Consider the following 88,804-nt stretch of genomic DNA (forward strand, 5'->3'; position numbering starts at 1 on the left):
AATCTAAAATCTAAAATCTAAAATCTAAAATCTAAAATCTAAAATCTAAAATCTAAAATCTAAAATCTTACTCCTGTCCCCAAGTTGAAGGGCTTTCGCTCCATTCCAACAAAGTCGATTGCTGATCTTCTGTGATATATTGTTTTTGAACTGCTAAACTAAGAAGGTTTTCGTAGTTGCTTAAGGTAAATAAATCAACATTAGCTTCTTTAAAATTTTCTTCGGCAACACCAAAACCGTATGTGAAGATAGCTGCCATACCTTTTATATTAGCACCTTCACTTCTTAAAGCTTCAACAGCCATTAAACTGCTTTTTCCAGTACTAATTAAGTCTTCGACAACCACAACATTTTGTCCTTTTTGTAAAAAACCTTCAACTTGATTTTGTCTACCGTGTTTTTTAGGCTCTGGACGTACGTATACGAACGGAAGACCTAAACTTTCAGCAACCAAAATTCCAACTCCAATGGCTCCAGTAGCAACACCAGCAATCACATCAGGTTTTCCAAATTGTTTTTCGATGTTCTTAGCAAACTCATCACGAACATAGTTTCTGATGCTCGGAAATGAAAGAATTAACCTATTATCGCAATAAATAGGAGATTTCCAACCAGAAGCCCATGTAAAAGGATTTTCGGGATTCAATTTAATTGCATTTATTTGCAAAAGCAATTCGGCTGTTTTTTCGGCAGTATCTTTATTAAAAATCATAGTACAAATGTATAAAGTTTTTGTAAACGACAAACCACTTTTTTTGACAAATGAAATCTCGCGTGAAACAGATTTCCAATTGTTCTTGTTGGAGAGTATTGATATCGAACAGCTTATTATAAAAATTTTTCAAAATAAAATTCAAAAAGCTATTCTATATCATCCCGACGAAAGTGAAATAATGAAAACCCTTAAAGCCAAAATTCCGGTTAATAAAGCGGGCGGAGGCTTTGTCTACAATAAGAAAGGCGAAGTCTTGTTTATCTTTAGAAACGGAAAATGGGATTTGCCAAAAGGCGGAATCGAGAAAGGGGAAGACATTGAAGCGACGGCTATGCGTGAAGTAGAGGAGGAGACAGGGGTAAACCAGCTTCGTATTACGAATAAACTTCAAAAAACCTATCACATCTTTAAACGCAACGGAAAATACAAACTCAAAATCACGCATTGGTTCGAAATGTTTTCCGATTTTGAAGGAACACCACACGGGCAAATCGAAGAAGGAATCGAAAAAGTTGCCTGGTTAAACCCAGAACAAATCAAAGAAGCACTTAAAAATTCTTACGAAAATATTAAATTATTGTTTGAAGAAGACAAAAAAGTTTCAGCAGATTTAAAGACAAAGAAAGAAAACTTAGAATCTTAAAAACTTAGAACCTCAGCATCTCAGAATCTTAGCATCTCAGATTAGGACGTGCCACCAATAAAAGAAAAGACCCAATCAACTTTGCGTTCATTGGGTCTTTTTTTTATTGCTGTCGGGCTATCCGCGCTACTTTGGTAGCTTGCTTCTATCCCTCACGCGGGCACTCGGTTTCAGAAGAATTTTTAGATTATTTAGTATTCTAAGTTTAAGAATTACCATTTAAGCTTGTCAAAAGATTATTGCCATTAAAAACAGCATTAATAACATTTCCATTCTTTTCCGCTTTAATTTCATTTCCGTTTGGACTCAATTCAAAACCTTTTTGAGAAAGATAATTCGTAAAAGCATTTTTATGATTTTGAATTTCAAAAGTCGAAATCAATTCTGGAAAAACGGTCAAAATTCTTGAGAATTCCTCACTTTCAGTATTGTCAATCGAATCATCTTTAAGGGTAACAACCATTGTTCCCTGGCCGTAATTTCCAAGATAATAACCGCTCAAATTAAACATTGTAGTAGCAATCATTCCAATAAGATGTAAATCATTTGGAACAGCGTCAAATTTTCCAACGCTTAATAAATCAATATTATTTTCTTCTCCGTATTTCTTTAATGAAAGCGCTTGTTGCATAACAGATTCTGCGTAACCGCCCGCTTTATTGTCCCAAAGCCAAAGCCAAGTTTCTGACGAATGCGAAAATGAACCCAAAACCTGCATTGGAAAAGTAAGATCATCACCAAAAGTAATTTCTTCTGCGTCCATATTGACATTCCAAGAAAGTCCGCCTGTTACATTGTATAGATTTCTTTGTTTTTCTAAGGCAAGAGCTCCAAATTTCTCTAAAAAATCATTTTCAGAAGTAAAACTGATAGTCTGACTGTTTTGAGTATTTGCTGAAGCTGTTTTTTCTTCTTTCTTTTTGAAGAGATTATCGAATATTCCCATTTCTTGAGGCTTTTAGTGATGTAAAAATTATTGATTTCAAATATATAATTTTAAAAATAAGTAGGAAAATGATTAATTAGAATAATTCATCAATATTTATTGTATTTTTGTTCGAGACGCAATAGCAAAATACATTGCTTGTTATTACCCTAATATTATTTTGAATTATGAGCACACTATCAAAACCAAGCCATATAGGAAGAAAAATAAGCCGAATTCGCGAACTTCGTGACATGAAGCAAGAAGCTTTGGCTCAGGCTTTAGGAACAAACCAACAAGCGATTTCTGCTTTAGAAAACAGCGAAACGATTGATGAAGAAAAGCTGAAAGCTATTGCAAAAGCTTTGGGAGTAAGTGTTGAAGCTCTTAAAAATTTTTCAGAAGAAGCTGCTATTAATTATTTCAATACTTTTAATGACACAAATAATACAGGTGCGTTTAATTTTGGAACAAATAATTGCACTTTTAATCCTTTAGATAAATTGATTGAAGCTTACGAAGAGAATAAAAAACTTTACGAACGTTTGGTTCAAGCTGAAAAAGATAAAGTGGAGTTTTTAGAAAAAATATTGAAGGATAAATAGTTATTCTTTTCACAATATAAAAAGCCTAATAAATTTATGTTTATTAGGCTTTTTTGTTGTTTTTATGTTTATCTTTTTTCTAACGCGAGTGTCTTGCTCGTGCCATTTTTTGAATTTTCTCAGTTTTGTTATCTATCACTTATCGGAACATCAATCCTATCTCGTGCAACGCAATAGCCATCTTTAATTATATAGCATTCAGCATAATGTGCTCCTTCAAAATCCGAGCTTTCTTTTCTTTGATTTTTGCCAAAATTACCATTTATAATTTGCCCTCGTAGACAATTTTTTCTATAGGCAATTTCTCCCTCATTTTTTATTTTCCACAAGACATCGTAAGGTTCAGGCACATCTGTAGTATCAATGAAGAAAAGTAACTTTTTATTTCTAGATAAATACCTCATCATTCTTAATAAGCCTGTTCTGTGACCATTTTGAGTTACTTCACAGTCAATTTTTAATTTATACTTTATGTTGATAGGAAACTTGTCTTCAATATATTCTTCTTGGGGATTATAATTGTAGCTTGATTCCTTAATAGTTTTCGGATATGGGAATGATTTTCCAAAAACCTTTCGCCAAATTTCATAAACGGTATTGTTTTCTCTTTTTTCTATAGCTTCTTCAATAATTGAAAACGCTTTTTTAGCTTTAGATTTAAAATTTGATTTTTTCTTGTATACATGTTGATTGCTTCCTGGTGAATACCAGTAAACTCTATCATCATTTAATTCTTTTAAATACTCAAAAAAATCTCTTACTAATAGATCATAACTTTCATACGTATAATTTTGATAATCGGGATTTTCTTTAAAAAAATTATAGACAAAAGTATCAATTAATAATCCTCCAATTTTTACACCGCTTTTGTTTTTCCATGCTCTTATTATTTTGCATAAAATTATTAAGTTTCCATTGCAGTCAATATCAAAATTTTGCATTTCATCAGATTCTGGAATAGGATTTGTTTTTTTCCAACTTCCTCCATTGTTTGAGTCGGGATAGGTAAAACTTCCATCTTTTTCTTTAAAAGCAGGACAAACTTCAATAAAATCATTTCCAAATTCAATAACAACAACTTGACCATCGCCTCTAACTTCTGATTGTGAATAAGTTTTTAAGATTGAATTTTTCACATCTTGTAATAATTGGCTTTGTTTATTACCTTCTCTATTATTATATTTTGTGTAGGCAGAATCAGGAAGCGTAAATAACAAATCTAGATCACTAACCCCATTTATTGCGGTTCCTCTACCGTAACTACCAACATATGTACCGTTCTCTGAATTTGAATCTATATTATGAAAGTCTAAATTTAATCTTTTTGTAATGGTTGAAAATCTACTTTCAATATTTTCTTCATTAGAAACTGTTAAATTATTTACAAAATCTTGAAACACTTGGGATACATTCATAAAATAAACATGATAAAATTAAAATTAAAGCAACAAGCAGTATAATTTTTAATGAATTAGGTATTTTGTCCTTAAAAAAAGTTAGTTTTAATTCGTTTACAATCCAATCTGTTTGCATTTCATAAAAGAACTTAAAGTGTGCATACCAACTAGACATAAAAACTTGTTTACTAACATTATTACTGTAAAAATCATTTAGAATATTATTGTAAAGAGTTTCATAATTCGAGTACAAAAAATTTGTGTCTGATTTTGCACAGTAATATAAATCTCTTATTGAATTAAATAATTGTGTGAGTCTAATTCCTTCATTTTCAAATTCGCTTGTCTTACTTTTGAATACTTCTAAATACATTATAGCAATACCCACAAAAATTAGTAAGATTGAAAGCTCTTTATTCAAAGGAATATTTTCATATGCAATTTGGATTATACCAACTGCTAATGATATAAATCCTACCCAGCTAGGAAGTTTATTAATTATATCATAAGATGAAAAGTTTTTTTTAGCACCAAATCCTATATCGTAACCTTTTTGAGCTAATGTGTTTAAAAATTCTTCTTGTCTCATTAAATTAAAATGTTAATTTTTGTTGATGGATGATTTTCAAATTTATAAGATTATTAGTGCGCTTTTTTACGGAAAACCGTAAAACTTCAAAATGTTTACAAAACTCGATAAACAGGATACTGCATATTTGCCTTTTCATAATAAACGGAATGCTTATAAATCCAATCCAATTGCGCCTCAGGATTTTTAGCGAAAGCAGTGTCAGATTGTTTTTTAGTTTCTAATTCTGCTTTTAGAGCAGGGTTTTCTTTTAAAAGTTGTGCTGCAGTATCTTCAAAAATATATTCTGAGTAATGTTCTTTTTGCTGTAAAATTGGGTCTAAGAAATTCCAATTAAAGAACGAATCAACGCCTTCTGGTTCAAAAGCTTCTAGAAGATATTTTACACCTTTTTGGTTTGTTGGAACTAGGTAATCTCCTTTGGCGAAAGCCATTTTAATGATTTTAGAAGTTACCGTTGTATTTCGGTGTAAATAATGCCCTTCGTAAGCAGACGGAACGGTTTTAAAGTCGGCAATTCTGTAGCTTTCGACTTCTATAATTGTGTCGTTTTTAATTTGTTTAAACGAAATGTTATTGTTTTTCAAAAGGTCAATAATATTCCAATAACCACGCGGAATGATATAAGCAGACGGAATAACAACTTCTTTTTGCGATTTGAATTCTTTTATATACGGAACATCTTTTTTATACGGTTTGCTTCGGTCGTAATACAAACGATTTCCAGTTGTAGCCTCACTTTTTTTGTAACCTGCTTCATAACCTAAAAACGAAAAAGTTGTCGCTTTTGTGCTGTCCAATTCCCATTTTAAAGTGTATGATTTCTTTGGCAGATATTGTTCTAAATTTTTTACTCGTAAATCTTTTATTTTTTGATAATTCGCATCGGTAAAATCCATAGTCGATTTCATGTATTCGTACGTCATTTTTACGCGTTCTGCATATTTTTTCAGCATGTGCGTTTCCACCACAAAACCAATCGTATTAAATAGGGAAGTATAACCCGTTGTATATCGCGGACTATCAACAAATTGTCCAAAACCTTTGTCTGGCGTATCTTTAAATGAATCGACATAAGGCGTAGTTTCGATTTTCTTTTTCTGAAGATCTCTTACCAAAGCCGGCATCATTTCGTCATTCATAAAATCGCCCAAAACTGTTCCCAATTTGTTGTGCTGCGTCATGATGTACGTCAGTTTATATTGATAATCAGAACCATTACTTACGTGATTGTCGATAAAAACATCGGCATTTATTTTTTGGAAAATCTCCACAAAACTCTTCGTATTTCGAGTATCCGATTTCATTAAATCACGATTCAAATCATAATTTCTGGCATTTCCTCTAAAACCATAAATCTCAGGCCCATCTTGATTCGCACGAGTTGTCGAATTTCTATTTAAAGCACCTCCAATATTATAAACAGGAATGGTAACCAAAACGGTGTTTTTTGGCGCTTTCATTTTTCCTGTTGCCAAATCTCTGTAGAATTGCATTGTGGCATCGATTCCGTCTGGTTCTCCAGCATGGATTCCGTTATTGACAAACAAAACGGCTTTAGTTTTCTGGATTTTGTCAAAATCAAATTCCTTGTCAGGATTAAAAGTTATCATGTGCAAAGGTTCGCCAGAATCGGTCAGTCCCATTTCTTTCATTTGAATCGTTGGGAAATCAGCGGCAAGCATTTTAAAATAAGCAATAGTTTCCTGATAAGAAGCCGATTGATTTCCGTTTCCTTTCTCAAAAAACGTATCGTATTTTTTGTTGTTTTGAGCAGTAATGGTTATAGTGAGAAGTGAAAAGAGAAATGTAAAAAGTTTCATGGTTTTGGTTTTTTGATGATCAAATATAATAGTTTTATTTGTTTCAAGTTTCAGGTTTCAGGTTGATATGCTTGTGGTTAATGGTTTCACGCTGATTTTACAGATTTAAGCTGATTTTATTTTTAATTAAAAAATCTTTTTTGATCTGCCCGAATCTGCAAAATCTGCGTGAAACAGAATCTTTACACACTTTGCAGCTAAATAAACTTGAAACATGAAACAAGAAAAACTTGAAACAACTTTTTTACCTACTTTTGCAAAATGAATAAAAAACACCATTCCAACGATATACTTTCGAATTTAGGGATTCAAAGTCTGAACGAAATGCAAGAAATGGCACACGATGCTATTTTAAACGAAAACAATACTTTATTACTTTCTCCAACAGGATCTGGAAAAACATTGGCTTTCCTGCTTCCTATTTTAGAATTGTTACAGCCAGAAGTATTGTCTGTTCAGTGTTTGATTTTGGTTCCGTCACGCGAACTTGGGCTTCAAATCGAACAGGTTTGGAAAAAAATGGGAACGCAATACAAAGTCAATATTTGTTATGGCGGACATTCAATAGAAACTGAAATTAAAAACTTAAGCAATCCGCCGGCGGTTTTAATAGGAACGCCTGGAAGAATTGCTGATCATATAGAAAGAGAAACTTTTAGAACAGATAAAATTCAGACTTTAATTTTAGACGAGTTTGATAAATCGCTGCAATTAGGTTTTCACGAACAAATGTCGTTTATAATTGGAAGATTATCTAGAGTAAACAAACGCGTTTTGGTTTCGGCAACTTCAGATATCGAAATTCCGAAATACACACGAGTTGTCAATCCGGTTGTTTTGGATTTTATTCCAGAGGAAGAAGAAAAAGCAAATCTTTCGATGAAAATGGTGATTTCGCCAGCAAAAGATAAATTGCAAAGCTTATTCAATTTGATTTGTTCTTTAAAGTCTGAATCGGCAATTATTTTCTGTAATCATCGTGATGCTGCAGAACGTATTAGCGATACTTTAAACGAAAAAGGAATTTATTCGGTGTATTATCATGGCGGAATGGATCAGGAAGAGCGTGAGCGTGCTTTAATTCAGTTTAGAAATGGAAGTGTAACTTATCTTGTAACAACAGATTTGGCTGCAAGAGGTTTGGATATTCCAGAAATGAAACACGTTATTCATTATCATCTCCCATTAAAAGAAGACGAATTTACGCATAGAAATGGACGTACAGCACGTATGCAAGCAACGGGAACGGCGTATGTTATTATTCACGAAAGTGAAAAACAATTAGACTACATTAATTATGAAATGAAGGTTTTGGATGTTGAAGGAAAAGTTTCGCTTCCAAATACGCCTCAATTTCAAACTATTTATATTAGTGGCGGAAAGAAGACTAAACTGAACAAATTTGACATTGTTGGGTTCTTTTCTCAAAAAGGAAAATTAGAGAAAGAAGATTTAGGATTAATTGAAGTTAAAGATTTTGTTTCGTTTGCAGCAGTAAAGTACAATAAAGTAAAAGATCTGCTAAAAAACATTAAAGATGAAAAAATGAAAGGGAAGAAGTTTAAAATCGAAGTTGCCCGTAATGTGATCAAGAAAGTAGAAGAGGAGAAAAGAGGAAAATATTAGTTCAAATTAAATGATTTTTAGTACAAAAATGGATTTTGTATCATGAAATTTTAGTTTTTATCTTATTGTTTTTCAGTGTTTTATTTTTGTGTAACTAACTTTTACAATTTTATGTTAAAAAAATAATGAATTGATAGGGGTTTTTTCAATATTTCTATGTTTTTTTGTGTTCGTAAAATTGTAAACCCCAAATACTATATGAAAAAGATTATTACTCTTGCCGCATTGTTTTTTAGTTTTGTTTCGTTTGCACAGGTTAAGGTTCTAGAAACAGTTCCTGTAGAAAAATTAGGAAAAGTAAACAACAACTACATTCAGAAAATTGGTGACGAATACACTGTGTATTACACTATCGTTCAAAGTGATGATGATTCGACTTTGAGAAAATTTTCATTCAAGAACATAGATAATGCTTATAACTCTTTATACAACATTATCATGGGCGGATTTACAGCTTCTCCGTTGTATGATATCAAATTAGAGTTACCTAACAACTACATTTGGTTACATTACACAGGTAATGTGGTTCCAGACAAAGCTACAGTTCAGTTTATGGTTTCTGGTAAAGAAAGAGACGCAGCAACAAACAACGTTTCTGAGCCATTCGTAAAAGATCAAATCAGTAAATTATTTCAAAAATAATTTTCGATATATGTATAAAAAGCCGTTCTATTTGAACGGCTTTTTTTTAGTTTCAAGTTTCAGTTTGATAAACTTTGTCTTTAATTTTAACGCAAAGCACGCTAAGTTTTTTTACTTAAAGGCTTTTAAAAGCGCAAAGTTCGCAAAGCTTTGTGAATAAAACTTTGCGTAAATGTTTCAAGTTTCAAGTTGATAAGCTTTGCCTTTAATTTTAACGCAAAGCACGCTAAGTTTCTTTACTTAAAGGCTTTTAAAAGCGCAAAGTTCGCAAAGCTTTGAGAATAAAACTTTGCGAACTTTGCGTATACTTTGTGTGCTTTGCGGTTAAATTATGCAGTATTCTAAAACTTAGAATCTTAGAATCTCAGAACCTTAGCAACTTTTTTAAATCTTTTTAACGTACTGCGTAATAATCACAATCTGCTGGCCATCGACTTTTCCTTCAATGTATTCAGCGTTTTCGTGGTCTAAACGGATGTTTCTAACAGCAGTTCCTTGTTTAGCAACCATGCTAGAACCTTTTACTTTAAGATCTTTGATTAAAACTACAGAATCTCCGTGTTGTAGCACTACGCCGTTACTATCGCGGTGAACTAATTTATTTTCGTCATCTTCACCTTCTCCTGTTGCTTTTGCCCATTCTAGCGTATCTTCATCAAGATACATCATATCTAGTAATTCTTGTGGCCATCCTGCAGCGCGCAAACGGCTTAACATTCTCCAAGCAACAACTTGTACTGGAATATTTTCGTTCCACATACTGTCGTTCAGGCATCTCCAGTGATTTAAATCTACGTTGTCTGGATTTTCAATTTGGTCAATACAAGTGTTACAGGCTAATATAGCTTCGTCAATTCCGCCTTTTTTAGTTGGCAGGACTTGATAAACTTTTAAATTTTCTTCGGCGCCACAAAGTTCACATTTAGATCCGCTTCGTTTGCTTAATTCTCTTTCGATGCTCATTATTTATTGTTTGTTTTAAAAATGCGAAATTACTTATAATTTGTTTCGCTGGCAAATATTATTACTTGATGTTGACGGATTAAAATCCGTTTTTGAAATCTGTTTCAAGTCTATGGCTTTTAAGGAGTTTTTATTTTGTAACCCTAACAGCTTCTGGAACCAACATTTCATATTCGCCGCCATGACGCAATACATCACGTACAATGCTCGAACTGATGAATGAAGTACTTGCAGCTGTCAGCAAGAAAACGGTTTCTATTTTTGATAATTTTCTATTGGTATGCGCAATAGCTTTTTCAAATTCGAAGTCGGCTGGGTTACGCAAACCTCTTAGAATGAAATTGGCTTTTAGTTTTTTTGCCAGATCGATTGTTAGACCTTCATAGGTAATAACAGAAATTTTTGGCTCGTCTTTGAAGGTTTCTTCAATAAAGCGTTTTCTTTCTTCTAATGAAAACATGTACTTTTTTTCGGCATTAACCCCAATTGCAATTACAATTTCATCAAATAAAGGAAGTCCTCTTTTGATAATATCTTCATGTCCGAGTGTAATAGGGTCAAACGATCCTGGGAATATGGCTTTTCGCATTTCTTTAAGTTTCTAAGGTTCTGAGATGCTAAGATTCTAAGTTTTATTTGGATGGTGCTGAATCTTAGTTTTTCTTTGTTTTGGAATTTGGAATTTTTTTTTTTTGGAATTTATTTTAAGTTATTCTAAGAGTTTTTATCGCTTCGACCCATTCTTCTCTTTTGCAGATATCACATTTTGCAGTTCCTTTTTTAACTTCTTGTGTGTGTCCGCAGAACGAACAAGCATAGATTCCGTCGGTTGGAATGAATTTGCTCTTAGCATTAAACAAAGAAGGCAAAATAGGCAATCCGTATTTTACTTTTTCATCTGGATAAAAGAACACACTTATTTCGCCACTTGGTTCTATAAAAGCATGTTTTACCTGTCCTAAATGTTCTATTGATTTTACACGAAGTTCTGAGAAAAATTCGTCTTGTGCCAAAGTTTCTTTTTTAAAACTCGATACAGAAAATTTCCCATCATTGATTAAACACTCGGTTTTCCCTTCTATAAATTCTTCGAATTTTTTGCTTTTTCCAGTAAGCCATGTCACAGAACGATACAAAACAATAATTACCAAAAATACAATTGCCGCAGGAACGATGCCAACATCTTCATAAAACATTGGGTCGCCAGCAGCAGAGCCTAATGCAATAATAATTACGGTTTCGAAAATTGATAATTGTTTTACACCTCGTTTACCAGCCAATTTTAACGTTAGCAGCAAAATAGTAAACATTACTGTCGAACGAAATATTACTTCCAAAAGAAAGACTTCTGGCAATTCATTAAAAAATAGTCTATTCCATTCGAAGATTTCTTTCATTTTTTTAAGGTGCTAAAGTTCTGAGATTCTAAGGGACTAATTTTCTTAGGTTTAAAGGTACAAAGTGACAAAGGTTTAAAGTTAAATGGCTTCGACTTCGCTCAGCTTGACAATCGAAAAATTAAGGCACTAAAATCTTAGAATCTTAGCGCCTTAGTATCTTAGCATCTATTTTAAAGCTAACTCAATTGCATTTGTAAACAGATCTTCTAGAGAAATTCCTGCTGCTTTTGCTTGTTGCGGAATCAAGCTTTCTGTTGTTAAACCTGGAATTGTGTTCATTTCCAGCATATGTGGCTCGTCGTTTACGATGATGAATTCGCTTCTTGAGAAACCTTTCATTTTTAAAACTTCGTAAGCACGTTTTGCTGTTTCTCCAACTTTTCTAGTCATTTCGTCAGAGATTCTCGCTGGTGTTATTTCTTGTGATTTTCCTTCGTATTTTGCTTCATAATCGAAGAAATCATTTTCTGATACGATTTCTGTGATTGGAAGAACTTTAATTTCGCCTTTGTAATTGATTACTCCAACCGAAACTTCTGTTCCGTCAAGGAAACTTTCAATAATTATTTCGTTGTCTTCTTTATATGCTACTTCAATTGCGATTGGAAGTTCAGCTTCAGTTTTTACTTTTGAGATTCCGAAACTTGAACCTGCTTTGTTTGGTTTTACGAAACATGGCAAGCCTACTTTTTTAACGATTTCTGCTGTATTAATTTCGTCTCCTTTGTTCAAGTAATAAGAAACCGCTGTTTTGATTCCGTATGGTTTTAAAACAGATAATAAATCTCTTTTGTTGAATGTTAATGCCGATTGGTAATAATCGCAAGAAGATTGTGGCAGACCAATTAATTCGAAATAAGCTTGCATTAATCCGTCCTCGCCTGGAGTTCCGTGAATGGCGTTGAAAACACAGTCAAATGTGATTTTCTCACCTTTTACTGTAACTGAAAAATCATTTCTATCAATTGGAAATTCGGCATCGTTTTGGTCAACGTACACCCATTTTTCTTTGAAAATGTGAATACGGAATCCGTTGTATTTTGTTTTGTCAAGATATTGATACACGACATTCCCGCTGATTAAAGATATTTTGTATTCGCTGGAATAGCCGCCCATGATGATGGCAATGTTTTTCATGTTTTTGTTTCAGGTTTTAATTTGTTTCAAGTTTCAGGTTTTGCCGTAAATCGTTTAAATCTGTTTTGAAACTTTAATTTGATATATGATTTTTTAATAAATAACGTTCTTATGTAACCAAGTGCCCTAGCCCTGATAGAAGCGGCATCTCCCGATTTAGAAAAACAAGGCTTTTTAGCCGTAGTTTTTGTTTATCGGGAATACAGCGGATAGCAGGAAACAGCTCCTGAAAATTATCCTTCGACTTTGCTCAGGATGACAATCATGGCACTTTCTTGTTTTAAACAAAATTATCATTTTTTTTGAAACGAAATACTTTATCTTTGTCGCTATTAAAAATAAATTTATGAGTTTACGTCAGTATTTAACAAGCCGAGTTTTTTTCTTGCAATTGCTTGCTTCGGCAGCAATTATTGCGCTTATTGGTTATTTATTTATGCATTGGTTGACTTTTACAACTGATCACGGACACGAAATTGCTGTTCCGAATTTGTCTAAATTGACTGAAGAACAAGTTGAAGAAAAATTGGATGAACTAGATTTAGATTATGTTCTATTGGATAGTGTTGATTACAGAAGTGAATTCCCAAAATATAGTGTTGTTGAACAAGATCCATTGCCTGGAACAAAGGTAAAAGTGGGTAGAAAAATTTATATTAAGATTAATGCTTCTGGTTTTTCTTCTGTGAAAATTCCAGATTTGATCGAAAAAACATATCGTGAAGCTGTACCAACGTTAAAAGCGTTAGGTTTGGAGCCAGGAACGATTACGTATATTCCGAATCTTGGAAAAGATATGGTTTTGGAAATGCGTTTGAAAGGAAGAAACTTAAAAGTAGGAGATCGCGTGCTTAAAGCTTCTAAAATTGATTTGGTTTTAGGAGACGGAAAAGCAAGTTATGTAGATGATAGTCAGGCAGACAGTACTGCGGTGCCTGTAGAAACCCCAGCTGATGAACAATAATATTGAAGAAAATTTAGATCTAGAAGACGAATTATTCGAACATTATAGATTTGAAGTCCCAAAAGGTCAAGCGTTTTTGCGTATTGACAAATATTTAATGTATTTGATTCCGAATGCCACGCGAAATAAAATTCAGAATGCGGCAACTAATGGAAACATTTTTGTGAATGAAATTCCAGTAAAATCAAATTACAAAGTAAAACCTTTTGATGTGATAACGGTAATGTTGTCGCATCCTCCGTTTGAAAATCATATTCTTCCTGAAGATATTCCGTTGAATATTGTTTATGAAGACGATGCTCTTTTATTGATTAATAAAGAGCCTGGAATGGTTGTGCATCCTGGTCACGGAAATTATACTGGAACTTTGGTAAATGCTTTGGCGCATCATTTTGATAATTTGCCAATGAATAGCAGCGAACGCCCAGGTTTGGTTCATAGAATTGATAAAGATACTTCTGGTCTTTTGGTTGTGGCTAAAACAGAAGCTGCAATGACGCATTTAGCAAAGCAATTTGAAGCTAAAACTACCGAGCGCGAGTATATTGCTCTGGTTTGGGGAAATGTTGTGGCAGATAGCGGTACAATTGAAGGAAACTTAGCGAGACATTTGAAAGATCGTATGCAAATGGCAGTTTTTGATGATCCAGAAATTGGTAAACCTGCTATTACGCATTATAAAGTTTTGGAGCGTTTTGGTTATGTAACTTTGATTTCTTGTAAATTAGAAACGGGTAGAACGCACCAGATTCGTGCGCACATGAAACATATCGGTCATCCGTTATTTAATGATGAGCGTTACGGAGGGCATTTGATTTTGAAAGGAACTACTTTTACAAAATATAAGCAATTTATAGAGAACTGTTTTAAAGCTTTGCCACGTCAAGCGCTGCACGCTAAGACGCTTGGATTTGTTCATCCGAATACGGGAGAATTAATGCGTTTTGATACAGAACTGCCTCAAGATTTTAAGGATTGTATCGAGAAATGGCAAAATTATGTGAAGTCGCATAATGTTGAGGATGAATCGTAATTAGAGAATTAGAGAATTTGTCAATTAGATAATTTCTTTCATTACTTGAATAAAATTGAAAAAGCTCCATTTTTGGAGCTTTTTTTTTATGATTCTATTTTGACATTTCGATCAAGAAATATTGAGATTTTTTCGGCTATTTCATGCGCATCTTTTTCTTTTAATTGTTTTTTTATAATGTAGTCATTAGAAGAAATGGGAAAGACATCCAAATATACCATCCAACCTAAGCTATATTTCCCATTTAGATAAATAACATTTACAGATTGTAATTTAAATAATTTGCAATGAAATTTATTATTAATGTACAAATCTTCATTTCTAATACTAAGCACATGAAATTTGTTTCTGTACCATTCAAAGTAATCATTAAATAGTACATATGCGAGTGCTGACATTGCAATAATTATTGAGATAAATGTTTCAGCTAATAGTTCAGGCTTTAACTTGCAGATGATTAATAGTAATATTGAAAAGAAAATTATCCAAGGAATAATTAATGATTTTTTATTGAAATAAAATGAAATAGTCATTTCGTTATCACCATTTTGCATTATCTCGTATTTTTCCATTCGCAGCGAATCTTTTAGAAAGTTTTAATTGTTAAACCAGTTATTTTGACTTCTCCGTTGGTTATGAAACCAAGTTTTCCTTTTTGGTTTAGATTGCTTTTTTCTAGAGAACATTCTAAAGAAGTTTTGTTGTCTACAGAAAAGAATAGTTGGTTATTTAAAACTTTAATATTTACAGTATACCATTTATTGTTTTCTAATTCCATTGGTTTTCTAAACAATGTTTTTCCGCCTCTTTTTCCATACGAATCGTCTTTTTTATTATACATTCCGTCGCCAATTACAATGTTTTGATCAATTTGATACAAGTAGGTTCGAATGTATTTTCCTTTGTCTAAATTGAGCATAATTTCGAATAAAGATGCATTTGTCATGTTGACTTTAAAATCAATTTCATAATTTTTTGGAAGCTCTTTTTTTGAAACCAAAACTCCCCAAGGTGAAAGGGAACCGTTTCCTGTGAGGGTATCATTTTTTAAAACCCATTCTTTAGAATTGATTGTCCAATCTGATTTTAGTTCTTTTGAATGCTGTAAAATGTATTCTTTTTTAGAAGTCGATATCGTGCTTGAACACGAACTTAAAATCAGTAAAAAAATAAATGTAATGCTTATTGGCTTTATCATAATTTGGTGTCGTTCCGGTATTGCGTAGGGGTGCATTGCTGTACGTCTAACGTATTGTGGATATTCGTTGCGGAGACGCACTGCAGTGCGTCTCTACAGATATGCTTTGCGTTTTGTCGATAAATTATCTAATTGACCTATTATCTAATTAACTCATTTTAATTCAATTCTGAGTGATATTTTATTTTTCCGATTGATCCCGTTTCTGAAGGCAAAAGTTCGAAAACAGAAGTAGGAGCAAGGCCTTGTTCAATTCGATGCGAAACATAAATAATACTCACATTTGTTTCTTGTTTGATAGTGTTAATTAATTGAATAACTAAATCTACATTTTCGTCGTCTAAACCTTCAACTGGTTCGTCTAAAATTAATAATGGCGGATGTTTTAAAACGGCACGAACAATTAATGCAACACGTTGCTGTCCGATAGAAAGATCTATAAAGCGCTTTTTTCTTAAATGCGTCATTTCGATCACTTCAAGCCATTGATTTACAATTTGTTTTTGATGTGTTGTCGGTTCTGTATAAAGTCCGATAGAATCAAAGAAACCTGATAGAATCATTTGTTCCAACGTATGGCCCTTTTGGAATAAATCGGTCATAGAAGTTGTGAAGATTCCAATTTGTTTCTTGATTTCCCAAACACTTTCTCCAGTTCCTTTTTTTCTTCCAAACAAAAATAAATTCTGTCCAAAACCTTTCGGATTATCTCCTGTAATTAAGGATAAAATAGTACTTTTTCCAGAACCATTCGGGCCAATTAATTGCCAGAATTCGCCTTGTTTTACTGTCCAAGAAATATTGTTTATGATTTTTCTTTCTTCGTAGCTTACCGAAACATCTTCCAGTTTTATTAATACATTATCTTGAAAAGAATGTGTTTCTGTCGCTTTCGGAATTGAAGCTGTATTTAGCGTTTTAAAATGATTTTCGTTTTTTACAAAAGGATGTAATTCGAATGAATTGTCTTTAATTAAAGCTTTATTCGGAACAAAATCTAATACATCGACATTACGGTTCAATAATTGAATAATCGCGATAGAATCGGTTAATTTTTCAAGAGAGTTGGCCAAAACAACTCTAGAAGCCTGATCTAAATGATCAAACGGATTGTCGAAAATGATAAAATCTGGTTTTTGGTCAATGCAATAACGTAAAAATTCTTTTTTGCGTTCTCCAGAAGAAAAAGTTCGCAATTGTCTATTTGAAGTTGTTGAAGCTTCAACGCTGTCGTATTGAAACTCTTTTTCAATAAATTTTTCAATTGAAATATCAGAGAAAAGAATTCCTTTTTGATTATTAAAAACGGCTAATTCTCCTTTGGCTTCTCCGTTTAATATATTGTCTATAAAAGCTTTTTTATTTACCTGATTCGATAAAAGTATATCCCAATGTTGCATTGTAATTTTTTAATATTATTTATTCTCTTTTAACGCCATTTCGCGATCGTTTCTTGACCATTCGCTCCACGAACCCACATATAATTTAGGAATTGGAAGTCCGGCGTAATCCATCGCCAATAAGGTGTGACAAGCTGTAACGCCAGAACCGCAATGAACAATTGTATTTTCTGTTTTTTTATTTTCAAGAATTGCTTTGTATTTTTCGGCCAATTCATCGGTAGATTTAAACAATCCGTTTTCGTCTAAATTTTCAGTTAATGGAACGTTGATAGCTCCAGGAATATGTCCTGCAACTAAATCCAAAGGTTCTGTTAAGCCATTATAGCGGTTTTCATCACGAACATCGATTACGATATTTTGATCGTTTTTACGAGCTTTTTCGACTTCTTCTATATCTGCTAAAGCTAATTTCCATTCTTGCGAAGGATATAATGTTTTTTCAAAAGTCTCATTTTTAGAATTTGTCTGAAAACCAGCTTGAATCGCAGTTTGATAACCACCATTTAAAACCTGAATTTTTTCATGTCCAATTGCACGCATCATCCACCAGAATCGTGCGGCAAAATTAGAACCGTTTTTATCATCGTAAACCACAACATGATCTGAAGGCGAAATTCCTAATGAAGAAAGTGTTTCTGAAAATTCTTCATGAGAAGGCAAAGGATGTCTTCCTCCATTTGCTGGATTTTCTGGAATATTGGCCAAATCACGATTTAAATCGACAAAACGTGCGCCATTTAAATGTTCGTTTTGATAAGATTCAAAAGTATTTGCACCAGCTCGAGCATCAATTAAAATGATTTTTGAAGTGGCATTTAATTCGATTAATTCTTGAGCCGTAATTAATGGAGAAATAGTAGACATTTTTTATTTTTTCTTCGAATTTCCAAGCCAAAGCAAGGCATTCAAAATTAACTGACTTTGTGTTTTATTTTCAAAAGTGTACGATAAAGTTTTGTTTGTTCCGCCTTCATAATCAATATCATTGTGTCCCATATTTACGTACAGCATTTTATATTTTTTGTTTGTCCAAACAACTGGATAATAACCGCTATGCCAGATTTCATGGGCTTTTGGACCAGTTCCTAATGGAAAACTAGATTCATCAATAGCCAATAAAATTTCAATGTCTGGATTTTTGGTTAAATCATTCGACCATCTGTACCATTCATTTGGAGCAGAAGTAAATTTTGCAGGCAGATTTTTGGTTACAGAATGCTGATTTTCTACTCTCAAAACTGCCGAAGTTGGTTTCCAAGTATTACTTCCATATTCGCCAGAACCCAAGAAAGTGTTATGATACCAATTCCAATCTTGCGGATAACTCGAATCATTTAAAGCAAATGCCGAAAAATGAAATCCAATGAAACCGCCACCGTTTTCCATATATTTTTGAAAAGCTTCTCGCTGTTCTTTTTTCTCAGGTCTTGTGTCTAAAAACAAAACAACTTGATATTTCGCCAAAAACTTTGCATTTAAATTATCCCAATTGCTGGTCGAATCGTACTGAAAATGATTTTCTGCCGCTAATTTCGGGAAGTATTTATTGGCTTCATGCACAAAACTAATATGCGCCTGATCGTTTTTTGCGGTATAAAAAGCAATGACTTTAAATTTTGAATGTTCTTTTTTGTTTTGGGAAAAGCCAAAGAAAGAAACAATTAAAGCTAAAAGTAAAATGCTTTTCTTGAAGATGGTTTGGTGGTTTTGGTTGAAAATAGTCATGAATAGTGAAGTAATTAAACAGGAATTTTTTCGATTAAAATTTCATGTTCCGATTTGTCAAAATAAGTACAAGTCATTTCAACAATATCAACGCGCCATTTTGCAATTCCAGCTTGCGCACAATGATTGCAAAAAGTCATATAATCGGTTTCTCCGTGCTGATGTTTTACCAAATTTTCGATAAAAAGTTCTTTGTTGGCAAAATCAGCTACTTTAATTTCTGGATATTTTTCTTCAGCGGCAGCGGTATAATTGTTTAATCCGAAGTAAACAGTGCTTCCGTCGTGCACATAAGTATCATATCCTTTTACACCTAAAATGATTAAATCCTGAATGTAATTTGGAAAATCTGCACCTGATTTTACTTTCGAATGCGCTTCTTTTATCTGTTCTATTGTAAACATATTTTTAATTTTAGATTGTTGATTTTAGATTTTAGATTTTGCCATGAATTAGTATAATTCGTGGCAAACAAAAAAAGTTTTTATTTCAAAAATACAATTAATGATTTTATAAACGCATCAAAAGATTCAATATGTGGCAAATGTCCTGTGTTTGGAATTTCTGCCAATTTTGAGTTCGGAATTGCCTTTTGTGTCTTTTTGCCCAATTCAGCATAATTACCCATTGTTTTTTGAATTTCAGCTGAAACTAAAGGTTTTCCTAAAGCCGTTTTATCTCTCGTTCCGATAATTAATAGTGTCGGACTTTTGATATTTTTGAATTCATACAAAACAGGTTGCGTAAAAATCATATCGTACAAAAGAGCAGAGTTCCAAGCTACACGATTGTAATCTGGTGCAGTTGTCCATCCAGCGCCAAGTTCAGCCCATTTTTGATAATCGGAATTCCATTTTCCGTCATAATAATTCGCCATTTGGTATTTTTTGATGCCTTCGTAATTCTGTTTCAATTCCGATTCGTACCACCAATCAACAGGTTTGTAAGGAACAATCAATTTCCAGTCTTCTAAGCCAATTGGGTTTTCTAAAACTAATTTTTCTGTAGTTTCAGAATACATCAAAGCAAAACGTGTCGCCAGCATTCCGCCCATAGAATGACCTAAAATTGTTGTTTTTTGAATTCCTAAATGATCTAAAAGCTTTTTGGTATTTTCTGCTAATTGCTGAAAAGTATATTGGAAATTGTCAGGTTTTGTAGATTTTCCAAAACCAATTTGATCTGGAACAATGACACGAAAACCTTCTTTCGTTAAGGCTTTAATAGTGGTTTCCCAATAAGCGCCATTGAAATTTTTTCCGTGAAGCAAAACAACATTTTTATTGTTGTAATTATCGGGTTTAATATCCATGTAAGCCATTTTTAGCGCTTGACGCTGATTGCTTAACTCTAAAAAGTGTACAGGAAATGGATATTCATAATTCGTTAAATTGATATCTAAAGACTTAATTTTTCCTTCTTGAGATAAAGCGAAAAAAGGAACGAAAAGCAGTAAAAATTTCAGGATTTTCATTTGATGGACTTTTGTTTTTTTATGATTTATAAAGTTAAACCTATCCATTTTCAAAACAAAACCTAAAATCTTAAAGTTATCCAAAAAAAAGCATTCAAAATGGTTTCATTGTTTTTGATGTCAATAATCGATGATTTATTGAGTTTTTATCGATTAAATGATATTGATTATGAAAATAATGCATTTTGACGAGTAATGTGGCACTTAAGGGAAATTCTTTCATTAACAGCGAAATAGTGCGTAATTTTAATATAAGAATGTTGTAAGCCTTAAAAATAGTATTATGAAAAAAACGATACTTTTACTCCTGCTCACAGTCCCCACATTTGCCCAAGAACTCAATACTTTTGATTTCGCCGTTATAAACTCAACCTTAATTTCACCCAATATCGATCTAGATAAAGGCCGAAGCGTTGTCGCGGCAAATGAAGATCAATATTCGGCTTATTTTCAATATGCTTTTAATATGTGTGACGATGATATTATTGTAGGTGCTGGAATTGACAAGTCGGAAATTGATCGAACTTATGTTGGTTATATCGGAAAAATTTGCGAAAAATTCAGAGCCACAATTGGTATTGGTTATCTCGAATCGAGGAGTGGTTACGACGGAACTTTTACGGGTTTTAGTATTTCGTGGCATTTTTCTGAGAACACTTATATTGGTGGAAATCTCGAAAATCTGCATTCGACAAGTATTGATTATGAAACTGATGAAAGTTTCAATTATTATCAGAAGCTGGTTCCAAAAGTCTTTGGAAGCTATGAAATTATTCCGCATGTAATTGCTTTTGGACAGCTGAGTTCAAGAGTAAATGACATTGCTTTAAAATATCAGATTAACCGATTTTCGGCTGGAGGATTTTATTCTGGACATTCAGTAGGAGGGATCTTTGGCACTCTGAATATTGGGCGATTTGCAATTTCCTGCAGTACAACTTTCGAAAAAGTAAATTTTGGATTAAAGTTTGAATAATATGCCTAGATAATTTTTGATTTGAAAGAAGAAATCCCAAAAACAATATTTAAAATTGCTTTTGGGATTTTCTGATTTAAGATCGTTATTCGTTTTTACAAACCAACAAAATCATCGCTTTTTGGGAAAATACTCAAGGCTTGAATCGCAATTTCTGGCGTTGGCGAAGCTAATTTTCGCAACTTTGTATCCATCCATGCGCCGTCAACAGTAATTGTCGCACAAAGCGTGTCGTCTTCTCTCCTAAATTCATGAATGATTGACCAGCGAGAAGCATCGGCTTTCATTTTTGAAGTTTTAGTGTGAATGAATATTTTGTCTGAAAGTTTTAATTCTTTTCTAAAAACGCATTCTTCTCTGAACAAAACAGGACCAAAACCTTGCGTTTGCATTACTTTTAATGTTAAACCCAATTCTTCTAAAATTTCGATACGATGCTGTGCACCAAAATCATAATAAGCGCTGTGACGAACGTGAAAATTTGGATCAAGATCTGACCAGCGAAAAGATATTTCTTTTGTAAATGAAGCCATTTTTAATATTGTATTTTATTGAAAAACCGAAATTACGAATAAAAAATAAACGAATAGCATAAAATTGCTATGCATGCATATATTTTTTTTATCAGATTGTAAATGGGTTATCGTATAATCTATTTTGAAAGCAGTTTTTTGATTTCGCTTGCGATGTTATCTAAGTTTCCTTCAGCATTTCCAACTGCTACATATTGTATAATTCCGTTTTGATCAATTACAAAGTTTTTAGGAATTGAATTCGTTGCATATTGATTCCATATTATTTCCTTTGGATCAATACCGAAATTAAAATCTAGACCATCTTTTTTTAATTTCACTACTTTTTTAGCCACTGCAGTTTCAGTTTCCCCGCTTGAAATGGCTAAAAAGACAAAATTATCATTTTTGAAAGGTTCTAGAATTTTTGACGGAATATCGTAAAACTCTTGTAAGCAAGGTGCGCACCAGGTTGCCCAAAAATTAACCAATACCACTTTTCCTTTTAAATCAGAAAGTTTTACATCTTTTCCGTCTACAAGCTTTAAAGTGAAGTCTTTGGCTTTATCGTTTATATTTAAGAGAAATTCCTCTTGTTTTGCTGGAGTTTGTTGTTCTGCGACATCGGTTTTAAGCTTTTTATCGTTTTCGATTTTTTCTTGCTCAGTAAAAACCTCTACGACCACTATAAACTCTCTATCGCCAATTTTATCGCCAAATTTTTTTGCTAGTTCATTTCGCTTTTCTTCACTAACGCCTTTATTCATTGATTTGACATAACCCTCATTGCCATATTTCATAACTTGATCCATTGTGGCAATTTCGTTGTTAATAATAATAACGGTTTCAGGTTTTTTTGCGACTTGGTTTTGCGCATAAAATGATTGAGCAATTAGAAAAATTGCTAGTAAAATGATTTTTTTCATGTGATTGATTTTTGATTGTTTAATGATTGATGATTATTTGTAAAAATATGTAATTAAGTTTTCATGATTTCATTTTAGAAAGTTCAACTTCCAGTTTATCAAAGTTCTCCTCATTTTTATCGATAACATAAGGCTTTAATTTCTGGCATTCTTCTTCAGTTTCAAAAAGCATTTTAAAAACTACTTTCGTTTGATTTTCGGCAACAGTTTCAAATGTTGTCAAGATTTGAAAAAGCGGTTTAGAATGGCGTTTCCATGCAATAAGATTAGGTTTGTCAATTTTGATGAATTCACATTCGTTTGCATAATTTCCCACTTCTGGACCATGCATTATAAAACTCCATTTACCGCCTTCGCAAAAATTAAACTCATGAAAAGTATTTGTAAAACCTTTTGGTCCCCACCAATTTTTCAAATGTTCAGGCGTGCTCCATGCTTTGAAAACAAGTTCTTGCGGGAAATTCAAAATTCGCGTGGTCACGATTTCTGAATCTGGTGTTGTGGAAAGAATCTCTGAAGTCATTTCTGAAAAGTTTTAAATTAAACGAAAACGCGGTATGATAAAGTTACGTTTATTTTTGTAAATCAATTATTCAGCTGTTTTTTCAAAATTATCGTAGTAAGTAAAATCTTGAGTGATTTTTCCATTTTCGATAGTGAAAATTGTACAGATTTGTAAAGTGAATTTTGATTTGTCAATTCCAGTTCCAGTTGAAATAAATTCGACAATAACGTTCTTTTCGCCTGAAGGATAAATTTGCAATATTTTATCTTCAATATTAGGGAAATAAGCTCCAAGTCCAGCGTATTTTTCTATAATTTCCTGCTTAGATTGTCTTCTAACGCCAATTCCAAAAGTAGGATCTTTAAATTCAGCATTTTCAATATACATATCGGACATTTCCTTCCATTGATGTTTGTTGAAAAGATCAAAATACTGTCTTACAAGTTTTTCATTTTCTGATGCTGCATTTGCTGTTTTATTGCAGGAAATCAAGATAATTGAGAGCGCGAGAATTATTAAAATGTTTTTCATGTGTTTTGGGGTTAAATAGTTTCAAGATTATCCCATTCGTATTCTATTTTATTTACTTTCATGTAATATGGAATTAGAAGTAAAATTTCTAAACGCAAAGAAAAATGTCCATTAGCGGTACTGAAAGGAAGTATAAATAAGGAAGCGATACATATTGCAATACCGACGACAGCATCTATTTTAGCAATCATAATTGCATTTGGTTTCTCGAACCAAAGTGAAAATGCAGCAAAAGCTTTTAGAAGCATGACAGCGATAATAAAAAGTCCTGTTCCTGAATAAGCGGTATCGCTAGAGAAACCGTAAAGAGATAAGTTTACATTTGGAACAAAAAGATTTGTAATTAGCGAACCAATGGCACCTATGCCCATTAGCATAAAAATCCAGCAGAAAACTTTTATCCACCACGGAAGTAATTTGCGTCTTATTACGTCTGGTTTTTCAAATTCATCAAATTGGCCTTTTAATTCTTGTTCCATGTTTTTTTTGGTTTTAATTAGTTATTATGTGTTTTGGGAATTTGTTGGTTTAGCTGTTTTTTTTCTTCTATTTCTTTTATTTTTTTGACAATCCACGGCAGTGTTAGCCCTTGTCCAATTAAAGTCAATAATACAACTGCGACCGAAATAAAAATAATAGCATTTCGATGAGGAAAAGGAGTTCCGTCTTCTAGGAATTTAGGAAGTCCGATTGCGATTGCCAGTGATACAATGCCACGCATACCAGACCAGCTTATAATTAAGCTATTGCCAAAATCGAGTAGCGCATGCTCACTGACTTTTCGTTTTCCTTTTTTATTTTTTAAAAAGGCCTTTTGCAGGTTTTTCTTTTGAAAAAACACTCTTGTCATTCTAGTTAATAATGCAACAATTGTAATGATTACGGCATAACCAATATAGGGTAAAATCATACCATCGTCGATGTCTTTTAAAATATATCGAAAATTGAGTCCGATTAAAATGAAAATCAATCCGTTGAGTAAAAAAATAATAACATCCCAAAGACTTTTCGAATTGTTTTTTAAATTTTCGGGAAAGATTTTATTGCTTAAACGCGCCATTGCTAAACCTAGAATAACAACTGCAATTACTCCAGAAACATGTAAGTGCTCTGCAACTAAATAGGTTACAAATGGCATTAAAAGCATAAAGCTAACCGTTACATTTATGTTTTTGCGAACTTTTCCAAGAATAAAAGCAAGGATTTTACTCATTACAAAACCAACCAAAAAACCTCCTCCAAGCAATAAAGCAAAGTTTAGGGCTGCTTTCCAAATAATAAAGGCAGAACCCATTGCGGTCGCAACGGCAAAGCGATAAGCAACAAGAGCAGAAGCATCATTTATAAGACTTTCGCCTTCTAATATTGTAAGTGTTTTTTCGGGTAAACCAAGACCTTTTGTAATGTTTACTGCTGCAACAGCGTCTGTAGCTGAGAGAATAGCGCCTAGAACAAAAGCCAAAGGCCATGTCATGCCTGGAATCATGTAGTGAGAAACAACTGCAATCCAAAATGTAGTAAGAAATACAAGCGGAATTGCCAATGTACTAATAGTGCTAAGATTCGTTTTAAAATGTTTGGGTGAAATATTGAAAGAAGCATCATATAACAATGGCGGAAGAAATATCAAGAAAATAATTTCCGGATTGATTTCGATTTCCTGCATTGTTGGAACAAAACCAATCAGGATTCCCACAATAACTAAAAGAATAGGATAAGGTAGTTTTGACTTTTCTGCAAATGCTGATAAACCAATAACGATGGCTAATATGAAAATGATGATGGTGTAATTCTCCATTCGGGCATTAATTATTACTTAATTGTTTTTCTAAATTTTCAATTTCAGAAGGTCCGCTAACATTTTTCTTTACAATATTTCCGTTTTCATCAGTCAAAAAATGCCACGGAATTCCCATAGACTGATTGCCGTATAAGCTTCTTAAATTGGCATCTAATTTTTCGTTTACCCTGATATGATATCCTTCTAAATTATAAAAATGAATCATTTCTTTCCATTGCTTTTCTCTGCTTTCTTTGTCAATAGAAATATAAACCATTGTAATGTTTTTTGATTTTAATAATTCATAAAGTTTAGCATTGTCTTTAAATTCAGCTTTACACGGACTGCACCATGTTGCCCAAATGTCAACATAATATTGTTTTCCATTCAAACTTTTTAAAACATCATTTACAGAATTAAGACTGGAAGAATTAGCTATAAAATTAATTTTTTCATTTAATGGCTCTGCTTGTTTTTTATGAAAGGCAATAATTGGCATAATTACAGGCTCCAAAAAGTGTGTATATGGACTTGAAGGATATTCTTTTTTAAATTGCTCAAAAAGCGTAATCAGTTCTTTTTCGTAATTATTATTTATCGCTTCATAATAAACATAAGCAGCAAAATAATATTCTAGCTGAAGTCCAGATAGATGTTTTTTTGCATTGTTTATGTTATGAGTATGAATCTGACCTTTTTTCTGAAATTCAGCTATTATTTTGGTGTCTACTTTTTCAAGAATTAATTCGTTGTAACGCAGATAATTTTCGATATAAAAATAAAACCACGGCGAACTTAAAAGCTTTGGATTTGTAACAGGATTTGATTGAAAAATCTCTTTCCACATTTCACTAAATTGTTCCTTGGAAAGTTTATTTTTATTTTGTGCCACAAGCAAATAATTTATAAAAGCGAGACCTCCTTGTATTCCTTTATGAAAATAATCTCGGTCTGTTTCTACGAGATTGTAAAAATCTTTTGAGATTACTTTTTCTTTAAGAAGCTTTTTAAATTCTGCCATTTCAACTTCTTTACTTTGTTCTATTTTTTGTTTTATTTCTGAAGGAACACTGTCTTGCGTATATTTTTTTGTTTCCAATTCAAAATGACCACCTACAATCATGCTTCGATTTGGAATCTGGTTGTAAAGTATTTGGCCTTTTTGGTTCGGAGATTCCACTACAAATTTGTTTTCAGAAGCTTCGGTGTTGATGCTGACTTTATAAGTCATTCCAGGCTCTACAATTAAAGTTCCGTAAGATTTGTAACTGTTCGATAAATCAATAAAAGAAGTTTTTTCTAAAGAAATAGTGATTTGAAAATTTCCAGACGAATCGATTTGAGCAGAATCTGTAAATCCAAAATAATCGATTCCGTGAATTGGTAAAGTATATTCAATGATATCCGGAATTTTTCCTGTGATTTTTCCTGTGATTTTTATTTCGTTCTTTTTTCCCTGACCAATAGCGAAGGAGGAGAACAGTAGTATTAAAATAAACTGAGTTAACTTCATTTTTTTACGTTTTAATCAGGTTTTGCTTATTTCAAATATAAATTATTTATATGATAAAAGAACGTTTTTGAAATATTGTGTTTTTTTGATTTATATAAAATTTTGTTTTTGAAGAGTCATTATTGAAAAAATATTATGAGACACTTTCTCTAATAATGACATGAAAAATAGTGGTTTGCCACATCTGTCAGTCTTGAAAAATGTCATGTTGTCAGATGATTTTTCCTCTGCCAATATGAAAACTGACAATTTTATTTGGTTTTTTATATTGGCACAAAGATTGACTTATGCCACCTGAGTTAATAAAATTAAATCAAAAATTAAATATATAAAAAATGGGTAAAATAATCGGAATTGACTTAGGTACGACGAACTCTTGTGTTTCTGTAATGGAAGGTAACGAAGCAGTTGTTATCCCTAACGCAGAAGGAAAAAGAACTACACCATCTATCATCGCTTTTGTTGAAGGTGGAGAAATTAAAGTAGGTGATCCTGCAAAAAGACAAGCAGTAACGAATCCTACAAAAACGATTGCTTCTATTAAACGTTTTATGGGACACACTTTTGCTGAAACTCAAGAAGAGGCAAAAAGAGTTCCTTACAGTGTTGTAAAAGGTGATAACAATACTCCACGTGTGGATATTGACGGTCGTTTATACACTGCTCAAGAATTGTCTGCTATGACACTTCAAAAAATGAAAAAAACTGCTGAAGACTATTTAGGTCAAACAGTAACTGAGGCAGTTATTACAGTTCCTGCTTACTTTAACGATGCGCAACGTCAAGCTACTAAAGAAGCTGGTGAAATCGCTGGTCTTAAAGTTATGCGTATCATCAACGAGCCAACTGCTGCTGCACTTGCTTACGGATTAGATAAAAAAGGAAATGATCAAAAAATCGCTGTTTACGATTTAGGTGGAGGTACTTTTGATATCTCTGTTCTTGAATTAGGAGACGGTGTATTTGAAGTATTATCTACAAATGGTGATACTCACTTAGGTGGTGATGATTTTGACCAAGTTATTATTGACTGGTTAGCTGACGAATTCAAATCTGAAGAAGGTATTGATTTACGTTTAGATCCAATGTCATTACAGCGTTTGAAAGAAGCTGCTGAGAAAGCTAAGATTGAATTATCATCTTCTGCTGAAACAGAAATCAACTTACCATACGTAACTGCTACTGCTTCTGGACCAAAACACTTAGTGAAAAAATTATCTAGAGCTAAATTTGAGCAATTATCTGATTCTTTAGTAAAACGTTCTATGGAGCCAGTTGCTAAAGCATTAAAAGATGCAGGTTTATCTACATCTGATATCGACGAAGTTATCCTTGTAGGAGGTTCTACTCGTATGCCAAGAATCGCTGACGAAGTTGAAAAATTCTTCGGTAAAAAAGCATCTAAAGGTGTTAACCCTGATGAGGTTGTTGCTATTGGAGCTGCTATTCAAGGTGGAGTTTTATCTGGAGATGTAAAAGATGTATTGTTACTTGACGTAACTCCTCTTTCTTTAGGTATCGAAACTATGGGTGGTGTATTGACTAAATTAATCGAGTCTAACACAACTATCCCAACTAAAAAATCTCAAGTATTCTCTACTGCTGCTGATTCTCAACCATCTGTTGAAATCCACGTATTACAAGGAGAAAGAGCTATGGCTGCTGATAACAAAACTATCGGTCGTTTCCACTTAGATGGTATTCCACCAGCACCAAGAGGAGTTCCTCAAATCGAAGTAACTTTCGATATCGATGCTAATGGTATCATCAAAGTTTCTGCAACTGATAAAGGAACAGGAAAATCTCATGATATCCGTATCGAAGCTTCTTCTGGTTTAACAGCTGAAGAAATCGAAAAAATGAAAAAAGATGCTGAAGCTAACGCTGATGCTGACAGAATTGCAAAAGAAAGAGCTGAGAAATTGAACGAAGCTGACAGTACTATCTTCCAAACTGAATCTCAATTGAAAGAATTAGGAGATAAATTGACAGACGATCAAAAAACAGCTATCGAATTTGCTTTAACTGAATTAAGATTCGCTCACCAATCTCAAGATCTTGAGGCAATCCAAAAAGGATTAGACAATGTAAATGCAGCATGGAAAACAGCTACAGAAGCAATGTACGCTCAAGGTGGTGAAGGACAGCAAGCTGCTCCACAACAAGAGCAATCTGGAGACAATGTTGAAGACGTTGAATTCGAAGAGGTAAAATAATTCTTTTGTATTAAGTAATTAGTACAAAGTATTAAGATAGAAAACCGAGTCAGAAATGACTCGGTTTTTTTATGGGTATGAATTACTGTAGAGACGCACTGCAGTGCGTCTAAGTCTAGGTTTTGCACAAACTGATAATTGTCATTTCCTGTTCGAATTCTTTTTCGTAATATTACTATTGTAAAATTTCATGGATGAGAAAGATCAAATACAAGAAAGGACGTAAGCTGCAACACATTACTTTAGAGTATACTGGGACGCATAAAGAGCACGAAACAGAAATGCAGCTTTTTGTATATAATGACCAAGATGTTGTAGAATACGATAAGTTTACAGTTTTAGCTTTAAATTCTTGTTTTGATTACACCAAAAACAATTGGCTCAATATTCACGGTTTAAATGATATCAATCTTATAAAAACAATTGGTACGCATTTCAAAATTGATGATTTCCTACTTGCCGATATTTTAAATACTACTAAGAGAACAAAGCTAGAAGAGCAGCAAGATATTTTGTTCTTTAATATAAAATCGCTTCTTCCTTCTGAATATTCAGATAATATTAGTGTAGAACAGTTAAGTTTTATATTAAAAGACGGAATCTTAATTTCTTTTCAAGAAAAGCGAAGCGATTTCTTTACACACATTCGCGAGCGTTTGCGTACGCATGCAGGAATAGTTAGAACTAAAAAGGTAGATTACCTCTTGTATTTACTTTTAGACGCTGTAATGGAGAATTTCTACATCACATTGGAAGACGAAGAAGATAAGATTGAAGAATTAATCAATTTGACAAAAAAAGAAGCGAAACCTGTTATTTTAGAAAAAATTGAAAATCACAGAGATAACTTGAATTTTCTAAAGCGTTCTATAGTACCGCTTCGAGATTCGCTTTATTATTTGAAAACGAAAAAAGACGACGATGAAGATAATGGGTTAATTCAGAAAGACACTTTCAATTTCTTTATTAGACTGCATCAAAAAAGTTTGGAGCTTTTGGATCAAATAGAATCAGATATGAGTTCTTTAGAAAGTGCCTCGAACTTTTATTTTTCGGAACAAAGCCGAAAAATGAACGAAATCATGAAAACGCTGACCATCATTTCAGCTATATTTATTCCGCTTACTTTTATTGTAGGAGTGTACGGAATGAACTTTGAAAATATGCCAGAACTCAAAATGCAAAATGGCTATTTTGTAGTAATGGGCGTAATGTTTTTGCTGGTAATAGCCCTAATCATTTATTTTAAGAAACGACGCTGGTTTTAACGTTTGTTTTGTTTTAGAAGAATGTGATTTTATATAAATTTGTTATTTAGAATAAATATAAATAATTATGAGTAAAGCAATATATATAGCCACTAGCGATCATAATAGTGGTAAATCAATTATCACGCTCGGTTTGATGAGTATCTTAATTGGTAAAACAGCCAAAGTAGGGTATTTTAGACCTATAATCGAAGATTTTGTTGATGGTGAGGTAGATAATCATATCGAAACCGTTTTATCGTATTTTAATCTTGATATTGCGTTTGAAGATGCGTACGCTATTACTAAAAGCAGATTAATTAAGAAAAAGAATAAAGGTAAAATAGGAGAGGTTCTTGATTTAATTATTGAAAAGTATAAAAAACTAGAAGAACGTTTCGATTTTGTTTTGGTTGAAGGAACAAGCTTTACCGGAGAAGGAACTTCTATCGAATTAGATTTGAACGTTTTAATCGCTAAAAACCTTGGAATTCCAACCATAATTGTCGGTTCAGGAGTTGGTAAAACTTTAGAAGAACTTTTAGATAGCTTGTATTTAGTTTACGATTCTTTTAAAGTAAAAGAGGTTGAGGTTTTATCTGTTTTTGCTAATAAAGTCCAGCCAGAAAATATCGAATTGGTTACGAATAGCTTGCAAAAAAGTTTGCCATCAAACGTATTAATCAATACAATTCCGCTTGTCTCTAGTTTGAATAATCCAACTATGCAGGAAATTGTAAACGAATTGAATGCTAAGGTATTATTTGGAGAAAACTATTTAAACAACGAAATTGGTCATTATAGTGTTGGAGCGATGCAATTGCATAATTATTTAGTGCATTTGCATAACAACGCCTTAGTAATTACTCCTGGAGATCGTTCGGATATTATTTTAGGGGCTTTGCAAGCAAATGAATCGGCTAATTACCCAACTATTTCAGGAATTATCCTGACTGGAAATATTGTTCCAGAAGAGAGTATTTTAAAACTTATTGAAGGACTTTCTGCTATTGTCCCGATTATCGCTGTGGATGGCGGAACTTATCATATTACCAATAAAATAGGTTCTATAAAATCAGAGATTTACGCTAATAATACACACAAAATTGAAACATCAATTAACACTTTTGAAAAATACGTCGAAATTGAAGCTTTATCACAAAGAGTAATTACTTTCCAACCTGAAGGCATGACGCCAAAAATGTTTCAATACAATATGGTTAAAAGAGCTAAACAGCACAGAAAACATATTGTTTTGCCAGAAGGAAATGATGACCGAATTATTGCTGCAGCTTCAAGATTATTAGATATGGATGTGGTAGATATTTCTATTATTGGAGACAAAAAGCAAATTGAAAGCAAAGTTGCAGAACTTGGACTTACATTTGATTTTTCTAAAGTAAACATAATCAATCCAATCGAATCTGAAATGTATGAGGATTATGCTAATACGTACTATGAGCTAAGAAAGGCGAAAAACGTAAGCATTACAATGGCAAGAGATTTAATGGAAGATGTTTCGTATTTTGGAACTATGATGGTGTACAAAGGCCACGCAGACGGAATGGTTTCTGGTGCGGCACACACAACACAGCATACCATTTTGCCAGCACTGCAATTCATTAAAACAAAACCTAATTCATCTGTAGTTTCTTCTGTATTTTTCATGTGTTTAGAAGACCGAGTTTCAGTTTTTGGAGATTGTGCTATCAATCCAAACCCAACTGCTGAGCAATTGGCAGAAATTGCAATTTCTTCTGCAGAATCTAGTTTAGCATTCGGAATTGAACCAAAAATAGCTATGCTTTCTTATTCTTCTGGATCATCAGGAAAAGGAGACGAAGTTGATAAAGTAAGAGCAGCTACGGCAATTGTAAAAGAAAAAAGACCTGATTTAAAAATTGAAGGACCAATTCAGTATGATGCAGCGGTTGATTTGAGTGTTGGAAAAAGCAAAATGCCAGATTCAGAAGTGGCAGGACAGGCAAGTGTGCTTATTTTCCCTGATTTAAATACCGGAAATAATACTTATAAAGCTGTTCAAAGAGAGACTGGAGCTTTGGCAATTGGGCCAATGTTACAAGGTTTAAACAAGCCAGTAAACGATTTGAGCCGTGGTTGTACTGTAGACGATATTATTAATACAGTTGTGATTACAGCGATTCAAGCGCAGGGAATGTAAATAATTGTGAATTGTTAATGGTAAATTATGAATTATGAATTATGAATTATACTTACCTTAAAAATCACCTTTATTTTAATGTGAATTCGTGATATTAAAAATATAAAATAAAAAGTTTTGAGTCTTTAAAAAAACTCAGCACCTTAGAAACTTAGCATCTTAGAATCTTTAAAAAAATGAAAATACTTATAATAAACTCAGGAAGTTCTTCAATTAAATACCAATTAATGGTAATGCCAGAAAATGAAGTAATTTGTTCTGGAATGATTGATAGAATTGGCTTAGAAACTTCAAATGTTACTTTTAAAACTGCGACAGCTTCACGTGAAGAAACGCTACCAATCCCGAACCACAAAGTAGGTTTACAAAAAGTAGCTAATATGCTTTTAGATCCTGAAAAAGGCGTTATTAAATCAACTTCAGAGATTGCTGCTGTTGGACATCGCGTTGTGCATGGCGGAAGCGATTTTAGTGCTACAGTAAAAATTGATGAAAAAGTAAAAGCAAAAATTAAACAGCTTTTTGAATTGGCTCCATTACACAATCCTGCTAATTTAGAAGGAATTAATGTGGCAGAAGAAATTTTTAGTTCGGCTGAGCAAATTGCGGTTTTTGATACGGCTTTTCATCAAACAATGCCAGAAGTAGCTTATAAATATGCTATTCCGAATTATTTGTTAACGGAAAACAAAGTGCGAGTTTACGGTTTTCATGGAACAAGTCATAAATATGTTTCTGAAAAAGCGATTAATTATTTACAGAACAATTCGAAAATAATTACAATTCATTTAGGAAACGGCTGTAGTATGGCAGCTATTAAAAACGGAAAATGTATTGACACTTCAATGGGATTTTCTCCTTCAAATGGTTTAATAATGGGAACGCGTGCGGGAGATATTGACCAGTCGGTTGTATTTTATATGATTAAAAATTTAGGATACACTCCAGACGAAGTGAATGCAGTTTTATTGAAGCAAAGTGGTATGCTTGGGCTTACAGGTTACAGTGATTTGCGTGATATTGAAGCAGAAGCAGAGAAAGGAAATAAAGATTGTCAGTTAGCGTTACAAATGAATGCGTACAGAATTAGAAAAACAATCGGAGCTTACACTGCGGCCTTAAACGGACTAGATGCAATTGTTTTTACGGCTGGAATTGGCGAGAATTCTTCATTTATGCGTAATTTAATTTGTACTGATATGGATTATTTTGGAATTGAAATTGAGAAAGAAAAGAATCAAATTCGTTCTAAAGAATTACGTGAAATAAATTCTGAAAAATCTATTGTAAAGGTTTTAGTTGTTCCAACAGATGAAGAATATGAAATTGCAAATCAGGTTTTTAACTTACTAGAGAATTAGATTTGAAAGAATATTAGAAAGAACTCCTCAATTCGAGGAGTTTTTTTTAGCTCTAAAAATTAAATATTTGTGAGTATCTTTGAATTTAAAAACGAATATCTTGAAATCGATACTTTTTAAATCAGTTTTCTTCTTTTTCATCGCTTTACAACTTCAAGCACAAGAATTACTTCCATTTGTCGAAAATTACAGTAAATCAGATTATCAGGGTGATAATCAAATCTGGAATGTAGCACAAGGAAATGATGATGCCATGTATTTTGCCAATAATCATTACTTATTGCGTTACGATGGCGTAAAATGGGAAAAATATACACTTCCAAATAAAACTATTATCCGATCAATTTTGATTGAAGGCGATAAAATTTATTCTGGCTCTTATAAAGAATTTGGTTATTGGTATAGAAAAGATGGAACAATGCATTATGTTTCAATTACCAAAAATCTTAGATTATTTGACGAAAGAGATAACGAAGAAATCTGGAAGATTTTTAGATTCAATGGATCACTTTATTTTCAATCCTTCAACGATGTTTTCATTTACAACGGAAAAACAATTAAGAAAATTAAGTTTCCGTTTCTGATTTCGTATTGTTTTGGTGTAGATCAAAATTTATACGTAGCTTCTGTACAGGACGGGATTTTTAAAATGAATGGTAACCATATTGCCAACCCTAAAGGATGGAATGTTTTAAAAAACACTGTTGTCCATGCCATAGAAAAATATCAAAACAAGACTTACATATTTACACAGAAAAAAGGAGTTTTTATTGTAGAGAAAAATGGTTTAAAAAGTTGGGATAATCCGATAAATGAAACTTTAAAATCGGCTACAATAAATGTGGCAAAATTTATCAAAGACGAAAAGCTAATTATTGGGACTGGAAACAGGGGGATTTACCTATTGGATTTAAAGAACAATTCCTATAAAAATATTGAACGTGACAATGTTTTGATGAATAATTCGGTTTTAAGTTTAGGATTTGACAAAGAAAACGACTTATGGGTAGGTTTGGATAATGGTATTGCGCATGTTGAGGTTAATTCGCCTATTTCTTTCTTTTATGATAATTCTGGTCTTTTAGGGTCGGTTTATGCTGTGGCTGCAATTAATAAAGGATATTTGATTGCTTCAAATCATGGAATTTTTGAGTATAGTTCAGGGAAATTCAACATGATGCCAAATACACAAGGGCAGGGTTGGAATATTTCTTTTATAGACGGAAAATATATTATAGGACATAATGACGGAACTTTTTCATATGAAAATAATGCTTTGACAAAAATAAACGGGATAAGCGGTGGTTGGAATATGTCTAAAAGCAGTATCAATAATACTTATTTCCAATCGACATATAGTGGTATTCTGGTTTATGATGATCCTACTAATTTATCTCATTATAAAATCATAAAAGATCTTGCTAAACCAATAAAATATGTTGCTCAAAATAAGAAAAACGAAATTTGGGCTGCTGATAATTATCGAGGTTTATATCGTGTTTTGTTAGATGATAATTACAATACTTTAAAAGTAGAAAATGTCACTCAGCAAAGTAAAATAAAGAATGATTTCGGAATTAAGATTTTTGAGTTTAGAAAAGAAATACTTTTCCTTATTAATAATTCTTGGTATACCTATAATTCAATTGCTAATAAACTGGAGCAAAATGACTTGTTTAATGCAAGTTTCAAGAATGTAACAGATGTTGTGTCTATTGATGAAGACCATTTTATGGTTTTGCAAAACGGAATCTTATATCACATTTATGCTCAAGGAAATAAATTTATCTGGAATATAATTCAGGAGAAATATTATAAAGGAAAGCTGATAAACGAAAATTTAAGAATCTTCAAAAAAGACAATTATTATTTGTTTAATCTGGATGACGGATTTATTTCGCTTAAGCTTGAATATGAAAACAAACAAAATTCAAAAGTTGAAATCGAAGCGTTTAGTAATGATGTTTTAATTCCAAACGATGAGAAAATAAAGTTCAATACAGAATTAAAGATAAATGTCATTTCTGGAATTTACGGAGCAAGTAAACCAAATCTATTTTATAAACTAGACAAGGAAAAAGATTTTGTCCCAATTTCTGACGGATTAATTGTTTTGAATAATTTAATAAGCGGTTATCATTCTGTTGAAATATTTAAACACGATGGTGCAACTTATGACAAAGTTTCTTCCTATAAATTTAAAGTAGCAGAACCTTGGTATTTTTCTTTCTGGATGATTCTGCTTTATTTACTTGTTGTTGGTGTAGTTCTATTTTTCTATTATAAATGGAATAAACTTCGCTATATGCAAAAATTAAAATTGCAGGCTGAAGAATTAAAACATCAGAGAGAAATTCTTGAGATGGAGTTGAAGAAAGAAAACGAACTTAATATTCAAGAATACGAAAAACATATCTTGGAATTAGAATTGCAGGCAAAATCTTCAGAAGTAGCGGGTAAATCTTTATCAATTGCCAAACAAACAGAAATGATTGACAAAATTCAAGGTATTTTGGAAACCGAAAAAGATTTTGGCAAACTTAAAAATGAAATTAGAAAAGCAATTAAGATCAATGAAGTGAATAAGCACGAATGGGAAACTTTTGAAACCAATCTGAATCAAATTCACAATGAGTTTATTATTAACCTTTCTAAAAAATATCCACAACTAACTCCAAAGGATATAAAACTGTGTGTTTATCTAAAAATGAACCTTTCTTCTAAAGAAATTGCTCCTATGATGAATATCTCTTTTAGAGGTGTAGAATTGCATAGATATCGTCTTAGAAAGAAGCTAAACCTTACTCAGGACGAAAACCTGTCAAAGTTTTTATTAACTCTGTAAGATTTGGTTTTGTTTTTTACAGAATTTATATTTTTCCATATCATTTTTTATATAATTGTGATACATCATTACTACATCATAATGTTATGTTAAACGAATTTCTTTAACATTTATAGTGTTGATAATCATTGTTGTAAGGTAAAATTTTAACATAATGATGTAGCTATGTTGTAGTGGTGTTTGATGTACTACAACGTTGTAATTGCTTAATTTGGCTCTACTAACTTAAACGATTACGTACTGTATGAAAAATTTTATTTTTAGCTTTTTAGCTCTCTTGTTGCTGCCTACATATATGATGGGGCAAGCACAAGCAATTAAAGGAAAAGTAGTAGACAGTAGCGGAATGGGAGTTCCAGGAGCAATTATTAGTGCTTCAGAATCCAGAACTTCTGCTGATGCTGACTTCGATGGTAATTTCACCATTAATGCAAAACCAGGAGAAATTTTAAAAGTTTCTATGCTTGGTTTCGATGCAGTTTCTGTTCCGGCAGCTGCAGGTATGTCAATCACTTTAAAAGAAGCTGGTGATACAGCCTTAAAAGAGGTGGTTGTAATTGGTTACGGTACCAGAAAGAAAATTGATAATACTACTGCCGTGGCTTCATTAAAAGCAGAAGATGTTACTAAAACAAAAGTTTTAAATGCATCACAAGCTATTCAAGGTAAAGCTGCGGGTGTTCAAGTAACTTCTTCAGACGTTCCTGGAAGCACACCTTCTGTAGTTATTAGAGGTTTAGGTACAGCATTAGGAGGTAGAAGTCCTTTATATATTGTTGATGGTATGCCAACGGAAAATATCAATAACATTAATACAAACGATATTACTTCTTATGAAATCTTAAAAGATGCTTCTGCGTTAGCTATTTATGGAACAAGAGCTGCAAACGGGGTTATCATTATTACAACTAAAAAAGGTAAAGGTGATAAAGTATCTGTAGAGATTGAAAGTTTTGGTGGTGTTAGATCTCCATTGAAAAAAGTGAAAATGGCAAACGGAAACCAATATGCAGCTTACTCAAACGCGGCATTAGGAACAAACACATTTGCTGCTAATCAGCCAGTTAATACAGATTGGTTAGATGAAATTACAAGAACAGGATCTTATACCCAAAATAACGTTTCGGTTTCTGGAGCTTCTGAAAATATTAAATATTTCTTTAGTTTAGGAAACTATGAAGAGAAAGGTATTTTAAATGGTCTTGATTACGGGCGTACTACATTCAGAAACAACAATGAATTTAAACTGTCTAAGAAAGTAACGTTAAATCAAAATTTCAGTTTTACATCAGCTAAATCTTCACCAAAACCATTAGGAGCTTTTACAAATGCTTATAAACAATCTCCTATAGTACCAGTACGTTTTGCTGACGGTCAATATGGTGTTTCTCGTGTAGATGCTAATGGTGTAGCTGCTCCAATTGGTTCATCATTTAATAATGTTGGAAATCCAGTTGCTCAGTTAGATTTCTATAATGAACAACAAAAAAGCATTACGCTTCAAGGAGGTTTAAAATTAGATTGGGAAATTTTAAAAGAATTAAAATTTACTTCTCAGTTTAATGGTGAGTACTATAATTGGAACCAATACAATTTTGAAGATAAGCAAGGTATCTGGATGGCTGCAAACCCTAACACAACAGAAGCAGACTACGTAGCTACTCACGCATCAGATCCAGTAAATTTATTGACAAGAGGTAGAGAAGAATACTTTAACTGGAATTTATCTAACTACTTAACTTACAACAAAGTTTTTGCAAATATTCACGACGTTGAACTTACTGCAGGTATCGAGGCTTCTGTAAAAGGGCCAAGAGAAACTTTGACTATTGCAAGAAAAAATGTAAGTGAAAATTCAGACTATTGGTCTTTGTATAATGCAAAAGACGCAACAGGTGTTCAATATGTTGGTGATGTTACTAGTTTATATGATATTAAATATAATGAAAGCAGATTAGCTTCATACTTTGGAAGATTCCAATATAAATTAATGGACAGATATTTATTTACTGGAACTATTAGACGTGATGGATCTTCAAACTTTGGTAAAGATTACCGTTGGGGAACTTTCCCATCTTTCGGTCTTGGTTGGGTTATGACAAAAGAAAGTTTCTTAGCTGGTGTTAAAGGTGTTGATTTAATTAAATTAAGAGGAGGTTGGGGTAAATTAGGAAATCAAAATGTTCCTTTAAATACTCAAGCATATGCTTCTGGACTTAATGCTTATTTAGGAGGTTCACTTTTATATCAAGGAACAACAATTAACTCTCAAATTGATCCGAGTTTATCTTGGGAGGTTACAGAGGAAACTTCTGTGGGTGTTGATTTTGAATTCTTAGACAGCAGATTAAAAGGATCTTTTGATTGGTATGATAAAAATACAAACAATGTTATTTTAAATACAATTCCATACATGCCATCAGGTTTGACAATCGCAACTCCTGCACACGTTGGTGAGATTTCTAACAAAGGTTATGAGGTTTCTTTACGTTGGGATGATAAGATTAACGATAACTTAAGCTATTGGGTTGGAGGAAACTTCTCTCACAATCAAAACGAACTTGCTTCTATAAAAGATTTTGATATTTCGCCAGTAATTGGAGGTAATTTAGGTAATGGTCAAAATACTAAAATGTTGAACAAAACTTCAATTGGCCAACCATTGGGAAGCTTCTACTTATATGAGTATGCAGGTATTGACCCAGCTAATGGTAAAATGTTATACTATAATGCAGCTGGTGATAAAGTAACTCAAAACTTACTTGACGCTACAAAAGACAAAAAATATGTTGGTTCTATTTTACCTAAAAACAACTACGGTGTTACTTTAGGATTAAACTACAAAAACATTGATTTCTCTGTTGACGGTTATGGTACTGGTGGTGCTAAAGTTTACAATGGTAAAAAAGCACAACGTTTTACAGGTGAAAATGTTGAAGCTTCTTTAACAAGCGATTTCTGGACAGCATCAAATACAACAGCATCAAATCCTGCACCGTTTAATGAAGTGCCAGTTGCTTCAACATACTATATGGAATCAGGAGATTTCTTTAGAATTAACAACATCACTTTAGGATACAAACTTCCTTTAAATGAGACAAGTTTTATCAACTATTGCAGACTTTATGTAAATGCTATTAACCCATTTATTACTCAAAAATTCTCAGGTTTTTCTCCTGAATTAAATGGAGACGGTAATCCTTACGGAACTCAAGGGATTGAGCTAGATGCTTATCCAACATTAAGATCTTTCGTTATAGGTGCTAATTTAAAATTTTAATATTATGAAAAAGATATATATATCAATGTTAGCTCTATCAGCATTATTCTTTACAGGGTGTGCAGATGACTTTTTAGATGTTGATTCAACACAAGCTGTACCAACGACAGATGTTGATCAATACAATAGCGATAGTGGTGCAAAAACATTTGTAACTTCAATTTACAGTAAATTCCTTGATTGGGATATGAGTTCATTTGGATGGATTGGTTTAGCAAGTATCACTTCTGATGATGCTGATAAAGGATCTTCTCCTGGTGATACAGGAACAGATAAAGACGTTTTGGATGCCTTAACATATAATGCTTCAAACCCATCTGCAGAAAGTACTTTTATTGCTCAATACGATGGAATTAACAGATGTAACCAAGCTTTAGATATGATCCCAAAATTGGATAAAGCTGATGCTACATTAAGACAAAGATTAATGGGTGAAGCAAAATTTTTAAGAGCTTTCATGTATTTTACATTAGTAAAATGCTACGGAGGTGTTCCAATTGTTGATCGTTTACAAAGCCCAACTTCTGAGGAAGATAAAAAAATGTTGCTGACTCGTAAATCTGTAGAAGAAGTATATGCTTTTATTGAAAAAGATCTAGCAGAAGCAATTGCAGTTTTACCAAACAGAAGTGCTTATGCTGCAGATGAAAAAGCGAGAGCTTCAAAAGGAGCAGCTTATGCTTTATTAGCAAAAGTAAGTTTGTATCAAAAGAAATGGCAGCAAGTTGTAGATAACTGTGACCTAATTACAGGTTACAGTCTTAATCCAAGCTATGCTAAAATGTTTAGATTAGAAGGTGAAAATGATGTTGAATCAATTTTCGAAATAAACGGAAACGGTGCAGTACCAACTAAAGGTATCTCAGGTTACTCAAACACACAAGGTGCTCGTGGTGCCGGTGGATGGGGATGGGGATTCAATGTTCCATCACAAAGTTTGTTAAATGCATACGAGGCAGGAGACGTTAGAAAAGATGCTACAATTATCTTTAGAAACTCTACATTATATGATGGAAGAGTTGTGCCAGAAACGGTAGAAAATCCAATGTATAATTTTAAAGCATATTCTTCTTCATATACTGATGCATGGGAAACGGATGCAAATATTAAATATTTAAGATATGGTGAAGTGCTTTTAATGAAAGCTGAAGCATTAAACGAATTAGGTCAAACTTCTGAAGCTATTGGGTTATTGAACCAAATTAGACACAGAGCTCAACTAGGAGATACTCCAGCAACTACTCAAGCAGCAGTTAGAACTGCAATCTGGAAAGAAAGAAGAGTTGAGTTAGCTTTTGAGTTTGATAGATTCTTTGATTTAGTTAGAACTGGTCAAGCTGAAAGTGCTTTTGCTGCAGACGGAAAAGTATTTACTGTAGGTAAAAATGAATTATTCCCAATTCCTGCTAACTTCATTTTGCAGGCAGACGGAATGTCTCAACAAAATCCAGGTTACAATTAATACCACTATATATCACTTCCTTCACTTTGCTGAAGGAAGTGATTATTTTATTAAAATCTTAAATTTTTATAATGATTAGAATTTCAGTTTTATTTTTAGCTTTTACTTTTTTTAGCTGTGGATCAAATGCCGATAAGTCGAAAGAAAATGCGGAAGAAAATACTTCTGGCGTTGCTGCATTAACAGACGAGCAGCTTTTAGATACTGTTCAAAAACAAACTTTTAAATATTTCTGGGATTACGCAGAACCAAATTCTGGGTTGGCTAGAGAACGTTATCATCCTGACGGAGTTTATCCTGAAAATGATTCGAATATCGTTACAACAGGTGGTTCAGGTTTTGGATTAATGGCGATTGTTTCAGGAATGTCTCAAGGTTATATTACTAAAGAGCAAGGTGTAGAGAGACTTAACAAAATTGCAGATTTTTTAGGCAAAGCAGATCGTTTTCATGGAGCATGGTCTCATTGGATTGACGGAAATACAGGAAAAGTAAAACCTTTTGGAACCAAGGATAATGGTGGTGATTTAGTCGAAACTTCATTTTTGGTTGCAGGAATGATTACAGTTCGTGAATATCTTAAAGATGGTTCTGAAAAAGAAAAAGCAGTTGCTCAAAAATACGATGCACTTTGGAAAGGTGTTGACTGGCAATGGTATACAAACAATAAAAATGTTCTGTACTGGCACTGGTCTCCTTCTTATGCGTGGGAAATGAATTTTCCATTACAAGGCTATAACGAATGTTTGATTACTTACGTAATGGCAGCGTCTTCGCCAACACATACAATCGATGCAAAAGCATATCACGAAGGTTGGGCGAGAAGCGGTGGCATAGTTTCTTCAAAAACAAAATATAATATCCCACTTATTTTAAAGCACAATGGTGCAGAAGAATTTGGCGGTCCATTATTCTGGGCTCATTATTCTTATGTAGGTTTAGATCCAAATCAATTAAGCGATAAATACGCTAATTATTGGGATTTAAATGTAAATCAGACCAAAATCAATTATCAATACTGTGTAGAAAATCCAAAGAAAATTGCTGGATATGGTCCAGAATATTGGGGATTAACAGCATCATATTCAAGAAATCCTGACGGTTCTATTGGATATAATGCACACATGCCAAGTAATGACCAAGGTGTGATTTCGCCTACTGCAGCAATCAGTTCAATTGTTTATACACCAAAGGAATCAATGACATTTATTCGCAATTTGTATGAAAACCATAAAGACGAAACTTGGGGAGATGCAGGTTTTTATGATGCCCTTAGCCTAGGTAATAAATGGGTTGCAAAACGTTATTTAGCAATTGATCAAGGTCCTGAAGTAGTAATGATAGAAAATTACCGTACAGGTTTATTGTGGAAACTATTTATGAACGCACCAGAAGTAAAACAAGGTTTAACAAAACTTGGATTTAAATCTGGGAAATACGGAATTTAAAATTCTATGAAGAATACATTAGCATTTATATCACTGTTATTTTCTATAGTTGTTTTTGGGCAGAGTGAAACAACAGGAAAAATTAATACAGTTATAATGTCTAAATATGAGCTGGGATATGTTTTGCATCGTCCGGCAAATGTTAAGGAGAAAAAGCCATTAATTGTTTTTATTTCAGGAGATGGAGAAAAAGGAACTGATCTAGAAAAAGTAAAAATTAATGGTCCTTTAAAATATTTAAAAACTCACCAATTAGACGCTTATATATTGGCTCCACAATGTAAAGAAGATGAAAATTGGGATATAGAATCAATTTATCAGCTGATCTTAAAAATCCAGAAAGAGAATAAAATCGATTCAGAAAGAATATATGTTACTGGTTTGAGCTCAGGAGGCTGGGCTTCATGGAATTTGGCTTTTGCACATCCAGATCTATTTGCCGCAAATGTACCTGTCGCTGGTTTTGTAGATTTAATTCAGTTAGAACATGCTTGTGAAATAGCCAATATTCCAACCAGAATTTTTCACGGATTACAGGATAATGTGGTAAATGTGAATTATGCAATTACAATTTATAATGAATTGAAAAAATGCAACGCAAAAGATGTTAAGCTGACCATTTTTGATGATGCAAATCATGACAGCTGGACAAGAGTTTATGATAACAAAGATATCTACGACTGGATGTTTCAGCAAAGAAAAACGAATACAAACAAATAAATAGAATAGAATGAAAAACAAATTAGTCTTACTTTTTTTAGGATGCGCTGTTTTGGGTTATGCTCAAAAAAAGCCAGCTAAAAATACAGTGAAAATTAAACCAAAGTCTGAATTTGTGGCGGAATTAATGTCAAAAATGACTTTAGACGAGAAATTGGGTCAGTTAAACTTGCCAACATCTGGTGATATTACCACAGGGCAGGCAAACAGCTCAAATGTGGCAAAAAATATTGCTGAAGGCAAAGTAGGAGGTTTGTTCAACATTAAATCAGTACAAAAAATTAAAGAAGTACAGAAAATTGCTGTTGAGAAAAGCCGTTTAAAAATTCCATTGCTTTTTGGTATGGACGTTATTCACGGTTACGAAACAACATTCCCAATTCCGTTAGGATTGTCTTGTACTTGGGATATGAATCTTATCGAAAGAAGTGCGCAAATTGCTGCTAAAGAAGCAAGTGCAGATGGAATTAACTGGACGTTTTCTCCAATGGTTGATATTTCTCGTGATCCAAGATGGGGTAGAGTTTCTGAAGGTTCAGGAGAAGATCCATACTTGGGTGGCCAAATTGCAAAAGCGATGGTAAACGGTTACCAACAACATGATCTTTCTAAGAATAACTCAATTTTAGCTTGCGTTAAACACTTCGCATTATATGGAGCTCCAGAAGCTGGTCGTGATTATAACACGGTAGATATGAGCCATATCAGAATGTTTAACGATTATTTCCCTCCTTACAAAGCAGCAGTTGATGCAGGTGTAGGTTCTGTAATGGCTTCTTTCAACGAAGTTGACGGAATTCCAGCAACTGGAAACAAATGGTTAATGACAGATGTTTTGAGAAAACAATGGGGTTTCAAAGGATTTGTAGTAACAGATTTTACAGGAATTCCTGAAATGATCGAACACGGAATGGGAAATCTTCAAGATGTGTCTGCATTAGCTATGAATGCTGGTGTTGAAATGGATATGGTTGGAGAAGGTTTCTTAGGAACTTTGAAAAAATCTTTAGACGAAGGAAAAGTAAAAATCGAAACTATCGATAATGCTGTAAAACTTATTTTAGAGGCAAAATATGATTTAGGTTTATTCCAAGATCCATACAAATACTGTGATGAAAAAAGAGCTAAAACTGAAATCTTTACAACAGATAGCAGAAAAGAAGCACGAGATATTGCAGCTCAATCTTTAGTATTATTAAAAAACCAAAACCAGCTTTTACCACTTAAAAAATCAGGTACAATTGGTTTAATCGGACCATTAGCTGACGCTAAAGAAAATATGCCAGGAACTTGGAGTGTGGCTACAAAAATGGAAAATGCTGTTTCATTATTGAGAGGTATTCAAGAAGTTGCTGGAGCTGGAACTAAAGTTTTATATGCAAAAGGAAGCAATTTAGATTACGATGAAACTTTTGAAACTAATGCAACAATGTTTGGAAAAACATTACACCGTGATTCACGTTCAAAAGAAGATTTATTAGCTGAAGCTTTAAAAGTTGCTGAACAATCTGATGTTATCGTTGCTGCTTTGGGAGAGTCTGCTGAAATGAGCGGTGAATCTAGCAGCCGTACGAATTTAGAAATTCCACAAGCGCAAAAAGATTTATTAAACGCTTTATTGAAAACAGGAAAGCCAGTTGTTTTAGTTTTATTTGATGGACGTCCGTTAGTAATTACTGACGAAGAAAAAACAGTTCCTGCTATCTTAAACGTTTGGTTTGCTGGTACAGAAGCTGGTTATGCTATTGCTGATGTGTTATTTGGAGATGTAAATCCTTCAGGAAAATTAACTTCAACTTTCCCAAGAAGCGTTGGACAATTGCCAATTTACTACGCACACAAAAATACAGGAAGACCACTTTCTAACACAGAAGGCAAATTCGAGAAATTCAGATCAAATTATATTGACGAAAGAAACGAGCCTTTATTCCCATTCGGATTTGGTTTAAGCTACACCACTTTTGATTATTCAAACTTGAAAATTTCTTCTGATAAAATGAACGCAACTGGAAAATTGAAAGTAACTGTTGATGTAACAAATACTGGAAATTTTGACGGAAAAGAAACAGTTCAATTATACATTAGAGATTTAGTTGGTTCAGTAACAAGACCAGTTAGAGAGCTAAAAGGTTTCCAAAAAATAGCACTTAAAAAAGGTGAAAAACAAACAGTAAGTTTTGATATCACTGCAGAAGATTTAAAATTCTATAACTCTGATTTACAATTTGTAGCAGAGCCTGGTCAGTTTGATATTTTCGTTGGAGGAAATTCAAACGCCGATAAGAAAGTTAGTTTTGAGTTAACTAAATAGTTGGTTTATTTGATTAGTGAAAAGCCCTTCGTTTGGAGGGCTTTTTTTCTAAGCTGAAGAACCTTTTTTGTAATTTTTTAACTACGTAATTATGAATACTTTTAAAATATTTAGTGCAGTATGTCTAATTGCTTTTTCATATTGTAATGCACAAAAGAATGCAATTGTAGCGCACCGTGGTGCATGGAAAAAGAATAATCTGCCTGAAAATTCTATTGCATCATTAAGACATGCAATAGATTTAAAATTGCCAGGATCAGAGTTTGATGTTTGGAGAACAGCAGATGATTCACTTGTAATCAATCATGATGCCCATTACAACAAACTGCTTATTGAAGAAACGAATTATGCAGATTTGATAAAGTTTAAACTTTCTAACGGAGAAAAGCTTCCAACCTTATATGAATACATTTCAGAAGGAATGCGGAATAATAAACATACACTTTTGGTTTGCGAAATCAAACCTTCAGAAATCAGTAAAGAAAGAGGACAAAAAACGGGTGTAGCAGCAATCGAAACCATTAAAAAATTAAAAGCCAATAAAAACACCTGCTACATCAGTTTTGATTATGATATTCTAAAAAAAATCAGAGCAATAGATTCTAAAACTTCTTTGCAATATTTAGAAGGGAATAAATCTCCAAAAGAAGTAAAAGCTGATAAAATTAACGGTGTTGATTATCATTATTCTGTTTTTCAAAAACATCCTGAATGGATTCAAGAGGCAAAAGACAATAAAATTCTTCTGAATGCTTGGACTGTAAATGACGCAAAAGATATGGATTGGATTATCGATCATAAATTCAATTACATTACGACAAACGAACCCGAACTTCTAACTGAAAGATTACAGGCAAAAAAATAATCTTTTAGGCTTATAAACTTAAAATCTAACCATGAAAAAAATATATAAACAACTTACGATGCCAATTCTATTGTTTGCGATGCTTTTCGTAAATAATCTTTCGGCACAAAAATTAGGTAAAACAGAATGGTTTGACCCTAATAAACCAGCGACCACTTATTGTAATCCGATTAATATTGGCTACAATTATACAACTCACAATCATAACGGAATTCCAGAATCTCGCCGCTCAAGTGCTGATCCAGTAATTATTACTTATAAAGGCGAATATTATTTGTTTGCAACGAATCAGGCAGGTTTCTTTTGGAGTAAAGATATGTCAGATTGGAATTTTGTTTATGGAAGTTTCCAAAGACAACCGGGCGATGATGATCAATGTGCTCCTGCGGCTTGGGTTGTCAATGATACATTGTTTTACGTTGGTTCAACTTGGAAAAGAGATCATCCAATCTGGAAAACAGCAGATCCAAAATCTGGAAGATGGACACGTCACGTAGACAAAGCTATGTTGCCAACTTGGGATCCAGCTATTTTTCAAGATGACGATAAAAAAGTATATATGTACTACGGTTCAAGTGGAAAATTACCGCTTGTAGGCGTTGAGGTTGATTATAAAACTTGGCTTCCAAAAGGAAATCAAGCAGATTACGCAACATTATACAAAGCTACTGAAGTTGAAGATATTCAAAAGCCTTACGGACAAATAAAAGAAGTTGCAATTCTTGATCCTTCAGCTCACGGATGGGAACGTTTTGGACCAAACAATGATATGGAGCCTGCACCTTGGGGAAATTTTATTGAAGGAGCTTGGATGACGAAACACAACGGAAAATATTATATGCAATACGGAGCGCCAGCAACTGAATTTAAAGGTTATGCAAATGGTGTTCACGTTGGAGATAATCCGTTAGGGCCTTTTACGTATCAAAAACACAATCCGATGTCTTATAAGCCGGGCGGATTTGTAATTGGTGCTGGACACGGAAATACTTTCGCAGATAATTATGGAAATTACTGGAATACAGGAACGTGTAAAATTTCTATAAAAGACCGTTTCGAGCGTCGTATCGATATGTTTCCTGCCGGATTTGATAAAGATGATGTAATGTATTCTATTACAGCTTATGGAGATTTCCCGATTGTGTTGCCAACGAGCGAGCGCGATCAGACAAAAGGAACTTCTTCTGGCTGGATGTTGCTTTCATATAAAAAGCCAGTTATCGTTTCTTCTTCTGAAGAATGTATGGAAGTTGAGACGCACAGAATGGATAATGGCGGAAAAAAAGTGTATGAAAAATTCTGTTACGGACCAGAAAATCTTACGGATGAAAACATTCAAACGTATTGGTCTGCAAAAACTAGCAATCCAGGAGAATGGCTTCAAATGGATTTAGGAAGACCAATGGAAATTAATGCTCTTCAAATCAACTATGCAGATCATAAAGCAACGCAGTTTAATAAAGCAATGGATATCTATTATCAGTACAAAATCTATATGTCTGATGATGCTCAAAACTGGACTTTAGTTGTAGATAAATCTAAAAACGATAAAGATGCGCCTCATGATTATGTAGAACTTACAAAATCAATTAAAGCGCGTTACATCAAAATGGAAAACATTCATAATGCATCTGGTTTATTTGCAGTTTCAGATTTCAGAGTTTTTGGAAATGGATTGGCAGCAAAACCAAAAGCTGTCGCTTCTTTCAAAGTAGATAGAAACAAAACAGATTCTAGAAATGCTATGATTTCTTGGAAAAAACAAGAGGATGCTGTTGGATATAACATTTATTACGGAATTACTCCAGATAAGCTATATAACAGCATTATGGTTTATGGCGAGAATACGTATGATTTTAGAGGTTTGGATAAAGGAACAAAATATTATTTCACTATTGAACCTTTTAATGAAAACGGAATTGGAACAAAAAATAAGATTATTGAAGTAAAATAATTTTTATTTATTGAATCTGTAAAAGCTCCGATTGCAAATTGAAGAATTTGTAATTGGAGTTTTTTTTTGAGAAAAGGTTGAAGAAAAAGCATTCTAACTGTCAGGAATTTTGTTCCTTTGTGAACGTGTCAAAAGCACTATAAACTCCAAATTACTATAAAAACTATGAAAAAAACGATTCTTTTAACTGCTTTAGTTTTAAACGGATTGCTATCATTTGGTCAGTCAAATGACGAAAAAAACATCAAATTATTTTATAAAAAAGCCTTGACAGAAGCAAAATGCTACACTTGGCTAGAATATTTGTCTAACGATATCGGAGCTCGTTTATCTGGTTCTAAAGGAGCAGAACAAGCTGTTGATTATACAAAAAGACAATTAGAAGCTTTAGGTCTTGATAAAGTTTATTTGCAGGAAGTTATGGTTCCGCATTGGGTTAGAGGAGAAAAGGAAACTGCTTATATCTTAGACGGAAAAGTAAAAACGGTTGTGCCAATTTGTGCTTTAGGAGGCTCTGTTGCGACTCCAAAAACTGGAATTACAGCAGAAATTATTGAAGTGCAAGGAATTAAAGAATTAGCTGAATTAGGAGCTGATAAAGTAAAAGGAAAAATTGTATTTTATAATAGACCAATGAATCCTGAAAACATTGAAACTTTTACTTCTTACGGAGCTTGTGTTGACCAAAGATATGCAGGAGCAAAAGAAGCAGCAAAATTAGGGGCAGTTGGAACAATTGTTCGTTCTATGAATTTACGTTTAGACGATTTTCCTCATACAGGAGCTCAAAGTTATGGTGATTTGCCAAAAGAACAATACATTCCAACAGCTGCAATCAGTACAAATGGAGCAGAATTGTTGAGTAAATCTTTAAAAGTAAATCCAGCTTTGAAGTTTTATTTTAAACAATCTTGCGAAACTTTACCAGACGTATTGTCTTATAATGTAATTGGAGAATTGACAGGAACTGTTAGTCCAGAAAATATTATGGTAGTTGGAGGACACTTAGATTCTTGGGATTTAGCAGATGGTTCTCATGATGATGGAGCAGGAGTAGTACAAAGTATGGAAGTTATTCGTATTTTGAAAAATCTAAACTACAAACCTAAAAATACTATTCGTGTAGTATTGTTTATGAATGAAGAGAATGGCGGAAAAGGCGGTGCTAAATATGAAGAAGTTTCAAAAGAAAAGAAAGAAAACCATATTTTTGCTTTAGAAAGTGATTCAGGCGGATTCTCGCCAAGAGGTTTCTCAATCGAAGCTGACGATGCTAATTTGAAAAAAATTCAAGGATACAAAGATCTTTTTGAACCTTATTTAGTACATAGTTTTACAATTGGACACGCAGGTTCAGATATTAGCCATTTAACTTCTCAAGCGATTGTGAAAGCAGGATTGAAACCAGATTCACAACGTTATTTCGATTACCACCACGCAGCAAACGATACTTTTGATGCAATCAATAAAAGGGAATTAGAGCTTGGTGCAGCAACAATGACTACATTAATGTATTTATTAGATCAAAACGGAATCGAAACGAAAAAAGCAAATTAAGATTCAATAATAAAAAATGAAAAGCCATAAGTTTTACTTGTGGCTTTTTTTGTTTGAATTCCGTAAAAATTTTTGAAATCAAGATTTCATCACAATCAAATAATAAAAAAAGATAATAGGAATGTTAGAAAGCAAGATTAAAATCTTCATACCAATATCTTTTCGCTGTTGCGGTAAATGAATAAACTTTTCCATTAAATGGAAAAACATGATGGTATTGACAATAATGCCAGCCAAAGCAAAAGGCCACGCAATAACCAAAATAATTGCATTTCCATTTGAAAGAATGTAAGGTATAAATAAAAGCGTACTGATTATAAATGTGCCAATCGCTAATTCTATAGATTGTTTTTCCTCAAAAGGTTTATGAATTGTTTTCATGATTTTTTAAATTTTAAATGATTGCTGAATAGTTTGAACAGGCATAAAAAGCATTTTTGAAAAATCGAGATAATAAAATGCATGTGCTTTTTTTCCTCTTTGGTATTGTTGAATAAAATATTTGATTCTCTTTGGATAAAAAATAGTTCCACTTAAAATAACCATATACAGATACAAGCTTTTCTTTCCATTTCCAAGCAAATAATACTGCATTCCGATTTCTTCGTAAACTGAAACCCCAGTATTTGTCAAAACATGAATAACGTCATGATCCTCTAGTTTTTCCTGAATATCAAAATGATTTTGATACAGAAAACTTCCTAAACCAAATCCAAGACTTTCCTCAGGATAATCCATTAATTTAGTTTTATCAATATTCCAAGGCTCATTCTTTTTGAAATATTTTTGATACGGTTTTTTAGAACATTCATACAGTTTTTCAATCCAATAATCTCTCATAAAAGCGGTTTTTAAAAAGTTCTTTGAAATTCAAAGTAAATAGCTAAATAAAAAAGCTAGAAATAATAAGTCAGCTAGCTTTTTAGAATAATATTAATAAGTGTCTATAACAGTTTTCAATAAATTAGAATCAGAAAGGTCAGAAGGAGCAACCACTTTTTCTTCTAATGGAATATCATTTCCGTAGCGTTCTTTCAAAATTGTCTGAACTCTTGGATCAGATAAATTAAAATCTTTCAATTCTCGAAGTTTCGACAATTCAATTCCTGCAGCATTTTTATAAATTTTCCAAATCAACTCAGAACAATAAATTCTGTTGTCAGTCCATTCAAAATAAGCATCATATTCTTTTCCATCAAACTGCTGACTGTAATCTTTCATTTTTTGAAGAACTTCGGGTTTTAAAACGCTGTCATTTTTCAATCGTTTAACCACATATTTACTGCCTTTTCCATGTTTTATCCAATCTTCGAGCGGCGTAAGTTTTACAGGCTGTACAGCTTCAAAAACAAACCAATTTCCGTTAATATCGTAAATAATGCCACAATGTGAGAATTTAGAATTGGTTGCAATTCTAACGGCCTCGCATTGCTTAGATTCTGAAGTTTGGAAAATAAGATCGCCATCTTTGAATTTGCTCACAATGGCTTTTTCTGCCTTAGGTCCAGTAAAAGGATTATTAGGAAAAACTTTTATGGCAACAAATAAAGCGCATCCAAAACTAAGGATGAAAGTGATTATCGGAAACAGATATTTTTTGATTTTCATAAAGTATAATTTAAAGTACTTTGAGTTACAAAGTAAATAATAAAAAAAATAGCTGCCAAATAAAATGACAGCTATTTTTCTAAATATATTTTATAAAAGATTAGATTCTAAAAATACCTCCTACAGCAATAATACGCTGGAAGAAGAAGAAATCTTGAGAAGCTTTATCTTCGTTGCTAACAGTAGTTCTAATATCCTGCATATTGATGTAACCACCTTTTAATTCTCCCTGAACATAGAAATGTTTGAAAAAAGTAACGTTGATACCTGCTTTTGCAGAAACACCATAACCAGAAACGTGAAAATCATCATGACGTTCTTTACCTAAAACTGTTGCATTTGTTTTTGGATACAAAAGACCAGCTCCTAATCCTTCAGTTAAGTTAATCTGAACTTTATCAATGTTTGGAAGTCTGAACAATTTCGAAATATCATCAAATCTAGAAACCTCAGTATTAATGTAGTTTAAACCATCTGTATGTTCGTACATTAAAAAAGCAGGACCGCCTACCTGAGTTTCACCTTTATCAAAACCACCTTCTTGAGCACCACCTTGAGACATATCTACTGGTCTGTTATTGTACTCACCATTGTAAATTGAACCTGGATCATTTTCAGGTAAATTGATGTATCCGTTTACGTTTGCAATTTGATTTTGTGTCATTACATATTTCATGTGGTCAACACCAAGTGTAACGCTATAATGGTCACTAAAAAAATAACCTAATCTCAAATTGGTTTGCGGAATAGTCATATTCACTGGATTAACGTAGTCTACATGCCATCCTTTTGGTTTGTCATGAGCCGCCATATTCTCAACAGTAAAGTTGTAATCCTTACCTCTAAAGTTTACATCAGATTTTGAGTAACTTTCTCTGTTACCACCCCACATAACAAAGAATTTTCCTTTGTTGTGAGCGGCATATTTTTGTACAGGTATTTCTTCCTGAGCAAATGTGTTTAATGAAACACAAGCCAGTAAGAAAAATAAAATTTTTGTTTTCAAAGAACTTAAGTGTTATAAATTATTAAAAGGCATTTACAGTTTTTCTAATAGCTACCAACTTGTTCATTAAACCTTCAAAATAGTCTAAATGAAGCATATTAGCACCATCACTTTTTGCATTTGCAGGGTCAAAATGGGTTTCGATAAAAATACCGTCAACACCAACAGCGATACCCGCTTTTGCTACTGTTTCAATCATGTCAGGTCTTCCGCCAGTAACACCAGCAGTTTGATTTGGCTGTTGTAAAGAGTGAGTAACGTCTAGAACCGTAGAAGCATATTGCTGCATAGTAGGAATTCCTCTAAAATCAACAATCATGTCTTGATAACCAAACATAGTACCACGATCTGTAACCATAACATTTTCATTATTACAGTCTAATACTTTTTGAACAGCATGTTTCATGCTTTCTGGACTCATAAATTGTCCTTTTTTCAAGTTTACTGTTTTTCCTGTATTAGCCGCAGCTACAACAAGATCAGTCTGACGAACTAAGAAAGCTGGAATCTGCAATACATCAACGTATTGAGCAGCCATATCTGCATCTTCGTTAGTATGGATATCAGTTACAGTTGGAACATGAAAAGTTTCCGAAACTTTTCTTAAGATTTTTAATGCTTTTTCGTCACCAATTCCAGAAAAACTGTCAATTCTAGAACGGTTTGCTTTTTTGAAAGATCCTTTAAATACGTAAGGAATCTGAAGTTTGTCGGTAATGCCAACTAATTTTTCAGCAATTCTCAACGCCATTTCTTCTCCTTCGATAGCGCAAGGCCCAGATAATAAAAAGAAATTCCCGCTGTCAGTATGCTTAATTTGTGGAATATGTTGTATGTTCATAAAATTATTTTTTTGCACTGCAAAGGTAGTCATGATTTATGAATAGCAGATGAAGATTTAAGATTATTTTAAGAAGTCGAATAATTGACTAGGAGCTTAGTAGAATTAACGAATTTCTAAAATTTCTCTAGAATGATTAAATCCTTTTTCCGAGGCAATATTAAAGCATGAAAAGAAACTAATGCATGATATTTATCATGTTCTAAAGTTTGGCAATCATAAAAGATAAAACTAGTTCAAGATACCAAACTAAATTTAACTGAAGCAGGCTTATAGATTGTTTTAGTGCCTATCATTAATTGAAACAAGATAGGAAGAAAGAATAATATTAAAGGAAGCAATTCAAGCATATCTCAAGAATTGATTATGTTTATTTCAACCTCAATCCCACAGGAACCATTAAAATTCCTTTTTCATAAATATTCAAATACAGTTTAACTGGTTTCTTTTGGCCTTCCCATTTTAGTTCATAAACATTCAGGAATCCAGCTCCCATATTGCTTCTTTTAGTTGGAAACGGGCAGCAGGTTTCTAATCTTGTGTAAGTAATGACTTCACCATTTGGTCCAGCCAAAGCATTTAAAAAACGAGATTCGTTTAAAGTTTCGTTATTGGTATTTTGAAAAAAGATATTAACTGGATAATCTGGATCGTAACCGTATTTTTTGTCTTTTGCAAACTGTGTAATGGAAAAAGTATTGTCTTTCTTTAAAATCAAATCTGGTGCATTATTGTCGACATTTTTCAAAGTTGACTTTGTACTTATGCACGAAGAAGCAGTGATTAATAAGACAATAAAAAGAGCTATTTTTTTCATGAGTTGAGGTTGTTGCGAAAGTTAAACTGGTTGCTGTATTTTTTTTGGATTTAATTTTAGAATACCAACTACAATCAGATATTGTGCCAGAAGATAAGTCAGCATGATAAAAAATGAGCTTTTCGGAATTGGAGCATAAAATTTGTTTACAGCCAAAATACTATCGGAAATAACAAATAAAAGAGCGCCTAAAAAAACAAGCGCATTACCTGGTTTTTCCCATACTAAAAATCCGTTAAAAGCAAAAAGAAGCATTATCGAAATAACAGATGCATAAACCGAAACAGGAATTTGCAGTTCTCCTAAATATGGCATTAAAAAAGAAACCATCCCGATTAAATAAATGGCGATTAAAACACTTCCAAATATGAAAAACGGTTTATTCTGTTTTTTTCTAATTCTGTTTTGTTTGTTAAAGAGAACGCAATAAAGAATATGTGCTGTTAAGAAACTGACAAGTCCTAAGATAAAGTAAATTTCGCCAAGCTCAGTAAAAAGCAGAATAACATCTCCGATCCAAGAAAATACTAAAGCGATCAATAAAGTATTCTGAGTTGGAAATTTTCTGTAGAAATAAGCTCCGAACCCAATAATTGGAATTAAAATGGGTTTGAGAAAAAGATCAAAACGCTCGTAGCCCGAGACCAGAATAGCCAAATAGACTATGCTGAACGCAACGTAAAGTTTAAAAAAAGAAGAATTTCTCATAATAGGGGGGTATGAATTTATATATTGGTTTTGGTTGGTTTTAAATTCAAAATTAACAAAATAAAGTGTTGTTAAAAAGGATAAGATCAGGTACGTAAAAATAATATAATTACTAATTGGAATAACACGATTTAAGCCAAACCAATCGCCGTAATAAGCTATAATACAAATTACAAGTCCCAATCTAAGACCTTCCCATAAAAGAGCAAATCGATTTTTGTCCATTAACTCCGTATAACTATAGATGGTAACAAAAATAAAAAATCCATAGATAAAGATATTTGGAAGACCGATTTTAGCAATATTATCAAATAAATAACTCACAAACAATAACGTAATTAGCATTTGTGAGACAGACCAGTATATTAGATTTTGAGAATTTTGTGTGCCGTATTTTTCAAAATCAAAAACATTTTCAATTTTGTTTACAGGATATTTCTCTTCAAAGTTTTCTGGACGCCAGCCTGTTGGTTTGAACCAAATGGTCAATTTGTCTTTCCATTTAGGAGCGCGCCAGGCATCTTTAATCAATAAACTCAAATGCTGAAAATTTATTTTAACTGGATTCCAAGTATTTGCAGGTCTAGTGATTCCGAAAACAGGAGGTACATCGTCTAATTCCTCTTGAAAAGTTCCAAAAAGCTTATCCCAAAAAATAAAAATCTGCGAATGGTTTTTGTCTAAATATTCTGGATTAATGGCATGGTGCACTCGATGATGTGAAGGAGTTACTAAAATATGCTCCAAAAAGCCCATTTTTTTAATGTGTTTGGTATGATACCAAAATTGCAAAAACAAATGTATTGGAAGGGTTATCGCAATTACAGAAGCAGGAACGCCCAGTAATGCAGCAGGAATCAATAAAAAGGTAAATAAATTAACCAAACTAGCAATGGGCTGACGAAGTGCACAGGCAAGATTAAATTCTTCGCTACTATGATGAATAGCATGTTTGTTCCAAAGAAAATTAATTTGATGCGCTAGCCGATGACTCCAATATCCGTAGAAATCAATAACAAAAAAGGCGATGAAGTAGGATAGAACGTTGGCTTCTAAATGCTGAAATGCGATCTTAGAAACAAGCCATTCGTAGGAAAGAAAAGTGATACTGAGTCCTAAAACATCTTTTACAGAATTGGTTATTCCAGAACTAATACTCGATACGCTGTCTATTAGTGGCGCTGTATCGTTTTTCACATAAATGCCGTATATTTTTTCAATGATAATTAAAGTCAAAAAAATGGGCATTGCAATAATCAATATCTTTCCATATTCCTCCATAAAAAAAGCATTCTATTTCAGTCAAATATATAATAAAATAGAATGCATTTTATATTATCGTTAAATTAAACGATTTTTAATGTGATATTTTGAATTAAAATAAATAAAACAGGAAAGGTTCTTTAATGTTTTAACTAACTTTTTGATGCGAGAAATAAAGGAAGTAATTTCAAAAAAAATGCATTCTATTCAATTCTAGTATAGAATAAAATAGAATGCATTTTTAAATTATTTTCAACTAAACAATTTCGGCGCTTAGTCCAGCTTCCAAAAGTTGTGTGCATTGAGGTTTAAGCTTTTCAATCGGACCTGTTTTTACAGTGCATTTTCCATTGTAATGAACAATCAAAGAGCATTGTTCAGCTTGTTCAGCTGTGTGGTCACAAACACGCATAAGAGTATCGATTACGTGATCAAAAGTGTTTACATCATCATTATACACAATGATCTCGTTATTAAAAGCAATAGCTTCTTTTTCGCGAACTCTTTCTCTTACTTTTTCTTTAGTACTCATGTCTTATAGGTTTTGTACTGAATTGAATATCAGTAACTAATTTACATATTTTAAAGATACCCAGTTGTTTCTCTGAAGCTTTTTAACATAAATTAAACCCTTTTCAACGCAAGAAGCATCAATAAATGGAATATCTTCTTCATAAAAACCGCTAAAAAGAATAATTCCTTTTGGGTTTAAAGCATCAACATAAGACTGCATATCGTTCAACAAAATATTTCTGTTGATATTGGCAATGATTAAATCGTATTTTTTACCTGCTAATAAAGCAGCATCGCCCTCATAAACGCTGATATGTTTACAATTATTGCGTTCGGCATTTTCGATAGAATTTAAATAACACCAATTATCAATATCAATGGCATCAATAGGTTCTGCACCTTTCATTTCAGCTAAAATGGCCAAAATGGCAGTTCCGCACCCCATATCAAGCGTTTTTAAACCTTTTACATCCATTTCCAATAAATGCTGAATCATCATGTGAGTGGTCTCATGATGTCCTGTTCCAAAACTCATTTTTGGTTCAATTACAATATCAAATTCAGCATCTGTTTTTTCATGAAAAGGAGCACGAACATGGCATTTTCCGTCAACATCAATTGGCTCGAAGTTTTTTTCCCATTCTTCGTTCCAGTTTACCTGATCGATTTCTTCAATCGTATATTCAATTTTAAACTCTTCAGATTGTAAAATATAAATATCATCTAGGATATTTTCGTCCCATAAATCTTTCTTCACAAAAGCCGAAATACCGTTCTCAGTTTCTGTAAAACTTTCAAACGCTTTTTCGCCCAATTCAGCCACTAAAATTTCAGAACCCAATTCTTTCGGCTCAATCGTAAAATGATATCCTAAATAGATGTTTGACATAAATAAAAATTTTTGCAAAGGTAAGAATACAAAGTAGAAGTTGTCTAAAAATGTAAAAGAACATTTTTAATTTAAGAATAATTTAAAAACAAAAAGTGTTTGCATCAGCAAACACTTTTTTATAATGTGAGATTTCAAAATCTAAAATCTAAAATCTAAAATCTAAAATCTAAAATCTAAAATCTAAAATCTAAAATTAGATAGCAGTAACAATAGCTAAGAAATCGTCAGCTTTTAAAGCTGCACCTCCAATTAAACCACCATCTACGTCTGGTTTAGAGAAGATTTCTTTAGCGTTTTCTGGTTTTACAGAACCACCGTATAAAATAGAAACTTCATCAGCGATTTCAGCTCCAAAAGCCTTACGGATAGTTTCTCTGATGAATTCGTGCATTTCTTGTGCTTGTTCTGGCGAAGCAGTTTCTCCAGTTCCAATAGCCCAAACTGGCTCGTAAGCTAAAACAATTTTAGACCAAGATTCTTTAGCAATATGGAAAACACCATCACGTAATTGATTTTCAACAATATTAAAGTGATTTCCAGATTGACGATCTTTTAATTCTTCACCAAAACAGAAAATAACTGTCATGCCGTGTTTTAAAGCTGTGTCAACTTTGTTAGCAATTAAAGCATCAGTTTCGTGGAAAATAGCTCTGCGCTCAGAGTGACCTAAGATTACAGTATTAACTCCAATGCTTGTTAACATATCTGCAGAAATTTCTCCTGTAAAAGCACCGCCTTCAGCTTGGTGAACATTTTGAGCAGAAACTCCAATAGTTGTGTTTTTTAATTTTGCAGCCGCTGCTTGTAAGTTTACAAAAGTTGGCGCTACAATTACTTGTGCATTTGTTTTTGCTGGAATTTTAGCAATTAACTCGTTTAATAATTCTTCAGTTTGTGCAGCATTTTTATGCATTTTCCAGTTTCCTGCAACAATCGATTTTCTCATTTTGGTAGTTTTATATTATTTTTTTGTTTTTTGTTTGAATTTTGTCTTGAAAAATTATTTCAATGATTGTAAAGTAGAATTGATTTTTTCGAAATCAGTTTCAATAGCGCGGTATAAAGCGATTTTCCCAGTTTTATCCACGATAATGTAACGCGGAATCCAATCTAAATCGATAGCTTTTCCAAAAAGACCTTTCATTCCGTCATTCATCATGTAATGATCTCCTTTATTTAATTCGTGTTTTTCAATTCCTGCTTTCCATTTTTCAGCAGTTTTATCAGCCGAAATGAATAAGTAAGAAACCTCAGGATTATTAGCTTGTAATTCTTTTAATTTTGGCATTGCTTTTACGCAGTCACCACACCAAGAAGCCCAAACTTCGATTACCAAAGTTTTTCCTTTGTATTTTTTTAAGATGTTTTTGAAAGTAACTTGACTTCCGTCAGTGGCTAGTAATTTCTCAGATAAAGCTTCTTTAGAAAAAGCTGTTTTCTGAGCTTGTGTGCAAGAAAAAGAAATAAATGCAATTACGGCTAGGACTAATTGTTTCATATTTTACTAAAATTATTTTTTATTAGGGGTACTGAATTCACAAAGTTAAACAAACAAATGGAATGCCAATTGTACATTAACAAAATTTGAAGAGTCGTTTATTCTGTAACAAAACTGCGGTTTTGGGTTAGAAAAAGTGGAATGAAATCGTAATAGTAGAGGTCAAAAATCAGATATTTTTTACGCTGAGGTTTTTTAGAATTAAAAATGAGATTGAAATTTTATTTTTTGAAGAAGATTTTAATCCAAAAAAACGTCAGATTTCAATAAAAAAGCCTTCAATAATTTTAATTTTATTGAAGGCTTTTTATATTTTTTTGAATCTTAATTCAGTTCATAATTTCCATTTGCCCATTTTTTGCTTGGAGCAATCCATTCATCTAATGCTTTATATAAAAAGCCGTGTTTCAAATTTGTATTTAATTCAATTTCTTTAAAATGCTCTATTTTGCATTTAGAAGTTTCTTTTCGCTTTATCGCAGAAACTCCATAAATATCTGATTTTTCATAAATGGTTAAAATATTACCGCAGAAATTAATATCTGGAATTTCCTGAATATCAACATCTCTAAAACACCCAATGAAAACAAAATTCACATCTGGATTGGAGAGATAAGTTGAAACAAATTGGGCAATGTAACCGCCTTTTGAAGTTCCAATTACCGTAATATGATTTGGCGGAACACCTTTTTTAATTAATGCTTTTACCTGTTTAGTAATCTTTTGGGCATAATCAGCGGCGTTTGTGTTTTTCTTTCTTTTTTCACTAAAAACAATAAAGTTGTCTTTTCTAAAAGATTTTAAAATTTCGTTGTATTCTGCTTTTCCATATTCGGGATGAGGTACATTTAACGGACTGTCTTCAACAAATTTATTATGAAAAAAGAAAATGTAACGTTGATTTTCATTTTTTGTCTGGCTAAAACTTACAATGCTAAATAAGATGGAGAATGAGTAAATAAGGGTTTTAAAGATTTTTTTCATGGATTAATTGATAGAAAAAGGATGAAATTAATTTAGTTTTTTGTGTCAAGTAAAATTTTACTTATCCCAGTTGTGTTATCTTGTTCTAAAACTGCATTTTTAACTTCAACAGATTTTATTACTATCGAGGTGCATTCACTTTTTCGCTTTTGCGTTACAACATATATTTCGCAAACATTTTTTCCTTCAATATTGATTGCGTACTTAAGTGAATTAGATTCCCAACCAAAGCTTAAAGACAAACGGTTTAAGCTATCCACAAAATCAGATTGAATTGTTTTGTTTTGATTTAAATCGATTATAGTTACTTCTTTTTTTGGATCAAAAGTGCCATTTTCGAATAAGTTTTCTCTCGAATCTTTATCAATTAATTCAAAAGTAAGAACTGCTGGTCCTGTAGAACAAAGTTGATCAGATCCACATCCTGCTGTAAAAATTAAAACAAGAAGAAGTGAAATTATTGGTAGTTTTTTCATTGATTACTATAAGTTTTTGGTTTAACCAAATGTAGGATTTTTATATGTAATCTAAACGTTAACTTTAATAGAAAATAATATTTTAAATGCAATATTATATTTAAAATCATTAGTATCATTGTAATGAACTTTCTGGAGAATAGTTCCATTTTGCAAAATCACAATGCTTGGATCTGCTTTTTCAACTGTTTTTAAAGCTGTCGCAAAAACAAGAAATGAGTTTATTTTTTCTTATTTAGAAAATGATTATACGTCATTAAAAGGAATGGGAATGTTACAAAAGTTAGCCAGATTATAAATTGTCTGGAAACGATGTCAAAACAATAATTTAAAAAGAAAATAGTACTAACAAAAAGAATACAGAACTTAGAGTCTGATTTGCTTACCTGTGTATCTGAATATCTATCGATGTGTTGATTTTTGAGTTCGCTTATGGTGTCAGAATACTCTATAAAGAAGAATATTTTCCAACTAGGCAGAAAACCAATAAGCATCATAAAATTCTGAATCATGTAAATACTTGAAATACCTAAAAGAAAATATTGAATTGCAATATAAGTTCCTTGTATTAATTCATTAGTGCTTACAATGTTTCCACTATGAAAAAAACCAGATAAATTATCGATAGCAAAAAACATCATAATTATCGAACTCCAGATGCTTAGGATTAGTTTTTTAGTATCAGATAAATAAACTTTACTAAAAGCATTATAAAAAGAAAATAAGGAAAGAGAAATTACAATAATAATAAATGTTCGTAAGATGATATTATCAAATCTTACCAAACCAGTATCTACAACCCAATAAATCATGGATATCGAAAGCATTAAGGTTATACCTTCTGTCAATTGAGGAGCAATTCTTCTCCGATTAAATATTAGTGAAAAAGTAACATATAAAATAAAGAAAACAATAGGCCAAGCTAAAATACTTAGATTTAAAATTTGGGTCAAATCAAATTTTGTATTAGGCGAGATGTGATATAAATAAAGGCCTAAAGAAAAAGTAGCAATAAAAGAAATAATTGATATTAAAACAGCTGTTTTCCAGGTTTTTGTAATTCTTTTGCTTTCAAAAATAATACCTGCTATTAATGCTAGAATATGAAGAGGAAGCAAATGTATACCATCAGTTTCGTAAAAATTAAAATCACAGATGGCATAAAGAATTAAAAAGAATAGAAATGAAAAAAGGTAAAGATATTTAGAAAACGTGCTAGTTAATTCATTTTTTAGTTTTGAACTCATATTTCTTACTGGTAAATTGTTTATTCAAAAAAACGCCAATAAATCTAAAAAAGAAATATTGGCGTCTTTAAAATTTATATTTTTTTGAAATATTATAATTTCAAATCATCAGTATCATTGTAGTGTACTTTTTGAGCGATAGTTCCGTCATGTACAACCACAATACTTGGATTTGCTCTTTCAACTGTTTTTAAAGCAGTTCCATCGCAAAAATAGAAATCAATATCTAAAGCGTAGTTTTTCTTCGCTTTAGCAATTTCGTCAGCTCCAGAAGCAGTCATTCCAATTACTTTGTAACCTTTTGCTTTTGCATCAGCAGTAACTTTTGCTAATTTTTTCATTCCTTCAGGATTTGATAAATTCAAATCGTAAGTTACGAAGATTAGTAATTTTGGCTCTTTTAATAATTCTTCTTTATAGTCAGAATCATCTTTTGTCATAGAAAAATCGTGAATAGGAGGAATGTAGCCTTCAGTAATTACTTTGTCTTTACGATCCACAAAAACAGCACCTTCTGGAATATTCATTAAATCTTTCTCTGTAAATTCTTTTTCAACGCCATTTACTTTGTAGATAAAAATCATTTCTACAACAGATTTTGGAGCGCCTTCTGGAATTTCCATTCCTTTTTCGATGTTTGTTCCTACTTTATACGGACGGAAATCTTTAATTGGATTATGATTGATAACCCAAACCGCCATAAAAACGCATAAAACAATGCTGATTAAAGTGATAATGTTAGTTACCAATTTAGAAAATAAAGGTTTTACTAATTTTTTGTTGATAAATAAAATCAGGATAAAGAATAGTAAAACAACATCTTTTGTGAATGATTGCCAAGGCGTTAAGTGTAAAGCGTCTCCGAAACATCCGCAATCTTTTACTACATCAAAATATGCTGAATAGAAAGTAAGGAATGTAAAGAAAACAATCAATAAGAGTAAAGCCCAAATCGTTAGTTTTGATTTATAGCCAACCAACAGCATTACACCTAAAACTACTTCTAAAATCACTAAAAAGATCGCTAATCCTAAAGCTAATGGCTCTAAAAATGGCATATTGAAAACAGGTTCACTGAAATATTCAGCCAGTTTATAAGAGAATCCAACAGGATCGTTTAGTTTGATTAATCCGGAAATAATAAATAGGACACCGACAAATAATCGGGAGAATTGGGTAATGATGTTTTTCATAATGAATATTTAAAAATTCAAATTCCAAGTTTAGCATTGGAATTTGGGATTTAAAATTTGAAATTTTATTTAGTAATAGGATTTAGGATTAAAGCAAAAACAGAATAATTAATCATATCCTGATAATTAGCATCGATTCCTTCAGACACTATTGTTTTTCCTTTATTATCTTCAATTTGCTTAACGCGAAGGAGTTTCTGCAAAATCAAATCGGTTAATGAACTTACACGCATATCGCGCCAAGCTTCGCCGTAATCGTGATTTTTGGCTTCCATTAAATCTTTGGTTAATTTTACTTTAGCATCGTATAATTCAGTTGCTTTTTCTACGTCAAGATCTGGCTGATCTACAACGCCCAATTCTAACTGAATCAAAGCCATGATAGAATAATTGATGATTCCGATAAATTCTCCTTTTTCGTCTTCATCTACTTTACGAACCTCGTTTTCCTGTAAACTTCTAATTCGTTGCGCTTTTATAAAAATTTGATCTGTCAGCGATGGCAGTCTTAAAATTCTCCACGCACTGCCGTAATCTTTCATTTTATTGATAAACAATGTTCGGCAAACCGCGATAACATTATCAAACTCTTGGGAAGTATTCTTCATTTATATGCTGTATATTTGCTAAAATTTCTTCAAAAATAAGGATAATTTTTTAAGAGTTTCAAGTTTAAGGTTCGCTTTGTTTCAAGTTTTTTCTAAACAAAGTGTTAATGGCGATAACTTGAAACTAAAATATGTTTCAAGTTTAAAGTTCTCGAACTTACGCAATCTGTATCAACTTGAAACGTTAAACAAATAAAAACGTGAAACAAAATGTTTATTAACTGCAAAGGAGAACTTATCGATTTGTCAATTCCGAGAGTAATGGGAATTCTTAATGTTACTCCAAATTCTTTCTTTGACGGAGGAAAATATAAAAACGAAGACGAAATTATTTCGCAAGTAGATAAAATGCTTTCTGAAGGCGCAACATTCATCGATATTGGAGCGTATTCTAGTAAACCAAGCGCTGAATTTGTAACAGAACAAGAAGAAATCGACAGAATTGTTCCAGCAATCGAATTGATTTTAAAACACTTTCCAAAGACTTTATTATCTATTGATACTTTTAGAGCCGAAGTTGCAAAAGCAAGTATAGAAAGTGGCGCGGCAATTATAAACGATATTGCTGCTGGCGAATTAGACGATAAAATGTTTGATGTAATTGCGCATTATAACGTTCCGTATATCATGATGCACATGCGAGGCAATCCGCAGACTATGCAGAGTTTGACGCAATACGATGATATTATAAAAGAAATGCTTTTCTATTTTTCAGAAAAAGTAAAAAAAGCACGTAGTCTAGGAATCAACGATTTGATTTTAGATCCTGGTTTCGGTTTTGCTAAAACAACCGATCAGAATTATGAAGTAATGCAGAAAATGGAACTTTTTAATATTTTAGAATTACCAGTTTTAGCAGGAATTTCTAGAAAATCGATGATTTATAAAACACTTGATATCACTCCACAAGAAGCCTTAAACGGAACTACTTTCTTGAATACAATAGCTTTGACAAAAGGCGCTAAAATTCTTCGTGTTCATGATGTGAAAGAAGCGGTGGAATGTGTTACTTTGTTTGGTAAAATGAGTTTGAATACTATTTAAACGATAGATTTGTCATTCCGAGGAACGAGGAATCACACTAGTATTTCCTCAAAGTATGTCGCCAATCTTTGTTGAGTTTCGAGTGTGATTCCTCGTTCCTCGGAATGACAAAACGTTGTATTAATTCTTTGTGTAAAAAATAAATAAAATGAAATACTTTACCCTAATTATAGCTTTCCTACTTTTCTCCTGCGGAAAAAAAGAAGACGTTTTATTACCAAAATCAAATGTTTCAATTGTAAAAGACGTACAAGATCATTCGCCGATTTACATCTTTTTCAAAGTTGATGGAAAAGATACAATTGCCGATTTGAATAGAAAAAGTGCCATTATATCAACCAATTGGATTTTTAATATAGACAAACGCTTGCCTTTAAAATCGGTTATGCCGCAGGTAATAAAAATGCAAGAAAAAAAGCGTAACGAGAAAATGCATCAGAATGAAGAATCTGAAAACTATTATTCTTATGCAGATTCTATTGGAAAGAATTTAGCTTTTATTCCTTTTACGAAAGTGTTTTATAAAATGGAAAAACCTACCGCAGGAAGTTTTGTTGTTTATTTTAAAAAAGGAAAAAAACAGGTTTTCATGGGAAATAAGGAAATAAAAATTTCCGAAATATTAAAGTATTTTTATAGCATAAAGTTTGATAGAGTCCCAGATTTGGTGTTTTTATTCGATAAGGATATGAGTTACGGAGAGTATATTCAATATAAAATTTTACTGCAAAAAGATGTGACTTACAATCTTGATAAACTCCCAGTAGAATTTATTTTCTAAAGGAATTAAGAGCAAGAAAAACAAGAATTAAAAAGCCTTTCTAGAATCAGAAAGGCTTTTTTTAATTGTAAGGTTAATAACCGCCACCACCTCCGCCACCTCCGGAAGTGCCAGTTTTCATTAAAGTACCACTAATTTCGCCATTAGGATATGCTGTGGTATGTAAATTTACATAATAATGATTGGCCATAAGTTCTGTAATTTGTGCATCTGTCACGCTGCCAGACACAGTAAATGGAGAAGTTGCTACACTTTCATCAGAAAACGGGATAACTATTGCACCATCTGCGGCATGTATATGACCGTGTGTTGGTGTTAACCCCGAATAAGTAACTTTGATTTCGAATGTTTTTGCCGTTTTATTTAATGTGAGCGCAGCAGTGCCAGAAGCTGTAGAAGTAACACCAGTTGGAGGAGTTAAGGCAGCTGAGAAAGTTACCATAACAGGTGAATTGTTGTCATCACTATTAGAACATGAAGTTCCAATAAAGAGCAGAAATAAAAATGCTGAAAATTTAATTAGAGCTTTCATAATTATGTTTTTTTTAAATTAGAAAAAAGGTTAAAAAACTATAATTATTAAATCTTTTAAGAGATAATAAAGCACTGTAAATTTACGATTTTAATTTTGTTTTATGGTTTAAAATATTGATTATTAAATTTTTATGGTTTTTGGAGGCAATAAATTTTTAAATTAAAAATTTGAAATCTAAAACTTAAAATAAACTTATTGATGATGATAAGGTTCATTTCGTAAAATGGTAAATCCGCGGTACAGTTGTTCGATAAAAAATAAACGAACCATTTGATGTGAAAATGTCATTAGCGAAAGCGAAACTTTTCCCTGCGCTTTTTTATAAACGGTTTCAGAAAATCCGTAAGGTCCACCAATAACAAAAACCAGTGTTTTTACACCAGAATTCATTTTCTTTTGCAATTCTTCAGAAAAACCAACGCTTGAGAAAGTTTTTCCGTTTTCGTCCAATAAAATTAATTGATCGGTGGCAGAAAGTTTTGAAAGAATCAATTCGCCTTCTTTTTCTTTTTGCTGGCTTTCAGATAAGTTTTTTACGTTTTTGATGTCTGGAATAATCTCCAATTCAAATTTGATATAAAAAGACAAACGTTTGGTGTAATCGTCAATCAACGTTTGAAGCGATTTGTTATCTGTTTTACCTATTGCGATAAGTTTGATGTTCATTTGCTAAGTTTTTGCCACGAATTGCGGTAATTTAAACACATAGAGACATAGTTTTTCTTTGTCTGTAAAAGGCGTTTCACTAACCGCAATACACATAGCTATGTGTTAAAGCTTGCTTTTTCTGTAATCTTAAACGGAAACAATTATGCCTATGTTTCTATGTGTTTAATTGTTTACGCAAAGCAATTTATTGTTTTTTATTCTCAAAAACCGTTTCAAAATGTTCTACAATCGGAAATGGTTCGTAATAGTGATGCAAGATCTTTTTCCATTCTAAATACGCTTCAGAAGTTCTAAAACCTACTGTATGATCTTCAAGCGTATTCCAATCGACCAGTAAAAGGTATTTGTTTTCTACTTCTAGACATTTTTCCAAACGATGTCCTAAATAACCATCTATTGATGAAATATATTGACTTGCTTTCGAAAAATCAGCTTCAAATTGATTGGCTAATTCTAGTTTTACATAAAGAAATGCTGCTTCTAGGATCATAATTTTATTTTTTTGCACGCAGATTTTACAGATTTGAGCAGATTTAATTTTTTAGATAAAAATCTGGACAAATCAGCTTAAATCTGTAAAATCTGCGTGAAATTAAATATTAGTTTTTAGAAAATTTCGATTCAAAAGTTTTAAAACGATTATCTAAATCCTTAATCAATTGTTTTTTTACCGATGTATCTTGAATAAAACTGTAATTGATGCTGTTGTAAACGTATTTTTTGATCGTTTCATAATTTACATCAGGATATCTTTTCGCTAATAAAACATATTGTTCTGTCATATTGCTTCTTAAAATTCCTGCGTCATCAGTACTAATTACAATTGGCACATTAAATTCTTTGTAAAGCGTAAACGGATGTCTGTTTTCTTTTACTTTCAAAATGAATTCGTTACTCACTAAATTAATCTCGATTGGAATATTTTTTTGAGCCATATATTTCAATAAATCATACGAATTTGCTTCGTAAGCAATATCTACTCCGTGACCAATTCTGTTTGCTCCTGCAACGTAAATTGCATCATTAATATGCCAAGTCAATTCTTCTGGCTGAACCAAACCTAAAGCCAATTCGCCCGCATGAAGCGTATATTTTACATCTGGAAATTTCGAATGGCAATATTTAAACATTACCATGTGTAGCCAGTAATCTTTCATCGAAGTTTTTCCGTGTTCTGGAGAAACTATATTTACACCCGCAGTCAGTTTACTTTCGCTTGACGAAATAAAAGCAATAATCAGATTTTTAAACAAATCTACAGGTTCCATAAAACGAAGCACAAAGTTCTGATAACGCATAGTGAATTTTTCGTCATCTATTTTTAAATCTTTATGCAGTTTTGCTATGAAATTATTGTTGAAATCCTCAGCATATTTTTTAGCTTCTTTTTTCTGAAGTGATTTGTATAATTCGTCCAAAAGTTTCAGAACTGCTTTTTCGTCTTTTTGATCTGCGGCCTGACGTAATTTTGTATTAAAATCAGCTAAATCAGAAACATTCATATCACACGGAATTGTTGATAATTGAGTTTCGATATAAGAAACATTTTCGGCAATGGCGCGCTTTTTTAATTCAAGTATTCCTTCTGCAAAATGACCTTGAATAGTAGGTTCAAATTTCATGAAAGAATCAAAAAACTGATCATCAGAAGGCACAGAACCATTATAATCTTTTACAGACCAAGTCTGCATGATTTGCTGTTCGTAATAATCTAATTTTCCTTTATTTGCAAGAGATGAAAAGTTTTCCCAGTTTCCGTTTGAAGGTTTTGTTTTTGAAACCGCCATAGTTTCTAGATTCAGATAAAAATCTTCGGCAATAGCTCTTTCTAAAAGCGGTTCTGCATAAACTGATCCTGAAAAATGGTGGTGTAAATCGCCTCCTTTAGGCATTTGTTGAAAAAAAGCTGTTAAGAGAGCTTCGTTATTTCTGATTTTTTCTAAATAACTCTCAGCTGATTGAGAAAAGCCGATTTGTGTTATAAAAATACAGAAAAGCGTAATTATCCTTGTCATACTCTAAGTTTAAATTACATGCAAATATACGAGTTTCCAAGGAGATTTGAAAATTTTGTTTTTGGAGGGACGAAGGAGCAGAGGTTCAAAGGGGCAAAGTTTTTTTTAAGTAGATTGTGGTCTTTCGCAATTTTTGTCATTTCGACGAAGGAGAAATTTTGGCAAGAAGCTCGATAAAGATTGGATTTTCGTTGCGGAGTTACTCGTGGAGATTTCTCCTTCGTCGAAATGACAAACAGGACGTTTATAAAATGCGAAAGACGCACAACAGTGCGTCTCTACAATAAAACTTTAGACAAAGATAGAAAACCTCTGTGCCTTTATCCCTTTGCAACTTTGAACCTCAAGAAAAAAGTACATCACGAATTTCTTCAACCTTATCAAAAACGCTTTTCGCGAAAGGACAAAGCGGAATAATTTTTAAGTTGTTTGCTCTTGCATAATCTACCGCAGCCATAACTAGTTTTTTGCCGACACCTTTTCCGTTAAAATCGGGGCTTACTTCAGTGTGATCAATGATGAATTTAGAATCTCCTGCCCAAGTATAAGTCATTTTTCCAGCTTCTTTTCCGTCTTCAATTGCTTCAAAATAGCCTTTTCTTGTATCGTTTATTTGTTGAATTTCCATTGTAATTATATTAATGTCGTTTTAATTTCGATTGAATGTGTCAGTGTTTTATGAATTGGACAGCTGTTTGCAATCGTTTCTAATCTTTGTCTTTGCTCTTCGTTAACTTCACCGATTACTTCGATTCTTCGGGTGAATGAGGTACAATTTCTCTCTGAATCTCTTTCAAAATCAATTTTGATATTGATTTCTTCGACGTTCCATTGTTTACGATTAATGTACATTCGTAATGTAATTAATGTGCAAGAAGCCAATGATGACGCCAAAAGCTCGGTCGGATTTAAACCTAAATTTTTTCCGCCTAATTGCTGAGGTTCGTCTGAAATTAAAACATTTCCGCTTGCAGAAGTGATTTCCGTGCGATACAAACGCGTATCTATTTTTGCTGATACTGTATCCATAATTATTTGATTCTTGGTTCAGGTAATGGCACAAATTCGGTTTCGCCTGGAACTTTTGGGAAAGTTTGGTTTGTCCAGTCAGTTTTAGCTTTTTCGATTAATTCTTTATCAGATGAAACGAAATTCCAAAAGATAAAATGTTCTTCAGGAAATGGTTGTCCGCCAAAGATATAAACCGTTGAATTTTCGGAAATTTCAAATTCACAAAGAGAAGCTTCAGTTGTAATTAAAATTTGTCTCGGATCATAAACATGTTCGCCATTTTTAATACTTCCTTCTAAAATATACAAACCGCTTTCGCCGAATAAATGCTTACCAATATTGATTTTCTTCGCTTCTTTGCTTTTTATTTCAATAAAATAAAGCGGACTATAAACAGGAACTGGCGATTTTTTGCCAAAAGCTTCACCTGCAATTAATTTATATGAAACACCGTCTTCTTCCCAAGCTGGAATATCGTCTGCTTCAACGTGCGTGAAATTTGGATCCATTTGCTCTAATTCTTTCGGAAGCGCAACCCAAATCTGTAATCCGTGAAGCATTTTATCAGAATGTCTTAAATATTCTGGAGTTCTTTCAGAATGAACTATTCCTTTTCCTGCTGTCATCCAGTTTACAGCGCCGGGTTTTATTTCTAATTCTGTTCCTAAACTGTCGCGGTGCATAATGCTTCCTTCAAACAAAAAAGTTAGCGTAGAAAGTCCGATATGCGGGTGCGGAGGAACATCCATATTTTCATGATCACTTAAATGCGCAGGTCCCATATGATCGATAAATACAAATGGTCCGACAGCTCTTTTTTCGCGGAAAGGCAATAATCTGCCAACCATAAAATTGCCAATGTTGGCAGCACGTTCTTCGATAATTAAACTGATATTTGACATGTGGTATTATTTGATTTGAAAACAAAATTACAGTTGTGATGCTAGTCTGTAACTTAATTTAGATTAAGAAAACTTGTTTTTGTTTTTTTTTGAATTATAAAAATAAGGAAAAACGTTGGTTAAGTTTTTAGTTGATGATTAAATTTAGTTTCAAAAAGTCCCAGAGGAACGAAATATTTGTAGAATAATAAGGTTGCCACAACGACTAAGCCCCAGCGGGGCGAAATAAATATGTCGCTCCGCTGGAGCTTTTTTTGTGGAATACGATAATATTAGCTATAAATATTCTGCTCCGCTGGAGCATTAAAATAGGACATTATTCAATTAGGTCGAAACTTAGGGAGTCACTCTCCGTTCCATTAATTATAATGGACAATTGATGAGTTCCCGCATGAAAAACACGTGTCGTAATCAATTTAAAAGACTGATTTCTTTCAATTTTTGTTAATTGATTCGGATGATAGATTTTTTCACTGATTTTGAAAACTTTTTTCGCCAAATGTCCTTTTGCTTTTTTATAATGAACAGCATATTCTAAACGAACTGTTTTTGGCTTTTCGTTTTTATTATTCAAGTGAAAATGAAACTGAAGATAATCTCCAATTTTCACAGTTGGCGTTTTGATTTCGAAAGACGAAAGTTCAATATCTGTACTTTCTAAACCATAATGGCTTAAAATGTCCGGATGTCCTTGTTTTAGTAAAGTTCTACATCCATGTTTAATAATTCCGTCCGTTTCTTTGCTGTGACCTTTCCATCTTGAAGCGATTTCAAGAACAATTTCAGGATTATCTTTTACAATATCATTCAAATTGTTGGCAACACTTCTGCGAACATATTCTGAAGGATCATTTTTTAGATTTTCTAAAATAGGAAGAATAGAAGAGGGATCTTTTTTCAGAAACGGAATTGCCATTGCCCAAGGCAATCTTGGCCTTGATCCTTCACTTGCCAATCTGCGAACATGATGATTTTCGTGTAAAGACCATTTGATCATTTCGTCAATCATTCTTTCTTTATATTTTAAAATGAAAGGACGAACAGCAAATTCGCAGCTTATAAATTGTGTGATCGAAACAAAGGCTTTTACAGATGTTTCAAAATCGTCTAAGCCGTAATTTTCAATATAATCGGCAAAGAAAATGAAAGCCAAATTGCCATCAGTAAAACTATTTTTCTTTAAGTTTTCGATGATTTTATCAATTAGAGAAACGGCTTCGGGAAAATTTTGAGGCATAAACTGATGTAAAACCACCGTTGTGTGCTTCATTCTTTCTTTCCATTCTTTTTGAGCAAAATCACCTTCGTAAATAGCTTCAATGAATTTCTTTTTGTTGAATGAAGGATTCACTTCGGCGACAGCCTGACCAAATTTTTCGTAAAAAGAAACCGAGTAAATATCTTTAATTAATCCCATAATTTTTGCTTGATTGAACCTCAAAGATATTTAATTGAACGCTTATTGAAAGATTAAGTTTTGTTAAGAATTGTAACTTTATTTTTCTGAGTGTCTTAATGGTTAAAAAAGAGATATTTAATGTTTTGTGTAATTTTTCATGTTGTCGGAACTTTCAAATCCATAAAATATATTCTAATTTAGCATTATTATTAAAAATAGAAAAATGATAAGCGAAGCTCAATTTCAAGCAGAATTACAACTTTTAATTACTAATGCTATTAGAGAAGATGTTGGACCAGGCGATTACAGTTCATTGGCTTGTATTCCAGATTCAGCTCACGGTCAGGCGAAATTATTGGTAAAAGATCAGGGAATAATTGCTGGTGTTGAACTTGCTAAATTGATATTTGAACACGTGGATCCAAAACTGAAAGTGAAAACTTTTATTGAAGACGGAACTCATGTAGAATATGGAGAAGTTGTTTTTGAAGTTTCAGGAAGTTCACAATCTATTTTAAAGGCCGAAAGAGTTGTTTTGAACACTATGCAGCGTATGTCTGCAATTGCAACAAAAACAAGCTTTTTAATGAAGCTTATGGAAGGAACAAATGCAAAAATTTTAGACACACGTAAAACAACGCCAAATTTTAGAGTTGCAGAAAAATGGGCTGTAAAAATTGGAGGAGGCGAGAACCATCGTTATGCTTTGTATGATATGATTATGTTAAAAGACAATCATATTGATTTTGCAGGAGGAATTACGCGCGCTATTGCAAAAACAAAAGAATATTTAATAGAAAATAATCTTGATTTGAAGATTATTGTTGAAGCTCGTAACTTAGACGAAATCAGGGAGATTTTGTTAAGCGATGGTGTTCATAGAATCTTGATAGACAATTTTAATTATGAAGACACTAAAACGGCTGTTGAATTAATTGGAACAAAATGCCAGACGGAATCTTCAGGTAATATTAGCGAAAAAACCATCCGCGAATATGCTTTATGCGGTGTAAATTATATTTCGTCAGGAGCTTTAACGCATTCGGTTCATAACATGGATTTGAGTTTGAAAGCCTTTTAAGGAAGTTATTAGTTTTGAGTTATAAGTATGAGTTTGATTTTAAAAGCTATTTGTTTTTATCTAAAAAATCATAACTCTAAAATCTAAAATCAAAAAATATGTCCCAAGAGATAGAAGCAAGGATTGAGAAAATACCTGTGGTGCGTTCTTTAGCCCGGCTTTTTAAAAGAATAAAATTGCCTTGGTTAGAGGGGTTTTCAATGTATGATTTGCTGGAAATGTACACTTTAGGAATTCTTGAAGGTGCTTTTTCATATCATGCCAGTGCGGTCTCTTTTAGCTTTTTTATGGCACTTTTTCCTTTTGCGCTATTTATCTTAAACTTAATCCCGTTTATTCCGATAGATAATTTTCAGGAAGATTTTCTGCAGTTTGTTCAGCAGAGTGTACCTCCAAATACTTTTGATGCTATTAGTAAAATTATCAGCGATATTTTAAATAATAGTCACTCTGGTTTATTATCATCAGGATTTTTGCTTTCTATTTTTTTAATGGCGAACGGAATTAATGGGATCTTGAGTGGTTTTGAATCTTCTAAACATGTTTTTGATAAACGTGGTTTTTTCAGGCAATATCTAGTTGCATTGGCAATTTCTATGGTAATGACAGTTATTCTGTTTGTGACAGTAGCGACAATTGTCGTTTTTGAGGTCTTTATTCAAAAAACAATCATTCAAGATGTGTTAAGCGATCGAATTCCATTGATCATTTTGGGTCGATATTTGTTTGTTGTTTTAATGATTTTGATAACATCTTCAATATTATTGCGTTATGGTACAAAACAGTACAATAAAGTACCTTTTATAAGTATTGGTTCTGTTTTTACAACGATCTTAATTGTTATATCTTCGTTCTTTTTTGGGATTTGGGTTATAAAATTTTCAAAATATAATGAACTTTATGGCTCAATTGGGACATTATTAATTCTAATGTTTTACATTTGGATAAACTGTATGATTCTGCTTTTAGGGTTCGAATTGAACGCTTCAATCAGAAAATTAAAACAAAAAAAAAATAAATAGTATGAAAAATTGGATGCTAACTATCGGAGTTTTTTTCTTTGCGCTGACCATGCAAAGCCAAAGTGTAATTGGAAAATGGAAAACAATTGATGATGAAACAGGAGAAGCTAAATCTATCGTAGAGATTTACGAGAAATCAGGAAAAATTTATGGTAAAGTAATAGACATTCTTCGTGATAGTCACAAAAAAGATCTTTGCGCAAAATGTGACGGAGCCGAAAAAAACAAACCAATTTTAGGAATGGTAATTATGAATGGTCTTAAAAAAGATGGTTCAGAATATAATGGAGGAACGATTTTAGATCCAGGAAGCGGTAAAAAGTATAAATGCTATATTACTTTAGAATCTGCTGATAAATTAAAACTTCGTGGATATGTGGGAGTTTCTATAATGGGAAGAACGCAATATTGGACGAGAGTAAAAAACTAATTAAAATCTAATGCGAAAATTAGCTTCGATAATTTTATTCTTAGTTATAGTTTCAAACACCTTTGGACAATCTAAGAATTCGCCATTACAAATAAGTCATCTTACGGGTGACTTTTATGTTTATAGAACTTTTAACGATTATAAAGGAGTAAAGATTTCTGCCAATGCCATGTATCTGGTTACAGATAAAGGTGTTGTTCTTTTTGATGCGCCTTGGGATAAAACACAGTTTCAACCTTTATTAGATAGCATAAAAGCGAAACATAATAAAGATGTAATAATGGTTTTTGCAACGCATTCGCATGACGATCGTGCTGGCGGATTAGGTTTTTACAGAGATAAAGGAATTAAAACGTATTCGGGTAAATTAACAGATGAAATTCTTAAAAAGAAAAACGAAAAAAGAGCCGAATTTTTAATTTCGAATGATACTGTATTTACTGTTGGAAAATATAAATTTGAAGTCTTTTATCCAGGAAAAGGGCACGCGCCAGATAATATCGTTACGTGGTTCGGAAAAGAGAAAATTCTTTACGGAGGCTGTTTTGTGAAAAGTGCCGAAGCGAATGATCTTGGTTATTTAGGAGATGCTGATGTTAGCGAATGGAAAAAATCAATTGCAAAGGTTCAATTGAAATGTAAAAATCCAAAATATATTATTCCCGGACATGACGACTGGACTAATATTGAATCTTTAAATCATACTTTAAAATTAGTCGACGAATATTTGGCTAAATCAACTGGGAAGAAGTAATTTTTCCAAATCATATAAAGGAGTTACATGTTTTTTATCGAAGTTATTTTACCACTTTCCTTAGCAAAAACTTTTACATATAGTATTTCTGAGGCCGAATATCATTTCATTAAAAAAGGAATGCGAGTGGCGGTACCTTTTGGTAAAAGTAAAATATATACGGCGCTTGTTCTAGATGTTCATGAAAACGCTCCAACATTGTATGAAGCCAAAGAAATTCATCAGATTTTAGACGAAAAACCAATTGCAACCGAAATCCAAATTAAACATTGGCTTTGGGTTGCAAATTATTATATGTGTGGTATTGGAGATGTGTATCGTGGTGCGTTTCCAAGCGGATTATTGTTAGAAAGTGAAACTATTATTTCGCATAAACCTGATATTGTAGTAAATGACAGCGAACTTTCTGATGACGAGTTTTTGATTTACGAAGCTTTGCATCATCAGAGTTCTTTAAAAGTTCAGGAAATCTCTTCTATTTTAAATCGAAAAAACATACTTCCAATTCTTCAAAAATTAATAGCAAAAGATATTATATTTTTAGATGAAGAAATAAAAGAAAGCTACAAGCCAAAACTAGTTAGATATGTAAAATTACATTCAAAGTACGAGTCTGATAATGGTTTGCAGGAATTGCTAGAAGTATTGAAAAATGCTAATAAGCAAAAAGAAATTGTCCTGACTTATTTTCAGCTTAGTGCTTCGGAGAAAAAGCCTATTACGGTAAAAAAACTTACTGAAATTTCGAATGCGGGTTCAGCAGCGGTAAAATCATTAGTGGAGAAAGAGATTTTCGAAGAATATTATTTGCAACATGATCGTATTACATTTAATGGAGAAAAATCAGAAAAAGAACTCCAATTAAGTGAAGCGCAAGAAAATGCTTTTACAGCAATTAAAGATAGTTTTTCTGAGAAAGAAGTTTGTCTGTTACATGGCGTAACTTCCAGCGGAAAAACAGAAATATACATCAAATTAATTGAAGAATATTTGCATACAGGTAGACAAGTTTTGTATTTGCTTCCTGAAATTGCGCTTACAACTCAGTTGGTAACTCGTTTGCGTCTTCATTTTGGAGATAAAGTGGCAGTTTTTCATTCAAAATACAGTAATAATGAAAGAGTTGAGGTTTGGAGACAGACGCTTGAAAATTCGCCAAAAGCACAAATTATAATAGGAGCAAGATCGGCCTTGTTTTTACCTTTTAATGATTTAGGATTATTGATTGTTGACGAAGAGCACGAACAGACTTTTAAACAGACTGATCCAGCGCCAAGATATCATGCTCGAGACGCTGCAATTGTTTTGGCTAATTTTCATAAGGCTAAAGTATTGTTAGGTTCAGCAACACCTAGTATTGAAACTTATTTTAATACGCAGAATAATAAATATGGATTGGTAACTCTTTCTGAACGTTATAAAAATGTTCGTTTGCCAGAAGTGTTTTTGGTCGATTTGAAAGACAAGCATTTCAGGAAAAGAATGACGGGGCATTTTAGCGATCTTTTAATCGAAGAAATTGCCGAAGCTTTATCTTTAGGGAAGCAAGTAATTTTGTTTCAAAATAGAAGAGGATATTCGCCTATAATAGAATGTCTGACTTGCGGACATGTTCCGCATTGCCAGCAGTGCGATGTTAGTTTGACTTTTCATAAACATAAAAATCAGCTTCGTTGTCATTATTGTGGATATTCTATAGCAAAACCTACAAATTGTCATAGTTGTTCGAGTATAGATTTAACGACAAAAGGTTTTGGAACAGAGCAAATAGAGCAGGAGTTGGCAACACTTTTTCCTAAAGCTAAAACAGCGAGAATGGATCAAGATACGACTCGCGGTAAATTTGGTTTTGAAAAGATAATCGATAGGTTTAAAAATCGTGAAATCGACATTTTGGTTGGTACGCAAATGCTTGCCAAAGGTTTGGATTTTGATAATGTTAGTTTGGTCGGAATTATGAATGCTGATAATATGCTTCATCATCCTGATTTTAGAGCTTTTGAACGTAGTTTTCAAATGATGACACAAGTTGCGGGAAGAGCGGGAAGATCAGAAAAACAAGGGAAAGTTGTTATTCAAACTTACAATCCAAACCATAATACCATTCAGCAGGTTACAGATCATAATTATATAGGTATGTATAAGGAACAACTATATGATAGACAAATCTATAGATATCCGCCTTATTTTAGAATTATAAAACTGACCTTAAAGCATAAAGATTTTGATAAATTAAAAGAAGGATCTATGTGGTTATATCAGGTTTTAAGTCAAAATCTGGGAATGCCTGTTTTGGGGCCAGAAGAACCTGCAATAAGCAGAATACGAAATGAATACATTAGAACTATTTTAATTAAGATTCCGCAAAATTTGCATTTGGGGAATACAAAAAAAACTATTCAGAAAATGCTGAATAGTTTTGAAGCTGTTGCTCAATATAGAGCTATAAAAGTTGTGATTAATGTAGATTTTTACTAGAGCTTTAAGAAGAAGTAGAAAGTGCTTTTACAAGATCTTCTTTTTTATTACGGCTCAAAGGTATTTTAGTAATTCCTATTTCAGCAAATTTGCTGTTAAAACGCTCAACTTTATCTATATTAATAATGTATGATTTGTGAACGCGAATAAATTTGTCTTTTGATAAATCATTTTCAAAAGATTTCATAGTAGAGAGAACCAGATTACTATCGTCTTCTGTAACTACTCTTACGTAATCTCCAAAAGCTTCAATCCATTTGATTTTTGAAGTGAATATTTTAAGTTTTTTAAGATTACTTTTTATGAAAATATGTTCGCCTTCTTCTTCTTTGATATCTTTTTTAAGCAGATGCATGTCAATTGCTCTTTTTACAGAGGCATTGAAACGGTCAACCGCGATTGGTTTCTGAAGGTAATCTGTTGCATCATAATCAAACGCTTTTAAAGCATATTCAGCTTTAGAAGTGATGAAAATAATTTGCGGTTTTGATTTTAATCCGTCCAGAAAGTCAAAGCCATTTATTACTGGCATTTCAATATCAAGAAAAATTAAATCGATATTATTCAAAGAGATACAGCTTTTTGCCTCAATTGCATTCGAAAAATCTCCAATTAAATGCAAGCCTGGATGGTTATTCACCAGTTTGGCAATAATTGTCCTTTGTATAGAACTATCATCTACAACAACACAGTTTAGTTTCATAACATTCAAATTTAGAATAAATTCAGGATAGCAGTAGTAAATGTATTGCTTTTTATAGAAAAAAACTAAAGTGAACGTATATTTTTTGCATTATGACGAATAAAAGGAAAAAAATGTTGGATATTTAAATTTAATGATTACTTTTGCACCCAATTTTAACAAATAAATTTTATTATTTATGAATCATTATGAAACTGTTTTCATTTTAAATCCCGTTTTATCTGAGGTTCAGGTGAAGGAAACAGTAACGAAATTTGAAGAATTTCTTACTAGTAGAGGAGCTGAAATGGTATCGAAAGAGGATTGGGGGCTTAAAAAAATGGCTTACGAAATCCAAAACAAAAAAAGTGGTTTTTATCACTTATTCGAATTCAAAGTAGCTGGAGAAGTTCTAATTGCTTTTGAAACTGAATTCAGACGTGATGAAAGAGTTATGCGTTTCTTAACTGTAAGTTTAGATAAACATGCTATTTCATGGGCAGAAAGAAGAAGAGCAAAATTAAAATCTACTAAAGCGTAATTATTATGTCTACAATTGAGCAATCTGCAAAAGGAAAAAAAGACGGAGATATCAGATATTTAACGCCTTTAAACATTGAAACTAACAAAACTAAAAAGTATTGCCGTTTCAAAAAATCAGGAATCAAATATATCGATTATAAAGATGCTGATTTCTTATTGAAATTCGTTAACGAGCAAGGAAAAATTCTTCCACGTCGTTTAACTGGAACTTCATTAAAATACCAAAGAAAAGTTTCTGTAGCTGTAAAAAGAGCTCGTCACTTAGCTTTAATGCCATACGTGGCCGATTTATTAAAATAGTATAAAAAAAATCTAGTCGCTGGTTTCTGTTGAATCAGAACCTAACTTCTAAAATATAAGGACAACAACATGGAAATTATTTTAAAACAAGACGTACAAAACCTAGGGTTTAAAGATGATGTAGTATCTGTAAAACCTGGTTACGGTCGTAACTTTTTAATTCCTCAAGGTTTTGCTACTTTAGCAACTCCTTCTGCTAAAAAAGTTTTAGCTGAAAACCTAAAACAAAGAGCACACAAAGAAGCTAAAGTTGTTGCTGATGCTAAAGCATTAGCTGAAACTTTAAAAGCTCTTGAAATTAAACTTACTGCAAAAGCTGGTGGAGAGAAACTTTTTGGTTCTATCACTAACATCGATATCGCTGAAGCTTTAGAGAAATCTGGTAATGCTATCGATAGAAAATTCATCACTAGCGGTGTTGTAAAACGTTTAGGTAAATACAATGCTACTGTTCGTTTACACAGAGATGTAATCGTTGAATTAGCTTACGAAATTGTTGCTGAAAAGTAATAGTTTTTAAATCTATACAAAAATCCCGATGTAAATCGGGATTTTTTTGTTTAAGACAAGATGAATATTAATAATTGGACTTATGGCTGGTGGCTTAGAGCTTACAGCGTAAAGCATAAAGCCTAAAAAGAAATGAAATACGCAAGATTAACAAAAGAACAGTTTGATGAACTTCATGCTGAATTTGCAAGTTTTTTGGCAACACAAGCAATCGATAGAAAAGAGTGGGAAGAACTAAAAATTAACAAACCAGAAGTTGCAGAACAGGAACTAGATGTTTTTTCAGATTTAATTTGGGAAGGTGTACTAGGAAGAGCAGAATATTTAGAACATTTTTCTAAAAATCATATTTTCTTATTTCAGTGTTTTGATACTGATATAAAATCTATTGTTTTAAAATCGCTTTCTCCAGAAACTGATTTTTTAACCAAAGAAGGACTTCAATGGTTAAGTGATAATATGTTTACGGAAAATATCGAAATGAAAGTTGGTAAAAAAGTATTTACTGATGAAAGAAATTCTTCGATTTTTGAACTGATTAAACAAGGTGCTTTTTTAAGCGATGGACAGTTATTTAGCCAAATTAATTCAATAATCGAGTCATAATTCGATTTTCATAATTTTAAAAAGGCAAACATTTAGTTTTAAATGTTTACCTTTTTTTTTGCTTTTTAACTTTTGTTTAATTTTTTTATGCTTTTAAAGCAGGTATTTCTACGTATTTATTTTTAATTCTTCAAAGTTTTACAATACGAGAGCGACTTGTGTAGTTCGTCGATCATTATGGTATTGATTACGGATAAATTTTGGTTACAAAAAGTTACATTTGTAGGTTTTTACTTTGTTTTTTGGTTTTTAACATATTTTCGTCGATTTTTTGTTTAAGAAAAGAATAACATAACAATTCTGTTAAAGTGGTTGATTTTTCTGATGTTTTTAAACAGTTAAAATTTCCTGATTTGACATTTAAGATAAAATTATAAGAAATTTATGCTTGTTTTCTGTTTTTGTTTTTTCTAATTTTAGAATACCAAAAGTTAAACAAAGTTTCTCCACGGAAACTTTTTTCAAAACATGACCAACAGAAGAAAATTAAACTCTTAAAAAAAGAGTTTTTTTAATCTTAACATTGTTAAGATTAAAATTGAAAATTATATAATAACTTAATAAGTCTGTGTATGGAGTTGACAATTACTTTCTTTATCAAGTTTACTTTAGTTGTTCATTTTATTTTAGCTTTATTTAGCCTTGTGCTAAGCTTATTTCGTTTCAACGATGAATTTAATCGTTACGAGATATCTAAATTTAGCTCTTTACCCAAAACTTTGCATTTTAATTTGCTGTCTTTCAAATTTCCCTTTCGGAGGGTTATTTATGAGAAAGCAAATTTTCCATTGATATAACAATTCAATCTTAGCTTTTTTTGACTGAGTAATTTAAAGAATGATTAATCAGCTTTCTTTAAAATATTGAATTTCATTATATAAAGAGAATCCCAATTCTACCCTCAAACTAAAATTTTCATTTATGAAAATTAGGCCTGCAACAAATCACTCCTCGAGGAAAATTGACTACAATCATTTTTCCTTACAAAAAGCGAGACATCTTTTATCTCTTCGAGATAGATTGTGTTCTCTGGTATATTTTGATATACCGAATTCAACATAATTTTTTTATAAAACATAGTTTAAAGGCTTATCGTTAAGTTTTTAAATTTTGTTTTAACTATTTGATTTTTAATTGATTGTTTAATTGCGTAGGTGCTTGCACTTACTGCGAGAGGTGTTTTATTGTCCATTTTCTAATCTTCCAAATTATGAAAAAGAATTTTACTTTTTGTAATCTCAAACTTCAAAAGAGATTATTAGGACTTTTAACTTTATTTTTTATATGCACTAATGCATTGTCCCAAACTATTTGTAGACCCGTGTCTCAAACTAACAGTCAGGGCGGATTATTGTGTGTAGGATTAAATGTTGACAGTCCTGCCAATGCTTATGACAGCGCTGGTTTAACGACTTACGCAACTTTAACGAACGCCGTTGGAGTTGGATGTTTTGTCGAAGAGACATTAACCTTAAATCAAACGGCTCGAGCCGGTGACCAAATTGCCATTTATTTTGGCACGGGTAACGGTTTGCTAGATTTAAGTTTATTATCTAATGCTTCGCTTCAAGCTAAAAACTCTGGAGCGAATGTAGGTTCTAGTGTGAGCTTAAACAGTCCGCTTTTGAATTTAAATTTGTTAAATGGTAATACTGTTGCAGTTGCAAAATTTAACGTGACAGGTGACACTAATCAAATACAAATTCAGGTAGGAGGACTTGTAAGTCTATTAGTGAGTTTAAGAATTTATGATGTTAGACTAGAATTTGCACAGCCTACAGTAGCAGGAGGTTTAACACAAACCGTTTGTGCTGGATCTCTTACGACTCTAACTGCTACACCAGCTGCAGGGACAAGTCTTGCATGGTATAGTTCAGCTTCTTCTACAACAGCTTTAGCAGTTGGTAATACTTATACTACTCCTGCTTTAACTGCAAATACAACCTATTATATAGGAATAACTAGAGTTGCAGGTTGCGAAGGAAATGTTCGCGTACCTGTTGTTTTGAATGTTTCTAATCCAGTTGCACCAGCAATTAGTAATGTAGGAACTACAGTTTGTTCGACAGGTGCAACACAACAGACAACTTTATCGGTTGTAAATGCTGTGCCAGGAACAACTTATACTTGGTATTCTGCTGGAGGTACAGTTTTGTCAACAGGAACCAGTTATTCACCAACAGTGCCTTTGGGATCTACTCAATTTTCTGTAGAAGCTTCTATTGGAAGTTGTATTAGTCCTACTCGAACACCAGTTACAGTTGTTTCTACAGCAGTTCCTGCAACACCTACAGTTTTAACCCAGAGTGTTACTATTCAGTCAGGTCAAAATGCGACTTTGACAGCAACAACTTCAGAACCTGGAGTGCAATTAAACTGGTATGAAACTGCTACAGGCGGAACAGCGGTAGCAACAAATACTTCTTCATTTACAACACCGATTTTAACAGCTACAAAAACTTATTATGTTGAAGCACAAAGTCCGAATGGAAATTGTGTGAGTGCAGCGAGAGTGCCTGTATTGGTAACAGTTCAGCCAGCTTCTTTGGTTGGGTGTTTGGAAGCAGGAAGCCAGCAGATAGTTCAAAATGGTTTATGTTTATTGTGTAGTTCCACAAATCCGAATAATTCTGTTGATGGAAATACAGCAACAGCAACAAGACTTACTGTTCCGGTTGGTTTAATAAACGGTTATATTCAACAAACCTTACAATTCAGTAATCCAGGTAAAGCTGGTGATATCGTAGATGTCGAAATGGAATTGCCTGGCGGTTTAGCTGATGTTCAATTATTAAGTGCAGTTAGTTTAGCAACTTATAATGGAGCAACTTATAATAATGATAGAATTGCAATTAATAATCCGCTTATCACTTTACAATTATTAAGCGGGAATAGATTTAGAGCAAGTGTTACAGCTGGAGCAAATTTTGATCGTGTTGAAATTCGATTAGGAGGTTTGGCAACAGTATTAACAAGTGTAGATATTTATCAAGCAACTTATAGATATAAAGTACCAGCTATTTCTGGTAATACTACAATTTGTAGCGGACAAACAACAACTCTAACAGCAGCACTTGCAGTTGGAGAAACTGTTAATTGGTATGATGCGGTTACAGGTGGAACGTTATTATCTTCTACTGCTGCATTTACAACACCTACTTTAACAGCGCCTGCCACTTATTATATTGAAGTGACTAGAAATGGTTGTGTAAATAGTGAAAGAACTCCAGTTCAGGTATTAATCACTAATCCTGTTTTGCCTACAATTAATTCATTACCAACAACAATTTGTAGCGGACAAACTGCTACTTTAACTGTTCAGGCTCCAGTTGCAGGTACAACCTACAATTGGTATGATGCTGCGACAGGAGGTAATTTAGTATTTACAGGCACTTCATTTATAACACCTGCCTTAACAGTAAATACAGATTATTTTGTAGAAGCGGCAATTGGAGATTGTACGACACCAACTCGTACTCCAGTAAATTTAATTGTTAGTCCGATACCAGCAACGCCAACTTTTGTATCATCTAATGTAATTATTCAATCTGGTCAAAGCGCTACATTGGCAGTTGCAAACCCAGTTGCAGGAGTAAGATACAATTGGTATAATGCTGCATCAGGCGGAACACTTTTAGCAACTAACGTTTCATCATATACTACTCCTGCATTATCAGCTAATCAAACTTATTATGTAGAAGCTACAAATATTGCGACTGATTGTGCTAATTCTGCTAGAGGAGCTGTTACTGTAACTGTGATTGCTGCTGCAAGTACTTGTCTACAGGCTTCAAGTCAAATAACATCTACAGATGGAGTATTATGTGCTTTATGTACTGTGACCAATCCAAATGACTCTGTTGACGGTGATATTACTACATATGGACAATTAACGGTGCCAATTGGTGTAGGAGGATATATTCAGCAGCAATTAATTTTTGCTAATCCAGGCCAAATAGGAGATGTTATCGATGTTGATTTGGAAGTTCCAGGAGGACTTTTAGACATAAGTTTATTATCTAATATTACGCTAGCAACTTATAATGGAGCAACTTATAATAATGATAGAACTGCAATCAATAATAATTTATTGACTATTCAATTATTATCTGGAAATAAATTTAAAGCTAGTATTACTGCGACTGCACCATTTGATCGTGTTGAAGTAAGATTAGGAGGAACAGCAACTTTATTAAGCAATGTGTACATCTATCAAGCAGCGTATAGATTTCCAAATGCTACAATTACGGGGGCTGCAACACCAATTTGTGCGGGACAAACAGCTTCTTTAACAGCTTCATCAACAGGAAGCGAAACTTTTACATGGTACGATTCTCCGACAGGAGGAAATATTGTAACAGTAAACCCAACAGCATCTTTAACTGCTTCAACTACTTATTATTTACAAGGAACAAGAGTTGGTTGTGAGAACAGTTTGCGTCAAGCGGTTACGGTTACAGTTTTACCAATTCCAACAGCAGCTGATATTGTAATTACAACTCCAGTTGAAGCTACTTGTGCAGGAGAGGCAGTTTTGACGCCATCTTCTCCAATAGCAGGAGTTCAATTTAAATATTATACGGATCAAGCTAAAACTACTGAAATTGTAGATGGAAGTGTAATTGGCGGAGTAACCTTTGCAAAAGATGCAGGTACAGGTGCTCTTTCATTAACAGGATTAAGTACTGCTGGAACTCCTTACAATTATTATATTTCAGCGGTTAACGGAGGTACTTGCGAAAATGTAAACGGAACATTAAAACAAGTAACAGTTAATTTCCCTTCAACAACTGTATTGACTGTAAATTCTACATTGATAGGTTGTGGAAGTGCCAATCTAAGAAATGCAATTACTAATTTTGATTCATCAGGAAGTACTACTTATACTTTTTATGATCCTTTAAATAATGTAATAACCGCTGATGCAGCTGCTAATATTACTACAGGAGGTGTTTATTCTATAGAAGCACAAAGTAATACTGCTACTTGTCCATCTGTTAGACAATCTGTAACGGTAACAATTAACGCTTTGCCAAGTTTGGTAGTAACAAATCCTCAAGAATCTGTAAATATTGGAAGCAATGTTACATTAAGTGCGGTTTCTACAGGAACAATTACATGGTTTGGACCTCAAGGAAATCCAATTGCTGGCCCTCCTTTTACAACAGGAGTATTAAATACACCGGGAGTTTACACTTATACAGCTGTTGCTAGCGATGGAACTTGTACTACTACAGCAACAAAAGTAATTAACGTTATAGATCTTAGCAATTGTCAATCATTGGCAGAAAGAGTATATGCAACAGCTCAAACTTCTGGTTCAATAATTACCGGAACTGTTTCTGATGGTGCAAATGCTGTTGATGGAAATCCACAGACGTATTCAACTATTACTACAGGTCTAGGTCTTTTAGGAGTCGGTACAACTTGGCAAGATTTAACTTGGCCAGCACCTATAGCTAAAGGAACTCCAGTAACTGTTAAATTAGGTTCTGAATATAGTTTGCTAGCTGTAGGACAAAACCTTTCAGTGATCGGAACAATTGGTGGGGTTGATATTGGATCAATGCAGTCAGTATCTGGTTCGTTACTAAACTTAATCTCAGGGGATAATACCTATGAGTTTACTTTTGTTCCTTCAGATGCATCTGGACCACAAGATTATGATGGAATTAGAATTCAGTCTGCCTCAGTTTTAAGTCTTGCTCAAAACACAAAAGTATTTGATGCACATTATAACAGACAGGTTTCTGCTGTAACATGTACTCCAGGAGATATTCAAGATATTTTTTATGGTGCAACAGATTTAGGCCTTCCAATTGGAGCTGTAACAGCAGCAGTTGGTGTAAGCGATGCTTGGAATATTGCGGATAATGATATAACTACGTTTGCAACTATGTATAGCGGAGTAGGTGCGTTAGCAGCTGCCGATCTAACAGTACAATTTAAAACTCCTTCTGTTCTTAGTGATACTTTAAGAATTGTAGTTTCTAAACCAGGAACACTTTTAAACGTTAATCTATTAACTGGATTTACTATTCAGCGTTATTTAGGAAATGTTGCTGTGGGTGCTCCAATTCAAAACACAAGTACTTTGTTAAGTATAAAATTATTGCCAGGAAATTCTTTGGCAATGGTATTGGTATCTTCCCCAACAGAAATTTATGATAGAGTAAGAATACGTTTAGGAGGTGTTGTTGGAGTATTAGATTTTTTAAGAGTTCACACAGTAGAAAGAACTGCTAATACAACCATTATTGGAGCAGATCCTCAAAATAAAATTACGGTCTGTCCAGGATCCGATATAGCACTCCAAATTCCTGAAGAAGCTTGTTCTACTTATATTTGGTATGACGCAGAAACGGGAGGGAATGTTGTTGGTAATGGACCTACTTTTACCGTACCAGCTACTCTAGCAGCGGGAATTTATAAATATTATGTTCAGCCAGTACGATATGGCTGTGAAACTTTTGCAAGAGGAGAAGTAACTGTTGAAGTAAAAGCTTCTGCTCCAGTAAATGCTTTAACAGATATTACTTTAAATGGAGGAACAGCGACTTCAGTTTGTTCAGTTTCTGGTACAGTTACTTTACAAACTAGTTTAAGTGGAACACCTGTTTTAACAAACCCAGTTTATTCTTGGTATAGTTTTAATGGAACAACTAGCCAAATAATTCCAGGAGAGACAACTGCTCAATTAGTGGTTAATAATTTGACACCTGGAACTTATACTTATTATGTTGGAGTAACTTCAGATGAATTTTGTGAAACTGCAGCTGCAGATCGAAAACAAATTACATTTACGATTTTACCTCCTTCAACTGTAAATGATATTTTAATTGATGATATAACGGTTTGCCATAGTTTACCTGCATCATTAACACCAACTGCACCAACATTAACAAGCCCTGTATTTACGTGGTATTTAGATACTGCCAAAACACAGCCAATTACAAATGGTGCAACTATAAGCGGAATAACTTATTCAATAGATGCTGCGGGTGTATTAACAGCAGTTGGGCTGACAAAAGCAGTAAGCCCGATAACTTATTATGTTGCGGTTTCAAGTACTAATACTTGCGAAAATCTTGCAGGAACCTTACAAGATGCCGTTATTATGATTAGTGATCCAAATACACCGACAACGACAGATAATACTCAAGATTTTTGTTTATCTACTGCTTCTACTGTTGCTAATATTCAAGTGAATGAAAGCAATGTTATTTGGTATGATGCGCCAACAGGAGGAAATGTAATCGCCTCAACAACGGCTTTAGTAAGCAGAATCTATTATGGAGCTGCAACAGATGCAGTTACAGGCTGTGAAAGTTCAGTGAGACTGGCAGTTACTGTGACAGTTACAGATCCTGCAACACCAACTACTACAGACACAACACAGGATTTCTGTCTGGTAAATGCACCGACATTTGCAAGCATTCAGACAAATGAAACAAATGTTGTATGGTATAACGCTTCAACAGGCGGAATAGCAATTCCAGCAGCGACGGCTTTAACGAGTGGCACTTATTATGCAGCATTAGCTGATGCGGCTACAGGCTGTGAAAGTTCAGTGAGACTTGCAGTTACCGTTACCGTTACAGATCCTGCTACACCGACTACTACAGACACGACACAGGATTTCTGTCTGGTAAATGCACCAACTTTTGCGAGCATTCAGACAAACGAAACTAATGTTGTATGGTACAGCGCTTCAACAGGCGGAACAGCGATTCCAGCAGCAACGGCCTTAACAAGCGGCACCTATTATGCAGCATTAGCTGATGCGACTACAGGCTGTGAAAGTTCAGTTAGATTGGCTGTAACGATCAGCGTAACTGACCCAGGAACGCCTACGACTACAGATGCTACACAGGATTTCTGTCTGGTAAATGCACCGACATTTGCAAGCATTCAGACAAACGAAACCAATGTGGT

80 protein-coding genes and 1 pseudogene are annotated in these 88,804 nt (G+C 32.9%); 32 read left to right on the forward strand and 49 right to left on the reverse strand.

The genetic code is table 11. From position 1 onward, the window contains the following. Nucleotides 1–67: 67 nt before the first annotated feature. Nucleotides 68–712, reverse strand: a complete 645-nt coding sequence (pyrE, locus tag DM444_RS02340; protein WP_111283603.1) for an orotate phosphoribosyltransferase — start codon at nucleotides 710–712, stop codon at nucleotides 68–70. A 7-nt stretch (nucleotides 713–719) separates the two neighbouring features. Between pyrE and DM444_RS02345 the strand changes: the two genes are divergently transcribed. Continuing rightward, entirely contained in the window at nucleotides 720–1,358 is a 639-nt protein-coding gene (locus DM444_RS02345) for an NUDIX hydrolase (protein WP_111283605.1), read from the forward strand. Between the two features lie 205 nt (nucleotides 1,359–1,563). On the opposite strand, the gene DM444_RS02350 is transcribed toward DM444_RS02345, so the two are convergent. Further along, the gene (locus tag DM444_RS02350; protein ID WP_111283606.1) at nucleotides 1,564–2,304 is read right to left on the reverse strand and encodes a DUF6882 domain-containing protein; all 741 of its coding nucleotides are present in this window, start codon (nucleotides 2,302–2,304) and stop codon (nucleotides 1,564–1,566) included. A gap of 167 nt (nucleotides 2,305–2,471) precedes the next feature. Between DM444_RS02350 and DM444_RS02355 the strand changes: the two genes are divergently transcribed. Continuing rightward, entirely contained in the window at nucleotides 2,472–2,888 is a 417-nt protein-coding gene (locus tag DM444_RS02355; protein WP_111283608.1) for a helix-turn-helix domain-containing protein, read from the forward strand. A gap of 128 nt (nucleotides 2,889–3,016) precedes the next feature. On the opposite strand, the gene DM444_RS02360 is transcribed toward DM444_RS02355, so the two are convergent. From DM444_RS02360 to DM444_RS02370, 3 genes are all read right to left on the reverse strand, one after another. Then, nucleotides 3,017–4,303, reverse strand: a complete 1,287-nt coding sequence (locus tag DM444_RS02360) for an SMODS domain-containing nucleotidyltransferase (protein ID WP_111283610.1) — start codon at nucleotides 4,301–4,303, stop codon at nucleotides 3,017–3,019. Next, the gene (locus tag DM444_RS02365; protein ID WP_111283612.1) at nucleotides 4,266–4,874 is read right to left on the reverse strand and encodes an SLATT domain-containing protein; all 609 of its coding nucleotides are present in this window, start codon (nucleotides 4,872–4,874) and stop codon (nucleotides 4,266–4,268) included. The genes DM444_RS02360 and DM444_RS02365 overlap by 38 nt, the downstream gene beginning before the upstream one ends. A gap of 95 nt (nucleotides 4,875–4,969) precedes the next feature. Next, entirely contained in the window at nucleotides 4,970–6,697 is a 1,728-nt protein-coding gene (locus DM444_RS02370; protein ID WP_111283614.1) for a M14 family metallopeptidase, read from the reverse strand. Nucleotides 6,698–6,958: 261 nt separating this feature from the next. Here DM444_RS02370 and DM444_RS02375 point away from each other — a divergent pair, with 261 nt between their 5' ends. Both DM444_RS02375 and DM444_RS02380 read left to right on the forward strand, forming a co-directional pair. After that, complete coding sequence (locus DM444_RS02375) at nucleotides 6,959–8,323, forward strand: DEAD/DEAH box helicase (protein WP_111283616.1); 1,365 nt, start codon at nucleotides 6,959–6,961, stop codon at nucleotides 8,321–8,323. A gap of 198 nt (nucleotides 8,324–8,521) precedes the next feature. Next, on the forward strand, nucleotides 8,522–8,965 hold the full coding sequence (locus tag DM444_RS02380; protein WP_111283618.1) for a hypothetical protein: 444 nt from the start codon (nucleotides 8,522–8,524) through the stop codon (nucleotides 8,963–8,965). Nucleotides 8,966–9,349: 384 nt separating this feature from the next. Here DM444_RS02380 and DM444_RS02385 read toward each other — a convergent pair whose 3' ends face one another. The 4 genes from DM444_RS02385 to DM444_RS02400 form a co-directional block, all read right to left on the reverse strand. Further along, nucleotides 9,350–9,928 (reverse strand): PhnA domain-containing protein, encoded by a 579-nt coding sequence (locus DM444_RS02385; protein ID WP_111283621.1) that lies wholly within the window; start codon nucleotides 9,926–9,928, stop codon nucleotides 9,350–9,352. Between the two features lie 130 nt (nucleotides 9,929–10,058). Beyond that, nucleotides 10,059–10,517 (reverse strand): pantetheine-phosphate adenylyltransferase, encoded by a 459-nt coding sequence (gene coaD / locus DM444_RS02390; RefSeq protein ID WP_111283623.1) that lies wholly within the window; start codon nucleotides 10,515–10,517, stop codon nucleotides 10,059–10,061. Nucleotides 10,518–10,632: 115 nt separating this feature from the next. After that, nucleotides 10,633–11,325 (reverse strand): DUF421 domain-containing protein, encoded by a 693-nt coding sequence (locus DM444_RS02395; protein ID WP_111283625.1) that lies wholly within the window; start codon nucleotides 11,323–11,325, stop codon nucleotides 10,633–10,635. 168 nt (nucleotides 11,326–11,493) lie between these two features. Beyond that, a complete protein-coding gene (locus DM444_RS02400) occupies nucleotides 11,494–12,465 on the reverse strand; it encodes a D-alanine--D-alanine ligase (protein ID WP_111283627.1) in 972 nt (323 codons plus the stop codon). Between the two features lie 346 nt (nucleotides 12,466–12,811). Between DM444_RS02400 and DM444_RS02405 the strand changes: the two genes are divergently transcribed. Both DM444_RS02405 and DM444_RS02410 read left to right on the forward strand, forming a co-directional pair. Then, entirely contained in the window at nucleotides 12,812–13,429 is a 618-nt protein-coding gene (locus tag DM444_RS02405; protein ID WP_111283629.1) for a PASTA domain-containing protein, read from the forward strand. Further along, nucleotides 13,419–14,462, forward strand: a complete 1,044-nt coding sequence (locus tag DM444_RS02410; protein ID WP_111283631.1) for an RluA family pseudouridine synthase — start codon at nucleotides 13,419–13,421, stop codon at nucleotides 14,460–14,462. The genes DM444_RS02405 and DM444_RS02410 overlap by 11 nt, the downstream gene beginning before the upstream one ends. Nucleotides 14,463–14,548: 86 nt before the next feature. Here DM444_RS02410 and DM444_RS02415 read toward each other — a convergent pair whose 3' ends face one another. The 7 genes from DM444_RS02415 to DM444_RS02445 all read right to left on the reverse strand — a co-directional run bounded on the left by DM444_RS02415 (nucleotide 14,549) and on the right by DM444_RS02445 (nucleotide 20,262). Beyond that, nucleotides 14,549–15,034, reverse strand: a complete 486-nt coding sequence (locus tag DM444_RS02415; RefSeq protein WP_111283633.1) for a hypothetical protein — start codon at nucleotides 15,032–15,034, stop codon at nucleotides 14,549–14,551. A 14-nt stretch (nucleotides 15,035–15,048) separates the two neighbouring features. Beyond that, nucleotides 15,049–15,660, reverse strand: coding sequence for a LamG domain-containing protein (locus DM444_RS02420; RefSeq protein WP_111283635.1), 612 nt, complete (start codon nucleotides 15,658–15,660; stop codon nucleotides 15,049–15,051). A 158-nt stretch (nucleotides 15,661–15,818) separates the two neighbouring features. Further along, a complete protein-coding gene (locus tag DM444_RS02425) occupies nucleotides 15,819–17,060 on the reverse strand; it encodes an ATP-binding cassette domain-containing protein (RefSeq protein ID WP_111283637.1) in 1,242 nt (413 codons plus the stop codon). A gap of 15 nt (nucleotides 17,061–17,075) precedes the next feature. Continuing rightward, the gene (locus DM444_RS02430; RefSeq protein ID WP_111283639.1) at nucleotides 17,076–17,927 is read right to left on the reverse strand and encodes a sulfurtransferase; all 852 of its coding nucleotides are present in this window, start codon (nucleotides 17,925–17,927) and stop codon (nucleotides 17,076–17,078) included. A gap of 3 nt (nucleotides 17,928–17,930) precedes the next feature. Beyond that, nucleotides 17,931–18,788: a ThuA domain-containing protein gene (locus tag DM444_RS02435; RefSeq protein ID WP_111283641.1), complete on the reverse strand. Its 858-nt coding sequence runs from the start codon at nucleotides 18,786–18,788 to the stop codon at nucleotides 17,931–17,933. Nucleotides 18,789–18,802: 14 nt separating this feature from the next. Beyond that, nucleotides 18,803–19,192 (reverse strand): DUF1398 domain-containing protein, encoded by a 390-nt coding sequence (locus DM444_RS02440; RefSeq protein WP_111283643.1) that lies wholly within the window; start codon nucleotides 19,190–19,192, stop codon nucleotides 18,803–18,805. Nucleotides 19,193–19,272: 80 nt separating this feature from the next. Next, the gene (locus tag DM444_RS02445; RefSeq protein ID WP_111283645.1) at nucleotides 19,273–20,262 is read right to left on the reverse strand and encodes an alpha/beta fold hydrolase; all 990 of its coding nucleotides are present in this window, start codon (nucleotides 20,260–20,262) and stop codon (nucleotides 19,273–19,275) included. Between the two features lie 283 nt (nucleotides 20,263–20,545). On the opposite strand from DM444_RS02445, the gene DM444_RS02450 reads away from it, so the two are divergent. Then, the gene (locus tag DM444_RS02450) at nucleotides 20,546–21,238 is read left to right on the forward strand and encodes a hypothetical protein (protein WP_111283647.1); all 693 of its coding nucleotides are present in this window, start codon (nucleotides 20,546–20,548) and stop codon (nucleotides 21,236–21,238) included. A gap of 95 nt (nucleotides 21,239–21,333) precedes the next feature. Here DM444_RS02450 and DM444_RS02455 read toward each other — a convergent pair whose 3' ends face one another. The 7 genes from DM444_RS02455 to DM444_RS02485 all read right to left on the reverse strand — a co-directional run bounded on the left by DM444_RS02455 (nucleotide 21,334) and on the right by DM444_RS02485 (nucleotide 27,005). Next, nucleotides 21,334–21,771 carry an acyl-CoA thioesterase gene (locus DM444_RS02455; protein WP_057122622.1) on the reverse strand — a complete coding sequence of 146 codons (438 nt, stop codon included), beginning with the start codon at nucleotides 21,769–21,771 and terminating at the stop codon, nucleotides 21,334–21,336. Between the two features lie 119 nt (nucleotides 21,772–21,890). Then, nucleotides 21,891–22,676: a peroxiredoxin family protein gene (locus DM444_RS02460; RefSeq protein WP_111283649.1), complete on the reverse strand. Its 786-nt coding sequence runs from the start codon at nucleotides 22,674–22,676 to the stop codon at nucleotides 21,891–21,893. A gap of 61 nt (nucleotides 22,677–22,737) precedes the next feature. Next, nucleotides 22,738–23,199 (reverse strand): SRPBCC family protein, encoded by a 462-nt coding sequence (locus DM444_RS02465; protein ID WP_111283651.1) that lies wholly within the window; start codon nucleotides 23,197–23,199, stop codon nucleotides 22,738–22,740. A gap of 66 nt (nucleotides 23,200–23,265) precedes the next feature. Next, nucleotides 23,266–23,712 (reverse strand): nuclear transport factor 2 family protein, encoded by a 447-nt coding sequence (locus tag DM444_RS02470; RefSeq protein ID WP_111283653.1) that lies wholly within the window; start codon nucleotides 23,710–23,712, stop codon nucleotides 23,266–23,268. Between the two features lie 11 nt (nucleotides 23,713–23,723). Continuing rightward, nucleotides 23,724–24,191 (reverse strand): hypothetical protein, encoded by a 468-nt coding sequence (locus DM444_RS02475; protein WP_111283655.1) that lies wholly within the window; start codon nucleotides 24,189–24,191, stop codon nucleotides 23,724–23,726. Between the two features lie 17 nt (nucleotides 24,192–24,208). After that, nucleotides 24,209–25,510, reverse strand: a complete 1,302-nt coding sequence (locus DM444_RS02480) for a Na+/H+ antiporter (RefSeq protein ID WP_111283657.1) — start codon at nucleotides 25,508–25,510, stop codon at nucleotides 24,209–24,211. A 7-nt stretch (nucleotides 25,511–25,517) separates the two neighbouring features. Then, the gene (locus tag DM444_RS02485) at nucleotides 25,518–27,005 is read right to left on the reverse strand and encodes a TlpA family protein disulfide reductase (RefSeq protein ID WP_111283659.1); all 1,488 of its coding nucleotides are present in this window, start codon (nucleotides 27,003–27,005) and stop codon (nucleotides 25,518–25,520) included. Between the two features lie 335 nt (nucleotides 27,006–27,340). Between DM444_RS02485 and dnaK the strand changes: the two genes are divergently transcribed. From dnaK to DM444_RS02550, 13 genes are all read left to right on the forward strand, one after another. Beyond that, nucleotides 27,341–29,221 (forward strand): molecular chaperone DnaK, encoded by a 1,881-nt coding sequence (dnaK, locus tag DM444_RS02490; protein ID WP_111283661.1) that lies wholly within the window; start codon nucleotides 27,341–27,343, stop codon nucleotides 29,219–29,221. 194 nt (nucleotides 29,222–29,415) lie between these two features. After that, nucleotides 29,416–30,489 carry a magnesium/cobalt transporter CorA gene (corA, locus tag DM444_RS02495; protein ID WP_111283663.1) on the forward strand — a complete coding sequence of 358 codons (1,074 nt, stop codon included), beginning with the start codon at nucleotides 29,416–29,418 and terminating at the stop codon, nucleotides 30,487–30,489. A 67-nt stretch (nucleotides 30,490–30,556) separates the two neighbouring features. Further along, nucleotides 30,557–32,650, forward strand: coding sequence for a phosphate acetyltransferase (gene pta / locus DM444_RS02500; RefSeq protein WP_111283665.1), 2,094 nt, complete (start codon nucleotides 30,557–30,559; stop codon nucleotides 32,648–32,650). Nucleotides 32,651–32,826: 176 nt separating this feature from the next. Then, nucleotides 32,827–34,011: an acetate/propionate family kinase gene (locus DM444_RS02505; protein WP_111283667.1), complete on the forward strand. Its 1,185-nt coding sequence runs from the start codon at nucleotides 32,827–32,829 to the stop codon at nucleotides 34,009–34,011. A gap of 100 nt (nucleotides 34,012–34,111) precedes the next feature. Then, nucleotides 34,112–36,856, forward strand: coding sequence for a helix-turn-helix and ligand-binding sensor domain-containing protein (locus DM444_RS02510; protein WP_111283745.1), 2,745 nt, complete (start codon nucleotides 34,112–34,114; stop codon nucleotides 36,854–36,856). Nucleotides 36,857–37,100: 244 nt separating this feature from the next. Next, nucleotides 37,101–40,136 carry a SusC/RagA family TonB-linked outer membrane protein gene (locus tag DM444_RS02515; RefSeq protein ID WP_111283669.1) on the forward strand — a complete coding sequence of 1,012 codons (3,036 nt, stop codon included), beginning with the start codon at nucleotides 37,101–37,103 and terminating at the stop codon, nucleotides 40,134–40,136. 4 nt (nucleotides 40,137–40,140) lie between these two features. Beyond that, nucleotides 40,141–41,598 (forward strand): RagB/SusD family nutrient uptake outer membrane protein, encoded by a 1,458-nt coding sequence (locus DM444_RS02520; RefSeq protein WP_111283671.1) that lies wholly within the window; start codon nucleotides 40,141–40,143, stop codon nucleotides 41,596–41,598. 71 nt (nucleotides 41,599–41,669) lie between these two features. Continuing rightward, the gene (locus DM444_RS02525) at nucleotides 41,670–43,046 is read left to right on the forward strand and encodes a glucoamylase family protein (RefSeq protein WP_111283673.1); all 1,377 of its coding nucleotides are present in this window, start codon (nucleotides 41,670–41,672) and stop codon (nucleotides 43,044–43,046) included. Between the two features lie 6 nt (nucleotides 43,047–43,052). After that, on the forward strand, nucleotides 43,053–43,766 hold the full coding sequence (locus tag DM444_RS02530) for a carboxylesterase family protein (protein ID WP_111283675.1): 714 nt from the start codon (nucleotides 43,053–43,055) through the stop codon (nucleotides 43,764–43,766). Nucleotides 43,767–43,776: 10 nt separating this feature from the next. Beyond that, the gene (gene bglX / locus DM444_RS02535; RefSeq protein WP_111283677.1) at nucleotides 43,777–46,077 is read left to right on the forward strand and encodes a beta-glucosidase BglX; all 2,301 of its coding nucleotides are present in this window, start codon (nucleotides 43,777–43,779) and stop codon (nucleotides 46,075–46,077) included. Nucleotides 46,078–46,168: 91 nt separating this feature from the next. Beyond that, nucleotides 46,169–46,942: a glycerophosphodiester phosphodiesterase family protein gene (locus tag DM444_RS02540; RefSeq protein ID WP_111283679.1), complete on the forward strand. Its 774-nt coding sequence runs from the start codon at nucleotides 46,169–46,171 to the stop codon at nucleotides 46,940–46,942. Nucleotides 46,943–46,973: 31 nt separating this feature from the next. Further along, a complete protein-coding gene (locus DM444_RS02545; protein WP_111283681.1) occupies nucleotides 46,974–48,896 on the forward strand; it encodes a discoidin domain-containing protein in 1,923 nt (640 codons plus the stop codon). A 165-nt stretch (nucleotides 48,897–49,061) separates the two neighbouring features. After that, nucleotides 49,062–50,453 carry a M20/M25/M40 family metallo-hydrolase gene (locus tag DM444_RS02550; protein WP_111283683.1) on the forward strand — a complete coding sequence of 464 codons (1,392 nt, stop codon included), beginning with the start codon at nucleotides 49,062–49,064 and terminating at the stop codon, nucleotides 50,451–50,453. A 78-nt stretch (nucleotides 50,454–50,531) separates the two neighbouring features. Here DM444_RS02550 and DM444_RS02555 read toward each other — a convergent pair whose 3' ends face one another. The 17 genes and pseudogenes from DM444_RS02555 to DM444_RS02635 all read right to left on the reverse strand — a co-directional run bounded on the left by DM444_RS02555 (nucleotide 50,532) and on the right by DM444_RS02635 (nucleotide 64,107). Further along, entirely contained in the window at nucleotides 50,532–50,834 is a 303-nt protein-coding gene (locus DM444_RS02555; protein ID WP_111283685.1) for a hypothetical protein, read from the reverse strand. 6 nt (nucleotides 50,835–50,840) lie between these two features. Further along, nucleotides 50,841–51,293 carry a hypothetical protein gene (locus DM444_RS02560; RefSeq protein WP_111283687.1) on the reverse strand — a complete coding sequence of 151 codons (453 nt, stop codon included), beginning with the start codon at nucleotides 51,291–51,293 and terminating at the stop codon, nucleotides 50,841–50,843. A gap of 93 nt (nucleotides 51,294–51,386) precedes the next feature. Continuing rightward, nucleotides 51,387–52,061: a YiiX family permuted papain-like enzyme gene (locus DM444_RS02565; protein WP_111283689.1), complete on the reverse strand. Its 675-nt coding sequence runs from the start codon at nucleotides 52,059–52,061 to the stop codon at nucleotides 51,387–51,389. A 100-nt stretch (nucleotides 52,062–52,161) separates the two neighbouring features. Further along, a complete protein-coding gene (locus tag DM444_RS02570) occupies nucleotides 52,162–53,067 on the reverse strand; it encodes a hypothetical protein (protein WP_111283691.1) in 906 nt (301 codons plus the stop codon). 22 nt (nucleotides 53,068–53,089) lie between these two features. After that, nucleotides 53,090–53,908 (reverse strand): 3-deoxy-8-phosphooctulonate synthase, encoded by an 819-nt coding sequence (kdsA, locus tag DM444_RS02575; RefSeq protein WP_111283693.1) that lies wholly within the window; start codon nucleotides 53,906–53,908, stop codon nucleotides 53,090–53,092. A 370-nt stretch (nucleotides 53,909–54,278) separates the two neighbouring features. Then, on the reverse strand, nucleotides 54,279–54,725 hold the full coding sequence (locus tag DM444_RS02580) for a 2-dehydro-3-deoxyphosphooctonate aldolase (protein ID WP_111283695.1): 447 nt from the start codon (nucleotides 54,723–54,725) through the stop codon (nucleotides 54,279–54,281). A gap of 21 nt (nucleotides 54,726–54,746) precedes the next feature. Continuing rightward, complete coding sequence (locus DM444_RS02585) at nucleotides 54,747–55,433, reverse strand: lysoplasmalogenase (RefSeq protein ID WP_111283747.1); 687 nt, start codon at nucleotides 55,431–55,433, stop codon at nucleotides 54,747–54,749. A 12-nt stretch (nucleotides 55,434–55,445) separates the two neighbouring features. Continuing rightward, a pseudogene (locus tag DM444_RS02590) lies at nucleotides 55,446–56,714 on the reverse strand (sterol desaturase family protein); the annotation flags it as partial. Between the two features lie 238 nt (nucleotides 56,715–56,952). Next, complete coding sequence (locus DM444_RS02595) at nucleotides 56,953–57,228, reverse strand: ATP-dependent Clp protease adaptor ClpS (protein ID WP_095927736.1); 276 nt, start codon at nucleotides 57,226–57,228, stop codon at nucleotides 56,953–56,955. A 36-nt stretch (nucleotides 57,229–57,264) separates the two neighbouring features. Continuing rightward, nucleotides 57,265–58,098 (reverse strand): 50S ribosomal protein L11 methyltransferase, encoded by an 834-nt coding sequence (gene prmA, locus DM444_RS02600; protein WP_111283697.1) that lies wholly within the window; start codon nucleotides 58,096–58,098, stop codon nucleotides 57,265–57,267. Nucleotides 58,099–58,294: 196 nt separating this feature from the next. Next, nucleotides 58,295–59,047 carry a triose-phosphate isomerase gene (tpiA, locus tag DM444_RS02605; RefSeq protein WP_111283699.1) on the reverse strand — a complete coding sequence of 251 codons (753 nt, stop codon included), beginning with the start codon at nucleotides 59,045–59,047 and terminating at the stop codon, nucleotides 58,295–58,297. Between the two features lie 54 nt (nucleotides 59,048–59,101). Beyond that, a complete protein-coding gene (locus tag DM444_RS02610) occupies nucleotides 59,102–59,599 on the reverse strand; it encodes a TlpA family protein disulfide reductase (protein ID WP_111283701.1) in 498 nt (165 codons plus the stop codon). A 324-nt stretch (nucleotides 59,600–59,923) separates the two neighbouring features. Further along, nucleotides 59,924–60,583 carry an alpha/beta hydrolase gene (locus DM444_RS02615; protein WP_111283703.1) on the reverse strand — a complete coding sequence of 220 codons (660 nt, stop codon included), beginning with the start codon at nucleotides 60,581–60,583 and terminating at the stop codon, nucleotides 59,924–59,926. A gap of 32 nt (nucleotides 60,584–60,615) precedes the next feature. Further along, nucleotides 60,616–61,059 (reverse strand): hypothetical protein, encoded by a 444-nt coding sequence (locus DM444_RS02620; RefSeq protein ID WP_111283705.1) that lies wholly within the window; start codon nucleotides 61,057–61,059, stop codon nucleotides 60,616–60,618. A gap of 221 nt (nucleotides 61,060–61,280) precedes the next feature. Next, a complete protein-coding gene (locus tag DM444_RS02625; protein ID WP_111283707.1) occupies nucleotides 61,281–62,306 on the reverse strand; it encodes a hypothetical protein in 1,026 nt (341 codons plus the stop codon). A gap of 92 nt (nucleotides 62,307–62,398) precedes the next feature. Beyond that, nucleotides 62,399–63,499 carry a BT_3928 family protein gene (locus tag DM444_RS02630; protein ID WP_111283709.1) on the reverse strand — a complete coding sequence of 367 codons (1,101 nt, stop codon included), beginning with the start codon at nucleotides 63,497–63,499 and terminating at the stop codon, nucleotides 62,399–62,401. Between the two features lie 65 nt (nucleotides 63,500–63,564). Continuing rightward, entirely contained in the window at nucleotides 63,565–64,107 is a 543-nt protein-coding gene (locus DM444_RS02635; protein ID WP_111283711.1) for a DUF1599 domain-containing protein, read from the reverse strand. Nucleotides 64,108–64,317: 210 nt separating this feature from the next. Between DM444_RS02635 and folP the strand changes: the two genes are divergently transcribed. Both folP and DM444_RS02645 read left to right on the forward strand, forming a co-directional pair. Beyond that, nucleotides 64,318–65,151, forward strand: coding sequence for a dihydropteroate synthase (gene folP, locus DM444_RS02640; protein WP_111283713.1), 834 nt, complete (start codon nucleotides 64,318–64,320; stop codon nucleotides 65,149–65,151). 148 nt (nucleotides 65,152–65,299) lie between these two features. Then, nucleotides 65,300–65,932, forward strand: coding sequence for a hypothetical protein (locus DM444_RS02645; protein WP_111283715.1), 633 nt, complete (start codon nucleotides 65,300–65,302; stop codon nucleotides 65,930–65,932). Between the two features lie 73 nt (nucleotides 65,933–66,005). On the opposite strand, the gene DM444_RS02650 is transcribed toward DM444_RS02645, so the two are convergent. The 8 genes from DM444_RS02650 to DM444_RS02685 form a co-directional block, all read right to left on the reverse strand. After that, nucleotides 66,006–66,464, reverse strand: coding sequence for a CHRD domain-containing protein (locus DM444_RS02650; protein ID WP_111283717.1), 459 nt, complete (start codon nucleotides 66,462–66,464; stop codon nucleotides 66,006–66,008). A 195-nt stretch (nucleotides 66,465–66,659) separates the two neighbouring features. Beyond that, on the reverse strand, nucleotides 66,660–67,133 hold the full coding sequence (gene rlmH / locus DM444_RS02655; protein WP_111283719.1) for a 23S rRNA (pseudouridine(1915)-N(3))-methyltransferase RlmH: 474 nt from the start codon (nucleotides 67,131–67,133) through the stop codon (nucleotides 66,660–66,662). A gap of 187 nt (nucleotides 67,134–67,320) precedes the next feature. After that, nucleotides 67,321–67,626 (reverse strand): antibiotic biosynthesis monooxygenase family protein, encoded by a 306-nt coding sequence (locus DM444_RS02660; protein WP_111283721.1) that lies wholly within the window; start codon nucleotides 67,624–67,626, stop codon nucleotides 67,321–67,323. A 109-nt stretch (nucleotides 67,627–67,735) separates the two neighbouring features. Further along, nucleotides 67,736–69,151, reverse strand: coding sequence for an amidohydrolase family protein (locus DM444_RS02665; RefSeq protein ID WP_111283723.1), 1,416 nt, complete (start codon nucleotides 69,149–69,151; stop codon nucleotides 67,736–67,738). Nucleotides 69,152–69,494: 343 nt separating this feature from the next. Further along, on the reverse strand, nucleotides 69,495–69,779 hold the full coding sequence (locus DM444_RS02670; protein WP_111283725.1) for a GNAT family N-acetyltransferase: 285 nt from the start codon (nucleotides 69,777–69,779) through the stop codon (nucleotides 69,495–69,497). A gap of 5 nt (nucleotides 69,780–69,784) precedes the next feature. Next, a complete protein-coding gene (locus DM444_RS02675; protein ID WP_111283727.1) occupies nucleotides 69,785–70,180 on the reverse strand; it encodes an OsmC family protein in 396 nt (131 codons plus the stop codon). A gap of 2 nt (nucleotides 70,181–70,182) precedes the next feature. After that, on the reverse strand, nucleotides 70,183–71,064 hold the full coding sequence (locus DM444_RS02680) for a pirin family protein (protein WP_111283729.1): 882 nt from the start codon (nucleotides 71,062–71,064) through the stop codon (nucleotides 70,183–70,185). A 316-nt stretch (nucleotides 71,065–71,380) separates the two neighbouring features. Continuing rightward, nucleotides 71,381–72,481: a DNA alkylation repair protein gene (locus tag DM444_RS02685; RefSeq protein ID WP_111283731.1), complete on the reverse strand. Its 1,101-nt coding sequence runs from the start codon at nucleotides 72,479–72,481 to the stop codon at nucleotides 71,381–71,383. A 205-nt stretch (nucleotides 72,482–72,686) separates the two neighbouring features. Between DM444_RS02685 and nadC the strand changes: the two genes are divergently transcribed. The 5 genes from nadC to priA all read left to right on the forward strand — a co-directional run bounded on the left by nadC (nucleotide 72,687) and on the right by priA (nucleotide 78,228). Further along, nucleotides 72,687–73,544: a carboxylating nicotinate-nucleotide diphosphorylase gene (gene nadC / locus DM444_RS02690; protein ID WP_111283733.1), complete on the forward strand. Its 858-nt coding sequence runs from the start codon at nucleotides 72,687–72,689 to the stop codon at nucleotides 73,542–73,544. Between the two features lie 98 nt (nucleotides 73,545–73,642). Then, nucleotides 73,643–74,566, forward strand: a complete 924-nt coding sequence (locus DM444_RS02695) for a YihY/virulence factor BrkB family protein (RefSeq protein WP_111283735.1) — start codon at nucleotides 73,643–73,645, stop codon at nucleotides 74,564–74,566. A gap of 1 nt (nucleotide 74,567) precedes the next feature. Continuing rightward, complete coding sequence (locus tag DM444_RS02700; RefSeq protein ID WP_111283737.1) at nucleotides 74,568–74,996, forward strand: DUF2147 domain-containing protein; 429 nt, start codon at nucleotides 74,568–74,570, stop codon at nucleotides 74,994–74,996. 10 nt (nucleotides 74,997–75,006) lie between these two features. Then, entirely contained in the window at nucleotides 75,007–75,750 is a 744-nt protein-coding gene (gene bla-B1-FLAV, locus DM444_RS02705) for a subclass B1 metallo-beta-lactamase (RefSeq protein ID WP_111283739.1), read from the forward strand. Nucleotides 75,751–75,777: 27 nt separating this feature from the next. Then, entirely contained in the window at nucleotides 75,778–78,228 is a 2,451-nt protein-coding gene (gene priA, locus DM444_RS02710; protein WP_111283741.1) for a replication restart helicase PriA, read from the forward strand. A 4-nt stretch (nucleotides 78,229–78,232) separates the two neighbouring features. Here priA and DM444_RS02715 read toward each other — a convergent pair whose 3' ends face one another. Next, nucleotides 78,233–78,931 (reverse strand): LytR/AlgR family response regulator transcription factor, encoded by a 699-nt coding sequence (locus DM444_RS02715; RefSeq protein WP_008463025.1) that lies wholly within the window; start codon nucleotides 78,929–78,931, stop codon nucleotides 78,233–78,235. A 178-nt stretch (nucleotides 78,932–79,109) separates the two neighbouring features. On the opposite strand from DM444_RS02715, the gene rpsF reads away from it, so the two are divergent. The 5 genes from rpsF to DM444_RS02740 form a co-directional block, all read left to right on the forward strand. After that, on the forward strand, nucleotides 79,110–79,451 hold the full coding sequence (gene rpsF / locus DM444_RS02720; RefSeq protein ID WP_007810575.1) for a 30S ribosomal protein S6: 342 nt from the start codon (nucleotides 79,110–79,112) through the stop codon (nucleotides 79,449–79,451). Nucleotides 79,452–79,456: 5 nt separating this feature from the next. Further along, nucleotides 79,457–79,753: a 30S ribosomal protein S18 gene (gene rpsR, locus DM444_RS02725; RefSeq protein WP_002987043.1), complete on the forward strand. Its 297-nt coding sequence runs from the start codon at nucleotides 79,457–79,459 to the stop codon at nucleotides 79,751–79,753. A gap of 69 nt (nucleotides 79,754–79,822) precedes the next feature. Next, nucleotides 79,823–80,263 carry a 50S ribosomal protein L9 gene (gene rplI, locus DM444_RS02730; protein WP_035648232.1) on the forward strand — a complete coding sequence of 147 codons (441 nt, stop codon included), beginning with the start codon at nucleotides 79,823–79,825 and terminating at the stop codon, nucleotides 80,261–80,263. Between the two features lie 132 nt (nucleotides 80,264–80,395). Then, the gene (locus tag DM444_RS02735; protein WP_111283743.1) at nucleotides 80,396–80,869 is read left to right on the forward strand and encodes a DUF6495 family protein; all 474 of its coding nucleotides are present in this window, start codon (nucleotides 80,396–80,398) and stop codon (nucleotides 80,867–80,869) included. A gap of 1,210 nt (nucleotides 80,870–82,079) precedes the next feature. After that, nucleotides 82,080–88,804 (forward strand): immunoglobulin domain-containing protein (locus DM444_RS02740; protein ID WP_455423258.1); only part of this gene is annotated, 6,725 nt, incomplete at its 3' end.

The sequence above is a fragment of the Flavobacterium ginsenosidimutans genome (assembly GCF_003254625.1).
In the GTDB taxonomy this organism is placed as follows: Bacteria; Bacteroidota; Bacteroidia; order Flavobacteriales; family Flavobacteriaceae; genus Flavobacterium; species Flavobacterium ginsenosidimutans.

What these genes read in the sequence shown, in the direction of transcription:
- pyrE (WP_111283603.1), bottom strand. Translation starts at nt 712, where the DNA reads ATGATTTTTAATAAAGATACTGCCGAAAAAACAGCCGAATTGCTTTTG.
- DM444_RS02345 (WP_111283605.1), top strand. Translation starts at nt 720, where the DNA reads ATGTATAAAGTTTTTGTAAACGACAAACCACTTTTTTTGACAAATGAA.
- DM444_RS02350 (WP_111283606.1), bottom strand. Translation starts at nt 2,304, where the DNA reads ATGGGAATATTCGATAATCTCTTCAAAAAGAAAGAAGAAAAAACAGCT.
- DM444_RS02355 (WP_111283608.1), top strand. Translation starts at nt 2,472, where the DNA reads ATGAGCACACTATCAAAACCAAGCCATATAGGAAGAAAAATAAGCCGA.
- DM444_RS02360 (WP_111283610.1), bottom strand. Translation starts at nt 4,303, where the DNA reads ATGAATGTATCCCAAGTGTTTCAAGATTTTGTAAATAATTTAACAGTT.
- DM444_RS02365 (WP_111283612.1), bottom strand. Translation starts at nt 4,874, where the DNA reads ATGAGACAAGAAGAATTTTTAAACACATTAGCTCAAAAAGGTTACGAT.
- DM444_RS02370 (WP_111283614.1), bottom strand. Translation starts at nt 6,697, where the DNA reads ATGAAACTTTTTACATTTCTCTTTTCACTTCTCACTATAACCATTACT.
- DM444_RS02375 (WP_111283616.1), top strand. Translation starts at nt 6,959, where the DNA reads ATGAATAAAAAACACCATTCCAACGATATACTTTCGAATTTAGGGATT.
- DM444_RS02380 (WP_111283618.1), top strand. Translation starts at nt 8,522, where the DNA reads ATGAAAAAGATTATTACTCTTGCCGCATTGTTTTTTAGTTTTGTTTCG.
- DM444_RS02385 (WP_111283621.1), bottom strand. Translation starts at nt 9,928, where the DNA reads ATGAGCATCGAAAGAGAATTAAGCAAACGAAGCGGATCTAAATGTGAA.
- coaD (WP_111283623.1), bottom strand. Translation starts at nt 10,517, where the DNA reads ATGCGAAAAGCCATATTCCCAGGATCGTTTGACCCTATTACACTCGGA.
- DM444_RS02395 (WP_111283625.1), bottom strand. Translation starts at nt 11,325, where the DNA reads ATGAAAGAAATCTTCGAATGGAATAGACTATTTTTTAATGAATTGCCA.
- DM444_RS02400 (WP_111283627.1), bottom strand. Translation starts at nt 12,465, where the DNA reads ATGAAAAACATTGCCATCATCATGGGCGGCTATTCCAGCGAATACAAA.
- DM444_RS02405 (WP_111283629.1), top strand. Translation starts at nt 12,812, where the DNA reads ATGAGTTTACGTCAGTATTTAACAAGCCGAGTTTTTTTCTTGCAATTG.
- DM444_RS02410 (WP_111283631.1), top strand. Translation starts at nt 13,419, where the DNA reads ATGAACAATAATATTGAAGAAAATTTAGATCTAGAAGACGAATTATTC.
- DM444_RS02415 (WP_111283633.1), bottom strand. Translation starts at nt 15,034, where the DNA reads ATGGAAAAATACGAGATAATGCAAAATGGTGATAACGAAATGACTATT.
- DM444_RS02420 (WP_111283635.1), bottom strand. Translation starts at nt 15,660, where the DNA reads ATGATAAAGCCAATAAGCATTACATTTATTTTTTTACTGATTTTAAGT.
- DM444_RS02425 (WP_111283637.1), bottom strand. Translation starts at nt 17,060, where the DNA reads ATGCAACATTGGGATATACTTTTATCGAATCAGGTAAATAAAAAAGCT.
- DM444_RS02430 (WP_111283639.1), bottom strand. Translation starts at nt 17,927, where the DNA reads ATGTCTACTATTTCTCCATTAATTACGGCTCAAGAATTAATCGAATTA.
- DM444_RS02435 (WP_111283641.1), bottom strand. Translation starts at nt 18,788, where the DNA reads ATGACTATTTTCAACCAAAACCACCAAACCATCTTCAAGAAAAGCATT.
- DM444_RS02440 (WP_111283643.1), bottom strand. Translation starts at nt 19,192, where the DNA reads ATGTTTACAATAGAACAGATAAAAGAAGCGCATTCGAAAGTAAAATCA.
- DM444_RS02445 (WP_111283645.1), bottom strand. Translation starts at nt 20,262, where the DNA reads ATGAAAATCCTGAAATTTTTACTGCTTTTCGTTCCTTTTTTCGCTTTA.
- DM444_RS02450 (WP_111283647.1), top strand. Translation starts at nt 20,546, where the DNA reads ATGAAAAAAACGATACTTTTACTCCTGCTCACAGTCCCCACATTTGCC.
- DM444_RS02455 (WP_057122622.1), bottom strand. Translation starts at nt 21,771, where the DNA reads ATGGCTTCATTTACAAAAGAAATATCTTTTCGCTGGTCAGATCTTGAT.
- DM444_RS02460 (WP_111283649.1), bottom strand. Translation starts at nt 22,676, where the DNA reads ATGAAAAAAATCATTTTACTAGCAATTTTTCTAATTGCTCAATCATTT.
- DM444_RS02465 (WP_111283651.1), bottom strand. Translation starts at nt 23,199, where the DNA reads ATGACTTCAGAGATTCTTTCCACAACACCAGATTCAGAAATCGTGACC.
- DM444_RS02470 (WP_111283653.1), bottom strand. Translation starts at nt 23,712, where the DNA reads ATGAAAAACATTTTAATAATTCTCGCGCTCTCAATTATCTTGATTTCC.
- DM444_RS02475 (WP_111283655.1), bottom strand. Translation starts at nt 24,191, where the DNA reads ATGGAACAAGAATTAAAAGGCCAATTTGATGAATTTGAAAAACCAGAC.
- DM444_RS02480 (WP_111283657.1), bottom strand. Translation starts at nt 25,510, where the DNA reads ATGGAGAATTACACCATCATCATTTTCATATTAGCCATCGTTATTGGT.
- DM444_RS02485 (WP_111283659.1), bottom strand. Translation starts at nt 27,005, where the DNA reads ATGAAGTTAACTCAGTTTATTTTAATACTACTGTTCTCCTCCTTCGCT.
- dnaK (WP_111283661.1), top strand. Translation starts at nt 27,341, where the DNA reads ATGGGTAAAATAATCGGAATTGACTTAGGTACGACGAACTCTTGTGTT.
- corA (WP_111283663.1), top strand. Translation starts at nt 29,416, where the DNA reads ATGAGAAAGATCAAATACAAGAAAGGACGTAAGCTGCAACACATTACT.
- pta (WP_111283665.1), top strand. Translation starts at nt 30,557, where the DNA reads ATGAGTAAAGCAATATATATAGCCACTAGCGATCATAATAGTGGTAAA.
- DM444_RS02505 (WP_111283667.1), top strand. Translation starts at nt 32,827, where the DNA reads ATGAAAATACTTATAATAAACTCAGGAAGTTCTTCAATTAAATACCAA.
- DM444_RS02515 (WP_111283669.1), top strand. Translation starts at nt 37,101, where the DNA reads ATGAAAAATTTTATTTTTAGCTTTTTAGCTCTCTTGTTGCTGCCTACA.
- DM444_RS02520 (WP_111283671.1), top strand. Translation starts at nt 40,141, where the DNA reads ATGAAAAAGATATATATATCAATGTTAGCTCTATCAGCATTATTCTTT.
- DM444_RS02525 (WP_111283673.1), top strand. Translation starts at nt 41,670, where the DNA reads ATGATTAGAATTTCAGTTTTATTTTTAGCTTTTACTTTTTTTAGCTGT.
- DM444_RS02530 (WP_111283675.1), top strand. Translation starts at nt 43,053, where the DNA reads ATGAAGAATACATTAGCATTTATATCACTGTTATTTTCTATAGTTGTT.
- bglX (WP_111283677.1), top strand. Translation starts at nt 43,777, where the DNA reads ATGAAAAACAAATTAGTCTTACTTTTTTTAGGATGCGCTGTTTTGGGT.
- DM444_RS02540 (WP_111283679.1), top strand. Translation starts at nt 46,169, where the DNA reads ATGAATACTTTTAAAATATTTAGTGCAGTATGTCTAATTGCTTTTTCA.
- DM444_RS02545 (WP_111283681.1), top strand. Translation starts at nt 46,974, where the DNA reads ATGAAAAAAATATATAAACAACTTACGATGCCAATTCTATTGTTTGCG.
- DM444_RS02550 (WP_111283683.1), top strand. Translation starts at nt 49,062, where the DNA reads ATGAAAAAAACGATTCTTTTAACTGCTTTAGTTTTAAACGGATTGCTA.
- DM444_RS02555 (WP_111283685.1), bottom strand. Translation starts at nt 50,834, where the DNA reads ATGAAAACAATTCATAAACCTTTTGAGGAAAAACAATCTATAGAATTA.
- DM444_RS02560 (WP_111283687.1), bottom strand. Translation starts at nt 51,293, where the DNA reads ATGAGAGATTATTGGATTGAAAAACTGTATGAATGTTCTAAAAAACCG.
- DM444_RS02565 (WP_111283689.1), bottom strand. Translation starts at nt 52,061, where the DNA reads ATGAAAATCAAAAAATATCTGTTTCCGATAATCACTTTCATCCTTAGT.
- kdsA (WP_111283693.1), bottom strand. Translation starts at nt 53,908, where the DNA reads ATGAACATACAACATATTCCACAAATTAAGCATACTGACAGCGGGAAT.
- DM444_RS02580 (WP_111283695.1), bottom strand. Translation starts at nt 54,725, where the DNA reads ATGAAAAAAATAGCTCTTTTTATTGTCTTATTAATCACTGCTTCTTCG.
- DM444_RS02585 (WP_111283747.1), bottom strand. Translation starts at nt 55,433, where the DNA reads ATGAGAAATTCTTCTTTTTTTAAACTTTACGTTGCGTTCAGCATAGTC.
- DM444_RS02595 (WP_095927736.1), bottom strand. Translation starts at nt 57,228, where the DNA reads ATGAGTACTAAAGAAAAAGTAAGAGAAAGAGTTCGCGAAAAAGAAGCT.
- prmA (WP_111283697.1), bottom strand. Translation starts at nt 58,098, where the DNA reads ATGTCAAACATCTATTTAGGATATCATTTTACGATTGAGCCGAAAGAA.
- tpiA (WP_111283699.1), bottom strand. Translation starts at nt 59,047, where the DNA reads ATGAGAAAATCGATTGTTGCAGGAAACTGGAAAATGCATAAAAATGCT.
- DM444_RS02610 (WP_111283701.1), bottom strand. Translation starts at nt 59,599, where the DNA reads ATGAAACAATTAGTCCTAGCCGTAATTGCATTTATTTCTTTTTCTTGC.
- DM444_RS02615 (WP_111283703.1), bottom strand. Translation starts at nt 60,583, where the DNA reads ATGAAAAAAATCTTTAAAACCCTTATTTACTCATTCTCCATCTTATTT.
- DM444_RS02620 (WP_111283705.1), bottom strand. Translation starts at nt 61,059, where the DNA reads ATGAAAAAACTACCAATAATTTCACTTCTTCTTGTTTTAATTTTTACA.
- DM444_RS02625 (WP_111283707.1), bottom strand. Translation starts at nt 62,306, where the DNA reads ATGAGTTCAAAACTAAAAAATGAATTAACTAGCACGTTTTCTAAATAT.
- DM444_RS02630 (WP_111283709.1), bottom strand. Translation starts at nt 63,499, where the DNA reads ATGAAAAACATCATTACCCAATTCTCCCGATTATTTGTCGGTGTCCTA.
- DM444_RS02635 (WP_111283711.1), bottom strand. Translation starts at nt 64,107, where the DNA reads ATGAAGAATACTTCCCAAGAGTTTGATAATGTTATCGCGGTTTGCCGA.
- folP (WP_111283713.1), top strand. Translation starts at nt 64,318, where the DNA reads ATGTTTATTAACTGCAAAGGAGAACTTATCGATTTGTCAATTCCGAGA.
- DM444_RS02645 (WP_111283715.1), top strand. Translation starts at nt 65,300, where the DNA reads ATGAAATACTTTACCCTAATTATAGCTTTCCTACTTTTCTCCTGCGGA.
- DM444_RS02650 (WP_111283717.1), bottom strand. Translation starts at nt 66,464, where the DNA reads ATGAAAGCTCTAATTAAATTTTCAGCATTTTTATTTCTGCTCTTTATT.
- rlmH (WP_111283719.1), bottom strand. Translation starts at nt 67,133, where the DNA reads ATGAACATCAAACTTATCGCAATAGGTAAAACAGATAACAAATCGCTT.
- DM444_RS02660 (WP_111283721.1), bottom strand. Translation starts at nt 67,626, where the DNA reads ATGATCCTAGAAGCAGCATTTCTTTATGTAAAACTAGAATTAGCCAAT.
- DM444_RS02665 (WP_111283723.1), bottom strand. Translation starts at nt 69,151, where the DNA reads ATGACAAGGATAATTACGCTTTTCTGTATTTTTATAACACAAATCGGC.
- DM444_RS02670 (WP_111283725.1), bottom strand. Translation starts at nt 69,779, where the DNA reads ATGGAAATTCAACAAATAAACGATACAAGAAAAGGCTATTTTGAAGCA.
- DM444_RS02675 (WP_111283727.1), bottom strand. Translation starts at nt 70,180, where the DNA reads ATGGATACAGTATCAGCAAAAATAGATACGCGTTTGTATCGCACGGAA.
- DM444_RS02680 (WP_111283729.1), bottom strand. Translation starts at nt 71,064, where the DNA reads ATGTCAAATATCAGTTTAATTATCGAAGAACGTGCTGCCAACATTGGC.
- DM444_RS02685 (WP_111283731.1), bottom strand. Translation starts at nt 72,481, where the DNA reads ATGGGATTAATTAAAGATATTTACTCGGTTTCTTTTTACGAAAAATTT.
- nadC (WP_111283733.1), top strand. Translation starts at nt 72,687, where the DNA reads ATGATAAGCGAAGCTCAATTTCAAGCAGAATTACAACTTTTAATTACT.
- DM444_RS02695 (WP_111283735.1), top strand. Translation starts at nt 73,643, where the DNA reads ATGTCCCAAGAGATAGAAGCAAGGATTGAGAAAATACCTGTGGTGCGT.
- DM444_RS02700 (WP_111283737.1), top strand. Translation starts at nt 74,568, where the DNA reads ATGAAAAATTGGATGCTAACTATCGGAGTTTTTTTCTTTGCGCTGACC.
- bla-B1-FLAV (WP_111283739.1), top strand. Translation starts at nt 75,007, where the DNA reads ATGCGAAAATTAGCTTCGATAATTTTATTCTTAGTTATAGTTTCAAAC.
- priA (WP_111283741.1), top strand. Translation starts at nt 75,778, where the DNA reads ATGTTTTTTATCGAAGTTATTTTACCACTTTCCTTAGCAAAAACTTTT.
- DM444_RS02715 (WP_008463025.1), bottom strand. Translation starts at nt 78,931, where the DNA reads ATGAAACTAAACTGTGTTGTTGTAGATGATAGTTCTATACAAAGGACA.
- rpsF (WP_007810575.1), top strand. Translation starts at nt 79,110, where the DNA reads ATGAATCATTATGAAACTGTTTTCATTTTAAATCCCGTTTTATCTGAG.
- rpsR (WP_002987043.1), top strand. Translation starts at nt 79,457, where the DNA reads ATGTCTACAATTGAGCAATCTGCAAAAGGAAAAAAAGACGGAGATATC.
- rplI (WP_035648232.1), top strand. Translation starts at nt 79,823, where the DNA reads ATGGAAATTATTTTAAAACAAGACGTACAAAACCTAGGGTTTAAAGAT.
- DM444_RS02735 (WP_111283743.1), top strand. Translation starts at nt 80,396, where the DNA reads ATGAAATACGCAAGATTAACAAAAGAACAGTTTGATGAACTTCATGCT.